This window comes from Nocardia rhamnosiphila NBRC 108938, assembly GCF_000720425.1.
In the GTDB taxonomy this organism is placed as follows: domain Bacteria; phylum Actinomycetota; class Actinomycetes; order Mycobacteriales; family Mycobacteriaceae; genus Nocardia; species Nocardia rhamnosiphila.
Map to the genome: position 1 here is coordinate 401416 of NZ_JOAJ01000003.1, position 114608 is coordinate 516023.

Sequence of the window (114608 nt, forward strand, 5' to 3'; positions counted from 1 at the left end):
GCTGGCACTGTCACAGGGAGCGGAGGAGGTCTCCCCCGAGTTCGCGGATGCCGCCCTCGGAGTGGTCACCGGTTTGGTGAGGCACGGGTTGATCCACCCGGTACCGCACTAGGGGTACGCCCCCACCGCGTGTTCCGCCACCTGCCGAGGGGCTCTCGTTCTCAGGAACTTCTCAGAACGTCACAGTGAAAACCGCAGTTCAGAGCGGTTTATCCGTGCCCGGCGAGGGAACTTTCCCTATGTCGGGTCCGTTGTTCGGAGTGAGACACCACCGACAGGAGGCAAGTCATGACAAGCCCCGCCACCACTCGTGTGCGCCCCAGTGATACGGACCTCGACGCTTCGAGCCCCGCCGCCGACCTGGTACGCGTGTACCTGAACGGAATCGGCCGGACCGCCCTGCTCACAGCTGCCGACGAGGTCGAACTGGCCAAGCGCATCGAGGCGGGTCTCTACGCCCAGCACCTACTGGAGACCGGCAAGCGGTTGTCGGCGACCCGCAAGCGTGATCTGGCCATTGTCGTCCGGGAGGGCCAGGCCGCGCGTTCGCACCTGCTGGAAGCCAACCTGCGCCTGGTCGTCTCGCTCGCCAAGCGGTACACGGGCCGCGGGATGCCGCTGCTGGACCTCATCCAGGAGGGCAACCTGGGCCTGATCCGCGCGATGGAAAAGTTCGACTACGCGAAGGGCTTCAAATTCTCGACCTACGCCACCTGGTGGATCCGGCAGGCGATCACCAGAGGTATGGCCGATCAGAGTCGTACCATCCGGCTCCCGGTCCATCTGGTCGAACAGGTCAACAAGCTCGCCCGGATCAAGCGTGAACTACATCAGCAGCTCGGCCGGGAGGCCACCGACGAGGAACTCGCGTCCGAGTCGGGAATCGCGGTGGAGAAGATCGCCGATCTGCTCGACCACAGCCGCGATCCGGTGAGCCTGGACATGCCGGTGGGTAACGACGAGGAAGCCCCGCTGGGCGATTTCATCGAGGACTCCGAAGCCACCTCGGCCGAGAGCGCCGTGATCGCCGGCCTGTTACACCACGACGTGCGCAGCGTCCTCAACACGCTCGACGAACGTGAACAGCAGGTGATCCGTCTCCGGTTCGGTCTGGACGACGGCCAGCCGCGCACTCTGGATCAGATCGGCAAGCTGTTCGGCCTGTCCCGGGAGCGTGTCCGGCAGATCGAGCGCGAGGTCATGTCCAAACTGCGTAAGGGCGAGCGGGCGGACCGGTTGCGCGCCTACGCGAGCTGATAGCAACACCTCCCCATAAAACGGTGACCGGCCGGTTTCGGCCGGTCACGCTGTATCGATTTCCAGGCCCGCACCGCCCCTTTTCCGGCCGGATGACGCTTCGCCGGGCCCCGGCGCCTACGCCCGCCGACCGATTCGTCGCTCTCGGCGGCCGTCACGGCCGCCGGGCCCGCGGGGAGATGGCCCCGGATGATCCGGCGAATCGTGGCCCGATTCCTATCCCAATCGCCGTGGTCCGGTGTCGAAGCGGCTCGGCTGCGGGCCGATCCGGGCGCGGGCATAGAGGATCGCCGCCGATTCCGGGGCGGCCAGCACCGGCTCGAAGGACAGTTCCCGCATCTCGGGGAGATCGTCGAACATCGCCGAGATACGCCGGGTGAGTGCGATGAGAGCCGCTTTGTCCACGCGGGGACTGGCCGGGGTTCCGTTCAGCAGCGGGGCAGCGCGCGGCGCGTCGATCAGCGCGGCGGCCTCCTGCGCCGACAGGGGCAGCGCTCGATAGGCCCGATCACCGAGAAGTTCGATTATCGGCCCGGACAGCCCGAATTCGATGACCGAACCGAACGCCGGGTCGTCCTGCACCTTCAGGACACAGCCGACTCCCTTGGGCGCCATGCGCTGAATGTGCAGGAGCGGATCCCCGCACAGCTCGACCAGATCGCGATAGGCCTGGCGGACCGCGTCCGGGCGCCACAGGTCCAGCCGCACCCAGCTCATATCGGGGCGGCGGCGCCAACTCTCGTTGGTGGCCTTCGCCGCCACCGGATAGCCCAGTTCCTCGGCTGCCGCCACGGCTGCCTCGGCGTCGCGGACCGCACGGAACTCCACCACGGAGATGCCGTAGCAGTCGAGCAGGAGAACGGTCTCGTCGTCGGTGAGCCACCGCCCGGCCGGATCGGTCGTCCACTGCTCCATCAGCCGCACGGCCCGCTCGCTGTCGATACCGGCCGGTCGTCCGTTCTCGTCGCCGGTGTGGACGGTATCGGAGGCCGGGGAGGCGGGCAGATCGCGCCAGCGCGCGTAGCGATGCACTCTGGCCAGTGCGCGGACCGCGCGCGCCGGATCGGGGAAGGACGGAATGGATCCGCGGATCGCGGCCGCGCCGGGACCACGGACGGCCAGCAGATTCGGGATACCGTCTCCGCTGGCAAAGGTGGTGAGCACCGGTTTGGTCGCGGGCACCGAGGCCACCGCCGCCCGGATCGCCTCGGCATATCCGGTCTGCGGCAGCGGAATCGGCGGCGCGAAGATCACGATCACCGCATCGGTGTTCTCGGCTTCGAGTGCCGCGGCGACAGCGATCCGGAAGTCCTCGGGTGTGGCCTGCGGACCGAGGTCCACCGGTTCGACCACGGTGAGCCCCTCACTGCGCGCCGCGTCGGAGGTCAGCCAGTTGAGTGCGGTGCTGTTGCCCACAACGGCCGGCCGCGGCCCACGGGGCAACGGCTGATAGCCCAGCAGGGCTGCGCAGTCGAACATCTCGGAGATCGAATCCGCCTGCACTACACCGGATTGCGCGAAGAGATCGCGCACGATGGACCGGTCCAGTCCGCCGTCCGACATCCCGCGCGCGGCCAGTCGGCTGGGACTGACCGCGACGATCGGCTTGTTGCGGGCCACCCGGCGCGCGATGCGGGAGAATTTGCGCGGATTACCGAAACTCTCCAGGTACAGCAGGATCACATCCGTGTCGGCATCGGTATCCCAGTACTGCAGCAGATCGTTACCGGAGACATCGGCACGGTTACCGGCGGAGACAAAGGTGGACAACCCCAGATTGCGGGTGGCGGCCTCGGCGAGGATGGCCACCCCGAGCGGCCCCGACTGACAGAAGAATCCGATCCGCCCGCGGCCCGGCAACAGGGTGGCGAGTGTGGCGTTGAGACCGACCGCCGGGTCGGTGTTCGCGATGCCCAGCGCGCTCGGCCCCACGACACGCATGCCGTGGCCTCGGGCGGCCGCGACCAGTTCGGCCTCCGCGCTGCGACCCTGCTCCCCCGTCTCGCCGAACCCCGCCGACAGCACCAGTAGGCCCTTGACCCCCTTGACCATACAGTCGTCGAGCACCGACCCGATGGCGGCCGCGGGGACCGCGACGACGGCCAGATCCACCTCGTCCGGGATATCGCGCACCGTCGGATACGCGTGGACACCGCGGACCGAACGCCGCTCCGGGTTCACCGGGTACACCGCCCCCTGGAACGTTCCGTCCAGCAGATTGGCCAGCACCACACCACCGACGCGGGCGGTGCTCGGGGTCGCGCCGATCACCGCCACCGACCGCGGAGCCAGCAGATTGCCCACACTGCGTGCCTCCGAGGCCCGTTCCCGCGCGTCGCGCACCGAGCGCAACGCCTCGGTGGGGTCGATGGCGAATTCCAGATGCAGCACCGAGCCGTCACGACTGCGCTCCACCTGGTAGCCCGCCTCACGGAACACGGTGACCATCACCGTGTTCTCGGCCAGCACCTCGGCGACGAAGGTGTCGATCCGATTCTCCGCGGCCGCGCCGGCCAGATGTTCGAGCAGGATCGATCCGAGCCCGCGTCCCTGGTGCTCGTCGGCCACCACGAAGGCGACCTCCGCCGCGCGCGAGCCGGTCCGGTCCAGAATCTCGTAGCGCCCGACGGCGATGATCGCGTCCCCCAGGACGACGACGAGTCCGACCCGGTCCCGGTAGTCGAGGTGGGTGGTGCGGTGCAGATCCTTCGGCGATATCCGCGGATAGGGCCCGAAATAACGCAGGTAGCGGCTGCGCTCGGACAGCGCGGTGTGGAATCGCTGCAGTTCGTCGGCGTCGCCCGGAGTGATCGGGCGCACCCGCACCACACCGCCGTCGGAGGCCAGGACATCGGCCTGCCAGTGCAGCGGCGCCGGCGGCGGATCGTCGGGAACACGGTCGGTGGGGTCAGTCACGCGGATCCTCCGGGTCGAGGCCGAGCGGGCCGAAGCACGCTCGGCGGGTGGCGAGAACGGCCGTATCGACGGCGCGCTGGGCGCGGTCGAACCGGGCGTCCCCGGTGTCGGCGGTCCCCCCGGGGCCGTCCCAGCGCCGGAACGCGATATCCACACCGTCGCCCATGGTGCGGGGCGGTGATACCCGCGGCCTGTCGGTGTGCACGAGATCGATCCAATCCTGCGGTATCGCGGTCGCCGGGTCCACCGGGCGATCGAGCGCGATACCCAGGAGATGGGTCCAGGCCCGGGGCACCACCCGCACCAGGCCGTACCCACCGCCACCGACCGCCAACCACCGCCCCTCGGCATATCGGTCGGCCAGCTCCCGCATCGCCAGGAAGGCCGCCCGCTGCCCCTCGATACCCAACTCCAGCTCCGCGAGCGGATCCTCGCGGTGGGTGTCCACCCCGCACTGGCTGACCACCAGCTGGGGCCGGAAGGCCGCCACCGCGCCGGGTACCACCGCGTGGAAGGCGCGCAACCATTGCGGATCGCGGGTACCCGGCAGCAGCGGGAGATTGATCACGGTGCCGTCTCCGGGGCCGCTACCGGTCTCGTCCGGCCAGCCGGTGTTCGGCCACAGGGTGGCGGGATGCTGGTGGATCGACACGGTGAGCACCCGCGGGTCCCGATAGAACGCCTGCTGCACCCCGTCGCCGTGATGGACATCCACATCGAGGTAGGCGATCCGGTCGAAACCGTGGTCGAGCAGCCAGGAGATGGCCACCGCCGCGTCGTTGTACACACAGAAACCGGCGGCCCGCCCGGGCATGGCGTGGTGCATACCGCCGCCGATACTCACCGCCCGCCGGGTGGCACCCGTGGCGATGGCACGCGCCGCGGCCAGAGTGCCACCGACGATCACCGACGCGGCCTCGTGCATCCGGGGGAACACCGGATTATCGCTGGACCCGAGCCCGTACGGCGGATCGACCGGAAGGTCGCCCACCGTCTCACGCGGTACCGCCGAGCGCACTGCCTCGATGTAGTCGCCGGTGTGTATCCGGAGCAACTCCTCGCGACCGGCCGCGCCGGGCTCCAGGAGTTCGATCCCGTCGAGTATTCCGAGCGAGCGCGCCAGCGCCATCGTGTACTGCAGACGGACCGGTTTCATCGGATGCTCGGGGGTCCACGAGTAGTCCAGGAAACGGTCGGTCCACACAACGGTCCCCGGTTCCCCGGAGCCGGGGTTCACGTCCGGCGGTGCAGTGGCCATGATCGCAACCGTATCGGGAAGGGTGAAACCCCATCGCACGTTGTCATGCAGTAGAAATACATGTATGCGCGACTGCGGCGTCGGGCCGCGCGCCGAATGTATTCCCATCGCGTCAGGCGACCCGTTCGTTTCGACCGGGGTCGCTGGTGCGCAGGTAGAATTCGTGCCGACGAAGGGGCAACAGTGAAGGATCTGGTCGACACCACGGAGATGTATCTCCGTACCATCTACGACCTCGAGGAGGAGGGCGTAGTACCCCTGCGCGCCCGGATCGCCGAGCGCCTCGAGCAGAGCGGCCCCACGGTCAGCCAGACCGTGGCCCGGATGGAACGCGACGGACTGCTGCTCGTCGCGGGTGACCGGCATCTCGAACTGACCGAGAAGGGCCGCAGTATGGCGGTCGCGGTCATGCGCAAACATCGGCTGGCCGAGCGGTTGCTGGTGGACATCATCGGGCTGGACTGGCAGAACGTGCATGCCGAAGCCTGTCGCTGGGAACATGTGATGAGCGAGGATGTCGAGCGGCGCCTGGTCGAGGTGCTCAACCACCCCACGACCTCTCCCTACGGCAACCCCATCCCCGGCCTGGACGAACTCGGTATCTCCGCGGCCCAGTTGCTGGAGGAACCGTTGAAGCGGTTGTCCGAACTGCCGCAGGGCCGTACGCACGCGGTGGTGGTGCGCCGGCTGGCCGAACACATCCAGACCGATCCCGAGGTGATCGGCCGGCTGCGGGAGGCGGGCGTGGTGCCCGACGCCCGGGTCACCGTCGAGAGCAAACCGGGCGCCGTCGTCATCACGGTGCCGGGCCACTCGGGGTACGAACTGCCCGACGAAATGGCCCACGCCGTTCAGGTGAAGCTGGTCTGATCGATGAAACTTCTGGTGACCGGCGGAGCCGGATATGTGGGTGGCGTCTGCGCGCTCGTGCTGCGGGAGCAGGGACACGAGGTGGTGGTCGTCGACGATCTGTCGACGGGTAATGCCGACGGGGTGCCCGAGGGCGTCGAATTCGTCGAAGGTGATATCGCCGAGGCCGCGCCGGATCTGCTGCGCACCCGGCAATTCGACGGAGTTCTGCATTTCGCGGCACAATCGCTGGTCGGTGAATCGGTACAGCGACCCGAAAAGTACTGGCACGGCAATGTGGTGAAAACACTCGCCCTGCTCGAAGCGATGCGCGAAACCGATACCCGGCGATTGGTGTTCTCCTCGACGGCGGCGGTGTACGGCGAGCCGGAACAGGTTCCGATCACCGAGGACGCGCCGGCTCGCCCCACCAACCCCTACGGCGCCTCGAAGCTGGCGATCGATCACGCCATCACCTCGTATTCCGTCGCGCACGGTCTGGCCGCCACCAGCCTGCGTTATTTCAATGTGGCCGGGGCCTACGGCGGTCTCGGCGAGAACCGGGTGGTGGAGACGCATCTGATCCCGCTGGTGCTGCAGGTGGCTGCGGGGCATCGGGATTCGATTTCGGTGTTCGGCACCGATTGGCCGACCCACGATGGCACCGCGGTCCGCGACTACATCCATATCCTGGACCTGGCGCAGGCGCATCTGCTGGCCCTGGAGACCGCCGCGGCGAGCACCCACCGGGTGTTCAATCTCGGTAGCGGTACGGGATTCTCCGTACGCGAGGTGATCTCGGCGTGCGAACGGGTCACCGGTGGACCCATCGCCGCGGTCGACGCCCCGCGCCGCGCCGGTGACCCGGCCGTGCTGATCGCCTCCAGCCGGCGCGCGATCGACGAACTCGGCTGGAAGCCGGAGCACAACGACCTCGACGAGATCGTCTCCGCCGCCTGGAGCTATTTGCGGGGCCTCGGCTCGCGCGCGCACAGCGCGCGCTGATCCGGCCGCGGCCGATCTCACCACACCGCGGCCGGGTCGACGCCCAGAGCGGTGGCGGCGTCCCGGCCGCACTGCGTCAGATCGCGGAGGCGTTCGGGTCGCATACCGGCCTCCAGGGCGGTATGCAGCAGTGCGGCCATGGAGTGATGCGGCTCGGCATCCAGCGCCGCGTCCAAGGCGATCCCGGCGAACGGGCCGTCGCCCCGCACGTAGGCGAAGTAGCCCAGCAGGGTCGCCGCTTCCGCGCGGTCGGCGCCGTGCAGCGCGCGGGTCAGCAGAGCCAGCAGGCTCTCGGCCGCTTCGGCATGCGCGGTATCGGCCACGGCGAAGACGGAATCGCGGACCTCCCGGTCACGCAGGGCCACCGCGATCTGGGCAAGCTCCCGGGCATCGAGTCCGGGGCCGGATTCGGCGTTCGCGATGAGCCAGAGCACGGTCATCAGTTCGCCGCGCAGATAACCGGCCGGATCGCCACGCTGCGCGGCGGCCACGTATCTGTCCTTGGCGCGGCCCCTGGCCTCCGCCAGTTCACTCGACACTCGCGCGCGCAGGACATCGTCCGGGGCGACCAACGCGGTCAGTTCGTCCCGGCTGCGGCGGATCGGCCGGCCGTCCAGAACCCGGCCGAGGGTGACCTCCGAGGCCACCGGATCGGCGATCCGCCCGCCGCGTGGTGGACCCGTCACGCTCCACCACGGCTGTCCGGCCGCGATCGACCGAGCGGCCCAGGCGCCGCGCACCGGCACGGCGCGGGACGACAGTTGCCGTTCCAGTTCTCCGAATACCGGGATTCGGTGCGGTCCAGCGGGTTCACCATTCGTGAGCGCGTCGTCCACCAGGACCACGAGCACTCCGACCACTCCCGGGCGGGCACAGACCCGCGCGGCGGCGGCGGCCACCGTCTCGGTATCGGAGGGGGCACCGGTACCGGGATGCCGGAGGTCGAACCGCACCACGAGATCGATGACCGCGCTCTCCGCCGTGGGGGCCGCGCACAGGACGGCCAGTACCAGCGAACGCTCCGGCCGGAAGCCGAGCATGGCGGGAAGCGCGGCCAGCAGATCTCCCGGGTCGTCGAGCCGGGCGGGGCCGGTACGGAGCGGGTGGTCGTACTCGTCACCGGCCCGGTCGGCGCAGCGTGCCCGGGACGCCGCGGCGTACTCGTAGGTACCCCGCCCGGGAAAGCGCGGGCGGGAAGCACACACACCGGGCGCGGCGGGCGCCGGAACCGGGCGGGGCACGCCGCGCGCGGCCAGCGCCCGCGCGGTGGGGCACCGTCCCGCGGCCCGGCCGGCACGAGGTGGGGCGGGGGCCGGGCGGCCGGCACGGGGTGGGACCGACCGGGCGTCGGCGGGGGTGGGACGGGAGAACGGCGCAGCGGAGGTCATGGCCCGAGCATGCGGTATCGGATCTCGCGCAGTACGGGCGTGAACTGGGAAAACACCGGTTCTCACGAAGTCTGTGGACAACTCGGGGTTGGGGACAACTGCGGTCGGCGGCCCGCCCCCGCGCCGAGACCGGGTTGCCGACTCGGAAATGGGGTACATCCAGGAGCGGAGTGTGCCAGACTCCCCGGTGCGTTCACCGGCCACAAGACCACACCGACCTCCCCGCCCCGCCGCCACCGGGACCGGGGAATTCACCGGCGGCGACCGCTGTTGTCAGCACAGAGAGCCGATGTACGGCCGCGTGTGGCCCTACATCTGCATGGGGGACAATGGAGGGCGATTCGCGGCTCGCGGCACGGCAGCGGATACCAGCAGTGTTGCCCGACCCGCCCGCCACGGATCGCGCAGGAAGGAGTACGCGATGGACTACGAGTCGCGAATGTACGAACTGGAGTTCCCCGCTCCGCAGCTGTCGTCCGACGACGGCTCGGGGCCGGTCCTGGTGCACGGCTTGGAGGGGTACTCCGACGCGGGTCATGCGGTCCGCCTGGCCACGACCCACCTGCGGGAGAGCCTGGAGAGCGAACTCGTCGCCTCGTTCGATGTGGACGAGCTGCTGGACTATCGCTCGCGGCGCCCCCTGATGACCTTCAAAACCGATCATTTCTCCGAGTACGCCGAGCCCGAGCTGAACCTGTGGGCGCTGCGCGATACCGGGGGTACCCCGTTCCTGCTGCTCGCGGGCATGGAGCCGGATCTGCGCTGGGAGAAGTTCACCACCGCGGTGCGATTGCTGGCCGAGCAGCTGGGTGTGCGCCGCAGTATCGGTCTCAGCGCCATCCCGATGGCGGTTCCGCACACCCGGCCGCTGGGGCTCACCGCGCATTCGTCCAACCGCGATCTCATCCCGGACAACCAGCGTTGGCCGGGCGAACTGCAGGTACCGGCGAGTGCGGCCACGCTGCTGGAGTACCGCATGGCCCAGCACGGGCACGAATCGCTGGGTTTCTCGGTACACGTCCCGCACTACCTGGCGCAGACCTCCTACCCGGAAGCCGCGCAGACCCTGCTCGAACATGTCGGTGAGAACGCGGGTCTCGAGTTCCCGCTCGCCGCGCTGGGTGAGGCAGCGGCGCGGGTGCGTGAGCAGGTCAACGAGCACATCGCCGGGAACGCGGAAGTGGAGACGGTGGTGCACGCGCTGGAGCGCCAGTACGACACCTTCGTCAGCGCCCAGGAACGGCAGTCCAGCCTGCTGGTCGGTGAGGGTGAGCTGCCCAGCGGCGACGAACTGGGCGCCGAATTCGAGCGATTCCTCGCCGAGCAGGGCGGTTACTCCGGCGACGACGACGAACGCGGCTGACCCGCCGCGGCCGGTGAGACCCGGCACACGCCCACCGTGCCGGTGATCGGGGCGCGGCAGCCCGTAGGGTGTCCGGGGTGGATCTGACCGAACTGCTCGAGATACCGGGGACCGACGCCGACGCACTGTACGAGTCGTTCGCGATATGGGCCGCCGAGCAGGGTACCGCGCTCTATCCGGCTCAGGACGAGGCGTTGCTGGAACTGGCGGCCGGATCCCATGTCATTCTCGCCACTCCCACCGGTTCCGGGAAATCGCTGGTCGCCGTGGGTGCTCATCTCTTCGCGCTGACCCAGGGGCTGCGCAGCTACTACACCGCGCCGATCAAGGCGCTGGTGAGCGAGAAATTCTTCGCGCTGTGCGAGGTTTTCGGCGCCGAACGGGTGGGCATGGTGACCGGGGACGCCGCGGTGAATCCGACCGCCCCCATCATCTGCGCCACCGCCGAGATCCTCGCCAATCTGGCATTGCGGGAGGGTCCCGACGCCGATATCGGGCAGGTGGTGATGGACGAATTCCATTTCTACGCCGATCCCGACCGCGGCTGGGCGTGGCAGGTGCCGCTGCTCGAGCTACCCCGCGCGCAATTCCTGCTGATGTCGGCCACACTCGGCGAGGTCGATTTCTTCGCTGCCGACCTCGAGCGGCGCACCGGCCGCGCCGCCGCAGTGGTCGCGGGTACGGAACGCCCGGTGCCGCTGCACTTCTCCTACGCGCGCACGCCGATCACCGAAACGCTGACCGAACTGGTCACCACTCATCAGGCCCCGGTGTATGTCGTGCATTTCACCCAGGCCGCGGCTCTGGAACGGGCGCAGGCGCTGACCAGCGCGAACTTCGCCAGCCGGGCCGAGAAGGACGCCATCGCGGAAGCTCTCGGCGAGTTCCGCTTCTCGTCCGGTTTCGGAAAAACTCTCTCCCGCCTCATCCGGCACGGTATCGGCGTCCATCACGCCGGAATGCTGCCCAAATATCGCCGGCTGGTGGAGCGCCTCGCCCAGGACGGGTTGCTGAAGGTCGTCTGCGGTACCGACACCTTGGGCGTCGGGATCAATGTCCCGATCCGCACCGTGTTGTTGACCGGTCTCACCAAATTCGACGGGGTGCGCACCCGGCGGCTCAAGGCCCGGGAATTCCACCAGATCGCGGGGCGGGCCGGACGCGCCGGTTTCGACACCATGGGCACGGTGGTGGTACAGGCACCCGAACACGAAGTCGAGAACACCCGGTTGCTGGCCAAAGCCGGTGACGACCCGAAAAAGATGCGCAAGGTCCAGCGCCGCAAACCACCCGAGGGATTCGTCTCGTGGAGCGAGGAGACCTTCGACCGGCTGGTCGCCGCCGCGCCCGAACCCATGGTGTCGCGTTTCGCGGTGACCAACGCGATGCTGCTGAATGTGATCGCCCGGCCGGGTAATTGTTTCCGGGCCATGCGGCATCTGCTGGAGGACAATCACGAACCCCGACCGGCACAGCGGCGCCATATCCTGCGCGCCGTCCGGCTGTACCGCGCGCTGCGGGATGCCGGCGTGGTACAGCAGCTCCCCGAACCCGACGAGCACGGCCGCTACGCGCGGCTCACCGTGGACCTGCAGCGGGATTTCGCGTTGGACCAACCGCTGTCGCCGTTCGCTCTCGCCGCGTTCGAACTGCTCGACAGCGCGTCGCCGAGCTACGCGCTCGATATGGTGTCGCTGGTCGAGGCCACCCTCGAGGATCCCCGCCAGCTGCTGATGGCGCAGCAGCACAAGGCGCGCGGGGAGGCCGTGGCCGAGATGAAGGCCGAGGGTATCGATTACGACGAGCGGATGGAACTGCTCGAGGACATCACCTGGCCGAAGCCGCTCGCGGAGCTGATCGAAGGCGCCTACGAGACCTACCGGGCCGGGCACCCGTGGTTGTCGGAGTTCGCGCCGTCACCGAAATCGGTGGTGCGCGACATGGTCGAGCGGGCCATGACTTTCACCGAGCTGATCTCCTACTACGAACTCGCCCGCTCCGAAGGGGTGGTGCTGCGCTACCTCGCCGATGCCTACCGCGCCCTGCGCCGGACCGTGCCGGAGTCGGCGCGCAGTGAAGAACTCGACGATCTCACCGAATGGCTGGGCGAGCTGGTACGGCAGGTGGATTCCAGTCTGCTCGATGAGTGGGAGCAGCTGACCGGGGCGGGCGCGGAAACCGACGCCGAGCAGATCGCGTTCGGCGGGGAGAGCGTGCGCCCGGTCACGGCCAACGAGCGCGCGTTCCGGGTGATGGTGCGTAACGCCGTGTTCCGCCGGGTCGAATTGGCCGCCCGGCAGCGTTGGGACGAACTGGCGGAACTGTCCCCCGGCCCGGACTGGGCGGCCGATCTCGGCCCCTATTTCGACGAATACGACACCATCGGTACCGGACCCGACGCGCGCGGCCCGCAACTGTTCCGGGTCGAGACGCGGCCCGGTTTCTGGCAGGTGCGCCAGACCCTCGACGATCCGGCGGGCGATCACGGCTGGGCCCTGGTCGCCACCGTCGACCTGGCCGAATCCAATGCGGCCGGTGATGTGGTCTTCGACGAGGTCACGGTGGTGTCGGGGTGATCCCGGGGATCGCCGCGAGCGAATGAGGCCGAAGGTGACGCCGGAATTCAGCGGTCGGCACGTGCTGGCCGAGTTCGGTGGGGTGGACCGGGCGCTGTGCGACGATCTCGAGCGGCTCGAGGCCGTGCTGCGGCACGCGCTGTCCGCCGCGGGGGTGACCGTCTGCGAGGTCGTCGGTAAACAATTCGACCCGCACGGGGTGACCGTGCTGGCCCTGCTGGCCGAATCGCATGCCTCACTGCACACCTACCCGGAGACCGGGGATATCTTCGTCGATGTGTTCACCTGCGGTGCCGCCGCGGACAGTGCCGGTGCGGTGGCCGAGCTGCTGCGCGCGGCGCTCGCTCCCGAACACGTCCGGATCTCGACAGTGCTGCGCGGCCGGGCCGCCGGCGGTCAGGCCAGCAGCATATAGGCCATACCGAGATCCATGATCAGGTGCGGGAGCACGGCGACGGGCAGTCCGCGGCCCGCGGCCGGTGCGACCGGATGCGCGGCCCACCAGCGTGCCCGCCCGCTGCGCACCGAGACCAGCACCACGACGGCGTCCACCAGGAACAGGGCGGCGAAGACAGCGGCAGGCCCGGGATCCGCGCTGTGCCCGCCACCACTGTGTCCCGCCATCGTGAACAGCATCACCACGGCCGCGACCAGGTGGTACCCGATGGCCGCCGCACGCCGCCCCGCCCGGGGATACGTATCGCGGTACCAGCGCACGAGCCGGTCGCCCAGCAGCAGGGTGAACACCAGCGTCATCGCGAGCAGCACACCGTGCAGGGCATGGCTGTGCACCCGGGTGGGGAACAGCACCATCACCAGCATGACCGCGCACATCAGCAGATGCGCGGCGTCGGATTCCTGATCACCGCCGTGCGCCGCGTCACCGCAGCCCACGGCACCACCCGCGGACTCACCCGTCGCGAGCACCGGCGCGGCGAACATCACCCGGGCCAGCACCACCAGCGCCGCCACGGCGAACGCCAGTGCCACCAGGGCCCGCACCCCGGCCTGGTCGAGTACGAATCCGGCCATGCCGCACCGCCTTTCGCAAAAGCGCACCGCGTCCATATTCGCACGACCGATCGGCCGCAGGGCGGTCTTCGGGCCGCCGGACACCGCTCGCGTCACCGCCGGCCGCCGGGACCGGACCGGGCCGCGACCCGGCCGGAAGCCGGTTTCGATAGGCTGGTCGATGCAATGACCAGGACCGCAGTCACGCCCCGGGAGCTTCGTACCCGGTTGGCTTCTCTCACCCTCCGCGACGAACACCGGCTGCACCGGCAACTGGATCGAGTGCGCGGTGGCGACCTGTCCCGGATCGAGTCCGAGATCACGGCGGCCGAGGAACGTATCGCGGCCCGGCGGGCGGCGGTGCCGGCGATCACGTATCCCGAGCAGCTGCCGGTCACCGGGCGACGCGACGATATCGCCGCCGCCATCGCCGCCCACCAGGTCGTGGTGGTGGCGGGGGAGACCGGCTCCGGTAAGACCACCCAGATCCCGAAGATCTGCCTGGAGCTGGGCCGGGGTATCCGCGGGGCGATCGGGCACACCCAGCCCCGTCGGCTGGCGGCGCGCACGGTCGCCGAACGGATCGCCACGGAACTGGGGACCGAGCTGGGCGACGCGGTCGGCTATACGGTCCGGTTCACCGATCATGCCGCCGAGCACACGCTGGTCAAGTTGATGACCGACGGTATCCTGCTCGCCGAGATCCAGCGGGACCGGCTGCTGCGCGCCTACGACACGATCATCATCGACGAGGCCCACGAACGCAGTCTCAATATCGATTTCCTGCTCGGCTACCTGAAGCAGCTGCTCCCCCGGCGGCCGGATCTGAAGATCGTCATCACCTCGGCCACCATCGACCCGGAACTGTTCGCCCGGCATTTCGCCGACGCCGCGGGCAACCCGGCGCCGATCGTGGAGGTCTCCGGCCGGTCGTACCCGGTGGAGATCCGGTACCGGCCGCTGGCCCTGCCGGCGCCGGAGGAGGACGACGAAGAAGAAGATCACCGGCCGGTCGACCGTGACCCGGTCGATGCGATCTGCGCGGCGGTCACCGAACTCTTCGCCGAAGGTGACGGCGATGTGCTGGTATTCCTGTCCGGTGAACGGGAGATCCGTGATACCGCGGACGCGCTCGCGGAGCTGAAACTCTCCCGGACCGAGATCCTGCCGCTGTACGCCCGCCTGTCCGCGGCCGAACAGCACCGGGTGTTCGCCCCGCACACCGGCCGGCGGGTGGTACTGGCCACCAATGTCGCCGAGACCTCGCTCACCGTGCCGGGTATCCGCTACGTGGTCGATCCCGGGACCGCCCGGATCTCCCGTTATTCCATGCGGACGAAGGTGCAGCGGCTGCCGATCGAATCGATCTCGCAGGCCTCGGCACGGCAGCGGTCCGGGCGCTGCGGCCGCGTCGCCGACGGTATCTGCATCCGCCTGTACTCCGAGGACGATTTCGAATCCCGTCCGGCGTTCACCGACCCGGAGATCCTGCGTACCAACCTCGCCGCGGTCATCCTGCAGATGACCGCGCTCGGGCTGGGCGAGATGGAACGCTTCCCGTTCGTGGAGGCGCCCGACCAGCGCGCGGTCCGCGACGGTGTCGCCCTGCTGGAAGAGCTGGGCGCCCTCGCCCGCGGCACGCCGGACCAGCGCCCGTCGGCGGCGGCCCCGGAAGCCGGTGTCCGGGAAGCGGATCCGGCGGACCACGACGAGGCAGGACCGGGCCGGAAGCGCCGCCGGGCCGAATCGGGCCCCACCCTCACGCCGACGGGCCGGGAGATGGCGCGGCTGCCGGTGGACCCGCGAATGGGCCGGATGCTCGTCGAGGCCCACCGCAACGGCTGTCTGGCCGAAATGCTGGTGATCGTGGCCGCCCTGTCGATCCAGGACGTCCGCGAACGGCCGGTCGATCAGCAGCAGGCCGCCGACGCGAAACACGCCCGGTTCACCGTGCCGAATTCGGATTTCCTGGCGTACCTGCGGCTGTGGGAGTACCTCACGGGGCAGCGGCGGGCACTGTCCGCGAACCGTTTCCGGCGGATGTGCCGCGAGGAGTTCCTGCACTACCTGCGGATCCGCGAATGGCAGGACCTGTACGGCCAGCTGCGCACCATCACCAAGGGGATGGGCTGGTCACTGCACGAACCGGCCGCCGAGCCCGAGGCGAAGGATTCCCGCCCCGCACGCTCTGAGAACGGTCCGCGCCGCGGACGCGGACGCAACGGTGCGAAGCCGGAACGGGACGCCGCCGAGCCCGTACGGACCGCCACCGCGGCCCCCCGGCCCGTCGAGGAGATGACCCCGGACACCGATCCGTGGGACGCGACCGCCGTCCATCAGGCACTGCTGTCGGGCATGCTGTCGCATATCGGGGTCCGGGAAGCCGAGTCCCGGGAGTTCCTCGGCGCCCGTAACGCCAAGTTCATGATCTTCCCGGGTTCCTCGCTGGCCAAGAAACCGCCGCGCTGGGTGATGGCCGCGGAACTGGTGGAGACCTCACGCCTGTGGGGCCGGATCACCGCCCGTGTCGAACCCGAATGGGCCGAACGGCTCGCCGGAGATCTGGTCAAACGTATCTATTCCGAACCGCATTGGTCGTCCAAGCGCGGCGCCGCCCGGGCCTACGAACGCGTCACCCTCTACGGTGTCCCGCTGGTGACCGGCCGGCCGGTCGACTACGGACGGATCGACCCCGAGGTCTCGCGGGAACTGTTCCTGCGGCACGCCCTGGTACAGGGCGAATGGCAGACCCGGCACGAGTTCTTCCACCGCAACCGGGCACTGCTCGACGATATCGCCGATCTCGAGCACCGCGCCCGCCGCCGGGACATCCTCGTCGACGACGAGGTGCTCTTCGAGTTCTACGACCGCCGGATCCCCGCCGATATCGTCTCGGTCCGGCATTTCGACACCTGGTGGAAGACGGCCCGCCGGCAGGATCCCCACCAGCTCGATTTCACGACCGAGACAGTGGTGAACGAGAACGCCAACCGGCTGGATCCCACGGATTTCCCGGACGCCTGGCGCCAGGGCGAGCTGTCCTTCCCGCTCACCTACCAATTCGAGCCGGGCCACGCCGACGACGGTGTGACCGTGCGCATTCCGGTGGCGCAGCTGGCCCATGTCCGGGCGGTCGGATTCGACTGGCTGGTGCCGGGCATGCGCGCGGAACTGGCCGCGGCGCTGATCAAGACTCTGCCGAAACAGTTGCGGCGCACGGTGGTCCCCGCGCCGGATTTCGCGGCCGCCGCCCTGCGCGTCCTCACCCCGCGGGCAGAACCGCTGCGGACCGGGCTGGCCCGGGAGCTGACCCGCCTGGCGGCCACGCCGATCGCGCCCGGCGATATGGACCCGGCCGCGCTGCCCGAGCATCTCCGGATGACCTTCGCCGCCACCGATACCGACGGCCGCGTGCTGACCACCAGCAAGAGTCTGGCGCAGCTGCGGACCCGCCTGGCCGATCAGGTCTCCGCCTCGGTGGCCGCGGCCACGGCCAATGCCGAACGCGCCCCCGCCACCGTGTGGACCTCGGAATCCCTGGGCACCCTGGACGCCACGGTGCGCCGGGAAGTGGGCGGCCAGACCATCACCGGTTATCCCGCGCTGGTCCCGGAGGCCGGCGGAGTGGCGGTCCGCGTGCTCACCTCGCCCGCCGAACAGGCCCGGGCCATGCGGGCCGGAACCCGGGCGCTGGTGCTCAACGCGATCCCCACCTCGGTGCGCGGCGTCACCGCGGGCCTGTCCCCGGCGGATCGGCTGGTACTCAGCCAGAACCCGTACGGGTCGGTCGACGCGCTGGTCGAGGACTGCCGCGCCGCGGCCGCCGACCAGCTCATCGCCGCCGCGGGCGGACCCGTCCGCGACCCCGCGCAGTTCGAGCGTCTGGTGGCGGCGCTGCGGCCGAAGCTGAACGAGGTGGTCACCCGCATCATCCGGCTGGTCGTGCCGGTTCTGGTCGCGGCGCACGAGGTGTCGACCGCGTTGAACGGTATCCGAGAAGCCGATATCGCCGAGGATGTCCGGGATCAGCTGGCGGAGTTGCTGTTCGACGGGTTCGTCTCCGAATGGGGCCCGGCCCGGCTGCGGGAACTGCCCCGGTATCTCCGCGCGGCGCAGGCCCGGCTCACGGCCCTGCCCGGATCCGCGGTCCGCGACCGCCGGGCGATGACGGACGTGGACGCCGCACTGGCCGCCTACGACCAGCTGCTGACCCGGTTACCGGAGGCGCGGCGGAACGCTTCCGACGTCACCGATATCTGGTGGATGATCCAGGAACTGCGGGTAAGCCTGTTCGCCCAGAAGGTGGGCACGCCGTATCCGGTCTCCACCCAGCGGGTCCAGAAGGCGGTCGCGGCCGTGCGCCGCTGAGTCCGCCCGCTCAGTCCCCGAGGCCGACCGCTGCCCGGGCCTGCCGCATATCCCGGATCTCGCGTTCGAAATCCGCGGCGGAGGTGAAAGATCGATAGACCGAGGCGAAACGCAGATACGCCACCTCGTCCAGTTCGCGTAGCGGCCCGAGAATCGCCAGGCCGACCTCATGACTCGGCACTTCCGGTGATCCCTTGGCCCGGACCGCATCCTCCACCTGCTGAGCCAGCAGATTCAGCGCGTCGTCGTCGACCTCGCGGCCCTGGCAGGCGCGCCGGACCCCGCGGATCACCTTCTCCCGGCTGAACGGCTCGGTGACGCCGCTGCGTTTGACCACCGACAGGATCGCGGTCTCCACCGTGGTGAAACGCCGGCCGCATTCCGGGCAGGAGCGTCTGCGGCGAATGGCGGCGCCCTCGTCGGCCAGTCGCGAGTCGACGACCCGGGAGTCGGGGTGTCGGCAGTACGGGCAGTGCATCCGGGGTCCTTCGTCGCTGCGAACGCTCGCGGCCGAACCGGCGCCGGTCGCGGGTCCGGCGAGCGCGGGTACCGGGCCGGTGCCCGGGTACGGGTGGGCCGGTCACACGCACCGGCTCGAGTGCATAACACATCGAGGATACCGGTACGGGGTGTGCCGTGCGCGCACTCACCCCTGGTCCGGACACACGCGCCGCCGGCACGCTACCTGGACCCGGGCGCGTCGGCGGCCGGACCGGGCACCGGCGCGGCCGGAATTCCGGGCAGTGCCGGTCCGGGCGCCGGATCCGGGGCCCGCAGATGTGCCAGCGCGAGGAAGGCGACCACCACCGTCGCGGTGATCACGGCGGTCAGCGCCGTCGCCGCATAACCGGCCCGGGCCCGCTCCACCAGATCGCCGGGTTCGGGTGGCCGGGGCCGTGGCGCCACCGCCGGCCCGCGGCGCACCACCGGCGCCGCCGGCCGAACGACTGCGCGGTACCGATTCGCCCCGCCCCGGTGCGACGTCGTCGTCGCGGCGCAGGGGCGGGGCGGACCGGGCCGCCGCGTGTCCGGACCCGGCAACCCGCCCTCGTCCGGGCGGGTCGTTCCGGTCTCCCCCGCCGGGACCGGACCGGGCCGCACCCGGGCGGTGACGTCTTCCCGCGTGCCGGTACCGGTCACGCTGATGGCGGTGTTCATCGGATAGACCTCCGTGCTGGTTGCCCGCGGAACCAATGGCGGTATTCGATCAAATGTTCGACGAACTGATGTTCGATTTCTACCACGCCGGAGGGATAATGTCAGTAGCAACGCCGGACATACCTCGAACAGATGTTTGATAGATCGGAGAGCGCCGACTAGATTCACTGCACGACATCAAACCTCGGGCACAGCCGGTCCGGGCCGTCTGCCGGGACGGCGGTCACCGGGCCGGAGACCGACGAGAAAGGGCGGTTGTGGTGAGCCAATCAGACGACACGGGTGACGGGGCCGGCCCCGGCACCGAACCGGGGGCGACCGGTACGGATCTCACCGTGCGTCAGCGCAAGGTCCTCGAGGTCATCCGTTCCTCGGTGAGTCTGCGCGGCTATCCGCCCAGCATCCGCGAGATCGGTGACGCGGTCGGCCTGAACTCCACCTCATCGGTGGCGCACCAGCTGCGCACCCTGGAGCGCAAGGGGTATCTACGTCGCGACCCGAATCGTCCCCGCGCCGTGGATGTCCGCGGTATGGACGAGGCGGTCCGCTCGGTGACCACCCTGCCCCCCGCCGATACCGCGGCCGCCTCCGACGCGGCGGGCGATACCGATCAGCCGATCCCGACCTATGTACCGGTGCTCGGACGAATCGCCGCCGGTGGGCCGATCCTGGCGGAACAGGCGGTGGAAGACGTGTTCCCACTCCCCCGCGAACTGGTCGGCGACGGTTCGCTGTTCCTGCTGAAGGTGGTCGGCGAATCCATGGTCGACGCCGCCATCTGCGACGGCGACTGGGTGGTGGTCCGGCAGCAGAACGTGGCCGACAACGGCGATATCGTCGCGGCGATGCTGGACGGCGAAGCGACCGTGAAGACATTCAAACGCAGCGGCAAGGACGTCTGGCTGATGCCGCACAATCCGCATTTCGAGCCGATCCCGGGTAACGACGCGCGCATTCTCGGCAAAGTCGTCACCGTGATCCGCAAGATCTGAGACCGTCCACCGGCACCGGCGCGCCGGTGCCGGGCCTTCTCCCGGTGGCGGTGAGGAGCCCATGGCAACACATGAGGTCGCGATCGCCCGGCCGCGTTCGGCACTCGGTTCCGGGCCGGTCCCGGATCGAGTCTGGTATGCCGCCTACGGGTCGAATACCGACCCGGAACGTCTGCGCTGCTACCTCACCGGCACCCGCCCCGCCGGCGCGGTGCACCGTCCACCCGGGACCGGGCGGGGTGCGGGCGCACCGGCGGGTTGCCGCGACCGCACGCCGCCGGCCCGCTCGATCGCACTGGTGCTGCCCGGGCTGCTCTACTTCGCCACCGAATCGGTGGTCTGGACCGGCGGCCGCGCCTTCTACGACCCCGCCACCTCCGCCGAACTCCCGGTGCGCGCCTACCTGCTGACCCGGTCGCAGTTCAGCGATATCGCCGCCCAGGAGATGTACCGTCCTGCCGGAACCGACCTCGACCTGAGCGAGGCGGTGCGCACGGGTCGGTCCCACCTCGGCCCCGGTCGCTACGAAACCCTGGTCTGCCCGGGTGTATTCGACGGTCTTCCCATCCTGACCTGGACCGCCCCGTGGCGTTGGCGCGAGATCGGTGGAAACCCTCCGGCCGCCGCGTACCTCGGCCGGATCGGTACAGGTCTGCGTGCGGCGCACCGATGGTCGGTCAGCGAGACAGCGGGTTATCTGGCCAGTCGCCCGGGCGCTGCCGGTCACTGGACTTCCGCCGCTGTGGCCGACCTGCTAAGGAGCGAATACAACTCTTGGGGCCGGCGATCCGGCGTCGATCGGTGCACCTGCTGAAAGTGTGGCGGGCCGATGACCATCGTGCCGGATTCACCGCTCGGTGGCGACTCTCATCCGTCCGCGGTCCGCACTGCCACCGAGATCGACCGCGCTCCCGCACGCACGATGTCGATATACCGGGCCCGATCCGCCGGACCGGCCTCCGCCCGCAACGGGCCGAGCTGGACCTCGTAGGGCGCTGCGTCGCCGTGGAACACCGGCGCGGACACATAGCTGAGCGGCAGCGGGTGCCGGGTGCGGATATCGGCCTCGGTGTAGGCGCGCGAGGTCAACCGGCCCAGCTGGCGCAGCGCCTCGACCCGCAATTTGGGCTGCAGGAGCTCGGCGCCGAGCGCGCCGAGGAGTTCGGTCAGCAGATCAACCAGCCCGGCGTCGTCGGTTTCGGGCCGGAACATGGCGAATCCGTGCGCGGTGACGAACTCGAGTAGTTCCGCCGCCCCGGGCCGCCCGTGCGTCGTCGCCAGCCAGCGCCGCCGTTCGGCAGGGGTCCGCCACGGCATCACCGCGGCCCCCGCGGGGTAGACGACCGGAACCGACTGCCCGACGGACAGGCCCGGCACGATCCGCGCACCCGCGTACTGTTTGGCGACGATGGTGAGCCGATCGTCGGAGATGCGGCTCAGGGTTGCTCCGCAACCGGCGGCCTCGGCCAGTGCCGCGAGCTCGGCGCCCACCGCGACGGCCGCGCCCACGGGTTCGGCGGGTGACAGGCGGGACAGCGCGGGTCCGCGCCGGTAGGCCAGGCTCGCGTCCCGGACCACCCAATGCGCCTCACACAACTCGGTGAGCACTGCGGTGACCGTCGCCCGGGCCAGTTCCAGACGTTCGGCGATCTCCGAAACGGTGAGTGCCCGCTCCGATTCCGCGAGCAGTTCGACCACCGCCACGACCCGGCGTGTCGGCGGGGACCCGGCCGTCGCCATATCCGATGCTCCCTTGTCGCCCGGTACCCCGGGATCTACACTGCATCGACTATTCGATAACTCGACGTCGAATAGTCGACATCAGCATACTTCAGGAGGCGCCATGATTCTGGACCGGTTCCGGCTCGACGACCGGGTCGCCATCGTGACCGGCGCCGGGCGCGGACTCGGCGCGGCCATCGCCCTCGGCTTCGCCGAGGCGGGCGCCGACGTCGTGATCGCCGCCCGCACCGAATCCGACCTGACCGCGGTGGCCGAGCAGATTCGCCGGGCGGGGCGGCGGGCCCATATCGTGGTCGCCGACCTCGCCGATCCCGCGGCCTGCGCCGCTCTCGCCGAAACCGCGTCGGCGGAGTTCGGGCGGCTCGACATCGTCGTGAACAATGTCGGCGGCGCCATGCCCACCCCACTGCTGGATACCACGCCCGACGCCCTGACCCGGGCCTTCGACTTCAATGTCGCCAATGCCCACGCCCTGGTCCGGGCTGCCGTGCCGATCATGCTGGACACCGCCGACGGTGGATCGATCATCAACATCACCTCGACGATGGGCCGGCTTCCCGGTCGTGCGTTCGCCGCCTACGGGACCGCCAAAGCCGCACTCGCCCACTACACCCGGCTGGCCGCCATGGATCTGTGCCCGCGCATCCGGGTCAATGCCATCGCGCCCGGCTCCATCGCGACCTCCGCGCTCGAGGTCGTCGCCGCCGACGACACCCTGCGTGGCGCCCTGGAGAAGGCCACCCCGCTGCGCCGGATCGGCGATCCCGCCGATATCGCGGCCACCGCGCTGTTCCTGGCGTCCCCGGCGGGCGGATACCTGACCGGGAAAGTGATCGAGACCGACGGCGGCCTGATCGCCCCGAATCTCGATATCCCCATTCCGGATCTGTGAGGAGACACCTGTGACGTACCGCGTAGTGCACTGGGGCACCGGAAATGTCGGCCGCCACGCCCTGGCCGGGATCATCGACGATCCCCGGCTCGAACTGGTCGGCGTCAAGGTGTCCGGCAGCGCCAAGGAAGGCCGCGACGCCGGGGAACTCGCCGGGTCGGCGACCCGCACCGGGATCCTGGCCACCACCGACGCCGCCGCGCTCTTGGCCGCGAAACCGGATTGCGTGGTCTACACGGCGATGACCGACAATCGGCTCGTCGAGGCGCTCGCGGATCTGCGCACGATTCTGACCGCCGGCGTGAATATCGTCGCGAGTGCCCCGGTCTTCCTGCAATACCCGTGGCAGGTGCTGCCGCCGGATATGCTCGCCCCGATCGAGGATGCCGCCGCCGCGGGCGGTGCGTCGCTGTTCGTCAACGGAATCGACCCCGGCTTCGCCAACGATCTGCTGCCGCTGGCGCTGGCCGGTACCTGCCGGCGAGTGGATCGGATCCGCTGTATGGAGATCCTCGACTACGCGACCTACGACAATTCCGCGGTGATGTTCGACATCATGGGGTTCGGCAAACCCTTGGACGAGACCCCCATGCTCCTGCAACCCGGGGTGCTCTCGCTGGCCTGGGGCAGCGTGGTGCGCCAGCTGGCGGCCGGGCTGGGCGTGGAACTCGACGCCGTCACCGAAACCCATGAACGGATTCCCGCACCCGAGGACATCGAGATCGCGGCGGGCACGGTCGCGGCCGGTACCACCGCGGCCATGCGCTTCGAGGTCCGTGGGATGGTCGGCGACCGGGTCGTCACGGTGCTGGAACACATCACCCGGACGCGCGCGGATCTGGCGCCCGACTGGCCCCGGCCGGCCCAGGAGGGCGGCTCGTACCGCGTCGAGATCACCGGCGAGCCCAATTACGCCATGGATCTCTGCCTGTCCAGCGACAACGGCGACCACAACCACGCCGGACTGGTGGCCACGGCCATGCGGGTGGTCAACGCGGTCCCCGCGGTGGTGGCCGCCGCACCGGGCATCCGCACGACCCTGGACCTCCCGCTGATCACCGGGCCGGGGCGGGCAGACTGAAATACCTGTACCCCGACGGGATACAGGTATTTCGATTTCCGGCCGGCGCCCCGTAGCAGGACGCAGACGGGACAAGGGCCCTGTACCGGGCCCTGAAACCTCAGACGCTCAAGACAGTTTCAGCGACCGCCCGATGATCTCCTTCATGATCTCGGTGGTGCCGCCGTAGATGGTCTGCACGCGCGCGTCGAGGTAGGCCTGGGCGATCGGGTATTCGCGCATATAGCCGTAGCCGCCGTGCAACTGCAGGCAGCGGTCGATGAGATCGACCTGCTCCTCGGTGCTCCACCATTTGGCCATGGCGGCATCCTCCGCCGAGAGGGTGCCCGCGTTGAGCTCGGTGATGCACCGGTCGACCAGCACCCGTACGGCCGTGGCCTTGGTGGCCAGTTCGGCGAGCACGAACCGGGTGTTCTGCAGGGCGCCGATCGGCTTACCGAACGCCTTGCGGTCACGGACGTACTGACAGGTGTAGTCCAGGCAGGTTTCCATCGCCGCGGCCGCCATCACCGCGATCGACAGCCGCTCCTGCGGGAGGTTCTGCATCAGGTGGATGAAGCCCTTGCCCTCTTCACCGAGCAGGTTGGCGGCGGGAATCCGGACATCGCTGAAGCTGAGTTCGGCGGTGTCCTGCGCCTTCAGGCCCAGCTTGTCCAGGTTGCGGCCCCGTTCGAAGCCCGGCATCCCACGTTCCACCACCAGCAGGCTGAAGCCCAGGGCACCGGCCGAGGGGTCGGTCTGAGCGACCACGATGACGATATCGGAGTTGATGCCGTTGGTGATGAAGGTCTTGGCACCGTTGAGAACCCAGTCGTCACCGTCGCGAACCGCGCGAGTCTTGATGCCCTGCAGGTCCGAACCGGTGCCGGGCTCGGTCATGGCGATCGCGGTGATGAGCTCACCGGAACAGAACTTCGGCAGCCAGCGCTGTTTCTGCTCGTCGTTGGCCAACTCCAGCAGATACGGTGCGATGACATCGTTGTGCAGGCCGAACCCGAGACCGGAGTACTGCCCGCGCACCGATTCCTCGGTGATGATGGCGTTGTAGCGGAAATCCTTCACTCCGCCGCCGCCGTACTCCTCCGGCATCGCCATACCCAGGAAGCCCTGCTTACCGGCCTCGAGCCAGACCGCACGATCCACGACGCCCTGTTCCGCCCACTGGTCGTGGAACGGCGCCACATGCGTCTCCAGAAACTTGCGGTACGACTCCCGGAACAGCTCGTGCTCGGGCTCGAACAGTGTGCGCTCCACACCAACCTCCTAGTGAACACTCCGGACGGGACCGCGCCGGCCCGTCACTGCGACCTACCGTACCCGGAGTGTGAATCGGTGTTCACTTCACTGTCCAAATTACCTGGTGCTCCCCTCCTGCGCCCAGCAGTCGCACCGCCTTGCCATTCACCCGGCGGAGCCGCTCCCCTCAGACGGGCAGCAGTTCGCGCAATCGCCCACCGAGCGTGCGGCCGCGGTCGACGGTCTGATGCCCGAGCAGGAACAGCAGTTCCTCCCGTACCGCCTTCTGCACCACTCGGGAGAGCTGCTCGGCGGCCTCGTCGATATCGCCGGTATCGCGCCACGGCCCGGTATCGATGGGCGTCCCGGCGGTGAAATAGAACCGTTCGGGACGCGGGATCGGCGTGAGACCGATACCACGCACCAGCGGCGGGGTGAGTTCGGAATGGATACCGAGCGCTTCGACCAGCAGCCGCACCGGCCGCAGCAGCCGGTCGTCCTTGTCGGCGACGATGTCGTAGGCATCGTCGATCCCGATCATCGCCACCGGCACGATCGGCGCACCGCATTCGATCGCCATCCGCGCGAAGCCGGTGCGGCCCTCCCACCGCAACGCGTACTTCTCCCCCTTGCGGCGGATCGCCTCCCGACCTCCACCGGGAAAGACGAGAACCACCTCACCCCGATCGAGCAGCGTCCGGCAATTGTCGCGGGTCCCGCGCACCGATCCGTAGTAGTGCAGCAGATGCCGCACACCCGGTACAGAGATGAGCAGATTCTCGGCGAGACCGCGGATCAACCGGCCGCGCGTACGGAACACTTCCGGTAGCAGTAACGGCGCGTCGATCAAGCCGAGCAGGTTGTGATTGGCGACCAGTAGCACCGGCCCCTCGGCGGGGATGTTGTCCAAGCCGAAGAAACGGGGACTGCTCCAGGCCCGGAGCGGCGCCAGGGCCGCCTCCAAGAGCCGGAGGTCGATCGCACTCGGATCGACCGATACCGGCGCGCCGTCACTGAGCCCGGTTCGGTCCATCAGCGCCTTGCGCTGTCGGTCGTCGCCGCCGAGAGCGGTGCGGCCGTTCTGTGACATAAAACCCTCCTGATGTCGACTCATACCGATTGTGAATCGCCAGGAGTCGATATCCCACAGGGTTATGCAATGTCCCACATTTTCGCGACCTAGATCAGCACGGGCGGCATGCGCCCGAACCCGTCACGCCGGCGGGTTGCCCGCGTTGGCGTAGCCGGAAAGGGCCGCTGCCAGCGCACTCGGTACGCGCGCTTGGACACGGGTGCCGTTTTCGGTGTGCTCGGAACGCGAAATCCTGCCGTCGGCATGGATTCTGGCGAGCAGATCGCCGCGAGTATACGGAAGAAGTACGCTCACTTCCACATCCAGCCCGCCGAGCACCTCGTCAAGCCTGGTACGCAACCGGTCGATACCGAGGTCCTTGTGCACCGAGACGAATTCGGCGCCGGGCAGCAGACCGCGCAGCCGGGTCAGCTCCACCGGATCGACCTCGTCGATCTTGTTGACCACCAGCAGTTCGGGCGGCGCGGGCTGTCCCGATTCCCGGATCACCTCGGTGACGACCTCCCGGACCGCCTTGATCTGCTCGGCGGGCAACGCGTCGGAGCCGTCCACCACATGGAGCAGCAGATCGGCGCCGGTGACCTCTTCCAGAGTGGAACGGAACGCCTCGACGAGCTGGGTCGGCAGGTGACGGACGAAGCCGACGGTATCGGTGAACACCACCTCGCGGCCGTCCTCCAGTTCGGCGCGGCGGGTGGTCGGGTCCAGGGTGGCGAACAGCGCGTCCTGCACGAGCACACCCGAGCCGGTGAGCGCGTTCATCAGGCTCGATTTTCCGGCATTGGTGTAGCCCACAATGGCCACCGACGGCACCCCGCTGGAGGTGCGGCGCGCGCGCTTGGTGTCACGAGCGGTCTTCATCTCCCGGATCTCGCGGCGCAGTTTGGCCATCCGCTCCCGGATCCGCCGCCGATCGGTTTCGATCTTGGTCTCACCGGGGCCGCGCAGGCCCACGCCACCGTTGCTGCCGGCCCGGCCGCCCGCCTGCCGCGACATGGATTCACCCCAGCCGCGCAGCCGGGGCAGCATGTACTCCATCTGGGCCAGCGCGACCTGCGCCTTACCTTCGCGGGAGGTGGCGTGCTGGGCGAAGATATCCAAGATCAACGCGGTCCGATCGACCACCTTGACCTTGACGACCTTCTCCAGCGCGGTCAGCTGCGCCGGGGTGAGCTCACCGTCGCAGATCACGGTGTCCGCGCCGGTGGACAGCACCACCGCCCGCAGTTCCTCGGCCTTGCCCGATCCGATATAGGTCGCGGGATCGGGCCGGTCGCGCCGCTGGATCAGGGCTTCGAGCACTTCGGATCCGGCGGTCTCGGCGAGCCGGGCCAGTTCGGCCATACTCGCCTCGGCCCGCGCCACACTGCCCTCGGTCCACACCCCGACCAGCACGACACGCTCCAGTCGCAGCTGCCGGTACTCGACCTCGGTGATATCGGTGAGCTCGGTGGACAGACCCGCGATACGGCGGAGCGCGCTCCGCTCGTCCAGCTGCAGTTCGCCGGTGGTCGGATCGCTGGACCAGCCGGCGCGCCGCGTACTCGGCGTGGCTCCGTTCGCCTCGGAGGTACCCGAGTCGATATCGTCGACGGTGACGCCCGGATCCGTCTCCGGCGAGTGCGCGTCGAACGATTCAGGGGACCCGTTCATGGTCCCGGAAATGTCAGAATTTCTCATACACCATCCATGCTGCCACTGATGCGCTGGTCGGCGCATATGATTTTCCGCCCGGACGCGGCTACAGCGCGTCCCACCACTGCGCGGCGAGCCGGCCGGTGGCGAGAAGTTCGGAGGGGCCGCGCAGCCACGCCGCGCCCGCGTCCACCCCGACGCGCACTTCCCCGCCCGGAATCCGTACGCCGACCTCGCCGGTCCCGTCCGCGAGATCGAATCCGTCGGCCGCCAGAGCCGCGGCGGCCGCGGCGACGGTTCCGGTGCCGCAGGAGCGGGTCTCGCCGACGCCGCGCTCGTAGACCCGCATATCGACCGTGCCGTCGGCATCGAGCCCGGTCAGGATCTCGACGTTCACGCCGCGCGGGAACATATCGGGGTCGTATCCGGGAGGCGCCGTGAGATCCAGTTCGGCCAGCGCACCGGCCGACAGATCCGCGACGCACGCCAGATGCGGGTTGCCCACATCGATACCGAGTCCGGGGTATCCACACCCGGCCACGGTGGCGGTCGAGGCGCCGAGCACCCGCACCGGACCCATATCGACGGTCACCTCTCCCGCGACCGCACCTGCCGAATGCACGACGACCGGGCGTGCCCCGGCCCGGCTGCCGACCACGAACTCCGCGCCGTCGACCAGACCGCGGGCCACGAGATAGTGCGCGAAGACACGCACCCCGTTCCCGCACATCTCCGCGATCGAACCGTCGGCATTGCGGTAGTCCATGAACCAATCGCCCGGGCCCACGCCCTCGGGGTATTCGCCGAGTACTCCCGCGGCGAGCAACTCGCCCGCCCGGGCGACACGCAGTACACCGTCGGCGCCGAGCCCACGGCGCCGGTCGCACAACGCCGCCACCCGGGACACGGTCAGGTCGAGCCGCACCTCCGGATCGGGCAGCACCACGAAATCGTTCTGGGTGCCGTGGCCCTTGGTGAACTCCACTTCCTTGTCGTTCCAACTCTGGAGCACGTCAGGCCTCTCCTGCACGTCGGGGCTGTTCTGCACGTCGGTTCGGGTCTCCTCGTCCGCTGTTCTCACCGGGCAAACGTCCGGCGCTGCCGGGAAATTTCGTACAGCGCCACGGCCGCGGCCGACGGCGCCCCCAGCGAACTGGCACTGCCGCCCATCGGAATGGTGACCGTCCGATCGCAGGCCGCCAGCCAGGCGGCGCTCATACCGCTCGTCTCGTTACCGACGACCAGAATCGTGGCGTCGAACAGATCCTCGTCGAAGATCGCGCGCTCGCCGTTCTCGTCGGTCCCCACGATCCGGGTGGGCACACCGCGCGCCGTCTGCCGGTCCCGGAACTCCAGTACCTCGGCCGGTCCCGGCACCCGGAAGACCGGGACCGAGAACAGCGATCCGGTCGAGGCCCGGACGCAGCGCGGATCGTACTGGTCGGCGCCGTGCCCGGCGACCACCACCGCCGACGCACCGAACGCGTCGGCGGACCTGATCACGGTGCCCAGGTTCCCGGGCGAATTCGGCCGGTCGAAGACGACGATCACGGGCGCCTCCCCCGGCTCGCCGATTTCGCAGCCCGTCAGGTCCCCACCGGCGTACTCCGCCACCGCCACCAGTTCGGGCGGCCCACCGGTCTTCTCACCCAGGTCGGCCATCAGGTCGGGCGCCAATCCGACAGTGGGCACGGCACTCGTCTCCAGGATCTCGCGCGCCCACGCGGACAATCCGGGATCACCCAGGCGGTACAGCAGGGTCTCCAGTGGCCAGTCGTGTGCGAGCGCCTCCGTGATCGGCCGGACCCCGTGCACCAGGAAGCGGCTGTCCCGGTGCCGTTTGGCGCGATTGTCCAGATAGGCCGTCCACACCTGGACAGCGGCGTTGCGGCGGTGGATCTGCCGGGTCACGAGCGAGTCCGCTCCTCGGGTAGGCGATCGGATGCCCGCGGAGCGGGCGCCGGTGGATGGGATACCGCAGAGTCTGCCAGCAGGGCGAGAGCGGTCGCGGTCGAGTCCGGAGCGGCGCCGTCCACCCAGCACACCCGGCGATCACGCCGGAACCAGGACCGCTGCCGCCGGACGTAGCGGCGGGTCCCGATGAAGGTGCGCTCGCGCGCCTGCGCCTCGTCGTACTCGCCGTCGAAACAGGCCAGTACCTGGGCGTAGCCGATGGCCCGCCGCGCGGTCTGCCCCTCACGCAGCCCGAGATCGACCAGCCCGCGCACCTCTTCCATCAGGCCCTGCTCGAACATCGCCGCGGTGCGCCGGGCGATCCGCTCGTCCAGTTCGGCCGTCTCGCGATCCACCCCGAGGATGCGGGTATTCCAGCGCGGCGCACCGATCACCGGCGCGGACGCCGCGAACGGCCGTCCGGTGAGTTCGACGACCTCCAGCGCGCGCACCATCCGGCGGCCGTCGGTGGGCAGGATGGTGGCGGCGGCGGCCGGGTCGGCCCGGCGCAGCGCTTCATGCACGGCGGCCACCCCCTGCCCGGCCAGCACCGCTTCCCACCTCGCCCGGACCGCGGGATCGGTGGCCGGGAACTCCCACTGGTCGAGCAGCGCCTGGATGTACATCATCGAACCGCCGACCACCACGGGTACCCGGCCGCGGGCCATGATCGCCTCGATATCGGCGGATGCGGCGGCCTGGTACGCCGCGACGGTCGCCGTCTCGGTGATATCGAGGACGTCGAGCTGATGGTGCGGGATTCCGCGCCGCTGGTCCGGCGGCAGTTTCGCGGTACCGATGTCCATACCTCGGTACAGCTGCATCGCATCGATATTGACGATCTCACCGCCGAGCTGTTCGGCCAGGTCGAGAGCGAGGTCCGATTTACCGGTCGCGGTCGGTCCGACCACCGCCACCGGGCGCGGGCCCCCGCTCACCGCGCCACGGCGGCCGGCCGCCACAGGCCGGCGAACCAGCCGACGCCGAAGGGCGCGCCCCGATACCGCTCGGTCGCCAGCGGCGGCGCGGTGTCGACCGCGAAGAGCCCGGCGAGTGCTTGGTAGGCGGCGCGGCCGGACATCATCACCTCGGCACACAGGGCGGGATCCAAGGCGAGCAGGGCCTCCGCATCACCTGCCCCGGCCGCCACGTCGACCGCGGTCTGCAGCGGCGCCGACCGCGGATCGAAATACCCGGGGGCGGCGGTGGACAGGGTCGCGGCCCCATCGGCGACCACCAGCACCCCCTGCGGCTCGTCCTCGGCGTCGAGTTCGGCCCGCAACTTCGCACCGAACTCCGCACACTTGCGCACCGGCGTATCGGCGGCGAGCACCCGCGCCCGCGCCGGCACGTGCGGGGCCACCGCCGCGCGTAACCAGCCGGCGACGAGGACCGCCAGCGGCAGGTCCGGGTCCGGCCCCCCGGTCGTCTCCGCACCCGGTCCACCCAGGCTCACCCGCACATCCACACCGAAGCCGCGGAAGGTACCCGTCGTATCGGCGTCGTAGGTCTGCTCGGTGGACCCGACCCCGAGCACGGTCCAGTGCGGTGTCGCCTCCGCCAGGGCCGCCCCCACGGCGAGCACGGCCGCGCGGAGTTCGTTCACCGCGGCCTCCGGGGGCTGCGCCCCGCCCTGCGCACCGGCCGGTTCGGGAGCGGAACCCGCGCCGGCCACCGGCGCGCCGCCACACAACTCGGGGACGAGGACGGGCGGCGAGGGGATCAGAGCCGCTAGACAGAACACGCCGTCAACCGTAGCCCGTACCCGCCGACCAGGGACGCGGCCGGTTCTCCGGCAGCGCCGCGCCCCGCCCGCGGTACGAGTGTCTCTCCCGGAAACCGGGCGGCAATTGCTAGGGTGCGAAGTATCCGGACCAGGTCCGACAGGTCCGGATCCGCAGGTCCGGCTGGTCGCCGCCGCTGTCGGCGGTGTGGTTACCGGAAGTGCGGCCGGGTTGAATGGTGGAACGTGCGGCCGCACGGGCAACGCACGCACGCACGACACGTCGACCCCAGCACGGCCGAGACGGGCAGACGTAGCCAGAATCAGCGGGCGTAGCCAGAATGAGCAGAGCATAGCCAGAATGCGCAGCGCGTAAACCAGGCAGCCGTGACGCGCGGCAGGGACGAGGAGCAATGACCCACAGCAACGGAACCGCCAAACCCGGCCCGGGCAAGCCCGGTCGCCCGTCCAGCGCTCCCAAGCCCGGTAACCGTCCCAAACCCGGCGAGGCGCACCCCACCCCGGCCGCGATGAAAACGTCCGGGCCCGCCACCGAACACCCGCATCCGGTGGTCGTACCCAGTGCCACCGATCCCAGCGTCTGGGGCCGGGTCGACGAGGACGGCACCGCCTGGGTCAAGACCGCCGACGGCGAGCGGATCATCGGTTCCTGGCAGGCCGGGGACGCCGCCGAGGGGCTGGCGCATTTCGGCCGCCGTTTCGACGACCTGGCCACCGAGGTCGCCCTGCTGGAGGCGCGGCTGGCCGCCGGCACCGATGCCCGCAAGACCAAGGCCGCTGCCCTCGCCCTCGCCGAAACGCTGCCGACGGCCGCGGTGATCGGCGATATCGAGGGCCTGGCCGCCCGGCTCCGGGCGATCGCCGAACACTCCGACGAGGCGGCCGCCCACGCCAAGGAGGAGAAGGAGCGCACCCGGCACGAGCACACCGAGCGCAAGGAGGCGCTGGCGGCCGAAGCCGAACAGATCGCCGCCGAATCCACCCAGTGGAAGGCCGCCGGCGACCGGCTGCGCGAAATCCTCGACGAGTGGAAGACGATCCGCGGGGTGGACCGCAAGGTCGACGACGCCCTCTGGCGCCGGTATTCCAAGGCCCGCGAGGCCTTCAACCGTCGCCGCGGCGCTCATTTCGCCGAACTGGATCGGGAACGGGCCGCCGCCAAGACCCGCAAAGAAGAACTCTGTGTCCAGGCAGAGGAACTGTCCGAGTCCACCGATTGGCCCGGCACCGCGGCGGTGTTCCGGGAACTGCTGGTGGAATGGAAGAACGCGGGCCGGGCGCCCCGGGAAGCCGACGAGGCACTGTGGCGCCGGTTCAAGAGCGCCCAGGACGTTTTCTTCGCCGCGCGCAACGCGGCGGCCTCCGAACGTGACGCCGAGTTCGCCGATAACGCGGTCGCCAAGGAAGAACTGCTGAGCAGCTACGAACCGGCCATCGATCCCGATACCGATCTGGAAGGCGCCCGGGCCGCACTGCGTGATCTGCAGGAACGCTGGGACGCCATCGGCAAGGTTCCCCGGGAGCGGATGCACGATCTCGAAGGCCGCTTGCGTGCCATCGAGAAGCGTGTCCGGCAGGCCGCCGACGCCCAGTGGCGCCGCACCGACCCGGAGGCGCTGGCCCGGGCCGCGCAGTTCCGGGAGCGGGTCGCCCAGTTCGAGGAGCAGGCGGCCAAGGCCACCGCCGCCGGTAAAACCCGCGATGCGGAGAAGGCTCTCGCGCAGGCACAGCAGTGGCGGGAATGGGCCGACGCGGCCGAGGGCGCGGTCAGCAACCTCTGATCGGTCCCGCGCTCGGCGATCCGTCCGCCGTGACCATCGGTCGCGGCGGACGGTCCGCGTCTGCGGAAGTCAGTCCTTGCCGAACCGATCGCGCCGCTGCCGCTCCTCCTCGCGGGCCGCGGCCAGCCGCCGCTGTTCCTCGGCGGCCAGCTGCAGCGCGGTCCGGCTCCAGACGACCTTCACCCAGTGGAAGGTCAGCACCATGATCGCCAGGGTGCCCAGCACCAGGCCGATACCGGGCCCGGAGCCCACATAGTTGTTCAGGCCCGGGGTCTGCCGGTGCCAGATCGAGAACACCCCGAACGCGCTGGCGATCGCCGATCCGGCCACCGCGATCCACGCGAGCACCCAGCGCCGGGTCATCAGGGCCAGCAGCGAGAAACCGATTCCGAAGATCAGCACGAACCAGACGAAGATCCGCGACGGCAACCCGACGTGTTCGGCCGCCGCCGCCTGGGAACCGAGCAGCACATCGAAACCGCGCGCGCCGCCGGTATGCGGCAACACCAGCGACAGCAGCAGCAGGAACACCGCACCGGCCACCACCATGGCGCGCACACCCGGGTCGATCTCACCCGCGATCCGGCGCTCCACCGCGTCGAGGTCTTCGCGGAATTCTTCGAACTGCTCGGTCTCGGCCGGATTCACGTGGTCCTCGTTTCCCTCGCCTGATCGGTCTCCCGGGGCCGGCGCGTCGTGTGCCGGCGGGGTCGCGTCCCGCGCATCCTCCGCCGCGCGATCCTCGTCGCGCCGGTCGTCGTCGCCGGTCCCGCTCATGTCCCGCATCCGGTGGCACAGCCCGCCGCGACCGGTTCCGGTGCGGGCGCCCCGATCCGTGGCAGGCCGAGTCCGACACCGATCGGCGCGGTCTTCGGCGTGGTACCGGCCTCGTGCGCGTCACCGGCCCGAGTCCGGCGATGTGCCCGGATCCCGGAGTCCGCGACCAGGTGATGCGGTGCCGCGCCGGTCACCTCGACGGTGACCAGGTCGCCCGGACGGATCGGCGCGCCGGCCCCGTCGGGCCGGAAGTGCACCAGTTTCCCGTCCCGGGCCCGCCCGCTCATCCGGGCGGTCGCGGCGTTCTTCTTGCCCGCGCCGTCGGCGACCAGGAGTTCCACCTCGGTGCCGATCAGGGCGTGGTTGGCCTCCACACAGATCTGCTCCTGCAGCGCGATCAGCCGGTCGTAGCGCTCCTGGACCACCTTCTTGGGGACCTGATCGGCCATCTCCGCGGCCGGAGTGCCCGGTCGCGGGGAGTACTGGAAGGTGAAAGCGCTGGTGAACCGGGCCTGCCGCACCACGTCGAGGGTCTGCTGGAAGTCTTCCTCGGTCTCCCCCGGGAAACCGACGATGATATCGGTGGTGATCGCCGCATGCGGCATCGCCGCCCGCACCTTCTCGATGATCCCCAGATAGCGGGCCTGCCGGTAGGACCGGCGCATGGCCTTCAGCACGCGGTCCGAACCCGACTGCAGCGGCATGTGCAGCTGCGGGCAGACGTTCGGGGTCTCGGCCATCGCCTCGATCACATCGTCGGTGAACTCCGCCGGGTGCGGTGAGGTGAAGCGCACTCGTTCCAGGCCGTCGATCCCGCCGCAGGCCCGCAGCAGTTTGGCGAACGCGCCGCGATCGCGCGGCTGCCCGGGGTCGGCGAAGGAGGCACCGTAGGCGTTGACGTTCTGCCCGAGCAGCGTCACCTCCAGCACACCCTGGTCCACCAGCGCCTGCACCTCGGCCAGCACATCACCGGGGCGCCGGTCCACTTCCTTGCCGCGCAGGGCGGGCACGATGCAGAAGGTGCAGGTGTTGTTGCAGCCGACCGAGATCGACACCCACCCGGCGTACGCCGATTCCCGGCGCGCGGGCAGGGTCGAGGGGAACGCCTCGAGCGATTCCAGGATCTCGACCTGGGCTTCGTCGTTGTGCCGGGCGCGTTCCAGCAGCACCGGCAGCGAACCGATGTTGTGGGTACCGAACACCACATCCACCCAGGGCGCCCGGCTCAGGACCGAATCGCGGTCCTTCTGGGCCAGGCAACCGCCGACCGCGATCTGCATACCGGGCCGGGACGCCTTGATCGGCGCGAGATGGCCGAGGGTTCCGTACAGCTTGTTGTCCGCGTTCTCCCGCACCGCGCAGGTGTTGAAGACCACCAGATCGGCCGTCGCGCCGGGCGCGGCCTTCCGATAGCCCGCATCCTCGAGCAGCCCGGACAAGCGTTCGGAATCGTGCACGTTCATCTGGCAACCGAAGGTGCGGACCTCGTAACTGCGCGCGCCGATCGACTCGAGCCGGGTGGGGAGCGCTACCTGTCCGATCGAATCCACGCGTCCAGGGTACGGGCCGCCGTCCGGGCGTTTTCCGGCAGATCCGCACCTCCCGTCACAACGGCCCGGCCCGGCCCGTCCACGACCGCGCGCAGGTGGCGCGCCCGCCGTGGCCCTTCCCACATATGGGGAATCGGCCGATCGGTCCGCCGGTATCGCCCCGTCGGCCCCGCGGCGGGCAAATCCCGGCCGAGCGAACGGATTACAGCGGATGACCACCGGGTTAAACCCGAATTTCGGCTCGGTGTGGCGCCGGGGAGTGTCGCCGAAAGGCTCGCAAAACCGAAATTTCGGCTTAAGGTCAGTTCCATGACCGACACCGACGCCGACACGCCAGAGGCGGCCGGCGACATTACTGCTGTGCCCATGATCACCCTACGCGCCGTCGACAAGCACTTCGGTGCCCTGCACGTGCTGCGCGATATCAACCTCGAGGTGCCCCGTGGGCAGGTCGTGATCGTGCTCGGACCGTCGGGCTCCGGGAAATCCACGCTCTGCCGCACCATCAACCGGCTGGAGCCGATCGATTCGGGAGAGATCAGCGTCGACGGAGTGCCGCTGCCGGCCGAGGGTCGCGCCCTCGCCGCCCTGCGCGCCGATGTCGGCATGGTCTTCCAGTCGTTCAACCTCTTCGCGCACAAGACGATCGTGGACAACGTGATGCTCGCGCCGTTGAAGGTGCGCGGAGCCAAGAAGGACGAGGCCCGCCGGCACGCCATGGAACTGCTGGAGCGGGTCGGTATCGCCAATCAGGCCGACAAGTACCCCGCCCAGCTCTCCGGCGGTCAGCAGCAGCGCGTCGCCATTGCCCGGGCCCTGGCCATGAACCCCAAGGTCATGCTGTTCGACGAGCCGACCTCGGCTCTCGACCCGGAGATGGTCAACGAAGTCCTCGATGTAATGGTTTCGCTGGCCAAAGAGGGCATGACCATGCTGGTGGTAACCCATGAGATGGGCTTCGCCCGCCGTGCCGGCGATCGGGTGTTGTTCATGGCCGACGGCCAGGTGGTCGAGGACACCGACCCGGAAACATTCTTCAGCGCACCGAAGTCCGATCGTGCCAAGGACTTCCTGGGCAAGATTCTCAGTCACTGAATCTGCCCGGCGGATAGATAGGCACAAACTCGACGGCATCGCGCCGTCGAGGAGATGAGGGAAGGAAACCGATGAGGATCAACCGAGCACTCCGCATCGCGGTCGGCGCGGTCGCGGTGGCCGTCACCGCCGCCACCACCGCGGCCTGTGGCGGCGGCAGCGACAAGACCGCGCTGGAGAACGCCCAGGAGGGCGAGCTCACCATCGGCATCAAATACGATCAGCCCGGTCTGGGCCTGCGTAACACCGACGGGACCTACAGCGGCTTCGATGTCGAGGTGGCCAAGTACGTGGCCTCGAAACTCGGCGTCCAGCCGGACGGCATCACCTTCAAGGAAGCCCCCTCCGCGCAGCGCGAAACCCTGATCGAGAACGGGCAGGTCGATTTCGTGGTCGCCACCTATTCGATCACCGACGCGCGCAAGGAGAAGGTCGATTTCGCCGGCCCCTACTACGTCGCGGGGCAGAGCCTGCTGGTGCGGGCCGACAACAACGATGTCACCGGCCCGGAGAGCCTCAAAGGCAAGACGGTGTGCTCGGTGACCGGTTCCACGCCCGCGCAGAACATCCAGAAGAAGTACCCCGACACCCAGCTGCAGACCTACGACACCTACTCGCTGTGCCTCGAGGGTCTGAACAGTGGTGCCGTCGCGGCGGTGACCACCGATGACATCATCCTGGCCGGTTACGCGTCGCAGTCGCCCGGCAAGTACAAGGTCGTCGGCGAGAAGTTCACCACCGAGAACTACGGGATCGGCCTGAAGAAGGGCGATCAGGACACTCGCAACAAGATCAACGACGCGATCGAGGAAATGATCAGCTCGGGCGCCTGGGACACCGCGTTCCAGGAGACGGTCGGTAAGGCCGCGAGCTACGAGACCCCGCAGGCCCCGCAGGTGGACCGGTACTGACCACCGCATCGGAGGGCCGGGCCGCGATCGCGGCCCGGCCCTCCGGTCCGGGCCCATCCTGCCGATCGGAGGCACGCAACCACCGTGTTCGATTTGATCTCTGAATACGACACCCAGTTGCTCGAAGCATTCTGGATGACCATAAAACTGACCGTGTTCTCGGCGGTGGGTTCCCTGGTGCTGGGTACCGTTGTCGCCGGAATGCGGGTATCGCCGGTCCCGGTGGCCCGCTGGGTCGGCACGGCCTATGTGACCGTGTTCCGCAACACCCCGCTCACCCTCATCCTGGTGTTCTGCTCCCTGGGCCTGTACTCCACCCTCGGAATGAACCTGGCCTCCGAGGGCCCCACCTCGCTGGCCGACAACAACTTCCGCTGGGCCGTGATCGGCCTGAGCGTATACACGGCGGCATTCGTCTGCGAATCACTGCGGGCCGGTATCAACACCGTGCCGATGGGCCAGTCGGAGGCCGGCCGCTCGCTGGGGCTCGGCTTCCTGCAGAATCTGCGGATCATCGTGCTGCCCCAGGCGTTCCGCTCGGTAATCGCCCCACTGGGCAGTGTGTTCATCGCGCTGACCAAGAATACGACCGTGGCCTCCGCGATCAGCGTCGCCGAGGCGTCGTTCCTGATGAAGAACATGATCGAAACCGAAGCGGCGCTGCTGGCCATCGGCCTGATCTTCACGCTCGGTTTCGTGATCCTGACGCTGCCCGCCGGCCTGCTGTTCGGACATCTGGCCAAACGATTCGAGGTGGCCCGATGATGCGAAACCTCCGCCCTTGCGGCCTCCGCGGACCGCATGAAACCGCTCTGTGGGAGGCTTTCTGATGCGCCAGGCTTCTGTTCTGTACGACGCACCGGGTCCCGCCGCCCGCATTCGCAATATCGTCTACTCGATCATGGTCTTCGTGGTGGTCGTGGCCGCGGGGTGGTTCGTCTACCGCGGCTTCGCCGACAAAGGCCAGTTCACGGCCGAGAAATGGGAGCCGTTCCTGGACGGGGCGGTCTGGAGCACCTACATCCTGCCCGGCCTGCGCGGCACGGTGGTCGCCGCGCTGCTGTCCATTGTGTTCGCTCTGGTGATCGGGATGATCTTCGGTATCGCCCGGCTGTCGGATCACCGCTGGGTGCGCTGGACGGCGGGCACGATCGTCGAGATCGCCCGCGCCGTCCCGGTGCTGATCCTGATGATCTTCCTGTTCGCTCTGTACTCCGAATACGACCTCTTCGAATCCGAGTACCTGGCGTTGGGCGCCGTGGTGACGGCACTGACCATCTACAACGGGTCGGTGATCGCCGAGATCGTGCGCGCCGGCATCCTGTCGCTGCCCAAGGGGCAGACCGAGGCCGGGGTGGCGCTGGGTCTGCGCAAGGGCCAGCTGATGCGGCTCATCCTGCTCCCGCAGGCGATCACGGCGATGTTGCCGGCCCTGATCTCCCAGATGGTGGTCGCGCTGAAGGATTCGGCACTGGGCTATGTGATCACCTACGAGGAGGTCGTTCGCAGCGCCCAGCAGCTCGGCGCGGCGGAATCCAATACGATTCCCGCGCTCATCGTGGTCGCGATCATCATGATCGTGCTCAACGTGCTGCTCTCGACGATCGCCACCGGACTGGAGAAACGCCTACGGTCGGGCCGCCGCAAACGTGGCGGCGCGGTCGTGGCGGCCGATTCGGTCATCGCCGACGCTGTTCCCGGAGTGGACATCACCAAGTAGTCCGCCGCTGTGCCGGCCTCGCGGGGTCCGGCACAGCGGATCGTCGGCAAGAAACCACCACGCGAAGGGGAGCCGGGCCGGCCGAGATCCTCATAGGGCCTGCCCGCACCGCGTCGGGTACCCCGACCCCGGCGCTCGACTTCGTGCCGGCTCGACCAGGAGACCGGGCGATTTCCGGATGTCGATCGCGTTCGACCGGCGGCCGAACTCGAGCAGCACCTCGGCCGCCCGGGCGGCGGACGTGGCACCGCGACCGGAGAGGGCGATGGACGGCACTCCGCCGACCACAATCCTGCGTTCTGGGTCCAACTCCGCTTCGGAGGCCGGCCCCGGTCTTCACGAGACCGGGGACGCCGCGGTTGATCGGCGCGAGGCACCGCTCAATCCGGCGGCGCGTCCTCGTCGCCGAACCCGGCGGCCTCGTATTCGGACTTGACCACCGCGAAGGCCACCGAATGCCCGTAACCGCGCCGGGCGAGCATTCCGACCAGCCGCCGGATGGACTTCTCCCGGTCCAGCCCCGCCGGCAGGCTCCGCAGTTTGCGGCGCACCAGTTCGGTGGCGCGCTCGTATTCGTCGTCGGCCGTGACGGTGTCCAGCGCGGCCGCGGAGTCCTCCTGCGAAACTCCCTTACGCCGCAGCTCCTGCTCCAGCGCACGCCGCCCCTTCCCGGAGAAACCGTGCCGCTGCCGTACCCACTGCCGCGCGAAATCGGCGTCGTCGATCAGCCCGACCTCGGCCAGCCGGCCGAGGGCCTGCTGGGTCACCTCGAACGAGTACCCCTTGGCGGACAACCGCTGCGCGAGCTCGGCTCGGCTACGGGCGCGAACGGCCAGTAACCGCAGGGCGGCCTCTTTCGCCTGTTCCAGGCCGCCCTGCGCGTCGTCGCCGGGGCGTCCGTCGGTCGGCGCGTCGACCGGTGAACGGGGGTCGGCCGGCCGAGCCCGCTGCGGATCGGGCTCGGCCGGCCGTGGACTCCGGGCGGGATCGGTGGCCACGCCCCCGGCCGCCAGGAGTTCGTCGAGTCGGCGCCGCATCTGCGCCACCGGATCGGTGGCCTCGGTGCGCGCCCCGGACCGTTCGTCCATCGGGTCAGAAATCGGCCGGGGTCTCTTCCGTCGCGGTCACATCGGCACCGATCCCCAGCTTTTCCTTGATCTTCTTCTCGACCTCGTCCCGGATATCGGTGTTCTCCAGGAGGAATTTACGGGCATTCTCCTTACCCTGGCCGAGCTGATCGCCCTCGTAGGTGTACCAGGAGCCGGATTTGCGGATGAACCCGTGCTCCACCCCCATATCGATCAGCGAGCCCTCCTTCGAAATTCCGTGTCCGTACAGAATGTCGAATTCGGCCTGTTTGAACGGCGGGGAGACCTTGTTCTTCACGACCTTGACCCGGGTCCGGTTACCGACCGCGTCACTCCCGTCCTTCAGGGTTTCGATACGGCGCACATCCAGCCGCACGGACGCGTAGAACTTCAGCGCCTTACCACCCGTGGTGGTTTCGGGGGACCCGAACATGACGCCGATCTTCTCGCGCAGCTGGTTGATGAAGATGGCGGTGGTGCCGGAATTGTTCAGGGCACTGGTCATCTTGCGCAGCGCCTGGCTCATCAGGCGGGCCTGGAGGCCGACGTGGCTGTCACCCATTTCGCCCTCGATTTCGGCACGGGGCACCAGGGCGGCCACCGAGTCGATGACGATGATGTCGATGGCTCCGGAGCGGACCAGCATATCGGCGATTTCCAGGGCCTGTTCACCGGTATCGGGCTGGGACACCAGCAGCGCGTCGGTATCGACACCGAGTTTGGCGGCGTAATCGGGGTCGAGTGCATGCTCGGCGTCGATGAAGGCCGCGACTCCTCCGGCGGCCTGCGCATTGGCGACCGCGTGCAGCGCGACCGTGGTCTTACCGGAGGATTCCGGGCCGTAGATCTCCACGACGCGGCCGCGGGGCAGACCGCCGATACCCAGTGCGACGTCGAGCGCGATGGAACCGGTCGGGATCACCGAGACCGGCTGACGGGCTTCTTCACCGAGGCGCATCACCGCCCCCTTGCCGAAACTCTTCTCGACCTGCGCGAGCGCGAGTTCGAGCGCTTTGTCGCGGTCATAGGGCTGTGGCGCCATCGTGACTCCCCTTTTCACCGGGTGGTAGGTAGGTGGTGTGGTTGGCGCCCACAGTAGAGGGCGGCACCGACAAGTTCCGGCCTCAGCCTAGACGAACAGGTGTTCGAGTCAAGCGACGTGGCCGCGCGCCACGGCCCCCCGGCACACCGGTTCACCACTGCGGGAGCTCGGTCGTATCTCCCTCCGGCCGGGGTCCGTGGATGCGCCGCTGCGCCGGGGTTATGGGCACATCGTCGATACTCGCCTCCCGCCGCGCCATCAGCCCGTCCGGCGCGAACTCCCACTGCTCGTTGCCGTAGCTGCGCCACCACTGCCCGGCCTCGTCGTGCCATTCGTACTGGAAGCGCACCGCGATACGGTTTCCAGACCAGGCCCACAGCTCCTTGCGCAGGGCATAACCGTTCTCCTTCGCCCATTTCCGCGTCAGGAAATCGACAACGGCCGGACGCCCGGTGAAGTACTCGTCGCGGTTACGCCACACCGTGTCGACGGTGTAGGCGGCGGCGACCGTCTCGGGATCACGGGTGTTCCACGCGTTCTCGGCCGCACGCACCTTGGCGGCGGCGGTCACGGCATCGAACGGGGGCAGCGGTGGTCGCATCCGGCGACTCCTTTCACGGGTTGACAGGGGAGAGTTCGGGCGGACTCCAGCGCAGTGGCCCCGCGAGCCGCTCGGCCACCGCGTGCACGGTGAATTCGACACCGGCGGGGCCGCCCGGGCCGGTCGCCCAGGACAGTTCGGCCGTACCGGTGAGGTGGAGCAGGCCGCCGGTGTCCCAGTCCGGGATCAGCACACCACAGCGCGGCTCCACCATGAGGTTGCCGAGCGTCATGAACATCGAGTTGCCGCGATATTCCGGCCAGTACAGCCGGTTCGGCGCGCGCACCTCCACGAAGCCGGGGTCTCCCCCACGATGTGAGGCGTCGGCGCGGCCCGCCGTGTCCGTACTGCCCACGAAGAAGGCATCGGCCGCCGCGATCGCGGCGCGCTGCCGGGCATCCAGTTCGATACCGTGGCGTACGTCCGTCGGCGGCTGCTCCGCGACGGCCACGATATGCCGCCGCGAGATGTACTTCGGGCAGTTCGAATAGACCTGATCCACCGTCATGCGCAGCCGATCGCCGACCCGGCGTACCGTCCCGTTGGCCCGCATCCGCCGGCGGCGATCCGGTTCGACGGCGAGGAGGCCGACCCGCCACGGACGGTCGGGCGGCGTCAGCGGGTCGCCGCGCCGTGGTACCGCCGCGATCTCGAGGGTGTATTCGTCGAGGGCGCGGAGGAAGCCCGGCGCGCCGGCCAGCTGGGTCACCCACGGGCGGCCCTCGTCATCCATCGCGGCGAGTACGACCATCGGCTGTTCGGCCAGGAAGCGGGCGGCGGCCTCGGGTATCGCGGTACGGACCGTCCGCCCCACCTTCTCGGCGATATCGGCCTGTCCCGCCCGGCGCTGCACCGCCAGTTCGCCCGGATGGAAAACGTTCATCTCGGGTGCCGCTCAGAAGAATCCGCAGGTCGGCGCCGCACCGCTGGGGGCGGGCGCGGATTCGGCGCCGACCGGCGTATAGACCTCGAGCCGGATACCGTCCGGATCGGCGAAGAAGATGCCGCCGGACGCCGCACCCTCGCCGTGCGCGACCACACCGTCGTGGAAGAAGGTGACCGCGTGCTCGGCAAGCGCGGCTTCCACCTGCCGCACCTGTTCGAGGGACGGAACCTGGAAGGACAGGTGGTGCAGCCCAGGACGATCCACCGGGAACTCCCCCGCGCTCTGCTGCCACAGCGTGAGCGCGAGTTCGCCCTTCGAGCCCAGAAAGGCCCATCGCCGTCCGGCATCGGCTCCGGTGGCGAGCTCTTCGAAGCCGAGAACATCCCGGTAGAAGCGCAGCGAGCGATCCAGCTGGGACACGTTCAGCCCGATATGCCCGGTGGCGAGTCGCGGGGTGACGGCTGTCGTCATGATCGATCCTCCTGGTTTAACTGTTCAAATTGTTTGAACGGTTAGAACTTAGCGCGTGCGATCACCCGGCGTCAACCGCTCAAATATCAATAGGTGGTTACACTGGGTTCGGATACTCCGACACGGACAAGGAGACCGTTACCCTCAGGCATGCTCGATCCACGCCCCCACCTCGGTGAACCGCCGGCCCTCGATCTGCTGAACACGCGGTGGATGGAGCACGGCCCGCGCGACCTGCTCACCGACGTGACGGGCCTGCGGATCTGGCTGGAGTCGGCGGGCCTGGCCGGAACGGCTCCCGTGGACGAACGGACCCTGGAAGCCGTGCTCACCGCCCGCTCCGCCGTGTACGACGCGGTCGTGCACGGCGCCCGCGACGCTCTCAACGAGGTACTCGACCGGGGACGTATCCGGCGTCACCTCGACGAGACCGGACCGATGGGCACCCCCGAGGTCGCCGACCCCGCCTGGCTACCCGGCTGGCTGGCGGCGGACAACCTGCTGCAACTGCTGGCCGAGGCGCCCGCCCGCATCCGCCGCTGCGCCCATCCCGACTGCGTGCTGTTCTTCTACGACACGTCCAAGAACGGAACCCGACGCTGGCATTCGATGGCGACCTGCGGCAACCGCGCGAAAGCGGCGCGCCATCATGCGCGCCGGAGCTGACCGCTGGTCACCAGCGAGCGCGCGGCACATCGAATTCGGCGCACAGCGCACGCCAGACATCACGCGGATCGACACCGGATTCGATGGCGTCGGCGCCGGTCCGGCCGCCGAGCGCGGGGATGACGTGATCGTTGAGCAGGGTGTCGCCCCGGGCCTCGCCGAATTCGGTGTGCATGAGTTCCTGGAATTCCGTCAACCGCACCGTGCACAAGATACCCGCACCGGCGCCGACGGGCTCGGAGCGGTCAGTGCGTACGCACCGAGTCCAGGACCCGGTGGCAGATCTGTACCGGATCGGCCGCCTCGGCGACTCCCGCGGCTGCCGACCGCGCCGCCGCGGTGAAACCCGGCTCGGCCAGCAGCCGCAGCACCGCGGCGCGCACCGCCTCCGGGGTGAGCGGGCGGACCAGCAGCGACGAACCCTGGCGTTGCGCGCGATTGGCGAGCTCCCACTGGTCGCCGCCACCCGGGACGGTCACCACGGGTACCCCGGCGGTCAATGATTTCGCCAGGAGCCCGTGGCCACCGCCTCCGACCACCACGGCGGCGTGGGTGAGGAGTTCGTCCTGCCGGCCGAGCCCGGCGGTCGCCCATTCCGGCAGCGATTCCGGTGGCTCGTCGAGCATCGAGATAGCCACCCGGACCCCCGCTCCCGCCAGGGCCTCCAGCACCGTCTCCGCCATCCCGGCCACCCCGGTGTGCGCGGTGGACGGCGCCACCATCACCAAGGGGTCGTCCCCCGGCGGTAACTCCAGGCGGCGGTCGGTGGGCTCCCACAACAGCGGGCCGACCAGTTCGGCCTCCTCCGGCCAGTCCGGCCGCGGTACCTCCAGCGCGGGCAGGGTGGCGACGAGCCGCGCCGCCGGACCCGGGTCGGTGGGCGGCAGACCCACCCCGGCCCGGGCGGCCTCCCGCTGCCGCTGCCCGGTCCGCACCGCGCGCGCGGTGAACATCCGCAGCACCGAATCCCGGGCACGACCGCGCACACCGGCGCCCGGCGCGAGCCCACTGCCGATCGGCGGCAGCCCTTTCGACGGAAGGTAGAGCGGATGCGGTGACAGTTCGACCCACGGCACCCGCAACCGCTCGGCGGCCATACCGCCCCCCGCGGTGAGCACATCGGAGACAACCAGTTCCGGCAGCATCGCGCCGAGTTCGGGCAGGATCTCGGTCGAGATATAGGCCGCCCGTTGATGAATGCGCGCCCCGGCGTCGCCGTCGTCGTCGGTCGGCCTGGGCGCCAGCCCCTTCAGCCGCCGTACCCCGATACCGGCCGCTCGCGCGGCCTCGAACCAGCGGGGGCCGGTGAAGAGGACGGGATCATCACCCGCGTCCCGGAAACGCAGGCAGAGCGCGATAGCGGGAAACGCATGACCCGGATCGGGACCGGCGACGACAGCCACTCGCATCCGGCCATGCTATCGGCGCGCCCGCAGGCGCCGAGTCCGGGCCGTGCCCGGGCGGCCGCGCCGGCCCATTTCGAGGCGTGTTCCGCCACCGCGGTACCGCGCCGGCAGCTCAGCCGGCGAAGGTGTACAGCTCGAACCCGACGGCGCGGTCGCCGGCGAAACCGTCCACCGGACCCGTGGTCATCGTGACCACCGCGCGCACCTGATCGGCCACCGGTTCCGGGCTCAATGCCTCCAGGTAGCGCCGGTGTTCGGCCAGTGACGCCTCGGCGGCGCCGACAGTGGCGGTGACGTCCACCGCGTGGGTGGCACCGGCCGGGACGGCCACGGCCGCCCAGCGCGCGGTCCACGGTGGTGGCTCGGTGATCTCGGGGAAGATCCACTCGTTGCCGGCATCGGATACCGCGTCGAGCGCCGCGCGGCCGACGGCCCGGTGGTCGGCACTGTTGACGATGCCAGGGGCCCAGGTCGGCCCGAAATGTCCCAGCACCACCAGTTCCGGACGGTGCCGGCGGATCGCCGCGGCCAGATCGCGGCGCAGAGCCGGGTTCGCTTCGATCCGGCCGTCCGGATGGCCGAGGAACTGCACCTCGCTCACCCCGACGACCGCGGCCGCGGCACGCTCTTCGGCTTCGCGCAACGGACCCGCCTCGGCAGGCGGCATACCGGCGATCCCCGCCTCCCCGGAGGTCACCAGCAGATAGCGCACCTCTTTGCCCTGGCCGGTCCAGCGGGCCACCGCGGCGGCGACTCCGTACTCGATATCGTCGGGGTGAGCGACGATCACCAGGGCCCGCTGCCAATCTTCCGGAAGGTGTTGCATGGCGCCATTCGAACACAGGCGCCCGCCCGATGACACGGAAAAGCCGGATGACCCTCCGGGCGGAGAGGCATCCGGCCGCATCGTCGCGTGGGCGGATCAGACCTTGGTGACCGAGTTGTCGTCCGAGCCGGAGATCGCCTTGTAGAGCAGGTACAGCCCGAACACCACCGCACTGATCACCAGAATCGGGAACAGCCCTTTGATCAGTGCGCCGATCACCGCCAGCGCTATCCAGACGACGGCGACCACGCCGATGATCTTCCACAGCATTTTGTGCCTCCCAGCGGTTGTCTCCTGCTTCGAGCATGACACCGCGGAGACGGGAAATCACCAGGTGAAGAGCAATATCCGGGGAAGATCAGGGTTGACCCTGAGACCGTTACGGGCGCCCGTGACCGCGGGGCACCTCGGCCACGGGCGAATGCCATGAGGGGTGGCCCGCGGCGGGCGGCAGCGGACCGGGAGCCCGGTCGGCGAGTTCGGTGAGTGCCTGCGCCCAGCCGTCCATCCGATCGGCCGCGTGCCGTAGATCGGCGACGATACCGTCGAACTCGTAGCGCAGCGCCCCTGTTTCGTCGACGGCGAGGACCCGGGTCGCCGCGGCGACCACCTGCTCGTACTCGGCGACGCCGCTGTCGAGCCGGGCCACGATCGACTGCAATGTCTCCCCGAGCCGATGCACGTCGGCCGCGTCGGCGATCTCGGCCGCGCCCCCGCCGAGGGTCCGGACCGCGCCTTCCATCGTGGCGATATCGGCGGCCAGCGCGGTGAGCGCGGCGGCACCGGAGCCGGCGGTGGCGATCAGATCCTCGAGTTCCTCGGCGGGCAGCCGGCGGGACCGGGCGATCTGCCCTGCCACCTCGTGCAACGCGCGTTCGGCACGGGTCAATCGAGTCATGGCGGGCCGGGCGGCGGATCGGCCGGCGGGAAGTTTGCGCGGGAGATAACCGGCCAGCGGCAGGGGCGACCGCCGCAACCGCAGGTAACGGCGGGTACTCAGGGCGGCGCCGGTGACCAGGACGACCGCCCCGCCGCCGAGCACCACGACCGCCCAGGCGGGGGCGGACAGGATCACCAGCCCGACCGCCCCGGCGGTGGTGAGGCCGGAGACCGTGCCGAGACCGATACTGCGCCGCCGGGCCCGGCGCCGCCGGCGGAGCTCGCGTTCCCGCGGATCGGCCCAGCGGCGGACCGCGACGAGCGCGTTCTCGCCGGCTTCCCGCAGACTGTCGGCGACGTAGGCCGCCTGCGGCTGTAGTTCGGGCCAGGCACGGGCGAACTCCCGGGACCCGGTGCGGAATCGGGACCTGTCAGACTTCATCGCTGTCCTCGCCGAACTCGGTGGAGCCGCTACTGCTGTGCGGTCCGGCCCTTGTCCATCTGTGGTTGTGGTTGTGCGGGTTCGGCCGCCGATTTCCCGGCGTCGAGCGCTGAGCCGGTGTTCCCGGCGGGCAGGGAATCGCCGCGCATGGACGCGCGGATCTGCTCGAGCCGGCTGTGGCCGGCCATCTGGACGCTGGCCTGCTGGACCTCGAGCATGCGCCCCTGGACGGTGTTCTGGGCGAGTTCGGCGGACCCCAGCGCGGTGGCGTAGCGGCGTTCGATCTTTTCCCGCACCGCGTCCAGGCTGGGGACGCTGCCGGGGGCGGACAGGGTGCTGTCCATCTGCTGCAGGGAGGCGCTGACCTGCTCCTGCATCTTGGCCTGTTCGAGCTGGCTGAGCAGCTTGGTACGCTCGGCGACCTTCTGCTGCAGCAGCATCGCGTTCTGCTCCACCGCCTTCTTGGCCTGCGCGGCGGCCTGCAGCGACTGATCGTGCAGCACCTTCAGATCCTCGACCGACTGTTCGGCGGTGACCAATTGCGCGGCGAACGCCTCGGCGGCGTTGGTGTACTGGATGGCCTTCTCGGCATCACCCGCGGCATTGGCCTGGTCGGCGAGGACGACGGCCTGACGGGCATTGGCGTTGAGCTTCTCGACCTCGTCGAGCTGCCGGTTCAGCTTCATCTCCAGCTGCCGCTGGTTCCCGATCACCGAGGCGGCCTGCTGGGACAGGGCCTGGTGCTGACGCTGAGCCTCTTCGATAGCCTGCTGAATCTGGACCTTCGGATCCGCGTGCTCCTCGATCTTGGAATCGAAGAGGGCCATCAGGTATTTCCAGGCCTTCGTGAACGGATTAGCCATCGGTTGATCCCGCCTCCATCTACTGTGCCGCCTGGGCGACTCGGAGTGCGCGACCGTCACGCACTCGGTATCTGCCTATCCTCCACCATGCGGCGCCGGGTCCCGGCCACCGAACGACGCCGCGTCTCGCCGAGAACGGCCGCGCCGACGCATACTACGAATCTATCCGGTCCCCGGCGCCACGCGCATTGTCACGATCGGGTATACGACGGCTATAACCGATCAGGCCGCTTCGACCAGCACGAGCGGACCGTTGGTGGGCGCCGGGATGACGATCCGGGTCTCGCCGTCGACCTGGGTCCGGGTGCCGTTCGCGGCCGCGACGGCGGCGGGTTCGGCGGTTGCGGGCTCGGCGGCCGGCTCCGCCGGTGCCGGGGTGGCCGCTTCGGCGGGTTCGCGGGCCGGGGCGGCGCCCGCCGGCAGATCCTCGCCGGCGATCGCGGTGCTCACGTCCCACAGCACCCGTGACAGCGGTACGTCGAGCGCCTCGCAGATCGCGGCCAGTAGTTCGCTGGACGCTTCCTTACGGCCCCGCTCGACTTCGGAGAGGTAGCCCAGGCTCACCCGCGCCGAGGTGGATACTTCACGCAGGGTCCGGCTCTGGGCGAGGCGCGCACGCCGCAGACTGTCCCCGATCGCTTCTCGCAGCAGCGTCATCGAGTTCTCCTTCTCCCGGTAGGCGTCGCCCACGGCACGCACGCGGTTCTCTCTTCGCACAACGTCGGAACCGGCCCCGAGGGTTCCCGGGCCGGTCGCGGAACTGCTCACCGGGTGGGTGATTCGCCCCGCACGCACCGCAGCAGTTCCCGAACCGCGGCCTGTGTCGCTGTGAACCTGATATTCCACCGGTCGCCGGTGAGTTTCAACCGCATCACCTCGGTATGCCCGGGCCCGGCGAGTCCGAGGAAGACGGTGCCGACCTCGATCCCGTCCTGCGGGTCGGGCCCGGCGACCCCGGTGAGCGCGATTCCCCAGTCGGCGACGCAGCGGGTCCGGGCGCCGACCGCGAGCTGTTGTGCGGTACTCGCGGCCACCGGCCCCTCCGCGGCCAGGACCTGTTCGTCGACCCCGGCCAGGCTGTGTTTGAGGTCTGTCGCGTACACCACCAGCCCGCCGCGCAGTACCGCGCTGGCACCGGGCACACTGGCGATCGTGGCGGAGACCAGGCCCGCGGTCAGTGATTCGGCGGTGGCGACGGTCTGTCCGCTGCCCTTCAGGACGGCGACGAGATCGGCGGCCACGCTGTCGGCGGTGAGCGGGCCGGTATGTCCGGCCGTCATCCGCGAGTCCGGTGCGGTCCGGCGAGCCACAACCTGGCCGCCTGGCCGACGTAGTCCAGGCCCGTGACCACAGTGAGAACCAACGCGATCCACATCAGCGTCATTCCCGCGGTGGCGAAACCACCCGAGAGCGGTAGCAGCAGCACTCCGATGGCCACCGATTGGACGAGGGTTTTGAGTTTCCCGCCACGACCGGCCGGGATGACGCCGCGGCGCACCACCGCCAGCCGCAGCAGGGTGATGCCGATCTCGCGCGCGCAGATGACGACGGTCATCCACCACGGCAGATCGCCCAGCATCGAGAGCCCGATAAGGGCCGCACCGATGAGCGCCTTGTCCGCAATGGGGTCGGCGAGTTTGCCGAAATCGGTGACCAGGCCGTATTTGCGGGCGAGCTGACCGTCGAACCGGTCGGTGATCGCGGCGAGGGCGAAAAGCAGAGTGGCGGTGATCCGCCAGCCGGTCTGATGCCCGCCACCGGCGAACAGCGCCAGGACGAACAGCGGTACCAGCGCGATCCGGATCATGGTGAGGATGTTCGCGATGTTCAGCAGCGGAACCGCGGACTCGGCGGGTGCGGGCACCAGACCACCGCGCGGTGGTCCGGGCACGGTCAGCCGCCGGTCCATCTCCTCGGGGTGCACGCTCATGGCCGCCTCTGCGCCGCGGCGCCGGGACAGGCGCGCGAGGTCGAGCGGGAGGGCGGAGTCTGCGGCACACACTCAGACTATCGGTAGCCCGGCCGACTACTGTGCACCCCATGACCTCACGGGGACCACTGAGTGGTTCGACCAGCGACGCACCCGGTACGCAGACCGCCACCGTGCGGGTGCGTCGCGCCCGCACCTCCGATGTCCCGGCGATCAAATCGCTCGTTGATGTATACGCGGGCCGCATCCTGCTGGAGAAGAACCTCGTCAATCTGTACGAGTCGGTACAGGAGTTCTGGGTGGCCGAGCTCGGCGACCGCGTGGTGGGCTGTGGTGCGCTGCACGTGCTGTGGGCCGACCTCGGTGAGGTGCGCACGGTGGCGGTTCTTCCTGAGGTGAAGGGCCACGGTGTGGGCAAAGTCATCGTGGAGCAACTGGTCGAGGTGGCGCGCGAGCTCGAGCTGCGGCGCTTGTTCGTGCTCACCTTCGAGGTCGAGTTCTTCGCCCGGCACGGTTTCGCGGAAATCGAGGGCACCCCGGTGACCGCCGAGGTGTACGCGGAGATGTGCCGGTCCTACGACACCGGTGTGGCGGAGTTCCTGGACCTCAGCTTTGTGAAACCGAACACTCTCGGCAACACCCGAATGCTGCTCACGCTCTGAGATTCACCGACTGCGGCGGTACCCACCGCTCCCGGTGGACGGCCGGCACCGCGGCGCCACCCCGCGCACTAGAGTCGACCGGTGCCTCTTTTCGCTGTTCACTACACCTATTCCGAAGTCACCGTCCCGGCTCGGGACACCCATCGTCCGCGTCACCGGGCGTGGCTGGCCGACCGGCTTTCGGAGGGCGCGCTGCTGAGCAGCGGGCCGTACCCGGACGGTTCCGGCGCCCTGCTGCTGTTCCGCGCGGCCGATGCCGCGGCACTGGACGAACTGCTGGCTCAGGACCCGTTCGCTCAGGAGAAGCTGGTCGATGACGTGCGGGCCGTCGAATGGCAGCCCGTACTCGGCACGTTCGCCGACTGAGCGGTACCGCGTCCCGGCCGGGTCGGCGCCCGGCCGGGACGCACCGGCTACTCGCCCGGGCCGGCGGCCGACTTCGACCGGGCCTGCCCACGGGTGCGTAGCAGGCTGGCGACGGTCGCGACGACCAGGATGCCGAGGATCACCGACAACGACAGCGCGGTGGAGATCTCCGGGACACTCACGTGCTCGCCGCCGTTGATGAACGGCAGGGTGTTCTCGTGCAGTGCGTGCAGCACCAGTTTGATCCCGATGAAGGCCAGGATGGCCGCGAGACCGTAGGACAGGTAGACCAACCGGTCCAACAGGCCGCCGATCAGGAAGAAGAGCTGGCGCAGCCCCATCAACGCGAACGCGTTCGCGGTGAACACGATGTAGGGCTCCTCGGTGAGGCCGTAGATGGCCGGAATCGAGTCGAGCGCGAACAGCAGATCGGCGAATCCGATGGCCACCAGTGCCAGCAGCATCGGCGTGAGCACGCGCCGGCCGTCGATCCGGGTGACCAGCTTGTCGCCGTCATAGGTCTCGGTGGTCGGTACGAAGCGCTTGATGAGCGCGACGATCCGGCTGTCGCGTTTCTGTTCCTCTTCGACCTCGTGGCCGCTCTCCTTCACGAGCTTGACCGCGGTGTAGACCAGGAACAATCCGAACAGGTAGAAGACCCAGCTGAAGGCGCTGATGGCGGCGGCGCCCACCGCGATGAAGATACCGCGCATGACCAGGGCCACCACGATGCCGATGAGCAGCACCTTCTGCTGGTAGATGCGGGGCACCGCGAAGGTGGACATGATGATCAGGAAGATGAACAGGTTGTCCACCGAGAGCGCTTTCTCGGTGACGAAACCGGCGTAGTACTCACCGGCGAAGGTCCCGCCCCATTTCCAGGCGATCACCCCGCCGAAGGCCAGCGCCAGGCCGATGTAGACCGCGGACCAGAAGCCGGACTCACGGAAGGTCGGTTCGTGCGGGGTCCGCACATGGGCGAAGAAATCGAAGACGAACAACCCGAGGATCACCACGATGGTGATTCCCCAGACGAGAGCGGTTACCTGCATACGGCGATCCGTTCAGCGGTGCGAGTCATATACCAATCATGCCCGATATGCCCGTTTCAGCCGACTTGCGGGGTGGTTGCCCGCTATCGTCGCATATGAGCGCGCCCGGTCACCGACGGCACGCCTGTCATCCGGCGTCCGGCGCCGGCGCTTCCTCGTCGCCGCCGCCCCGGATCGACCACAGCAGGCCGTCGAGTTCGTCCGGTTTGATCAGCACATCGCGCGCCTTGGAACCTTCGCTCGGCCCCACCACGCCCCGGGTCTCCATCAGGTCCATCAAACGGCCCGCCTTCGCGAACCCCACCCGCAACTTGCGCTGCAGCATGGACGTGGACCCGAATTGCGAGGTGACCACCAGTTCCACCGCCTGCAGGAACACGTCGAGATCGTCGCCGATATCGGGGTCGACGTCCTTCTTCTCCCCGGCCTTGGCCGCGGTGACGCCCTCGGTGTACTCCGGTTCGGCCTGGTTCTTGGTGAACTCGACGACCCCGTGGATCTCCTCGTCGCTGATGAAGGCGCCCTGCAACCGGGTCGGTTTACCGGCGCCCATCGGCAGGAACAGGCCGTCTCCCATACCGATGAGTTTCTCGGCGCCGGGCTGATCGAGGATTACGCGCGAATCGGTGAGCGAGGAGGTCGCGAACGCCAGCCGGGACGGCACATTGGTCTTGATCAGGCCGGTCACCACATCCACCGACGGCCGCTGGGTGGCCAGCACCAGATGGATACCGGCGGCCCGCGCCTTCTGGGTGATCCGGACGATGGCGTCCTCGACGTCGCGGGGCGCGGTCATCATCAGATCGGCGAGTTCGTCGACGATGGCCAGAATGTAGGGGTAGGGCCGGTACACCCGTTCGCTGCCCAGCGGCGTGGTGATGGCGCCGGATTTCACCTTGCGGTTGAAGTCGTCGATATGGCGGACCTTGCTGGCCTGCATGTCCTGATACCGCTGTTCCATCTCCTCCACCAGCCAGGCCAGCGCCGCGGCGGCCTTCTTCGGCTGGGTGATGATGGGCGTGATCAGATGCGGGATCCCCTCGTAGGGGGTCAGTTCCACCATCTTCGGGTCGATCAGGATCATCCGGACCTCGTCCGGGGTGGCCCGCTGCAACAGCGACACCAGCATCGAGTTCACGAAACTCGACTTACCGGAACCGGTGGAACCCGCGACCAGCAGATGCGGCATCTTGGCCAGATTGGCCGAGACGAACTCGCCCTCGATGTTCTTGCCGAGTCCGATGACCAGCGGATGATGATCGTTGCGGGTGGACGGCGCGGTGAGCACATCGGCGAGGCGGACCAGTTCCCGGTCGGCATTGGGTACCTCGATACCCACGGCGGACTTCCCCGGGATCGGCGCGAGCAGGCGCACGTTCTCGGTCGCCACGGCATAGGCGATATTGCGGGTCAGCGCGGTGATCTTCTCGACTTTCACGCCGGGCCCGAGTTCCACCTCGTACCGGGTGACGGTCGGCCCCCGGACGAACCCGGTGACCGCGGCATCGATCTTGAACTGCACCAGTACCTCGGTGATCGCCTCGATCATCGATTCGTTGGCGGCGCTGCGTTTCCGGGGCGGGTCGCCTTCGACCAGCAAATCGATCGGCGGCAGCGTGTAATCGCCCTCGGTGACCCGGTCGGTGACGAACTCCGGATCCGGAAGCGGCGGCGGAGTCTGATCGACCACCGCGGGCGCGGCGGGTTTGCGCTTCTTACGCCGTGCGGGTTGTTCGCCCTCCGGGGCGGCGGGGATCGATTTGGCGTCGCGCAGGGGCGGCTCGGCCGCGGATCCCGCCGATTCGTCGGCCGGGTAGTTCTCGGCGGGAGTACGAGTGCGACGGCGAGATCTGGTGGGAGCCTCCCCCACGCCGGTCTCGTACTCGTCGACCGGATCGTAGCCGTCCCGATAGTCCGCCTCACCCTCGTAACCGGGAGCGCCGAAGAATTCGCGCAGTCGCTGCGGCGCCTCGCGCACCGTTGTGCCGGTCACCAGCAGCACACCGAACACCATCGCCAGCAGCAGTATCGGCACCGACAGCCAGGCGGTGAGGCCATCGGTCACCGGACCACCGATCACGAATCCCACGAACCCGGCTCCCTCGGCACGCCCGGCGGCGTCGGTGGGGGCACCGTCGGCGATATGCCACAGTCCGAGCAACGGCAACCCGATCAGCAGACCACCCAGCACCAGCCGGGGCCGGATCTCCGGGCGGGGTTCGGTACGCATGAGCACCACCGCGACAGCGGAGGCGACGAACGGCAGCAGCGCCGAGGCCGAACCGGTGACCGCACGGATGACCGCGTCCACCGCGCGCCCGATCGGCCCGCCGGCGGACAGCCAGACAGCGGCCGCGATCACCGCGCTGAGCGCGATCAAACCGAGAGCGGCCCCGTCGCGCCGATGACCGTGTTCGATCTCCCCGGCTCTGCTGAGGGCCCGCGTGGTGGCGCCCAGTCCACGGGCGGCCATGGTCCAGCCGCCGCCCACCATGCGGCCGAACACCGCCAGCGGCGCCGTATCGGAACGACGTGCGGCGGTGGGCCGGCGCGCCGCGGTGCGGCGGGGACGGGCGCTGTTGGCCGGGCGCGCGGCCGCCTTACGGGTGGTTCTACGAGCCGGACCCTGGGCCGCGGCCGCGCCGGCCGCGCCGCGTGTACTACCCGAACGAGAACGCGCCGCGGTGGTCCGCCCCCGAGCCGATCCCGCCCGCGCACCAGGTGTGGTCGTGCCGCGGGACTTACCTGCCATGGCCTCAGGCTAGCCGCAACAACCCCACGGGGACCATCCGCAACACTGGTTACCGCCGCCCGACGACGCGCGATACCGGCTCGCGGGGATGGGCGGGCTACTCCGCAGCGCAGTCGTCACGCGGTAGGCAGCGGGGTCGTCACGCGGCACGCAGCGACGGCGATACCTGCGACGACGGTCGTCGAAATGCGGCGCGGACACGGTGAGGGGGCTGGTCCGCTGCCTCGCCCACGACCCGCGCCGCCGGTGGCGTTCAGATGGAGCGGTCGAGTTCGAGCACCTGCCGGACGGCGTCGGGTTCGCCGGCCGATTCGATCCGGACCTGATCGCGACCGAAGGCGTGCAACAACAATTCCGACGGCGCGCCGGTCAGGGTCACCACCGGACCGGTACCGTCCACGATCCGGACCCGCTCCCCGCCGGGCGTGGCGAGTTCCACCGGTACCGGCGATTTCCGGTACGCCATCTTCCCCATCTTGCGTACCGTCGCCCACAGCCGCTGCTGATCCTCCGCCGACAACTCCCGCGGTTCCCAGCCCGGGCTCGCCCGGCGGACATCCTCGTGATGGACGAACATCTCGCCGAGATTGGCGATCGCGTCCACCGGGCGCAGCGGTGACCACCAGGGCGGCCCGGTACGAATCTTGTCCAGCAGCTCGTCGAACTCCCGGCCGGCCGCTTTGTCCTGCACCTTCTGCAGATAACCGGCGAAGGGCGCCAACATGATTCCCGGCGCGGCATCGGGCCGTCGCTCCCGGACCACCAGGTGTGCCGCGAGGTCGCGTACCGTCCACGCACCACATAGGGTGGGCGCGTCCGGGCCGGTGCCCTTCATCGTTTCGACCAATGCACGGCGTTCACGCTGAGCCATGTTCACACGATGAATCTAGCCGAGACCCAGCCATCGGGGAGGGAACGTGTTGCCGATCCGGTTGCTCACCGGCAGAGATGCTCTGTACTTTGTCATTCGGTCCATAGGGTCGTGGACCGAAATACACAGATGGGAACACCTTTGAAGAAGATTCTCACCGTTGCCGCCGTTCTGGTGGCGACCATCGGCTCGATGTTCGTCGCTTCGGTGACGCCGGCGCACGCCCAGTACAGCAGTTACTACGGCGCCATCGCGGTGTCCCTGTCCACCGGCAACTACGGCTGGTCCTACGACTACGACAGCTACTCCGAGGCCGAGTCGGCCGCGGAGAGCAGCTGCGGTGCCGCCGACTGCGTCGCCAAGATCTCCTGGCGCAACGGATGTGGCGCGCTGGCGGTTTCGGACAACTGGCTGAGCTACGGCTCCGGCGCCACCAAGGCCGCCGCCCGGTCCGAGGCGCTGGCCAACAACCCGGGCAATGCCTACATCGAGCACTGGAACTGCACTTCCGGCTACGACCTGTGAGTTCGTACCGACCACATTTTCCGGCCGGCGCCGAACTCGCCGACTACACCGTAGGGGAATCAGAACTGTGAAAATTCGACCGATCCGGGTCGTGGCCGCCGCGACGATGGCCGCCGCCGCCCTGACCTTCACCGCATGCTCGTCCACCGAGGACTCCTCGACCGAGGCCGCCGCGACCAGCACCGAGGCCGCCGCCGAGTTCGAATCGGGTAAGACCCAGGACGGCCGGGAGGAGGGCAAGGCGCCGACCACCACACCCGCGCCGAATCTGCCCAAGCCGACGGCCGAGGAACTCAACGACAAGATCAACCGGGCGCTCGACGGCTCGGTCGGCGAAGACGAGAAGCTGGCCTGGATCGAGGACGCCGAACAGGATCCGCAGCTGGTCGACAAGCTGGTCGAGGCGGCCAAGAAGAACGAGGTCACCGTCAAGATCACCAATGTCGGCGAACCGGTCGGCGGCAAGGTGACCGCCGATGCCGATGTGACCATCGGCGGCAGCCCGGTGGAGAACGCGACCGTCGATTTCGTGGCCGAAGGCGATCAGTGGAAGATCGCGCACGGCTTCGCGTGCAATATCGTCAAATCCGCGCAGCTGGATTCGGCGGCCTGCCAGCCCGACGCCTGAGCCACGCGGAGCTCCGCAGAGACGAGAAACCGCCGGAGGGCTCGGCCCTCCGGCGGTTTCCGTTCGTTCAGACGCCGATCACGGTCGGCACGATCATCGGACGCCGCCGGTAGGTATCGGCGACCCAGCGGCCCACGATCCGCCGCACGGCCTGGGCGATGCGATGCGTATCGGTGACGCCTTCACCGGCCAGTCGCAGCAGTTCGGCTTCCACCAGCTCCGCCGCCTCCGCCAGCGCGGTCGGATCATCGGAGAACCCGCGCCCGCTGACCTCCGGCGGACTCACCGCCTTACCGGTGGTCTCGTCGACGGCCACCGTGATGGCGATGAAACCGCCCTCGCCCAGCACGAGCCGGTCCGACAGCGTGGATTCACCGACATCGCCGACCGACAAGCCGTCCACGTAGACATGCCCGACCGGGACACGGCCGACGATGGAGGCGATTCCGTCGACCAGATCGACCACCACACCGTCCTCGGCCAGCACTACCCGTTCCTCGGGGACCCCGGTGGCGACGGCGAGCGCGGCATTGGCGCGCAGATGCCGCCATTCACCGTGCACCGGCATGGCGTTGGTCGGCCGGACCGCATTGTACAGGTACAGCAGTTCCCCGGCCGACGCGTGCCCGGACACGTGCACCTTCGCGTTCTGCTGGGTGATCACGGTGGCGCCGAGGCGGGCCAGCCCGTTGACGACCGTGAACACCGAGTTCTCGTTGCCCGGGATCAGCGAGGAGGCCAGCACGACCAGATCGTCGGCCCGGATATGGATCTGCCGGTGCTCACCCCGGGCCATCCGGGACAGCGCCGACAGCGGCTCGCCCTGCGAACCGGTGGAGATGAGCACCAGTTTGTCGCCCGGCAGGGTGGCCGCCTGATCGAGATCGACGACGATCCCGTCGGGCACCGACAGATAGCCCAGATCCTGCGCGATCTGCATATTGCGGACCATGGACCGGCCGACGAAGCACACCCGGCGCCCGTACTTCTGCGCCACGTCCACCACCTGCTGGATCCGGTGCACATGGCTGGCGAAGGACGCCACGATCACCCGGTTGCGCGCCTTACCGATCACGGTATCCAGGACACCGCCGATCTCGCGTTCCGGGGTGACGAAACCCGGTACCTCGGCGTTGGTGGAATCGACCAGGAACAGGTCCACGCCCTCGTCGCCGAGTCGGGAGAAACCGGCGAGGTCGGTGAGCCGGCCGTCGAGCGGCAGCTGATCGAGCTTGATGTCCCCGGTGTGCAGCACCGTCCCCGCGGGGGTGCGGATGGCCACCGCGAGGGCGTCCGGGATGGAGTGATTGACCGCGAAGTATTCGCATTCGAACGGCCCGTGCTCGGTGCGCTCCCCCTCGGTGACCTCGAGCAGCCGCGGATGCAACCGGTGCTCCCGGCATTTCGCGGCGACCAATGCGAGGGTGAACTTGGAGCCGACCACCGGGATGTCCGGGCGCAACCGCAGCAGGAACGGTACGGCGCCGATATGGTCCTCGTGCCCGTGGGTCAGGACCACAGCCGCCACATCGTCGATGCGGTCCTCGATCGGCCGGAAATCGGGCAGGATCAGGTCCACACCGGGCTGCTGGTCCTCGGGGAAGAGCACTCCGCAGTCGACGATCAGCAGTTTGCCGCCGTACTCGAAAACGGTCATATTGCGCCCGATCTCGCCGATACCGCCGAGCGCGAAGACCCGCAGGCCCTGCTTCGGAAGCTTCGGTGGCAGCGAGAGCCGGTCCTGGGCGGCGGCCTCCGGGGTGACCGCGGGCGCGGAACGGGCCTGCTCGCCACGGCCGCGGCCGGACTGCCGGCCCCTCCCGCCGCGACGCGACCGCTGGCCCCGGGCTTCCGGGGCGGCGGTTTCGGTCACGGGCGCGGATTCGGTTGCCACCGTCTCGGTTTCCCTTTCGACAGTGGGTTCGGCGGGCTCGGCCGCCACGGGCGTGGGCACGGGTTCCTGCTGCGGTTCGGGCGCGGGTGCGGCCGGACCGGCTTCACGCCGGGCGGTGCGGCGGGGGCGGCGGGCGGCGGGTTCACTCATTCGAGCACCCCGGCGGCCCGCAGGTCCGCGGCCAGATCCTCGAGCTGCTCCGGACTGGGCATGATCTGCGGCAGTCGCGGTTCACCGGCGTCGATACCGAGCAGGCGGAGCCCGCCCTTGGTCATCGCGACCCCGCCGAGGCGGGCCATTGCGGCATTGAGCCACAACAGACTGGTGTTGACATCGCGCGCCCGCACCACATCTCCGGCGGTGAACGCGTCCACCATCTCGCGCAGTCGCTCCGGGACCAGATGCCCGATCACACTGATGAAACCGACCGCGCCCATCGCCAGCCACGGCAGGTTCAACATATCGTCGCCGGAGTAGAAGGCCAGATCGGTTTCGGCGATGAGCGCCGCCCCCGCGTTCAGATCACCCTTGGCGTCCTTGACCGCGACGATCCGCGGGTGTTCGGCGAGCCGGCGAATGGTGTCGGAGGCGATCGGAACGACCGATCGCGGCGGAATGTCGTAGAGGGTGACCGGTAGGTCGGTGGCGTCGGCGACCGCGGTGAAATGCGCGTACAGGCCTTCCTGGGTCGGTCGCGAATAGTAGGGAGTCACCACCAGCAGGCCGTGCGCGCCCGCGCGCTGGGCGTTACGCGCCAGCTCGATCGAATGTGCCGTGTCGTACGTGCCGGCGCCGGCGATCACGGTGGCCCGGTTGCCGACCGCGTCGACGACCGCCCGCAGCAGATCCGCCTTCTCCGATTCGGTGGTGGTGGGCGATTCGCCGGTGGTTCCGGAGATCGCGAGCAGGTCGACGCCCCGATCGACCAGACGATGTGCCAGGGAGACGCCGGTGTCTATGTCGAGCTTGCCCTCGGCACTGAAGGGGGTCACCATCGCGACACCTACTGTGCCGGACGCGCTCAACACCGGGGGCGTCGATTCACCGTTCGTCATGGTCAGAAAGGCTACCCGGTCATCTGGTACGGCTCGACACCCTCGTCTGTGTTCTCGGCCGCCGAACCGACCGCCGACGGCATGATACCGCCATCTCGCCGTCATTTCCGTCCTTGAACGACATCAGAAATGGCGTCACACTGGTGTCATGGATTTGACCAGATACACCGCCCGCATCCGGGACGACCTGGTGGCCGCCGCCGCCCTGGGTGACGAGAAGACCCAGGCCACGGCCGCCGCGCTCGCCGGCGCGGTGGAGAACTCGGCCCGGTTGGCCCTGCTCTCGGCCCTCACCGAACTCGCCGATACCGTCAGCGCCGAACTGGGCGACCGCACCGTGCGTGTCTCCCTGCACGGCACCGAAGCCGATATCGAGGTGCGTCGCGCTCCGGCCGGCGACAACCCGAGCTTCGAGGAGATGACCGGCGATATCAGCCGGGTCACCCTGCGTCTGGTCGAACAGGTGAAGGCGCGCGCCGAAGAAGCCGCCGCGCAGAGCGGACAGTCGTTGAACTCCTGGATGTCCGGAGTGGTGTCCGGCGCGCTGCGCGACCAGATGCGGGGCGGCTATGGCCCCAAACGCGACGAGCAGTCGTAGTCCCCGGCCCGGCTCGTCCCGCGACCAGGGTCTGCCCCCGACGCCGCGATATCGCTACGCCGGTCGTCTCCCCCGGCGCTGACCAGCACGGTCGCGAGGAGGCGCCGGCCCGCGGGAAGTACCCGGACCGTCACCGCGCCCGCGGTGGCGGCCGCCAGTGCCTCGATCGCGATCCGCACGACCTTCTCCCGGTCCGCGGCCGATGCCTGCGCGAAACCACCGTCGTCGAGCAACAGCACCTCGACCCCGCGGGACCGGGCCCCGCGGGCCGCGCCGATGAGCTGGTCGGTCACCAGTTGCGGCGCGCGCAGGCTGTCCCGTAATTCGGCCTCGAGCAGCCGGCACTGCTCCCGTTCTGCCGCCGACAATTCGGCACCGCGGGCGATCCGTTCGAGAAGCGGGCGGGCGACCCGATCCAGCCGGGCGAGCTGGCGGACCCGCTCGGCATGCTCCGCCGCCATGGTCGCCTCCGCGGCCGCGCGCATCGCCGCGTCTTCGTGCAGCACTCGCAGCGACCGCTGCGTCGGGCGCAGGATCAGCGCGCACACCGAGGTGCCGGCCACGGCGCACAGCGCGAGGATCGGCATGACCAGTGAACCGATCCCGACATCCAGTGCGATCTCGAGGACTGCCAGGGTCGCGGCCACCGCGGCCGCGCCGGCCCAGGCCGCACCGATCCGGCCGCGCAGCGCGAGCACGGCCAGTACGTAGGAGAAGGCGAAGGCGGCCCATTGACCCCGGACCGCGCCGTCGTGGAAATTCAGATTGGTCGACACCACCGCCGCGAGGCCGATCAGCAGCACGGTGCCGGTGGCCGGCCACGGGAGCGGCTCGCCGGGCACGAGAGCCACGATCACCGCACCGGCCAGCATCGCGGCCGACGCGGGTACGGCCTGCGCGAGCGGGACGGCCCGGAAGGTCGGCAGCATATGCAGCGCGATCGTGGTGGCCAGCCCGGCCAGGAAGAACCAGCCGGCCCGGCCGCGCATACCGAGCAGTGCGCGCAGTTCGGTATCACCGTCCCGCTCGGGCATCGCCGTCCTCTCCGTGGCCGGCCCACATCAGCGTGACCGTGGTGCCCGCTCCCGGCGCCGAGTCCACGGACCCGGCGCCGCCGGGCAGCTGCCGCATCCGGCCCAGGATGCTGACCGAGACACCGAGCCGGTCGGACGGCACGGCGTGCAGGTCGAAACCCGCCCCGTCGTCGCGCACAACGACCCGCAGTCCGTCCGCATCGACCGTGACCGTCACCGTGTGCCGGACAGTGCGCCCGGGCACGCCCGCATGACGCAGACTGTTGCGGGTGGCCTCGGTGAGCGCCGCGGCCACCGTGCCCGCCGCATGCCAGGGCATCCGCAACGTGGCGCCGCTCTCGCGCTGCCGCACCGTGAATTCGACGCTCCGGCTCACCTCCCGCACTGCCGAGCGCAGGAATCCGGCCACCGAATCGGCATCCAGAATCGCCGGCTGGGACTCGACGATCCGGGTCTCGTCGAGTTGGTCGAGGGCGCGCTGGGCCTGATCCCGCAGGACCGGTGCCTGGCCCGCGGTACGAGACGCGTCCAGCAGCGTGGACAGCACCGCGTCGTGGATGAGGGCGGCGAACCGGGCGCGCTCCCGTTCCCGGGCGGCGGCGCCCGCGACCGCCGCCGCCAGCTCGCTCGACCGCATGGTTTCCCGGTCCACCCGGGCGCCCGCCCGACGGGCGTACACCACGCACCACAGCACCAGCAGGCACAGTGTCGCGTCGCGCGCGAAGGCGTCGAGAGCCTGCGCCGGCGAGGTGTCGCCGAGCAGGAAGTACAGAGACGCGCCCGGCAATGCCACCGCGAGCACGAGATATCCGCCCGCGAGCAGCGGATGCCACGCGAGCGCGGCCGCCAGGACACCGATCGCCATCAGGCGGTAGGCCCACACCGGTCCCGGGGCCGCCGCGATCGGCGGAAGGTAGGGCAGCAGCAGGACCATGGCGGCCAGATAACCGAGCGCGGCGGCTCCGGCCGCCGGCCGGATCGACCGCGGCCCGGCGAGCAGCGAAACACCCGCGAGCACCGGCAACATCCCGAACGCGACCGATACGGTCAGCACGGACCACAGCAGCGGAATCCCGCGATGCTGCAGGACGATTTCGGGCAGTTCCAGCAGCGCGGCGATCGTACCGGCCAGGCCGATCACCAGGCCGAACGCGCGTAGCACCCGATCGGCGGCCGGTTCCCGTCCCGCGCCGCGACCGGGCGCGAGCACCGCGCGCACCCGGCCTGCGACGCCCGGCCCGCCCCACGCCGCGACCGGGCCGCCCGCCGCGGCGGTGCCGAACCCGGGTCTCACCGGCGGCGTGCGGGGACCGGCAACCAGCCGTCCTCCACCGCCCGCTTGTACAGGTCGGTCTTGGTGGGTGCGGGACGTCCCGCGTCGGCGTACTTCTGCCGGATCCGGCCCAGATAGTCGTTGACGGTCTGTTCCGACAGGCCGGTCAGCCGGGCCACCCGGGAGGCCTTCTCCCCGGAGGCGTACAGAGTGAGCACCTCTTCCTGCCGGGGGCTCAGACCCACCCCGGACAGGTGCGGGTCACCGTCGATGGCCGCGGCCCAGTCGGTGGTCACCACCTGTTCACCGGAGGCCGCGCGGCGGACCGCCGCGACCACCGCGGCCACATCCTCCGACTTGCGCAACACACCCAGTACCCCCGCCCGCGCGGCCGAACGCACCAGATACGGATTCTCCGCGCCGGTGTACACCAATACCTCGACGCCGCGGGCACGCAAAGCTCGCACATTGTCCTCGGGCACGGAATCGTCGCCGAGCCGCAGATCCAGCACGACCAGGTCCAGCACCCAGGCGCCGCCGAGTAGGCAGGCCGGATGCTCCAGCAGTCCGGCGACCGTGGTGGCGGTCGCGACCAGCCTCAGATCCGGATGCGGCCCGAGCATCGCGCCCAATCCGATCGCCACCGATTCGTGGTCCTCCACCAACCCGATCCGGTGTGGCACATCTGTTTTCGCGACAGCGTCGCTCACCTCTGAACTCCCGTCACCCCGACCCGGTCTTCTGTCCAGAAGTATGGCGGTCCGGGCGTGGCCGGTCATCCCTATTCCCGGGGAGGGTGAGCCATGAGGTCAGCCCATCAGCCGGGCGGCCACCGTGGCGCCCAGCTCCCAGCAGCGCTCGAGATCGTCCTTCGCCGGCTTGCCCATCACCACCACCGGATTCGCCGCCTTGACCCAGCCGAGTCCGGTGGTTATCGATTCCACACCCCGCTCGGCACCTTCGGCGCCCTCGTTCCCGTGGATGTACAGCCCGTACGGCCGGCCACGGGTGCTGTCCAGGCACGGGTAGTAGCAGGTGTCGAACGCGTGCTTCAACGCACCGGACATGTAGCCCAGGTTGGCCGGGGTGCCCAGCAGATAGCCGTCGGCGGCCAGCATTTCGTCGGGAGTGAGCGCCAATGCCGCACGGCGGACCACATCCACCCCTTCGATCTCCGGGTCGGTCGCCCCCGCCAGGACCGCTTCGAACATCGCCTGCATATGCGGGGACGGCGTGTGGTGGACGATCAGCAACCTCGGCACCTCGCCGAGCCTAACGGCTCCCGGCGGCGGTTCAGGCTCCGGTGCGGCGCTCGTGTTTCTCCAGTTCCACCGCGCGGCGCATGGTGTCGCGGGCCCGGGACCGATCGCCGGCGCAGTCGTAGGCACGCGCCAGCCGGTAGGACACCCGCCAGTTGTCGGGGTCGGCCTCCCACTCCTTCTTCACCGACAGGAACAGTTCGTCGGCGGCCGCGCGTTCGATCCGGCCGGACGGGCGACGCGGCAGCTCCGCGGTATCCAATTCCAGGCCCTCATCGTGGATCCGGCGGGCCAGCCGCTGATGATCCAGCGCCGACCGCAGCGTGGACACGACCATCCACACCCCCAGCAGCGGCAGGATCAGCACCCCGACACCCAGCGCGACTGCCGCGACCTCACCCGAGGTCAGCAGCGCCACCGCGATCCGGCCCAGCCACAGGAAGTAGAAGACCAGCGCCAGCACCAGCGCCGCCACCATCGCGACGATCTTCCAGGACTCCCGGTCGCGGCCGGACGCACCGGCGGAATCGCTCACAGGTCGAGGAACGGATCGAGGCCGACGGTGAGCCCCGGCCGCAGCCCGATCTGACGCACCCCGAGCAGTACACCGGGCGCGAACGACGAGCGGTCGATCGAATCGTGGCGGATGGTGAGCGTCTCACCCTGGGTCCCGAACAGCACCTCCTGATGCGCCACCAGACCCGCCAGCCGCACCGAATGCACCCGTACCCCGCCGACCTCCGCCCCGCGCGCACCCTCGAGTTCGGTGGTGGTGGCATCCGGGATCGGCCCGGCGCCGGCCTTCTCCCGGGCCGCGGCGATGAGGCCGGCGGTGCGGTAGGCGGTACCCGACGGCGCGTCGGCCTTGTTCGGATGATGCAGCTCGATCACCTCGACCGATTCGAAGAACCGGGCGGCCTGTTCGGCGAAACGCATGGACAGCACCGCCCCGATCGCGAAATTCGGGGCGATCAGCACCCCGACCTCCGGCCGGCCGGCCAACCAGCCCCGCACCTGATCGAGCCGCGCCTCGTCGAACCCGGTCGTCCCGACGACCGCGTGGATTCCGTTCTCCACGAGGAAATGCAGGTTGCCCATCACCACATCGGGGTGGGTGAAGTCGACGACGACCTGGGTGCCGGATTCGACGAACCGGCTCAGCGGATCGTTCTTGTCGACCGCGGCGACGAGCTGGAGATCGGCGGCCGCCTCGACGGCGGCACAGATGGCCTGCCCGACCTTGCCCTGCGCTCCCAGAACACCAACCCGAATCGGTTCCGTCACCTCGCCACTCCCTGTTCGTCGTCGACCTGCGATCCGAGCCTACTGTGTTTATTTGCGCGCCTCCGGCGCGCGGGGTCGAGGCCCCCGAAGGTCCCGCCGTTCAGGCCTCGAGACTCGCGCTTCGCGCATGCACTTCGAGGCCTGAACGGCGGGACGGGCCTCGACCCGGAACACAGATCAGAACATGATCACCTGGCGGAGGGCATGGCCGGCAGCGAGTTCGTCCATGGCACCGTTGATATCCGCCAGCCCGATCCGGGCGGAGATGAGTTTTTCCACCGGGAGGCGGCCCTCGCGCCACATCCGGACATACTCGGGAATATCACGCGAGGGGACCGCCGAGCCGAGGTAGCTGCCGACGATCGAGCGACCCTGGGCCACCAGACCCAGGGGTGAGATGGTCGCGCGGGCGTCGGGGGCGGGCAGGCCCACCGTCACGGTGACACCGCCGGGCGCGGTGGCCGCGACCGCGCTCTCGAAGGCCCGGGCGGAGCCGACCGCTTCGACCACGACTTCCGCCTGGACACCCCGGTCGGCGACTTCGGCGGGCGTGTGCGCGCTCCCGGCCCCGAGTTCGCGGGCCAGCGCCAGTTTGTCCGGGACCGTGTCGACGGCGATCACCTCCCGGACCCCCAGGGAGACCGCCACCAGGACGGCCGCCATACCCACACCGCCGAGGCCCACCACCATGACCCGGTCGGTCGCGGCCGGTTTCGCCGAGTTCAGCAGGGCACCGCCGCCTGTCAGGACCGCGCATCCGAGCACGGCGGCGACTTCCGGCGGCACGTCGTCGTCCACCGGCACCACGGAACGCCGGTCCACCACCGCGTGGGTCGCGAACCCGGAGACTCCGAGATGGTGCTGGACTTCGGCGCCGTCGCGGTGCAGTCGGCGGCCGCCACCGAGCAGTTCGCCCGCGTTGTTGGCCGCGCTACCGGGAATACACGGGGTCCGGCCACCGGAAGCGCAACCGGCGCATTCGCCGCAGCGCGGCAGGAAGGTCATCGCGACCCGCCGCCCGACGGGCAGGTCTACGCCGGGACCCGCTTGGACGACCTTGCCCGATGCTTCGTGTCCGAGCAGCATCGGTACCGGTCGCACCCGGTTGCCGTCGACCACCGAGAGGTCGGAGTGGCAGAGGCCGGCGGCTTCGATACGCACCAGGATCTCGCCGGGCCCGGGGTCGGCGAGCTCGAGCTCGCTGATGGTGATCGGCGCCGACTCGGCGTACGGCACCGGTGCGCCGATCCGTTCCAGGACTGCCCCACGAATTCTCATGGTCACCACGGTAGGCCGCGCCGGGGTTTCGATCATGATCCGGTTCGGACTATTCTCCTGTGGCGTGATGGTGCTCCCGTTGGCCGCCTTGTACCGAGCCCGGGGTCGGGACCATCACGACTCGAGGAGATATTCCTTTGTCCGTTCAGTTCAACCACACCATTGTCGGATGCCGTGACAACCGCGAATCGGCCGAATTCTGGGGCGATATCCTGGGCGTGGAACCGGGCGCCCCATGGGGCCACTTCATTCCACTCGTCACCGGCAACGGGGTCACGTTCGATTTCGCGAACGTTCCTCCGCATATCACCGAGATCCAGGGCCAGCACTACGCGTTCCTGGTCTCGGAGCAGGAGTTCGACGCCGCCTACGCCAAGATCCAGCGGTACGGTCTCGAACACTGGGCCGACCCGCAGCAGAAAGCCGCGGGCGAGATCAACCACAACGACGGCGGGCGCGGCGTCTACTTCTTGGACCCCAGCGGTCACTATATGGAGTTGATCACCGTGCCCTACGGGGGATGGCCGGCGTAGCCCTACCGGGTGCCGCGGCGCAATCCCAGCGTCGCGGCACCCAGGCAGGCCACCGCGACGACGCCCACGAACCAGGGGAACACCGTATGCAGGCCCCAGGTCGTGGCGGCCCAGCCCGCGAGGACGGTCGGCAGCGCCATGGAGGTGTAGGCGAGCAGGTAGTAGGCCGACATGGTCTCGCCCCGCCGGTGTTCGGGCACCACATGGGAGAGGTGGCGCAGCGACCCACCGAAGCCGAGGCCGAAGGTGGCACCGAGCAGGACACCGGCCGCCAGTACCGCGACCCAGTTGTGCGTACCCAGCGCGGGCACGGTCAGGACCAGGGCGACGGCCATTCCGATATCGCCGCCGACGGCCGCGCGCCGGGCCGGGATGGCGGTGGCGAACAATTGGACGAGCGCGGCCGCCGTCGCGGTCGCCGCCACCACGACCCCGCCGAAGACGAGATTGTGGATACCGGTCTGCTGCGCGGCCAGCGACGGATACAGCGACAGCAGTACGCCGAGCACCGACCACGCGGCCATGACCCCCATCGCGGCGAACCAGAAGTCTGCGCGGATCTCGCGGGGTACGGCGGGACGGGCGATGCGGATCCGGCCGGCGGCCCGCGCCGCGTGCGGTTCGCGTAATGCCAGTACGCCGGCGGTGACGAGCAGGCAGACAATGCTGATCACCACATACGGTGTGCGCAGCGGATGGGGTGCGTACTGGGCCAGCAGCGCCGAGCCCATGATGGCCACCGCCATACCCACATTGAACGCGACGCCGGTGAGCTGACCCGAGCGCGCGCCGCGATGCGGTCGTAGGTCGAGCAGCGCCGCCGCCCCGGCGACCACGGTGGCGCCGACGGCCATTCCGTGCAGGGCGCGGGCGAGTAGCAGCATGGGCACGGTATCGGCGAGTACGAACACCACCAGGCCGGCGATCATCACCGCGAACGCCCCGAGCAGGACGGGTTTGCGCCCGACCACATCGGAGATCCGGCCCGACACGAGGACTGCGCCGAGGGCCGCGATCGCGTAGACCGCGAAGACGACGGTGGTGGTCAGCGGGGAGAGATGCCACTGCTGTTCGTAGAGACCGTAGAGCGGGGCCGGTACACCGGAGACCCCGAGAGCGACGCCCGTCGCACCGAGGACGAGACCGTAGGCCCAGGGTTGGATCGTTCTTTCGTCGGTGAGTACCGCCGCTGTCGCTGCCATGAGAACCCCGAAACAGGTAAGTTTGACGTTGATCGAACTGCATCGAGCCTAAACCTAGGTTCGATGATCATCAAACCCGAGCGAGTAGATCATGACGCAGACCACACCGACCACGGATACCCCGACCCCGGTGGCCCCGCTCCCCGTGGTCCTGGCCGCACTCCAGGACCCGGTGCGCCTGGAAATGGTCCGCCGCCTGCACAACGCGGACGACGCCGTACGCTGCGCCGCACTCTACGAAGTGATCAACAAATCGACCGCCACCCACCACTTCAAGGTGCTGCGCGAAGCCGGTGTCATCGAACGCCTGATGATCGACGGCCAGACCCATCAGCGACTGCGCACCGGCGATCTCGACCGGGCCCTGCCCGGCCTGCTGGACTCCGTCGTCGGCGCCGCCAATCGCGCGGCCCCCCGCCGAGACGACTGACCGCCGAGCGGGCGAGGCGGCCGGCTCGGCGACACAGCGATACCTGCCGCCTGCAGCACCGAACCGGGCGAGACCCGGTATTCGAGCCGAGTCGTTCAGCTCGCGGCGAGTCGGCGCACCGGCGCCGGGAGATCGCGGACCCGCTGATACGGCCCCGCCACCGACGCGGCGAACGGCCGGGACAGCAACGCCGCCGCGACCTCGCCGACCTCCTCGGTGGTCACCGCGTCGATCCGGGCCAGCGTCTCGGACACACTGCGATGGTTGCCGTAGCTGAGCTCACTGCGGCCGATCCGGTTCATCCGGGACGCCGAATCCTCCAGACCCAGCACCAGCCCGCCGCGCAGCGAACCCTTGGCCCGGGCGCATTCGGCATCGGTGATCCCGTCCGCCGCGATCTCCTCGAGTACCCCGCGGGCCAGCGTCGCCACCTCACCGAGATTCTCCGGCTGGCAGCCCAGGTACACCGAGAACGCGCCGGTATCGGCGAAGGTATCCACACTGGAGTACACCGAGTAGGCGAGCCCTCGTTCCTCCCGGATCCGCTGGAACAGCCGGGAACTCAGGCCGCCGCCGACCACTGTGTTGAGCACCGACAGCGGCCACCGCAGCTGTCCTTCGTGGCGGCCGTAGGCCCGCACCCCGAACACCAGATGCGCCTGTTCGCTGTCCCGGTTGGACCAGGTCAGCCTCGGCTCGTCCCGGGTACGGAACCGGCCCTCGCGCCGCGGCGCGGGCAGCGCGCCGGGGTCGAGCCGGCCGGCGACCGCGCGATGTACCAGTTCCACGGTGTGCTCGTGCTCGATATTGCCCGCGACCGCGACGACCATCCGGTCGGGGGTGTAGCGGCGCTGATGAAAGGAACGCAGCTGGCTCGCGCGCATCCCCTCGATGGATTCCACCGAACCGATGATCGGGCGGCCGATCGGGTGATCACCGAACAGCGCGGTGAGGAAGGCGTCACCGACGAGATCCTCCGGATCGTCGTCGCGCATCGCGATCTCCTCCAGCACGACCTGCCGTTCCACATCGACATCGGCCGCCCGGCACAGTCCGTTGAGCACCACATCGGTGACCAGATCCACCGCCAGCGGCAGATCCTCGTCCACCACGTGGGCGTAGTAGCAGGTCTGCTCCTTGGCGGTGAACGCGTTGAGTTCGCCACCGACGGCATCCATGGCCTCGGCGATATCCAGCGCCGAACGGCTCGGCGTGGCCTTGAACAGCAGGTGTTCCAGGAAATGCGCGGCACCGGCGACGGTCGGGCCCTCGTCGCGCGAGCCGACCCCCACCCATACGCCGACAGACGCCGAACGCACGCCGGGTACGTGCTCGGTCACCACGCGCAGACCACCCGGCAGGACGGTACGCCGTACTCCGTAGTCGATATCGACCGTTTCGCCGATCCGCCACGCCGATGACGAACCCCCCTGCCCACTCGGGCGCAGGGGGGCCGTCGTTTTCTGCTCCGTCACACGACCAGTACTACTCGGTCGCCGCCGCGTCCGCATCGGCGGGCGCTTCGTCGGCGGTCTCGTCGACGGGGATCAGCGAGATCTTGCCGCGGTTGTCGATATCGGCGATCTCCACGCGCAGTTTGTCGCCGACGTTCACCACGTCCTCGACCTTGGCCACGCGCTTGCCGTTGCCCAGCTTGGAGATGTGCACCAGGCCGTCCCGACCCGGCAGCAGCGAGACGAACGCACCGAAGGCGGTGGTCTTGACCACGGTGCCGAGGAACCGCTCACCGACCTTCGGCAGCTGCGGGTTGGCGATCGCGTTGATCGCGTCGATCGCCGCCTGCGCCGACGGGCCGTCGGTGGCGCCGACGAACACGGTGCCGTCGTCCTCGATGGAGATATTGGCGCCGGTGTCCTCGGTGATCTGGTTGATCATCTTGCCCTTGGGCCCGATCACCTCGCCGATCTTGTCGACCGGGATCTTGATGGCGGTGACCCGCGGGGCGTAGGGGCTCATCTCGTCCGGGGTGGCGATGGCCTCGGCCATCACGTCCAGGATGGTGGTGCGGGCGTCGTGCGCCTGGCTCAACGCACCGGCCAGCACCTGGGAGGGGATACCGTCCAGCTTGGTGTCGAGCTGCAGGGCGGTGACGAAGCCCCGGGTACCGGCGACCTTGAAGTCCATATCGCCGAAGGCGTCCTCGGCGCCGAGGATATCGGTCAGCGCCACATAGCGGACCTCCTGCGCGCCGGCCTCGTTGGTGACGGTGTCCGACACCAGGCCCATGGCGATACCCGCGACCGGCGCCTTCAGCGGCACACCGGCGTTGAGCAGCGACAGGGTCGAGGCGCAGACCGAACCCATCGAGGTCGAACCGTTGGAGCCCAGCGCCTCCGACACCTGCCGGATCGCGTACGGGAACTCCTCCTGGCTCGGCAGCACCGGGATCAGCGCCCGCTCGGCCAGTGCGCCGTGGCCGATCTCGCGGCGCTTGGGCGAACCGACCCGACCGGTTTCACCGGTCGAGTACGGCGGGAAGTTGTAGTGGTGCATGTAGCGCTTGGAGGTTTCCGGGCCGAGCGAATCGACCTGCTGCGCCATCTTGACCATATCGAGGGTGGTCACACCCATGATCTGGGTTTCGCCGCGCTCGAACAGCGCCGAACCGTGGGCCCGCGGCACCACGGCGACCTCGGCCGACAGCGCCCGGATATCGGCCAGACCGCGGCCGTCGATCCGGAAACCGTCGGTGAGGATGCGCTGACGGACCAGCTTCTTGGTGACCGAGCGGAACGCGGCCCCCAGCTCCTTCTCCCGGCCCTCGAACGATTCGCCGAGGCGGGACAGCACCTCGAGTTTGATCTCGTCGATCTTCTCGTCGCGCTCCTGCTTACCGGCAATGCTCAGCGCCTCCGACAGCGGCGCCTTCGCGGCGTCCTCGACGGCGGCGTACGCGTCGTCGGCATACGGCGGGAACAGCGGGAATTCCTCGGTGGGCTTGGCCGCGAGCTCGGCCAGGTCCTGCTGCGCCCGGCACAACCGCGCGATGAACGGCTTGGCGGCCTCGAGCCCCTCGGCGACCACGGCCTCGGTCGGCGCCTGCGCGCCGCCGTCGATCAGCGCGATCACATTGTCGGTGGCTTCGGCCTCGACCATCATGATCGCCACATCACCGGTGTCGGTGACCCGGCCGGCCACGACCATATCGAAAACAGCCTTCTCCAGCTGCTCGACGGTCGGGAAGGCGACCCACTGGCCACCCGCGGCGGTACCCACCGCCGGATCGTTGATCAGGGCGACCCGAACGCCGCCGACCGGGCCCGAGAACGGCAGGCCCGAGATCTGGGTGGACGCCGACGCCGCGTTGATGGCGACCACGTCGTAGAGATCCTTGGGATCGAGGCTCAGTACGGTCACCACGACCTGGATCTCGTTGCGCAGGCCGTCGACGAACGACGGGCGCAACGGCCGGTCGATCAGCCGGCAGGTGAGGATCGCGTCGGTGGAGGGACGGCCCTCGCGGCGGAAGAACGAACCGGGGATCCGGCCCGCCGCGTACATCCGCTCCTCGACATCGACGGTCAGCGGGAAGAAGTCGAACTGGTCCTTGGGGTGCTTACCGGCGGTGGTCGCCGACAGCAGCATGGTCTCGTCGTCCAGGTAGGCGACGACCGATCCGGCGGCTTGTTTCGCGAGCCGGCCCGTCTCGAAACGAACCGTGCGGGTGCCGAAACCGCCGTTGTCGATCAGCGCGACGGATTCGAAAACACCCGGTTCGACCTCGATGGCCGAGCTCTTCGAGCGTTCAATCGTTTCTGGCATTTCTCTGTTCTCAACCTCTCGTCTCGCCGGATACAGCGCCCGGTGGCGCGATCCGGCTGTGTCAGCCGTACCAGGTTCGAACGCGGCGCGTCGGCGGAACCGCGGTGACCGTCGGGGTCAGCGGTGGCCGTATTCGTGCTGCGGCGCGTACACCCGGCCGGGCTCCCCTTGGAGCCGGCGACGCGGAGGCGGTCATCGATCGAAGCTCTCCGGCGTATCACATCCGGGCCGAAAAGCCACTACCGAAGACCGACGCCACGAGCGCGGGTGTGCACGGCTGGTTCTGTCGTTCCGTGCCCGGGAGACCCCCGGTACACGAAAATGCCGACGAGGCGATTGTATGCGCCCCGTCGGCATACGTACCGCCCGGCTCATCGAACCGGGCGTGTTCAAGATCGATCAGCGCCGCAGACCGAGGCGTTCGATCAGGCTGCGGTAGCGGTTGATGTCGTTGTTCTGCAGGTACTTCGACAGCCGCTTGCGGCGACCGATCAGCGCCATCAGCCCGTGGCGGGTGTGGTGATCGTGCTTGTGCACCTTCAGGTGCTCGGTGATATCGGAGATACGCTTGGTCAGCAGCGCGATCTGGGCCTCCGGCGAACCGGTGTCCGTCTCGTGCAGACCGTACTCCGCGAGAATGGTCTTCTTCTGCTCGGTGGTCAGCGCCATGGGGCATCCACTCCTGTTTCTCAGTTCCGCGCACAAGGACCCGGTGACCGCAGCACCCGATATTCGCCGACAGCGCATATCGTGATGATCCGGCCGGATATCCGGGGTGGGCGCCGCCGCGGACCGCAGCAGACCCGACGGGCGACTCTACCCGAGCGGTCACCGCCCGCCCGCGCCGGGCCGGGTTCAGCTCTCGGAACCGAGGATCTTGCGGGTCGCGTCCACATCCCGGCCCATGACCGCGACCAGTTCGTCGACCGAATCGAATTTCCGCATCCCGCGCAGATGGTCCACGAAATCCACGGCCACATGCTGCCCGTAGAGATCGGCCTCGCGGTCCAGGACATAGGCCTCGACCGTCCGGGCCCGGCCGGAGAAGGTGGGGTTGGTACCGACCGAGATCGCGGCCATCACGGGCTCGCCGGGAGTCACGGTGCCGATGGTCGGCCCGGGGCCCAGCACGGTGAACCATCCCGCGTAGACCCCGTCGGCCGGAATGGCGGCATGCATGGGAGGCGCGACATTGGCCGTGGGAAAGCCCAGTGTGCGGCCTCGGCCGTCGCCGCGCACCACCACACCCTCGACCCGGTGCGGGCGGCCCAGCGCCTCGGCGGCGGCGGCCATATCGCCGGCGTCGACACAGGCGCGGATGTAGGTGGACGAGAAGGTGACGGCATGCTCGCCCAGCAAGGTCACGCCGTCGACCTCGAACCCGAACCGGCCGCCGAGTTCGCGCATGGTGTCCACGGTGCCCGCGGCCTTCTTGCCGAAGGTGAAATTGTCGCCGACCACCACTTCGCTGACGTGCAACCGCTCCACGAGCAGGTCGTGCACGTACTCGCCCGGGGTGAGCTTCATGAAGTCGTGGGTGAAGGGCATAACACAGAAGACGTCGACGCCCAGTTCCTCGGCGAGTTCGGCGCGCCGGGTGAGCGTGGTGAGCTGCGCCGGATGGGAACCGGGCCGGATCACCTCCATGGGGTGTGGATCGAAAGTCATCAGCACCGCCGGGACATCACGGGCGGCAGCGGACTTCACCGCCCGGCTGATCAACTGCGCGTGTCCGCGATGAACACCGTCGAACACGCCGATCGTGAGAACGCACCGCCCCCAGTCCGCGGGTACGTCGTCGAGACTTCGCCACCTCTGCACAGACGCCAAGCCTACGCAAACATGCGGCCGTACCGTATTCGGGTGCGACCGGTGTTCGACTGCGCAACGCCCGGGCGAACACCGGGTTTCCCGGAGACGGCGCAATATGCGTACCTCCGCATCCGCTCCGGCCGTGCGCGTCCGCATGCCGGCAACCGCACCCAACCACCCCCCGGACCAGAACCTCGGCCTACCTCCGCATCCGCTCCGGCCGTGCGCGGACTGCGGATGGGCTACGCCCACCAGCGCCATCTAGGTGTATCGCCCCGGAAATGCTTAAGCTCGTGATTGTGCCCGGAAAACGAGATATCGCCACCCGACGGGACCTCGCCGACGCCGGGGAATCGGTCGCTCCGGGACTGTCGTCGGTGGCCCAGGACTATCTGAAAGTCATCTGGACCGCCCAGGAGTGGTCGCAGGAGCGGGTGAGTACCAAACTGCTCGCCGAGCGGATCGGCGTCTCCGCCTCCACGGTCTCGGAGGCCGTGCGCAAATTATCGGACCAGGGCCTGGTCGAGCACGCCCGGTACGGCTCCATCACCCTGACCGAGGACGGCCGCCGCGCCGCCATCGATATGGTGCGCCGGCACCGCTTGATCGAAACCTTCCTGGTGAGCGAGCTGGGTTACGGCTGGGACGAGGTACATGACGAGGCGGAGATCCTCGAACACGCGGTCTCGGATCTGCTGATGGCCCGGATCGACGCGAAACTCGGGTTCCCCGACCGGGATCCACACGGTGACCCGATCCCGTCGGTGGACGGGGCGGTGCCCACGCCGCCCGCGCGCCGGTTGAGCGATTTCGAGGCCGGCGAGTCGGGCCGGGTGGCCCGTATCTCCGATTCCGATCCGGAGATGCTGCGGTATTTCGATTCGGTGGGTATCGCCCTGGACACCGTGATCGTCGTGGTGGAGCGGCGAGATTTCGCGGGCACCATCGCGGTGCGGATCGGGCGCGAGGAGTCCCTGACCGATCTGGGCAGTATCGCCGCCGAGGCCATCTGGCTGCGGGAATGATCCCGGGCCCGCGACCGGAGCGGACGGCCGGGGTGCGCACCTAACGCACCGCCGCGCGACACGCGGGCGACGAGAGGCCGGCCGAACGTATACACCGACGACCCGCACGGCGTGAACCATTGCCGCGGGCGGTGCCGCCGTGCTATTCATATTGTCAACAATCCGACAATTTCCGAGTGGCCTTCCACTCGGCTTCGCACACCCGTCGGTCCGGCGCGCCGCACCGACTGTCCCGGGAGGCGGAACACCATGGCCGAACTTTCCCCGATCCTGAAGCAGGCCACACCGGTCACCGTCGATCACGGCGCCGGCTGCTACCTCTACGATGTCGACGGCCGCCGGTTTCTCGACTTCACCGCCGGTATCGGCGTCACCAGCACCGGCCACTGCCATCCCCGGGTCGTCGCGGCGGCGCAGGAGCAGGTCGGCAAACTGATCCACGGGCAGTACACCACCGTGATGCACCGGCCGATGCTGGAACTGACCGAACGCCTGGGCATCGTGCTGCCCGCGGGCCTCGACTCGGTGTTCTACGCCAACTCCGGCAGCGAAGCCGTCGAAGCGGCGCTGCGGCTGGCCCGCCAGGCCACCGGCCGGCCCAATGTGATCGTCTTCCACGGTGGTTTCCACGGCCGCACCGTCGCCGCCGCCACCATGACCACCTCCGGCACCCGCTTCTCCGCCGGTTTCGGCCCGCTGATGTCGGGCGTACACGTGGCGCCCTTCCCCACCGCCTTCCGGTACGGCTGGACCGAGGCCGAGGCCACCGCCTTCGCGCTGCGCGAACTCGACTACATCTTCGCCACCCTCACCTCCCCCGCGGAGACAGCCGCGTTCATCGTGGAGCCCGTACTCGGCGAGGGCGGCTACATCCCCGGCAACCGCGAGTTCTTCCAGGGCCTGCGCGAACGCGCCGACCGCTACGGCATCCTGTTGATCTTCGACGAGATCCAGACCGGCTTCGGCCGCACCGGAAAGTTCTTCGGCCACCAGCATTTCGACGTCCGCCCCGATGTGATCACCATGGCGAAGGGGCTGGCCAGCGGCTTCCCCATCTCCGGGATCGCCGCTTCGGCAGAACTCATGGGCAAGGCCTGGCCCGGATCGCAGGGCGGCACCTACGGCGGTAACGCCGTGGCCTGTGCGGCCGCCCTGGCCACCCTGGACGTGATCGAATCGGAGGGGTTGGTCGAGAACGCGGCGGTCCGCGGCGACCAGCTGCTGGCCGGTGTGCGCGCGGCCGAAACGAAAGCCGTCGGCGACGTCCGGGGTCTCGGCCTGCTGGTGGGCTCGGAGTTCATCACCCCCGACGGCACCCCGGACCGGGAAACCGCCACCGCCGCACAGCAACTGGCCGCCACCAAGGGCCTGTTGCTACTGACCTGCGGCGCCCATATGAACGTGGTGCGGATGATCCCGCCGCTCATCGTTTCCGAGGCCCAGATCGCCGACGCCCTGACCATCTGGTCCGAGGTCCTCGCCGAACTGGGCAGCTGACCCACCTCGCGAAACCCCCGGCAACGTCGCCGACCCCACCCGTACGACGCCCAGGACGGATCGATGGCCCGCTACCTCACGATCACCCTCACCAAGACCGGACTCACCTGCCGCGCCCGCCTGCTCGACGACGAAGCGCCGCGCACCTGCGCCGCGGTATGGGAGGCCCTCCCCCAGGAAGGGAATGCCTTCCACGCCAAATACGCTCGCAACGAGCTGTACACGCTGGTGCCCCGGATCCCCGGCGCCCCGCACCGGGAGAACCCCACGGTCACCCCGATCCCGGGTGACGTCTGCCTGTTCGACTTCGAACCCTGGGAGATCGGCAATCCCGCCTACGGGTACGAACCGGGGTCGACCGCCCATCACGAACAGGGCGCCACCGATCTCGCCCTGTTCTACGGCCGCAACAACCTGCTCATCAACGGCGATCTGGGCTGGGTGCCCGGCAATGTCTTCGCCACCATCGAGGAGGGACTGCCGGAACTGGCCGCCACCTGCAACACGCTGTGGCTGCACGGCGTCGCCGGGGAAACGCTCGCCTTCGCCCGGGGCTGAAACCCTGCGGGCCCGGTGTCCAGAGCCGCGGGCCGGTCACGGTCGGCGGTCGGGGGAAAGGGTGTCGCCGTACAGTCGGGCGACTCGAAGCCTGATGACCAGCCGATCGTCCTCGACCATGTTCGCGAAGAAGGTGGGCGCATCGTCGGGATTATCGAATTCAGGGAACATGGTGAGCATTTCGCGGCCGGTGGCGTCTCCCGGGATCGTGCTCACCGGCGAGACCTCCGCGGTGCCCTCGGCCACCGCGAAGGTGAGATGGTCCGGGCTGCTCACATAGAGCGCGGCGTACGGGTCCCGGATGAGTTGGCGTACTTTCGCGCGGCCGGCCGTCGAGCCGATCGAAATCGTGCGCGGTGCGGGGTCCCATCGGTAGGCCACGGTCGAGAGGTGCGGATGCCGGTCGCGTTTGTTGGTGGCCAGCGCTCCCATGCGATGGGTGGCGAGAAAACTGTCCAGCCGGTCGGCCGACAGTCGGGTCGGTGACGCGCCTCGACCCGGTTCGTACCGCGCTTGCTCGATATCGGTCATGGTGACCCCTTCGCTGGCGCCCGGATTGTTACTGAAAACATGATCTGTCACCGTCGTTCCGGGTGGAAGAAGGCACATTCGTGTTCCAGAGGCACAGCGATGTTCCAGTGCAGGCCACGGCCGTCGGCGCCGGCGACTCCCGGGACCCGTCCCTGGATCGGGCATGTTCGGTGCTGGAAGTCCTGAACCGGGTCAGCGGCAAATGGGCGATCGGCATCCTGCTCCTGACCACCCGGCGACCAATGCGTTTCACCGAGCTGGAACGCGAGATCGACGGCGTCAGCAGGCGAATGCTCACGCTGACCCTGCGCGCTCTCGAACGTGACGGCCTGCTGACCCGCACGGTCTACCCCACGATCCCACCCAGGACCGAGTACGAGGCGACAGCGATGGCGCGCGAGCTCTATCAGGCCCTGCTGACCCTGACGGACTGGGCCGACCGCTACCACCACACCATCGCCGCGGCACGCCGAACCTACGACGAGCGGACCACGCCCGGGAGCACGTCGACCGGAATACCCTGACCGGCACGCATATCCGTCCTCGGGCGCGATACGAACCGACGCCTCCGACGAGCGCGCCGCACCGTCCGGCAGGCGAGGCGCCCGCCGCACCGGCATCGCGCCGGCGGGGCGACCCCGTCCGCTCAGAGCCCGGCCAGTACCGCCTCCGCGTACCGCCCGATCGCCAGCACCAGGTCGTCGGAGTGCCGGGGTCCTACGATCTGTAGCCCGACCGGCATGCCGTCGCTCGTCCGCCCGGCCGGAATGCTGAGCGCGGGTTGCTGGGTGAGATTGAACGGATATGTGTAGGGCGTCCAATCCGGCCAGTCCGACATATCGCTGCCGGGCGGCACGTCGTGGCCGGCTTCGAACGCCGTGATCGGGACCGTGGGGGTGAGGAGGATGTCGTAGGCGGTGTGGAACGTCCCCATGGTGATCGCCACCTGGGCGGCGACCGCGCGCGCGTCGAGATAGTCGGTCGCGGTGAGGGTTTCACCGTGTTCCCAGACCCGCCGCAGGCCGGGGTCGGCATTCTCGCGCGCACCCGCCGGGAAGTTCGCCAGCATCGCCGCGGCGCCCGCCGCCCACATCACATCGAAGGCGTCGCGCGGATCGGGGAAGCCGGGATCGGCGGCCGAGACGCGCAACCCGGCGGTCTCGAGCGCGTGCACGGCCGCGGACACGATCGCCTCGACCTCCGGATCGGGCCGGATATAGCCCAGCGTCGGCGAATAGGCGGCGGTGACGCCGCGGACATCGCGCTGGATCTGGCCGCGGAACGTGGTCAGCGTGGGCGCGAGCGCGGTGGGATCGCGCGGATCCGGGAGCGCGAGGATATCGAGCAGCAGTGCCGCGTCCTCGACCGTGCGGGTCAGCGGCCCGCCGTGGGCCAGCGGGCCGAACGGGCTGGCCGGGTACAGCGGTATGCGGCCGTGGGTGGGTTTGAATCCGACGATGCCGCAGAACGCGGCCGGGATCCGCACGCTGCCGCCGCCGTCGGTGCCGACCGAGACCGGACCCATTCCGGCGGCGACCGCCGCGGCGCTGCCGCCGGAGGATCCCCCCGCGGTGCGGGTGGGGTCGACGGGGTTGCGGGTGATTCCGGTGAGCGGGCTGTCCGTCACGCCCTTCCAGGCGATCTCCGGTGTGGTCGTCTTACCGACGATCACCATGCCGTCCTCCCGTACCCGGGCGGCGACGGGACTGTCCACCGGCCACGGGCCTTCCGGGCCGATACTCAGGGAGCCGCGCCGGGTGGGCCAGCCCTCGGTGAGGAAGATGTCCTTGATCGAGATGGGTACCCCGTCGAGCAGGCCGCGGACGTGCCCGGACTGCCAGCGGGCCTCGGAATCCTTGGCCTGCACCAGCGCCCGGTCGGGGTCGACGAGGCAGTAGGCGTTGATACCGGGATCGCGGGCGGTGATGGCGGCGAGCACGGCCTCGGTCGCTTCGACCGGGGACAGGATCCCGGCGGCATAGGCCGAGACCAGTTCCACCGCGGTCATCTCGACGGGGTCGGTTGGTCGCGGGGTCTCGGGTCGGCTCATCTGAGGCCCTCCTTCAGCCGGGCACGTACCCGAGCGTTTTGTCGACGACATTGTCCAGCGGACGGCCGGCCGACCAGCGGTCGAAGTTGGCGGCGAACGCGGAGACCATCTCGGCACGCCAGCCGATGAAATCCCCGGAGTTGTGCGGCGTGATCCGCGCGGTGGGCAGGGTCCACAGTGGATGGCCGGACGGTAGCGGTTCCGGGTCCACCACGTCCAGCGCGGCGCCGGCGATTCCGTCCGAACGCAGGGCGGCGACGAGGTCGTCGGTCACCACGAGTTCGCCGCGGCCCACATTGATGAACCGGGCGTGGGGTTTCATGGCGCCGAACGCGCGGGCGTCGAACATATGCCGGGTGCGGTCGGTGAGCGGGGCGATGGCGATCACGTAGTCGGCGCAGGGTAGTTCGGCGTACAGGTCGGTGCTCACGACACCGAAATCCGGATCGTCGTGGCGGGCCCGGCGGCCCACCGCCCGTACCCGCATCCCCGCGGCACGCAGCAGTCCGGCGATGGCCCGGCCGATCGCCCCGGTGCCGACGACGAGCGCGGTGGCGCCCGAGATACGCTCGGATTCACGGTGCCGCCAGACCTGCCGTTGCTGGAGCCGGTGGGAGCCGGTGAGATCCTTGGCGAAATCCAGGATCTGCCCGAGAACGTATTCGGCGATCGCGGTGTCGAAGACGCCCCGGGTATTGGTGACGACCACGTCACTGTCGCGCAGTTCGGGGAACAGCACGGTATCGACACCGGTCGCGGCGACGTGCACCCACCGCAGCCGGTCGGCCGCGGGCCAGGCGTCGGGCAGCGCGTGCGTCTGGAAGTCGTAGACGAAGAGCACCTGCGCGCCGGGCAGCGCGTCCGCCAATCCGGCGGAGTCGGTGTACCGCACCGTGGCCCGCGCACTCACCGGCGCCATGAGGGCCGGATCGGGCGGACGGCCACTGTGCACAACGGTGACAATCGGTCCCGATTCCATATTGACACGATATGGTCACATCGTATGATTGTCAACAATCCGATCGTTCTCGGAGGTCTTCCCGGCTGAGTGCGAGAGGGGCCGCAGTGGAGTTCGATTTTCCTGATATGGAGGGCCCGGTCGCGCAGCGGGGCATCGGTGTCATCGCACCGTTCGACCTGGCGCTCGAGCGCGAACTCTGGCGCTGGGCACCGCTGGAGGTGAGCCTGCACCTGGCGCGGACACCGTACGAACCGGTACCTGTCTCGCTGGCCATGGCCGAACTGGTTTCCGACGCGGTGCATCTGACGGCCGCGACGCGCAATGTGCTGCACGTCGAACCCGAGGTCGTCGCCTACCTGTGCACCTCGGGCAGTTTCATCAAGGGCATCGAGTACGAACGCTCGCTGCGCGACACCATCTGCCGCGCCGGCGCCGCGAACGCCGTCACCACCTCCGGCGCGCTGCTCGAGGCCGTCCGGCATCTCGATATCGGCCGGATCTCGATCATGACCCCCTACGACGAAGTGCTCACCGGAAAACTACGCGATTTCCTCGACGAGGCCGGCTGCACGGTGGTCCGCTCCGAACACCTGGGCCTGGGCGGCGGTATCTGGAAAGTCAACTACCGCACCATCGCCGAACGGATCATCGGCGCCGACGACCCGCAGGCCGAGGCCATTTTCGTCAGCTGCACCAATCTGCCCACCTACGACATCATCGAACCGCTGGAAAAGGCACTGGGTAAGCCGATCCTCACCGCCAACCAGCTCACCATGTGGGCCTGTCTCGGCCGGATGAAACTGCCCATGATGGGCCCCGGCCGATGGCTGCTGGAAGTGTTCTGAGATATGCCGTCCCCCGATAGAGCCCGATTCGAGAACGGAGACCCCATGACGGCACCCACGATCGGTTTCATCTACCCCGACCACGCCGCCGAGGACGACTACCCACGCGCGGAATCGCTGCTCGGCGTCCGCCTGCCGGTGGCCCATATCTACGGCACCGATCTGCACGCGATCCCGGAACTCCTGGATCTGGGCAGCCCGGACAAACTGCGGCACGGGGCAGAGCAGCTCGCCGCACAGCAACCCGGCGCGGTCGTCTGGGCCTGCACCTCCGGCAGTTTCGTCTTCGGCCCGGACGGCGCCCGCGAGCAGGTGCGCGGCCTGGCGGAAGCCGCGGGCGTACCCGCCTCCAGCACCAGCTTCGCGTTCGTCTCGGCGGCCCGAGCGCTCGGCGTGGACCGGGTGGCGGTAGCGGCGAGCTACCCCGACGAGGTCGCCCGGCTGTTCGCCGATTTCCTGGCCGACGCCGGGATCACGGTGGTCGCGTTCCGGAGCGCGGGTATCGAAACCGCGGCGGAGGTCGGCACGCTCACCACCGAACAGGTACTCGAACTCGCCGTCGCCAACGACCACCCCGACGCGCAGGCGCTACTGATCCCCGATACCGCCATGCACACACTCGAGGTACTGCCGAGGCTGGAAGAAGCGCTGGGCAAACCGGTGCTCACCGCGAACCAGGTCACCATCTGGGAAGGATTGCGGCTCATCGGCGCAACCCCGATATCGTCGTCGCTGGGCGCATTGTTCGCGGAAGGATCTGCACATGTCGGTGGTTGATTTCGAACCGGTCGATCAGCGGTCCACCGCCGAAGTGATCGCGGACAAACTGCGCGAGGCGATCGTGCGCGGCGGTCTGGAACCGGGCGCCCAGCTGGGCGAAGCCGATCTGGCCGCGCAGTTCGGGGTCTCCCGGGGGCCGGTCCGGGAAGCCATGCAGCGCCTGGTGTCGGAGGGATTACTGCGCAGTATCCGCAATCGCGGCATCTTCGTCATCGAGCTGACCCTCGCCGATGTCGTCGATATCTACCGTGCCCGCACCGCCATCGAGGGCGGAGCGCTCACCCTCATCCTCGACGGCCGCCGGGAGATCGCCTACGCGGCACTGGCTCCGAGCGTGCAGGTCATGGTCGACCGGGCCGAGGCCGGGGACGCCGCGGGCGTCTCCGACGCCGACCGGCAGTTCCACGAGGCGCTCGTGGCGGCCGCCGGCAGCCCGCGGCTGGTCCGGGCGGCGCGCACGCTGCTGATCGAGACCCGGATGTGCCTGGGCGCCCTGCAGACCACTTACCCGGACCTGGGAGTCCAGGCCCAGGAGCATGTGGCGTTGCGCGAGGCGATCGGGGCGGCCACAGCGCCCCGGATACACCGGCTGCTGCGTGAACATATGGACGACGCGGTCCAGCGGCTACGCGGCCGGTACACCGCCGAACCGATCCCCGGCTGACTCCGGGCGATCAGTCGATCAGCCCCCGCGGGCGCACCACCAGCACCGGCGAGGCACGATTGCCCTTCTCCTGGAGCAGCGCGATCACCTTCTCGTCCGCGGTGCGGGCGGCATATACGCCCGCTGTCCCCACAGGATCCAGCCAGCGCCCGTCCCGCAGTTTCTCCGCCTCGGCGGCGTCGATCGTGCGCTGCGGGAAACACAGGGCCACCGCCGCATCGATATCCAAACCGGGCGGTGGATCCTCGGCCAGTTCCTCCAGCGTGCGCGCGTGCTCCAGCGTGAACGGCCCGACCCGGGTCCGCCGCAATGCGGTCAGATGGCCGCCCACTCCGAGCGCCGCACCCAGATCGCGGGCCAGCGCGCGCACATAGGTGCCCGACGAACAATCGACCACCACATCCAGATCGACCAGGCCCTCGTCCGGAAGGTCGCGACGCGCCAGCACCTCGAACCGGGAGACGGTGACCGGACGCGCCGCGAGTTTCACCTCTTCACCGGCCCGATGCCGGGCGTAGGCACGCTCCCCACCGACCTTGATCGCGCTCACGGTGGCCGGCACCTGCTGGATCTCACCGGTGAGTGTGGCGACCACCCGCGCGATCCCGGCGTCGTCGATGCCGTCGGCCGCCGTGGTGGTGAGCACCTCACCCTCCGCGTCGTCGGTGGTGGTGGACCGGCCCAGGCGGATGGTCGCGGTATAGCTCTTCGTGGTGAGGGTGAGCAGTCCCAGCAGTTTGGTGGCACGTTCCACCCCGAGCACCAGCACCCCGGTCGCCATGGGATCGAGCGTGCCCGCATGCCCGACCTTCTTGGTGCGCAGCAGTTTTCGCGATTTCGCCACGATATCGTGGCTGGTCGGGCCCTCCGGCTTGTCGACGATCAGCAGACCGCCCAGCAGATCCGCCATCAGCTGTACGCGATCGCGGTGACGATGAAACCGCCGGTGATCCGCCAGCGTCCGTCGAAGGAGGTCAGCGGCAGTCCGCCGTCACCGGTCTGCCCGGGTACCAGCAGCTGCGACCGGAAGGCCCCCGAGCCGGTACTGTCGGTGGCCTCGTCCACGGTGAAAGTGATGTGCGCGTCCTCGAAACCGAGCCAGCGGGTGGTGAGCGGGAACCACGCCTTGTAGGTGGCCTCTTTGGCACAGAACAGCAGGCGATCGAGGTGTAACGCGGAATCGCTGGTGCGCAACCATTCCCGTTCGGCGGGCAGGCTCACCGAATCGAGAACTCCTTCGGGCAGGGTGTCATGTGGTTCGGCGTCGATCCCGATCGACCGGTAGCGCATCTTGTGTGCCAGTGCCGCCCCGCGGAAGCCGTCGCAATGGGTGAGGCTGCCCACGATCCCACGCGGCCACACCGGCGCGCCGCGCTCCCCCTTGCCGATCGCCACCGCCGGTTCGCCGAGCTGCGCCAGGGCCTGACGGGCGCAGTGCCGCGCGCCGATGAAGTCACGTCGCCGCTTGTCCACCGATTTCGCGATGAGGTGCTCCTCGGCGGGATGCGGTTTCAGATCCTCCGGATAGTCGAACAACTCGGCGGAGGCGACATCGGCGGGCAGGATTGTCTCGATCATCGTCGCCGAGCCTACTGGGTGCGCACCCGGCGACGCCGGGCACACCGCCTACTGCCCGCGCGCGGCGCTGCCGGGAACCCGGGGGTACGGCCGGGCACCTCAGTCGAGCCCCCGCCGGCGCTGTGCCTTGGCCCGCATCTCCGCCGCGGCGGCCGCCATCTCGGGCGTCACCCGGAAATGGCCGCCCCATTCGTTCAGATCGCCCGGGGCGTACTTCGGGTCGGGCAGGATCTGGCGCAGCAGGTTGTCGGGCTTACCGCGCTTCTGCCATTCCCGCGGATAGCCGAGCGAGACCTCCTCGAACCGGACCCCGTCGTGGAAGGTGGTCCGCGGGATGTGCAGATGCCCGTACACGGCGCAGAGCACGTTGTAGCGGGTGTGCCAGTCGGCGGTCTGCTCGGTCCCGCACCACAGCGCGAACTCCGGGTACCAGAGCATATCCGTGGGCTCGCGCAGCAGCGGGAAATGGTTGATCAGGACCAGCGGGGTGCCCTCGGGCAGATTGTCGAGCCGGCGCCGGGTCGCCCGCAGCCGGGCCTCGCACCAGGCGTCGCGGGTGAGGTAAGGGTCCGGCGACAGCAGGAATTCGTCGGTGGCCACGACATTGCGCTCCCGCGCGATCGCCAATCCCTCGGCCTTGGTGCGGGCGCCCTCGGGCCGGAACGAGTAGTCGTAGAGCAGGAACAGCGGAGCGATGGTCACCGCGCCGCCGTGGGCCTCGGCGCCCGCGCCGGTCCACACCGGGAACGGGTCCTCCGGGGTGAGCACGTCCAGATCCCGGCACATCGAGACCAGGTAGTCGTAGCGCGCCACCCCGTGCATCTGCACCGGGTCCTTGGCGGTGGTCCACAGTTCGTGGTTGCCGGGCACCCAGATCACGGTGGCGAACCGCTCCCGCAGCAGTTTCAACGCCCAGCGGATATCGTCGCTGCGTTCGGCGACATCGCCGGCGACGATCAGCCAGTCCTCCGGGGAATCCGGACGGATGTCCTCGACCACCGGCTTGTTGCCCTGGTGACCGACATGGATATCGCTCACCGCCATCAACTTGGGTATCACCACACCCACCTTCGCATATCGCCTGCGTCGCCCGGCACCTCTGTACCCGGCCACCCGTTCACGACGGGATTTCGGCACCGACACGGATCCAGCGCCCCGAGAGCGCCCGCGCACTCACCGCCGCCAGCCGCAACAGCATGAACGCGATCAGGCCGCACCAGATTCCGCCGATCCCCCAATCGAGGGCCAGCGACAGCCAGATCGCCGGCAGGAAACCGACCAGGGCGGCCCCCAGGGTGGTGGTGCGCAGATAGGCGGCGTCCCCCGCGCCCAGCAGCACCCCGTCCAGCGCGAAGACCACACCGGCCACCGGGATCATGGCCACGAAGTACCACCACACGACGCCGGTCCGGTCCAGAACCGCGGCATCGGTGGTGAACAGCGGCGGAATCAGCACCGCGCCCGCCGCGAAGGCCGCGGCCAGGCCCAGCGCGAACACCTCCGACCAGCCGGTGACCCGGCGGGCCACCGCCCGCGCGCCCGCCGCGTTCCGGGCGCCCAGCGCCGATCCCACCAGCGTCTGCGCCGCGATGGCCAGCGAATCCAGGGTGAGGGCGAGAAAATTCCACAGTTGCAGGACCAGCTGATGTGCCGCCACCGACGCCGCCCCGAACCGGGACGCGACGGCGGCGGCCGAGACGAAACACATCTGGAAGGCGAGACTGCGCACGATCAGATCACGGCCGAGGAGCAGCTGGGCCCGCATCACCGGCAGCCGCGGGGCGAGCGGCACCCGGGCCCGGGCGAGCGCACCCAGGAACAACCCGGCCGTCACCGCCTGACCCACCACGTTGGCCACCGCAGACCCGGGCAGTCCCAGCCGCGGCAGCCCGGCGAGTCCGTGCACCAGCAGCGGACACAGCACCGCCGACAGGCCCAGTCCGAGCACCACATAGGTGAGCGGGCGCCGCGTCTGCTGCACCCCCCGCATCCACCCGTTCCCGGCCATGGACAGCAGGATCAGCGGCACTCCGAACAGGGCGATCCGCAACCAGGCCAGTGCCTCGGCCGCGATCTCCGCGTCCCCCGCGACGGCTCCGGCGATCGGTACCCCGCCCACCTGAACCGCCAGGACGATCACCAGTCCGATACCGCCGGCCAGCCAGCTCGCCTGGACGCCCTCCTCGACCGCTCCCGGCTCGTCCCCCGCCCCGTGCCGCCGCGCCGAGCGAGCGGTCGTCCCGTAGGCGAGGAAGGTCAGCTGCGAACTGACCTGGGCGAGGATAAGGCCACCGACGGCCAATCCGGCGAGCGCCAGCGCCCCCAGCCTGCCCACCACGGCGAGATCGAACAACAGGTAGATCGGCTCGGCCACCAGCACGCCCAGGGTCGGCAGCGCCAGACCCAGGATCCGCCGGGGCCCGGCCTCCACCGCCGGGGCCGGTGGCCCGGTCAACTCCGTGTGCATCGTCGGCTTCCCGTCCGTACTCGCCCCGTGCGAGCGCGCCCGGCGGCCCCGGGTCGCGCCGCGGGGCGCCTTCTCAACTGTCGCGAGCGGCGCGCACCCTGATGGCGCCGCTGGGCGAAGCCCATCCGCAAAACGCGCACGGCCGTAGCGAACGCGGAGGTACGCCTAGCCCAGCGCGGTGCGCAACTGCGCCAGGATGTCCGCCGGCTCACCGTAGGTCGTATATCCGGCCGCGTAGCGATGACCGCCGCCGCCGAGACCCGCGGCCACAGCCGCGACATCGGCGCCGTCACCGGTTCCGGGACCGCTGTCCTTGGACCGCAGCGATACCGTCCAGCGGCGTCGCTCATCGGTCGGCCGGGCCTCTTTGAATACCGCCGCGATCCCGGCCTCCGCGGTCGCGCGCACGATATCGACCACACTTTCGGCCTCTTCCTGCCGCACCTCCGCGAGATCGGTGGCCAGCACGAACGCCGCGACCAGCCCGGTTCCGCCGTGCGCCGCGCGATCGAGCCGGGCCGAGGCGAGCACCGTCGACAACATCTGCAACCACGCGAAGGGATGGGTGTCCATCAGGGTGCGGGTGATGGCGGCGCCGTCGATACCGGTGGCCAGCAACCGTTCGGCCAGCGCGTGGGTCCCGGGGGTCACCCAGCGGAACGACCCGCTGTCGGTGGCCAGCCCGGCGAACAGGCAGTGGGCGATCCCGGCGTCGATCGGCTCGCCCCAGGCGTCCAGTAGGGCCGTGATGACACTGGCGGTGGATACGGCGTCGGGATCGATCAGGTTGATCTCCCCGAACCGGGTGTTGGACCGATGATGGTCGATCACCAGCGTGCGTGACGCCCCGGACAGCCGGTCGGCGAGTGCGCCGAGCCGGCCCGCACTGCCGCAGTCCACCGTGACCAGCAGATCCACCTCGGCCGGCACCTCGCCGGGCGGCACCAGGAAGCGCATCCCCGGCAGGGTACGCAGTCCGGCCGCCGGTTCGGCCGGTTCGGCGAACGACACCCGTACCGGCACGCCGCGGCGATCCAGTACCGCGGCCAGCGCCAAACCACTGCCGAGGGTGTCGGCATCGGGCTGGATATGGCACAGGACGGTTACCGAGCGCGCGCTGTTCAGCGCCCCGACGGCCGCGGTGAAGTCGACCGCGGCACCGGTTGTGGTCATATCGGCCGCGACTCAGTCGTCGTCGCGGGGTGTTTTGTACGGGTCCGCGTCGCCCGCCGGGGTGGCCTCGGCGGCCACCCGGGCGACTTCGTCGTCGGCGGCCCGCGCCCGCGCCAGCAGATTCTCCATCTGCCGCGCCGCGTCCGGCACGGTATCGAGCACGAAGCTGAGCGTGGGAGTGAACTTCACCCCGGTACCCGCACCCACCTTCGACCGCAGCACCCCCTTGGCCTTCTCCAGGCCGGCGGACGCGGCGTCGTAGTCGGGTTCGGCGTCGACGGTTTCACCCATCACCGTGTAGAAGATCGTCGCGTCGTGCAGATCGCCGGTCACCCGCGCATCGGTGACGGTAACGAAACGCAGCCGCGGATCCTTGATTTCGTATTCGATTGCCGTGGCCACGATCGCGGAGATCCGCTTGGCGAGCCGGCGTGCCCTGGCTTGATCCACCATGGCCGCTCCTTTCCCTGTTCAGCGACGGTGGGACGGTCCGCGCGATACTTGCCGCACGGACCGCGGCCACCGCTGATATCACTCGCGGCCGGTCAGTCCTCGGGTCCGAAGACGCGCCGGCGTACTGCCAGCAACTGTAACTCCGGACGTGCCGCGACATGCCGTTCGCATCGATCCAGCACGGCCGTCAGATGGTCCATTCCGGCCGACACCATCGCCACCCCGAGCAGGGTGCGGCGGTATCGGTCGTGTTCCCCCGCCTCGGCAGTGCTCACCCCGAAGCGCTGGAGTTCGGCCAGTATCGGCCGGATCACCGAACGCTTCTCCTTCAACGAGTGCACATCACCCAGCAGGATGTCGAATTCGAGTGCACCCAGGTACACGCAACCTCCCGGTTATCGCGACATTCCGGCCGGCGGGACCGGCCACCGGGCCGGTGCACCGCTGTGCCGATATCGATGGCCGGACCCGGGCGGTGGAAGTCCGCCCGGTCCGTATCAGCTCAGTCGCGCGGCTTCTCGCGCAACTCGTAGGCCTCGATGATGTCGCCTTCCTTGATATCGGAGTAGGTCAGCGTCATACCGCATTCGAAGCCCTCGCGAACCTCGGTGGCATCATCCTTCTCCCGGCGCAGCGAGCTGATCGTCGTGGATTCGGCGATCACCACGTTGTCGCGCAGCAGACGAGCTTTGGCATTGCGTTTGACGCTGCCCGAGGTGACCATGCAGCCGGCGATGAGACCGATCTTCGAGGAGCGGAAGATGGCGCGGATCTCGGCCCGGCCCAGCTCCACCTCTTCGTAGATGGGCTTGAGCATGCCCTTGAGCGCGCTCTCGATCTCGTCGATGGCCTGGTAGATCACCGAGTAGTACCGGATATCCACGCCTTCGCGGTTGGCGAGTTCGGTCGCCTTGCCCTCGGCCCGGACATTGAACCCGATGATGATCGCGTTCGACGCCGACGCCAGGTTCACGTTGGTCTCGGTGACACCACCGACACCGCGGTCGATGACCCGCAGCCGGACCTCGTCGTCGATCTGAATCCCGAGCAGGGCCTCTTCGAGCGCCTCGACGGTACCGGAGTTGTCACCCTTGAGGATGAGGTTCAACTCGCTGGTTTCCTTCAGCGCGGCATCCAGATCTTCCAGGCTGATGCGCTTGCGGCTACGCGCGGCCAGCGCGTTGCGCTTACGCGCATTGCGCCGGTCGGCGATCTGGCGGGCGATACGGTCCTCGTCCACCACCAGCAGGTTGTCACCGGCGCCGGGCACCGAGGTGAAACCGACCACCTGCACCGGCCGCGACGGCAGGGCCGCCTCGACATCAACGCCGTGCTCATCGACCATCCGGCGGACGCGGCCGTAGGCGTCGCCGGCGACGATGGAATCGCCGACCCGCAGCGTGCCGCGCTGGATGAGCACCGTGGCGACCGGGCCGCGACCGCGGTCCAGATGCGCCTCGATGGCCACACCCTGGGCGTCCTGTTCCGGGTTCGCCCGCAGGTCGAGCGCGGCGTCCGCGGTGAGCAGCACGGCCTCCAGCAGGGCGTCGATATTGGTGCCCTGTTTGGCGGAGATGTCGACGAACATGGTGTCGCCGCCGTACTCCTCGGCCACCAGGTTGTATTCGGTCAGCTGCTGCCGGATCTTCTCCGGGTTCGCGCCTTCCTTGTCGATCTTGTTGACCGCCACCACGATCGGCACGTCGGCCGCCTGCGCGTGGTTGATCGCCTCCACCGTCTGCGGCATGACGCCGTCATCGGCGGCGACCACCAGGATCGCGATATCGGTGGCCTTCGCACCGCGGGCACGCATGGCGGTGAACGCCTCGTGACCCGGGGTGTCGATGAAGGTGATGAGCCGGTCGTCGTCGCCCAGATGGGTGAGCACCTGGTAGGCGCCGATGTGCTGGGTGATACCGCCGGCCTCGCCCTCGCGGACATTCGCCTTACGGATGGTGTCCAGCAGTCGGGTCTTACCGTGATCGACGTGGCCCATGACGGTGACCACGGGCGGACGCTGCTCGAGGTCTTCCTCGCCGCCCTCGTCCTCACCGTAGGTCAGGTCGAACGATTCCAGCAGCTCGCGGTCCTCGTCCTCGGGGCTGACCACGTGCACGACGTAGTTCATCTCGCCGCCGAGCAGCTCGAGGGTCTCGTCGTTGACCGACTGGGTCGCGGTGACCATCTCACCCAGGTTGAACAGGGCCTGGACCAAGGCGGCCGGGTTCGCGTCGATCTTCTCCGCGAAATCGGACAGCGACGCGCCGCGAGCGAGGCGGATCACCTCACCGTTGCCACGGGGCAACCGCACGCCGCCGACCGACGGGGCCTGCATCGAATCGTATTCCTGGCGCTTCTGCCGCTTCGACTTGCGACCGCGCCGGGGCGCGCCACCGGGACGGCCGAACGCACCGGCCGCACCGCCACGGCCACCGGGACCGCCCGGCCGGCCACCGCCGCCACCGGGACGACCACGGAAACCGCCACCACCGGCGGGAGCACCGGTACCGGCGGGGGCGCCACCGCCACCACCGCGGTAACCACCGCCGCCGCCGCCACCGGGACGACCACCGCCGCCACCGGGGCCGCCACCGGGACGACCGGGACGACCACCGGCGGCCGGGCCCGGGCGGGCCGAACGCTGCGGCATCGCGCCGGGGGTCGGACGCGGGGGCATGGAGTTGGGGCTCGGACGCGGACCACCGGGGCGGGGACCGCCCTGAGCGGCCGCCGGACGGGCACCGCCGGGGCCGGGACGCGGGGCGTTCTGGCCGGGACGGGGACCGCCCTGCGGGCGCGGACCGCCCTGCGCCGGACCGGGACGCGGGCCGCCCTGGCCCGGGGTCGGGCGGGGGCCCGGCTGCGGACGCGGGGACGGACGCTCACGCTCGGGCGCCGACGAGAACGGGTTGTTGCCGACGCGCGGGGTCTTGGGGCCGGGCTTCGGGCCCGGCCGGGCCGGGCTCTGGCCGGTAGCGGCCGGACGCGGCTGACCGGGACGCGGGGCATTGCCCGCCGGACGCGCGCCGGGGGTGGCCGGTTTGGCCGCGGGGGCCTGGGCCTGGGGACGCTCGGGCTCCCGGGCGGGCGCCGGACCCGGTTTCACCGCGGGGCCGGGACGCGGACCCGCGGGTTTCGGGGCGTTACCGGCGGCCGGAGCCACGGTGGACTCGGCGGTCGGCGCGCTATCGGCCGGACTCGGGGCCGCGGGGATCCGCGGTCCGGGACGCGGGCCGGGCGCCGCGGGTTTAGCCGCACCCGAGGGACCGGGGCGCGCGGTGGTCTTGGATCCGTTGGATCCGGATTTCGCCGGGGCGGATTTCGCCGCGAACGATTCGCGCAGCCGGCGCGCGACGGGTGCCTCCACCGTCGACGACGCAGACTTCACGAACTCGCCCTGCTCCTTGAGCTTCGCGAGTAGTTCTTTACTCGTGACACCGAGTTCTTTTGCCAACTCGTGCACGCGGGCCTTGCCTGCCACTGCTCTCCTCACTGAGAGGTCGAGCAGTGCCGCCCGCCTGCTGGCGGGGACCCGCACGACCTCGGGTTAACTCCGATGGACGTTCATCGTTGGTACTTCACGGTGTGCTCATGAGTGCTCGTGCCTGTTCTCGAGGTGTTGCTCCACGGCTGAGATATCCAGATGTCCGGACACTCGTAGTGCTCTGCCGATCGCTCGGCGCCGGACCGCTGTGCTCAGACAAGCCGAAAAGGGGTGCAGCCACGCACCCCGCCCGGAAAGTCTGCGCTGTGGATCGGGAACGATCGTGACAGTGTCCGTACCGTCGCCGGTCGAACATCCGCACACCACGATCCTCAGCAGTTCGGGGGCCGGTTCGCGTTTCCGGCAACCGACACACGTTCGCACCGGAGCCACCGGGCGCCGGAGCGCCGCCGACTCATCGCCGCGTTCGCGGTCGGTAACCGAAGACTCGGACCGAACCTCGTACCACTCTACCGCTGACCGCTGCGTGCCCTCCAACCCCGCCCCCGATGACGTCGCGCGGACCGAGTCCACGCGGCGTGTTCGCTGGTCGCGGGTCGCCGGCCGGGCGGACGCCGATTCGGGGTCGGGTGTCACCGGCGATGCGCCTCCGTTCGCACCGCGCCCCCGGCGTCCGGGGCCGCGTCGCTGCGGATATCGATCCGCCAGCCGGTGAGCCGGGCCGCGAGGCGGGCGTTCTGCCCCTCCTTGCCGATGGCCAGCGAGAGCTGGAAATCCGGGACGATCACCCGGGCAGCCCGGGCGTCCGGGTCCACAACTGTGACGGAAACCACTTTCGACGGCGAGAGCGCATTGCCGACGAAGGTCGCCGGATCGTCGGCGTAGTCGATGATGTCGATCTTCTCGCCGGCCAGTTCGCTCATCACATTGCGCACCCGCTGCCCCATCGGACCGATACAGGCGCCCTTGGCGTTCACCCCGGAGACCGTGGAGCGCACCGCGATCTTGGACCGGTGCCCCGCCTCCCGGGCCACCGCCACGATCTCCACCGACCCGTCCGCGATCTCGGGCACCTCCAGCGCGAACAGGCGCCGGACCAGATTGGGATGGGTCCGCGACAGCGTGATCTGCGGGCCACGCGGGCCGCGCGACACCCCCACCACGTAGCACTTGATCCGGTCGCCGTGCTCGTAGCTCTCGCCGGGCACCTGCTCGGCGGACGGGATCAGACCCTCGGTCCCGTGCAACTCGCTACCGATCCGCACCACCACCGTGCCGCGGGCATTGGCGCGCGCGTCACGCTGCACCACGCCGCCGACGATATCGCCCTCATGGGTCGAGAACTCGCCGAAGGATTTCTCGTTCTCCGCGTCCCGCAACCGCTGCAGGACGACCTGACGCGCCGTGGTGGCGGCGATCCGGCCGAAACCCTCGGGGGTGTCGTCCCATTCGGAGATCACATTGCCGTCGGCGTCGAGTTCGGTGGCCAGCACCCGCACGACTCCGGTGCGCTGATTGATCTCGACCCGGGCGTTGGGTTGGTGGCCCTCGGTGTGCTTGTAGGCGGTGAGCAGCGCGGATTCGATCGCGGAGATCACGGTTTCGATCGATATCCCCTTATCCGCCACGATGGCGCGCAGGGCTTCGATTTCGATGTTCATTCCATGGTCCCTTCGGTCGAATCGGACGCGGCGACAGCAGTTCCGGTGGGCTCCGCGGCGTCCACTCCCGCGGGTGGGCGGCCGGCGGCGACGCCCCCGGCGAGTTCGAGTTCGCGCGCATTCGGCGGGGAGAACTCCACCTCCACCACGGCGCGCGCGATATCCACCAGACCGACGCTCGCCAGGCGCGGTCCGGGCTTACCACTCAGTACCAGCGCGATCCGGTCGTCGTCGAGGTCACCGATCCGGGCGGTGAAGCGCGTCGGCAGACCGGGCTCCGGCGGTGCGACGCCCGGTTTCAAGGTGATCTCGGCCTTCCGACCGCGAGCCCGGCGCCAGTGCCGGGGGGCGGTGAGCGGGCGGTCGATTCCGGGAGTGGTCACCTCGAGCAGGTACCGGGCGGCCTCGAATTCGTCGTCCGCGTCGTCCAGGCAAGCCGACACCTGCGCGCTGAGTTCGGCGATGGTGTCCAGATCGGCGCTGCGGTCACTGTCCACGATAACCCGTACCCGGGTCTGTCCCGCCGCGGTCGAAACCTCGACACCCTCGAGATCGAATCCTCGACCGGCGACGAGTCCGGCGACGAGCCGGCTCACCCTCTCCTCGGTCGGCATGGGCATATGGGCAGCTCCTGGTTCAGTTGTCACGCGGACGGAAATGTTCTGTGCCGGTGACCTAGCGTAACGCGCCCGGAGAAGGTAAAGGACCAGCGGTCGGCGGTAAGTCCGCGCGGTGGTGCCCGCAGCCGGAGGGCGCCTCCGGTCTGGCACGATGGTCCGGTGACCGAGCGCGTTACCGACCGGCCCGCGGCCGGGTGTCCCCGCGGCCCCTCCCCCGACCGGGCGGGCAGCGCCCGCCGGATGAATCGCCGTACCGCGCTACGGGTCGCGGGCGGCGGCACGGTCGGATTGTTCGCCGTCGGCGCCCTGGTCGCCTGCGCGGAAGATCCGATCACCGAGCCGGATGTGCTGGTCGCCCAAGAATTCTCGGCACGCAGCGATGCCGCGGCGGCCACCGCCGCCATCGCGATCGAACCGCAGCGCACGGACGCGCTCACCGTCATCGCCGCGGAACGCACCGCGCACGCGGCGGCGCTGCGCACCGAGATCGATCGGGCGATCGGCGTCTACGGCGACGGGACGACCCCCGCCGTACGCACCCCGGCGCCCACCACGACGGCGGCCCCGGACGCGCCGCCGAGTATCGCCGCGCTGCGCGATCAGCTGACGTCCTCGCAGCGGGCCGCGTCCGATCTCGCCGTCACCCAGTCCGGCTACCGGGCGGGGCTGCTCGCCTCGATCAGCGCCGCCTGCGCGGTCCAGGTGGGGGTGCTGCTGGTATGAGCGGAAAGGAACAGCAGGCGCTGCGCGACGCCCTCGAGGCCGAATACGCGGCGGTCTACGCCTACGGCCTGATCGCCGCCCATTCGAGCCCGGAGCTGCGGCGCACGGTCAACGAGCACACCGCCGCGCACCGCGCCCGCCGGGACGGCACCGTCGATCTCCTCACCGGCGACGGGGCCGCCGCGCCACCTCCCGAGCCCGCCTACACGGTGCCCGTCGAGGTCACCGACCCGGCGTCGGCCGCGCGGCTGGCCGTGGTGGTGGAAACCGATACGGCCGTGGCCTGGCGCGCGGTGATCGAACACGCCGGTACCGAGCTCATCCGGCGCACCGGCCTGGAAGCGCTCACCGAATCGGCCGGGCGGCGAGCCGTCTGGCAGGCGGCGGCCGGTATCACCCCGGCGACCACCGCGTTCCCCGGACAGCCCTGATCCGGCTCCGGATCAGGGCGGTGCCCATTCCGTGCGGTTGGTCGAGTTCGACCGATCGGACCGGGGCCGGGGGAAGACCGTCTCCTCCTTGCTGCCGCGGCCACGCGACCAGGGCGCGCTGCCTCGCGGTGGGCGTTCCTGCGGGGTGAGGGATCCCAGCCCGCCCGGCATGCCGGGAGCGTAGGGCATCGACGAGCCCGTCCCCGAGTTCCACGGCGTGGACCCGGGCGTATGACCGGATGCCTGCTCCGTTCCCGCGGGAGTCCACGGGGTGTGCCCGGCCGCCGCGGTGATCGGGTCGCCCGGCGGCACCGCGGCGTCGGTCCGGGGCGGGTCGTCCGCGGCAGGGACCGGCGTCGCCGACGGCTGCCCCGCGGCCGGTGGGCCGGGGGCGGTCTCGGGTGATTCCGGGGTGGTGCCCGGGAGCGGGTGCGCCCGGGCCGCCGCGTGCGGTGTCGGCTCCGGGTCCGGGTCCGGCCGGTCGCCTACCGCGCCACCAGTGGTCGTGGGTGCCGTGGATTCCGGGGAAGCGTCGGCCGTCGGCCGGTCGGCGGAACCCGGGTCGTGATCGGCCGCACCGGTCACGGTGGACTTCTCCCCCGGGACGGGACGGTCCGCGGGTGGCGGGAGTTCCCCGGGGGGCGGAGATTCCGCGGGCGGCGGGAGTGTTGCGGGCGGCGGGAGTTCCGCGTCGCCGGGCGCGGTGGAGGCGGCGATATCGGCCGGCCCGAGATGCTGCGCGGCCGCCGTATCCGCCTGCACCAGTAAGGCGATCGTCTGCGCACCTCCGGCCGCGTCCCGCACGCCGCGTCGCATCGCCTCGCCGGCGTGCCCCCCGACCGCCCCGAGCCTGGTGGCCAGCTCTCCGGTGACGGAGTCCACGGACGCACCGTCCTCGGTCATCGCCACCGCCTCGTCTCACCCTGGGGCCGGCCGTCGCGACAGGGGCCGCTGTACCGTGCACGAAACCTCACGCCGCCGAGGCCGGATCGACTCGTCCCCCCGACTGTGGGCCCGGACACCCCGCGACATCTGACACGTAACCACCGCCACTCCCGGCTGCTACCACCGGGAGTGGGAAGGCATGCTCGGGAGCGTGATTCGGCTGCCGGAAGCACCCGGGCCGCCGGCGCGGCGGCACCTCGCTACGAGTACGACGCGACTCCGACCGGACCGGTACCCAGGCACACCGTCGATCCGGGGGTCCCGTTCCGGATGATCAGTGCCGAGCCGCTGCCGACGATCCGCACGTACACGGTGTTCAGGCCGGCCCGGACCGGCGCCTCGACCCGGTCACCGCGTTCCAGACCCACGGTGAGAGTCGCGTCGCGATCGGCGAAATAGTTGAGCTGGGCGGTCCACTCGTGTGCGATCATGGGGCCGTCGAGGGGGACCCGGACCGGGAGATCCCCACCGATCCGGTAACCGCAGCCCGGTTCCGGACCGGGCGGAATTCCGCGGTTCCACCAGACCCGGGCGTCGGCGAATTCGCCGGAGTCGGTGATCATGCGCAGGCGGCCCGTGGCGACGGCGAAGGCGCCGGGCGGAGCGATCGACGAGAGCACCCGGCTCGCCTCGTTCTCGGGATAGGCCGTCGGATTCAGCACGGTCCACGGCACCTCCTGGGCGAGCAGCGGCGCCCCGTCCCACTGCGCGAACTCCGATTTCAGCGTGGTCACATACGCTTTCGTCGGACCCTCGGACCAGCTGCGGGTGAATGTGTAGGTCGACCAGAGGCTGCTCAACGCGAATACCGCCACCACGACGACCGCGGGAAGGGGCCCGCGCCACCGGCTGTCTCCCGTCGCGTGTCCACGCGGGGCGCCACCCGTCGCGCGACCACGGACGAAGGCCCGCAAGATCAGGGCGCCCGCGGCGGTGAGTACCACCGCGGCATCGGCCAGATAGCGCAGCGACATCATGAGTTCGTCGACGGTATTGGGCCCCGCCCGCATCAGGACCACCGGAATCTGCACCGCGGGTACATAGGCCACCGCTGCCACCCACACCGGCCAGACCACGCGCCGGGCGCGTACGGTCAGCAGTATTCCGGCGGCCAGCAGCGCCCACGCCGCCCAGACCGCCCAGCCGGGGGCGACCGCCCACGGCGCCGACGGCACCCACCGCTCCCAGCCCCACGGCCCGCCCAGCAGCGCGGTCACCACTCCGGCCCAGGCCGCCCGGGGCAGCATATGGGCCAGGTCGGCGGAGCCGCCCTCGCCGCGGGAAAGCCCGACTGCCGCCAGATAGAACACCGCCCACAGCGCGAGGACCACCGCGGCCCCGGCCCACAGCCCCGCGCCGCGTCGCAGTACCTCCGGCACGGCCGGACGGCGCCCGTCGACGTAGCGCCGCAGCAGGACCACGGCGAAGGCCACGAACGGCACCACGACCGCCTTTTCGAAGAACAGCAGCCCCACCGTCGTGACCAGTACTCCGGAGATCGCGTACCGGCGCCGGCCGGTACGGTCCAGCAGCACCGCGTCGCCCACCACCCAGGCAAGCGCGAACTGCAGGGGGAGAGCGTTCAGCGCCGCCGACCACCAGGCGAAGGCCGGCAGGGTCAGGGGGGAGAACAGATAGAACGCCAGGGGGATCAGCAGCGCCCGGCGCCGCCCGAGTAGCACCAGCAGCATGCGCAGCACCGCCAGCGAGGCCGCCAGCTGGCCGGCCAGCAGCACTGCCGCCGTCACCCCCCAGTTCAGCGGCGCGAGGGTGGTGACCAGCCAGGACACCGCGAAGGCCAGCGGCATGAAATGGCCGTCGTGATCGTGCAGCAGCAGATCACCGGACAGCAGCGGCAGGGTCCCGGCCCGGCCGGCCAGAATCAGATCGTCCCAGTAGAAGTATCCGTGCGCGGTCACCCCCGCACGAACCGCGAGTTGTGCCGCGATGAGCCCGGCCGCCACCCACAGCACGGTGACGCCGGGGGCCCGCAGTCGGTTCGCCAGCACGGCCCGCGCATGCGCCGGGAACGCCGCCGGGCTCCGGATAGACGTTCGCTCCGGTGTGAGTGCCGGAGCGGTTCCCATGTCGACCCACCCTACAAGCGACCCGGCCGGAGCACCGTGGCATCGGTGCTCCGGCCGGGTCGGCGACGGTTTTCCACGGCGGGTCCTACTTGTCGGCCTCGGCGTTCGGCTCGGCGTCCACGCCGAGGTCGTACTCGCTCAGATCCACGGCATCGGTGCGTTCGTCTCCGATATCCAGCAGTTGCGCGACGGCGTCGGAATCACCGTGCGCGGCCCGTTCGCGCAATTCGGTCAGGTTCGGCTCGCGATGGCCGGACCGTTCGGGCTCATACATACAGCGCACCTTCCCTGGAGGTTCGGCGCCGAGCCAGCGGCTCGTACGCTCCGGCATCCGAGCTTAGGTGCGTTGCCGGATCGCCGCCGAATCCGCAGGAAGATCCCCCCGGGTCAGCCGAGAGCCCTGAGCCCCGGGCCGGTGTACAACGGCAGGTCACCGGTGGTTCGGATACCCGGTTCGGCGGCCACGACCGCGGGTATGGCATTGACCACCCGGCCCACACCGGCCAGGATCGCCGCGTAGTTGTGGTCGCCGTGCCGGCTGGACGGGCAGATGTCCACCGCGTAGGAGGGCTCGCCGGTGATCTCCACCCGGTAGGAGCCGCCGGGCTGCGCCGGCCGCGCCCAATCCGGTCGCAGATCATCGCGCAGACGGGTGATGTGCTCGACCACGATGGCGGGGCGACCGGCCACATGGCCGGTGATCTCGAACCGCAGCGCGGCCTGCGTGCCCGCGGGCACCTCACCCACCGCGACCCGGAAGCTCTCCGGGGCGGGTTCCCGTTCGTAGGTTTCGGTGATCTCGTCGATCTGCACGCCGAGCCCGGCCGCGAGCGCCCGCATCCCCGCGCCCCACGCGATACCCAGCACACCCGGTTGCAACAGCATCGGGGTCGTGTCGAGCGGCGTGCCGAACCCCATGACGTCGAACATGACCGTGGAGCCGTCGTAGGTGGCGTAGTCCGCCAGTTCCAGGCAGCGCACCTGCTCGACCTGCCGGCAGGTGGAGGCGAGTGCGAACGGGATCAGGTCGTTGACGAATCCCGGGTCGACCCCGTTGACGAAAAGACTCGTGCCACCGGCGGTGGCGGCCGCCTCCACCTCGGCGAAGAATTTCGCCGGCAGCGTCCCCCACGGATACATCAGCAGCCCGGGCGCGGTGCCCACGACGTTCACCCCGGCGGCGAGGATGCGGCGGATATCGGCCATCGCCTCGACCAGCCGGGTATCGCCCATGGCGCAGTACACCGCGCAGTCCGGGCGGGTGGTTAGCAGCTCGTCGAGGTCGCCGACCGCCGTGATCCCGGTACCGGCGCCCAGCCCCGCCAGTTCCCCCGCGTCGATACCGATCTTGGCCGGGTCGGACACCCATACCCCGACGAGTTCGAAGCGTTCGTCGGTGATGAGCTGGGTGAGGGCGATCCGCCCGGCGTTACCGGTGCCGATGAGGACGACGCGTTGGGCCATTGATTCTCCTAGATCCGGGGATCGCGGCGGCGAAACCACTGTTCAGCCGCCGCCTGCCAACCGAGCACGGCTCTGGACCAGTGTCTAGAACGTGTTCCAGTTTCATGGTAGCGTCACCGCCATGGGACGTGTAGACGGCAAAGTTGCCCTGATCAGTGGCGGCGCCCGGGGCATGGGCGCCGCCCACGCGAAACTGCTCGCGGCCGAGGGCGCGCAGGTTGTCATCGGCGATGTTCTCCACGACGAGGGCAAAGCGCTGGCCGACGAGATCGGCGCCGTCGCGCGTTATGTCCCGCTGGACGTCACCGAGCCCGAGCAGTGGGATACGGCCGTCGCGACGGCCGTCACCGAATTCGGCAAACTCGACGTACTGGTGAACAATGCCGGGATCGTCAACGGCGCCCCGCTGCAGAAGCTGTCTCTGGAGAAGTTCCGCGCGGTCCTCGACGTCAACCTGGTCGGCACCTTCCTGGGTATGCGCGCCGCCGTCGAACCCATGATCGCCGCCGGGGGCGGGTCGATCATCAATGTCTCCTCTGTCGAAGGTCTACGCGGCGCGCCCTTCGCGCACGGCTACGTGGCGTCGAAGTGGGGCGTGCGCGGGCTGGCGAAATCCGCCGCGCTGGAATTGGCCCCGCACAAGATCCGTGTCAATTCGGTCCACCCCGGCCTCATCCGCACGCCGATGACCGAGAACATCCCCGACGATCTGGTGACCATCCCGCTGGGCCGTCCCGCCGAATCCGATGAGGTCGCGACCTTCATCCTCTTCCTGGCCAGCGACGAATCCTCCTACGCGACGGGCAGCGAGTTCGTGGTGGACGGCGGATTGGTCACCGGAGTCCCGCACAAGTAACGCCGAACGGGCGACACCCACCCGGCCGGTGCTGTTCGCGGGCATCGAAAAATGTCACGGCCCGGGATGCTTCGAGCATCCCGGGCCGCATCGATTCCCGAGCAGGTGCCTGCCGGGCAGGCTGCGCGGGACCGCCCAGCGCGGGAGGGTTCCGATGGCCGGGCGCCGTAACCGGATTCAGTTCCCGGAAACCCCTCGCCGCGTACAACGACCGAGCGGCCCCGGCGGATGGACCCGGCCGCCTCGGCCTGCCGCACCGCGCCCGGTCGCGACTCCGCCCCGGCCGAACCCGGCGCCACACCCGCCTCGGACGCTCAGCTCCCGGACGGCGCGGGATGCGGCCATCCGGGCGTACGGCGGGTGACCAGCGACCCGCCTCGTATCACCCGGACCCGGCCTTCTTCCGCCGTCTCCGCGGCCGGCTCCCGCGCGCCCTCCGGACACACCACGCCGTGCCGTATCCCGTGGGCCGTATGTACTCCCAGCGCGAAATCGCGAGCGAATCGCACCAGACCACGCATCATCCGCCGCATACCGACCTCCACTACACAGATCTGTAAAGTCCGTCGTCCTATACGATAGGTACACAGACCTGTGAAGGCAAGGGAGGTGCGCATGACCGGCACGACGGACAGGGCGGAACCGACGCTCACTCCGGCCGCCCGGCGCATCCTGGACACCGCCGCCGAGCTGTTCTACTCGCGCGGCATCCATGCCGTCGGCGTCGATACGATCGCCGCCGAATCCGGCGTCACCAAACGCACCCTGTACGACCGCTTCGGTTCCAAGGACGGCCTGCTGGTCACCTATCTCGAAGATCGCGATCGGCGCTGGCGCGCCCGGATCGACGACCACCTGGCCGGGCACACCGATCCGATCCGGCGGCTCCTGGTGCCCTTCGACGTCCTGCCCGAATGGCTGCCCGGCAACAGCCGTGGATGCGGCTTCATCAACGCCTTCGCCGAACTGCCCGAACCCGACCACCCGGGCCGGCGGGTGATCGTCGACGAGAAGACGTGGTTACGCGACCTGTTCCGGGAGTTGGCCGCGGCGGCGGGGGCCGCGGACCCGGACCGGCTCGCGGTGCAGCTGCTGAGCCTGCACGAGGGCGCGATCATCAGCTTTTCCATCACCGGCGAGCAGACCGCCGCGGCCGCTACGCGGGCGGCCGCACTCCAGCTCGCCGAGCAGGCCACGCAACGCCGACCCGCTCGGCGAGGAAGCGACGGCTCAGCCGCGGACCCGGGCGAGCACCGCCTCGACCGCTGATTCGGCGGGAACGTCCTGGGTCTCCCCGGTGAACCGGTCGCGCAGCTCCACCCTGCCCTCGGCCCAGCCCCGGCCGATCACCAGTACGTAGGGCATACCGAGCAGTTCGGCATCCTTGAACTTCACTCCGGGCGAGGCGGTGCGATCGTCGAAGAGGATGTCCAGGCCCTGCGCGTTCAGTGCGGACACCACCTCTTCGGCCCCGGCCCGGGCCGCCTCGTCCTTGTTGGCGATCACCACGTGCACGTCGTACGGCGCGACCTCGGACGGCCAGCGCAGACCCTTGTCGTCGTGCTGCTGTTCGGCGATGACCGCCACCATGCGCGAGACTCCGATCCCGTAGGACCCCATCACGAGCCGCACCGGTTTACCGTTCTCCCCCAGCACATCGACCTCGAAAGCGTCGGTGTACTTGTCACCGAGCTGGAAGATGTGGCCGATCTCGATACCGCGCGCCGAGACCAGCGGGCCACGGCCGTCGGGCGACATATCCCCGTCACGCACCTGCGCGGCCTCGATGGTGCCGTCCGGGGTGAAATCACGGCCGGACACCAGGCCGACGACATGTTTGCCGGGCGCGTCGGCGCCGGTGATCCAGGAGGTCCCGGTGACCACCCGGGGGTCGACCAGGTAGCGGATACCGTTGGCCTGCAGTCCCTTCGGGCCGATATAGCCCTTCACCAGGAAGGGGTTGGCGGCGAAATCGGCGTCGGTGAGCAGTTCCACCTCGGCCGGTTCGACCGACGCGCCGAGACGCTTGTCGTCGACCTCGCGATCGCCGGGCACGCCGATACCGACGATTTCGGTCTTCCCATCGGGATGCCGCAGTTTCACCATGACGTTCTTCAGGGTGTCCGCGGCGGTGACCGGGCGACCGTAGCGCTCGGCAATTCCCGCACCGTTCGCCCAGTCCACCAGCGTCGCGATGGTCGGGGTATCGGGGGTGTCGTGGACCTGCGCCGCGGGCTGCCCCTCGAGGGGCAGCGGCTCGGGCGCGGGAGTGACCACGGCCTCCACATTCGCGGCGTACCCGGATTCCCGGCACACCACATAGGTGTCCTCGCCGACCGGGCTGTCGGCCAGGAACTCCTCGGAGGCACTGCCGCCCATGGCGCCGGAGGTCGCGGCGACGATCACATACTTCACGCCGAGCCGATCGAAGATGCGCTGGTAGGCCTCGCGGTGCGCGGTGTAGCTGGCCTTCAGCCCGTCCTCGTCCAGGTCGAAGGAATAGGAGTCCTTCATGATGAATTCGCGGCCGCGCAGGATGCCGGCCCGGGGCCGTTCCTCGTCGCGGTACTTGGCCTGGATCTGGTACAGGGTGACCGGCAGATCCTTATAGGAGTTGTATTCACCCTTCACGGTGAGGGTGAACAGTTCCTCATGGGTGGGGCCGAGCAGATAGTCGGCGCCCTTGCGGTCCTGGAGCCGGAACAGGGCGTCACCGTATTCGGTCCAGCGGTTCGTGGCCTCGTAGGGGTCACGCGGCAGCAGCGCCGGTAGCGAGATCTCCTGCGCGCCGATGGCGTTCATCTCCTCGCGCACCACCTCCTCCACCTTGTGCAGCACCCGCAGGCCCAGCGGCAGCCACGAGTACACACCCGGCGCGATCCGGCGCACATAGCCGGCGCGCACCAGCAGCTTGTGGCTGGGCACCTCGGCGTCGGCGGGATCGTCGCGCAACGTACGGAGGAACAGTCGGGAGAGGCGGGTGATCACGGTTGCCCAGCGTAGCCCCTGTGCGCCCGCCGGCCACATTCGATTACCGGTGGTGGGCGCCGTGCGCTCGGCGCGGGCGCCGCGCCCCGGATCCGTCCAGCCGGGGCCGGCGGGCGCGCGGGGCGGCGGCCGGTACCGTTACCGGTCGTGCTGGTGCTGCTCCCCCCTTCCGAAACCAAATCCGACGGCGGTTCCGGCGGCCCGCTGGATCTGTCGGCGCTGGCCTTCGACTCGCTCACCGAAGTCCGTGCGCAGCTGGTCGGCGACCTGGTCGCACTGGCCGGTGACCCGGACGCCGCCCGGGCCGCCCTCGGGCTCGGTAAGAACTCCGAGGCCGAGCTGGCCCGCAATGCCGCGGTGCGCACCTCCCCCACCCGGCCGGCGCTGGAACGCTATACCGGCGTCCTGTACGACGCGCTGGCGGCGAGTTCCTTCACCCGGACCCAACGCGCGAAAGCGCTCGCCCGGATCGCGGTCGGCTCGGCGCTTTTCGGCGCGGTGCGGGCCGGCGATCCCATCCCCGCGTACCGGCTGTCGGGCGGCTCGAAACTGCCGGGCCGACCGACCCTGTCCACGGTCTGGCGTGACCACCTGGGCCCGGCCCTGCGCGACGCGGCCGGCGACGAACTCGTGGTGGACCTGCGTTCGGGTACCTACCAGCAGCTCGGCCGGGTACCGGGCGCGGTCACCGCGACGGTGCTCACCGAGCACGCGGACGGATCACGCACGGTGGTCAGCCACTTCAACAAGCACCACAAGGGTCTGCTGGCCCGGGCCCTGGTGCTCACCCGCGCCGAACCCGGGGATATCCGTGCGGTCGCCCGGGTCGCGGACAAAGCCGGACTGCGCACCGAGATCGCCTCCGATACCGAGCTGGTCGTCCTCACCTGATCCGGGGCCCGGAACCTCCGGCGGGCGGCTGCGGACCGCACCGCACCGGGCCGTAGGCTCGAGCCTTGTGCCGAACACGTCAGCCGATACCGACAACCTGTCCGCCGGGGACTCGAACTACCTGGTGGGACTCGATCTGAACGGACGCCGGGTCGTCGTCGTGGGCGGGGGCAGCGTGGCACAGCGCCGGTTGGGCCTGCTCATCGCCGCCGGCGCCGTCGTCGAGGTGATCACCCGGGAGGCCACCCCCGCGGTCGAGGCGATGGCCACCGCGGGCCAGATCACGCTCACCCTGCGCGATTACGCCGACGGTGACCTCGACGGCGCCTGGTACGCCATCGCCTGCACCGACGGGCCCGAGACCAACGCCGCCGTCGTCACCGAAGCCACCCGGCGCCGGATCTTCTGCGTCCGCGCCGATCACGCGCAGTCCGGGACGGCGGTCACCCCGGCGACCGCCCGCTACGACGGGATGACGCTGGGTGTGCTGGCCGGCGGCAGGCATCGGCGCTCGGCCGCGGTCCGGACGGCGCTGCTGGAAGCGCTGCAATCGGGTGTGGTCACCGACGACGCGACCCCCATGGCCCCCGGAGTCGCCCTGGTCGGTGGCGGGCCCGGCGACCCCGATCTGATCACCGTGCGCGGCCGCCGGCTCCTGGCCCGGGCCGATCTGGTGGTGGCCGACCGCCTGGCCCCGCCGGAGTTGCTGGCCGAGCTGGGCCCGGATGTCGAAGTGGTGGACGCCGCCAAGATCCCGTACGGGCGCTCGATGGCGCAGGACGCGATCAACCGGGCCCTGGTGGACGGCGCCCGGGCGGGCAAATTCGTGGTCCGGCTCAAGGGCGGTGATCCGTATGTGTTCGGGCGCGGTTACGAGGAGCTCGAGGCCTGTGTCGACGCCGGAGTGCCGGTGACGGTGGTGCCGGGAGTCACCAGCCCGATCTCGGTGCCGGCAGCCGCGGGCATCCCGGTCACCCATCGCGGTGTCACCCATGAATTCGTAGTGGTCAGTGGCCATATTCCACCGGACCACCCGGATTCGCTGGTCGACTGGCCGGCACTGGCCCGGCTGCGCGGCACCCTCGTCCTGATGATGGCGGTGGAGCGGATCGAACAGTTCGCGGCGGCCCTGCGCGCGGGTGGCCGCCCCGCCGAGACCCCGGCGACGGTGATCCAGGAAGGCACCCTGCGTGGCCAGCGGGTACTGCGGGCCACCCTCGCCGATGTGGCCGAACGCGTCCGCGCCGAAGGTATCCGGCCGCCCGCGATCATTGTGATCGGGCCCACGGCCGGGTTCAGCGCCGCGCCGGTAGCGGCCGGCGACGGTCGGTTACAGTGACCCACTGTGCTCGATAACCCCCCAGCTATCAAATATCCGGTGACGAAACGAGCCTTCGGCCTCGCCATTCTCGTACTCAGCGGGTTACAGCTGATGGTGGTGCTGGACGGCACTGTGGTGATCCTGGCGCTGCCGCGGCTGCAGGAGGAAATGGGCCTGTCCAGTTCGGGCAGCGCGTGGACCATCACCGCCTACGGGCTGCCGTTCGCCGGCCTGATGCTGCTCGGCGGCCGGATCGGCGATTCGTTCGGACGCCGGCGCATGTTCGTCCTCGGTGTGGGCCTGTTCACGCTGGCCTCCATGCTGTGCGGGCTGGCGCAGGGCGAGCAGATGCTCATCGCCGCGCGCGCCTTCCAGGGCACCGGCGCCGCACTCGCCGCGCCCACCGCCTTCGCGCTGGTCGCCAGCACCTTCGCCCCGGGCAGGGTGCGCAACCAGGCCTTCGCCATCTTCGGCTCGATGGTCGCGCTGGGCTCGGTCGGCGGACTGGTGATCGGCGGGGCGCTCACCGAGGCCAGCTGGCGGTGGATCTTCCTGATCAATGTGCCGATCGGCGTGCTCATCGTGATCGGCGCGCTGGTCGCGCTCCGCGATACCCACCATCAGCGGCTGACTCTGGACGTGCGCGGCGCGTTCCTCGGCACCCTGGCGTGCGCTCTGATCGTCTGGGGCGCCACCGAGGGACCGGAACTCGGCTGGGGTGACCCGCTGGTCTACGGCACCCTGATCGCGGGCGCGGTGCTGCTACCGGTTTTCGTCTTCGCGGAACGGCACGTGGACAACCCCCTGCTGCCGTGGACGCTGTTCGACAGCCGCGACCGCGTCGCCACCTTCGTGGTGATCCTGCTCGCCAGCGGCGTACTGGGCGCCACCACGTATTTCGCCGGATTGTTCGTACAGAACGTCGTCGGTTACAGCCCGCTGGTCGCCGGGATCTCGTTCATCCCGTTCACCGTCGGCGTCGGCCTCGGCAGCGCGGTGGCCACCCGGCTGGCCCTGCACATCGCGCCCCGGTGGCTGCTGGTCGGCGCGGCGGTGGTGCTGATGGCCGGTCTCGGCTACGGCTCGACGCTGGACGCGGACGTCGGCTACTGGTCCACCCTGCTGCCGCTGTTCTCGGTGATCGGTTTCGGGATCGGTATCGCCATGGTGCTCATCCCGCTGTGTGTGCTGGTCGGGGTGCCGCCGGACGAGATCGGCCCACTGTCGGCGATCGGCCAGATGTTCCTGAATCTGGGCACCCCCATCGCCATCGGCGTGCTCACCCCGCTGGCCGCCTCCCGGACCCTGTCCGAGGGCGGGACCATCAAGAAACCGGCCGAGATGACAGCGGCGGAGATCACCGCGCTCGGTGACGGCTACACCCTGGCCCTGCTGGTGGCCGCGATCGGCGGGCTGCTGGTGGGCCTGATCGCGCTGACCCTGCGTTACACCGCGGAAGAGGTGGCCCGGGCCCAGCACGCCCAGGACGAAGCCCAGGCGGCCTGACCCCGGCAACGACGCGTCACAGCCGCCCGGTGATCTTGGTCGGGGTGATCCGCACCGCCACCCGGGGGCCGTCGTCCACCGAGGCCGGATTGAACTCGGCGTACGGCTTGCCGGTGTACTTGATCGACATCCGGTCGCCGACCAGCATGTCGGGGTCCGGGGTGAGGGTGGCGGTACCGCGGATCTCGGCGTAGACGTACGGGTTGTCCGGCGGCGCGATCAGAACCGAGATGCGCGGATCACGGGCCAGATTCCTGCCCTGGACGCGGTCGGTCGTCGTGGAGTAGAGCAACTCGTCGCCGTCCCGGTCGATCCAGGTGACGGTCAGATGCGGGTGGCCGTCGCGGCCGATGGTGGCCACGGTCACAAACAGTTTGGCATCGTCGATGTACTTCTTGACGGTGTCGGGCAACGAGATAGCGCTCATGATCACCAGCAACCCGAGTCCGCGCGGGTTCATTCCGGCTCAGCCCGGTGGGTCCGCCGTCAGTTCGGCCAGCAGCAGCGCCATCAGCCCCGACTCCTGGGTCTGCGCGGTGATCATCTCCCGGGCCACCTGTTTCACCACCCCCTCGGTGAGCAGCGCGTCGGCCACCCGGGCCATGGCGATACCGCCCTCGTGATGGCGCTGCATCAATTGCAGGAACAGGATCGCGGCAGTACGGCCCCGCGCGGCCGACAGGCTGTCGAGTTCGGCCTGCGTGGCCATCCCCGGCATCGCGGCCGCCGCCGGGTCGTGGGCGGCGTGCTGATCGTGGGTCCGCGCGGGCATCCAGCCCATCGGCTCCGCGCCCGCGGCCGGCGCTCCGGCCAGCCGCAACCAGCCCAGCAGGGTGCCGATCTCGGAGAGCTGGGTGTCCTCGATCTGCCGGGCCAGACCGTGCACCGCGGGGGCGACGCCGGGATCGAGTCGCTGCACCATCACCAGTGCCTGATGGTGATGGGCGGCCATATCCTGGACGAATCCGATCTCCGTGGCGGACAGCACCTCCGGTGCCGCCGGGTCGTCGATGAACAGCGGGCGCAGCGCCGCCCCCAGCACCAGGAGCAGTCCCGCCGCCACCAGCACGGCGATCGCGTCGCGTAAACGCCTCACGCGGGCCTCCCGGTCCGCCGGGCCGGGGATGATTCCGCCGCCGCGCCCCACCGCCCGCGGTCGCGCCGGCACAGCGTCACGCTCATCGTCGTCCTCCCACCCGGCCGAGCGGCTCGCCCCGGCCATCGAAGGAATTATGGTCGGCCGGCCGCACCCGGGGAGCGATTCGCGATGTTCCGGCGGACCGATGATCCGCCGAATCGGCACCGCCCGAGACTGAAACACGTTACAGTCTCCCGCACGCGGGCGGCCCGGTGGTGTGTCAGCCGAGACCGGGCGGTCTCCGCGCCGAGGCCGGATGGCGTCAGGAGGACGACGATGCCCGACGATGTGAACCCCACCGAACATATGCGGCTCACCACCAGCGAACGCGATCTGGACGCGCTGGCGGGCCAACTCTCCGAGTGGTTACGGGACCGGGTCGGAGCCGACGGACCGCCGGTCATCAGTGATCTGCAGCGGCCGCTGTCCGGCGGCCTGTCCAGCGCCTCGGTGCTCTTCGACGCGCACTGGAAATCCGGCGACCGTACCGAAGGGGGCGCCTTCGTCGCGCGGATGATCCCGGAGGAGGGCGCGTTCCCGGTCTTCGAGAAATACGATCTGGAACTGCAGTACCGGGTCATCACCGAAATCGCCGCCGCCACCGATGTCCCGGTACCACGGTTGCGCTGGCTGGAAACCGGGAGCGCGGCCTGCGGTGCGCCGTTCTTCGTGATGGACCGGGTACCCGGCCGCATCCCGGGCGACAATCCGCCCTACGTATTCGCGGGCTGGCTCTACGACGCGACCATCACCGAGCGGGCCGAACTCACCCGCAACACCCTCGACGTCCTGGCCCGGATCCACGCGCTGCCCGAACCGGCGCGACGGTTCCCCGAACTCGACGGGCCGGGCCCGGCGCTGCGCCGCCATATCGAAGCGGACCGGGCCTGGTACCACTGGGCGCTGGCCGGCGACGGCTACGAGATCCCGCTCATCGAGCGCGCTTTCGACTGGCTGGACCAGAACTTCCCGGACGATCCCGGACCCGATGTGCTCAGCTGGGGTGATGCCCGGCCCGGCAATATCATCTACGAAGGGTTCTCACCGGTCGCCGTATTGGACTGGGAGATGGCCGCACTGGGCCCGCGCGAACTCGATCTGGCCTGGATGATCTTCCTGCACCGCTTCTTCCAGGACATCGCCACCGGATTCGGCTTCCCCGGCCTCCCCGATTTCCTGCGCCGCGACGAGGTCGTCGAACACTACGAGAAGGTCAGCGGCCACACCGTCACGAATCTGGACTTCTACCTCACCTATGCCGCGCTGCGGCACGCGATCGTCATGGCCCGGATCAAACGCCGGATGATCCATATGGGCGAGGACACCGTCCCGGCGGAGCGTGACGACTACATCATGCACCGCGCCACCCTGGAAGCCCTGCTCGACGGCACCTACGGATGGGACTGACATGAGCGAAACCACCGCCCACACCCCGGCCACCGCACCGGGGCCCCTGGACGAGTACCCGATCCACCAGGCACCGCTGCCCATCGCCCGGGCCGCGACCAGCGACCGGAACTTCTACGACCGCAGCTATTTCAACGCGCACAACCGCGACGGCGCGATCATGCTGGTGACCGGATTCGGGGTCTACCCGAATCTCGGTGTCACCGACGCCTACGCCGCGGTACGCCGCGGCGACGAGATCACCTCCGTGCGGTTCTCCGACGCCCGCAGCGACCGGGACCTGGATATGGCGGTCGGCGGTTACCGGATCGAAGTGGTCGAACCGCTGCGCCGCATCCGGGTGGTCTGCGAACACGAGGACCTGGGTCTCGACCTCACCTGGACCGGCGCCTTCCCCGCCGTGCAGGAGCAGCCGCACGTCATGCTGGCCGGTAACCGTCCGACCCTCGACGCCTCCCGCTTCGCCCAGGTCGGTTCGTGGGCGGGCACGCTCGCGATCGGCGGCGAGGACATCACCGTGGACCCGGCGATCTGGACCGGCACCCGGGACCGCTCCTGGGGTATCCGGCCCGTCGGCGAGGCCGAACCGCCGGGCCGGGCAGCCGCCGAAGGTGCCGGTGGGTTCTGGTGGCTGTACGTGCCGCTGCGATTCGACGATTTCGCGGTGGTGGTGATCATCCAGGAGAACCCCGACGGCTACCGCACCCTCAACGACGCGGTCCGGGTGTTCCCGGACGGATCGGTGGAACAGCTGGGCTGGCCGCGGATCACCATCGACTACCGGTCGGGAACCCGCCATCCCGAGAGCGCGAGCCTGGAACTGCGGACCCCCGACGGGAAACCGCTGACCATCGATATCCGCACCGTCACCGGGATACCGCTGCACATCGGCTGCGGTTACGGCGGCGACCCGGACTGGCAGCACGGGCAGTGGAAGGGCCGCGACTGGTCGTGGGCCAACAGCTACGACCTCACCGATCCGGCGATCGCCGGGCGGATACCGTGGGGTGTCACCGACCACATCGCGCACGCCCGCTGCGGGGACGCCGAGGGTTGGGGACTGTTCGAACACGCGAGCGTCGGCCGGCACGACCCCACCGGTTTCGCGGATCTGCTGTCGGTGGCGCCTTAGCAAGTGCTACAGCCCGGCCCGGGGGTGCGGGTCACCTCGAGGTCCTGAACCCCGGGCGTGGTCAGCCGCGCGCGGCGGTCGCGGCGACCACCACGCCCCCGACCACCTGTCGCGGCACGAGCAAGGGCCCGGTACCGGCCAGCAGCGCCGCGGCCTCGGCCACACCGGGAATTCCCAACGCGGCGGCCACCCGCTCCGACGGGTTCGGCACCGGCACCCGCGCCAACCGCTCGACGGAATAGCCGTACAGCGGCACGCCCAGTACAGCGGCGGCCTCGCGGAGGCCCGGCTCGCCGGCCCGGCTATCCAGGGCCGCCAGGCAGGCTATCGGCTGCCCGGGAAACACTTCCGCCAGCACCGCGAGAATTCGCTCGGCCGACGGATCCGGGCGCAGGCCGAGACCGACCGCGAGTTCTCCCGGGTACGGCGCGGCCCGCGGTGCGGGGCCGGCTTCCAACCGCCGGTCTCCGCCGGTCACCACCGTGCCGGCACGGCGGGGCGGGTGCGCTGATGGGCGCGTGCGGCGGCGACGAACCGGCGCACCGCGCCCGGGTTTCCGGCCGGGTGGGTGTGCAGGTAGGACGCGTGCACCCGGTGCACGAGCGCACCCTCACGCACCTGTTCCCCGGTGGTACGCCATCCCCAGGCGGGCGGGGCACCGCCGGGTTCCACCAGCCGGGTCCGATGGAATTCGTGCCCGCGTACCCGCTCACCGGTCCGCCAGAGCACGGAATCGGCCAGCGCCACCGCCTCTCGGTAGCCCAGGGTCAGGCGGGGCCCGAACTCGGCGACCGCGTCGATCAGGCCCGCCATCGGATGACCGTCCAGGGATCGGGTGAGGTACAGCAGCCCGGCGCATTCGGCGTGGATCGGCAGCCCCGCCCGGGCCCGCTCCGCCACCGCGGCGCGCAGTCCGGTATTGGCCGCCAACGCCCCCGCGTGCTCCTCCGGGAATCCGCCCGGCAACACCAGCCCCGCGGCCTCGGCCGGCAGGGTGTCGTGCAGCGGGTCGATCACGGCGACCCGGGCGCCCGCGGCGGTGAGCAGTTCCCGGTGTTCGGCATAGCCGAAGGTGAAGGCGGGGCCACCGGCTACCGCGATCACCGGATCCGGTCCCTCCGGCGGCGCCACATCGTCCGCGAGTTCCCGGACCGCATCCCAACTCGGCCCGGGCTCCGGCGCGGCGGCCAACGCCGCGACCGCGGCGAGATCGATATGGCGCGCGGCCAGATCGGTCATCGCGTCCACCGCGCGCCTCGCCGCGAGGCCGTGTTCCACCGCCGGGATGAGGCCCAGATGCCGGGACGGGACCTCGAGTTCGGCCAGCCGGGGCAGCGCGCCGAGCACCGGCAGGCCCACCCGGTCGCAGGCGGCGCGCAGCACCTGCTCGTGCCGGGCACTGCCGACCCGGTTGAGCACCACCCCGCCCAGCCGCACCCCGGAGTCGAAGGTGGCGAACCCGTGCAGTAGCGCTGCCAGGCTCTGGCTGTGCCCACGCGCGTCCACGACCAGGATCACCGGCAGGCCCAGCAGGCTCGCCACCTGGGCGGTGGAGCCTTCCGCGACGGGATCGGCGGCCTGTTCGTCGATCCGTCCGTCGAACAGGCCCATCACCCCTTCCACCACCGCGATATCGCAGTCGCGGGCACCGTGGCGGTAGAGCGGGGCGATCCGGTCGTGCCCGACCAGCACCGGATCCAGGTTACGACCGGGGCGTTCGGCGGCGAGGCCGTGATAGCCGGGATCGATGTAGTCGGGCCCCACCTTGAAGGGGGCCACCCGGCGGCCCGCACGGCGCAGCGCACCGATGAGACCGGTGGCGACAGTGGTCTTCCCGCTGCCGGAGGCCGGCGCGGCGAGCACTATCCCCGGGGCGGCGCTCATCGCACGGCATTCCCGGCCGAGCGGTACCGGCGGCCTGCGCACCGGATCCCGGCACCCCGGGACCCGCTCACCATTCGATACCCCGTTGCCCCTTGCGACCCGCGTCCATGGGGTGGCGCACCTTGGTCATCTCGGTCACCAGATCCGCCGCCTCCACCAGTTCCGGCGGCGCGTCCCGGCCGGTGATGACGACGTGCTGGTGGCCCGGACGCGCGCGCAGGGTGTCGACGACCTCGGCCACATCCACCCACCCCCATTTCAGCGGGTAGGTGAATTCGTCGAGCACATAGAACCGGTGCTCCTCGGCACGCAGCCGCCGCGCGATCTCCTGCCAGCCGCCCAGCGCCGCGGCCGCGTGATCGGTTTCGCTGCCCTGCTTACGAGTCCACGACCAGCCCTCGCCCATCTTGTGCCACTGCACCGGCGCGCCCACCCCGGTCTCGCCGTGCAGCCGGCCGAGTTCGCGGAAAGCCGCTTCCTCCCCGACCTTCCACTTGGCGCTCTTGACGAACTGGAACACCGCCACATCGAAACCCTGGTTCCAGGCCCGCAACGCCATCCCGAAGGCGGCGGTGGACTTACCTTTGCCCGGACCGGTGTGCACGGCGAGCACCGGCTGATTACGGCGCTGCCGGGTGGTCAGTCCGTCGTCGGGTACTTGCTCGGGCACCCCTTTGGGCATGGGTTCTCCTGATCTGGTTCGGGTTTCGTGCTTGTCCGGTGCGGGCCGGGTCCGGGCTCACGCGGCGCGTGCGCCGCCGGAGGCGCCCGCGCGGACCACCTC

General features: G+C 69.6%; 114 protein-coding genes (2 of these 114 only partly in view). 41 read left to right on the forward strand and 73 right to left on the reverse strand.

The features are described 5' to 3' along the window. Together IG75_RS0113675 and IG75_RS0113680 are read left to right on the forward strand one after the other, a co-directional pair. On the forward strand, positions 1–112 hold the end of the coding sequence (locus IG75_RS0113675) for a DUF7782 domain-containing protein (protein WP_030521629.1). The gene continues 1412 nt to the left of window position 1, outside the view; only the last 112 of its 1524 coding nucleotides appear in the window; its start codon lies beyond the left edge, outside the window; the stop codon is at positions 110–112. Positions 113–288: 176 nt separating this feature from the next. Continuing rightward, the gene (locus tag IG75_RS0113680; protein WP_030521630.1) at positions 289–1257 is read left to right on the forward strand and encodes a sigma-70 family RNA polymerase sigma factor; all 969 of its coding nucleotides are present in this window, start codon (positions 289–291) and stop codon (positions 1255–1257) included. 216 nt (positions 1258–1473) lie between these two features. Here IG75_RS0113680 and IG75_RS0113685 read toward each other — a convergent pair whose 3' ends face one another. Together IG75_RS0113685 and IG75_RS39840 are read right to left on the reverse strand one after the other, a co-directional pair. Further along, positions 1474–4173 carry a bifunctional acetate--CoA ligase family protein/GNAT family N-acetyltransferase gene (locus tag IG75_RS0113685; protein ID WP_030521631.1) on the reverse strand — a complete coding sequence of 900 codons (2700 nt, stop codon included), beginning with the start codon at positions 4171–4173 and terminating at the stop codon, positions 1474–1476. Then, entirely contained in the window at positions 4166–5431 is a 1266-nt protein-coding gene (locus IG75_RS39840) for an acetoin utilization protein AcuC (protein WP_030521632.1), read from the reverse strand. The genes IG75_RS0113685 and IG75_RS39840 overlap by 8 nt, the downstream gene beginning before the upstream one ends. Before the next feature lie 183 nt (positions 5432–5614). Between IG75_RS39840 and IG75_RS0113695 the strand changes: the two genes are divergently transcribed. Together IG75_RS0113695 and galE are read left to right on the forward strand one after the other, a co-directional pair. Continuing rightward, on the forward strand, positions 5615–6301 hold the full coding sequence (locus IG75_RS0113695) for an iron-dependent transcriptional repressor DtxR (protein ID WP_030521633.1): 687 nt from the start codon (positions 5615–5617) through the stop codon (positions 6299–6301). A 3-nt stretch (positions 6302–6304) separates the two neighbouring features. Then, positions 6305–7285: a UDP-glucose 4-epimerase GalE gene (galE, locus tag IG75_RS0113700; protein ID WP_030521634.1), complete on the forward strand. Its 981-nt coding sequence runs from the start codon at positions 6305–6307 to the stop codon at positions 7283–7285. 17 nt (positions 7286–7302) lie between these two features. On the opposite strand, the gene IG75_RS0113705 is transcribed toward galE, so the two are convergent. Continuing rightward, positions 7303–8673: a DUF4192 domain-containing protein gene (locus tag IG75_RS0113705; RefSeq protein WP_051714559.1), complete on the reverse strand. Its 1371-nt coding sequence runs from the start codon at positions 8671–8673 to the stop codon at positions 7303–7305. A 421-nt stretch (positions 8674–9094) separates the two neighbouring features. Here IG75_RS0113705 and IG75_RS0113710 point away from each other — a divergent pair, with 421 nt between their 5' ends. The 3 genes from IG75_RS0113710 (at position 9095) to speD (ending at position 13027) form a co-directional block, all read left to right on the forward strand. After that, on the forward strand, positions 9095–10036 hold the full coding sequence (locus tag IG75_RS0113710) for a PAC2 family protein (protein WP_030521636.1): 942 nt from the start codon (positions 9095–9097) through the stop codon (positions 10034–10036). A gap of 77 nt (positions 10037–10113) precedes the next feature. After that, the gene (locus IG75_RS0113715; RefSeq protein ID WP_030521637.1) at positions 10114–12612 is read left to right on the forward strand and encodes a DEAD/DEAH box helicase; all 2499 of its coding nucleotides are present in this window, start codon (positions 10114–10116) and stop codon (positions 12610–12612) included. A gap of 34 nt (positions 12613–12646) precedes the next feature. Further along, positions 12647–13027, forward strand: coding sequence for an adenosylmethionine decarboxylase (gene speD / locus IG75_RS0113720; RefSeq protein ID WP_245713171.1), 381 nt, complete (start codon positions 12647–12649; stop codon positions 13025–13027). Here the strand turns inward: speD and IG75_RS0113725 are convergent. Continuing rightward, positions 13009–13644, reverse strand: coding sequence for a DUF5134 domain-containing protein (locus IG75_RS0113725; protein ID WP_162183792.1), 636 nt, complete (start codon positions 13642–13644; stop codon positions 13009–13011). The genes speD and IG75_RS0113725 overlap by 19 nt on opposite strands. Positions 13645–13809: 165 nt before the next feature. Between IG75_RS0113725 and hrpA the strand changes: the two genes are divergently transcribed. After that, the gene (gene hrpA, locus IG75_RS0113730; protein WP_030521640.1) at positions 13810–17991 is read left to right on the forward strand and encodes an ATP-dependent RNA helicase HrpA; all 4182 of its coding nucleotides are present in this window, start codon (positions 13810–13812) and stop codon (positions 17989–17991) included. A 10-nt stretch (positions 17992–18001) separates the two neighbouring features. Here hrpA and nrdR read toward each other — a convergent pair whose 3' ends face one another. Together nrdR and IG75_RS0113740 are read right to left on the reverse strand one after the other, a co-directional pair. Beyond that, a complete protein-coding gene (gene nrdR / locus IG75_RS0113735) occupies positions 18002–18469 on the reverse strand; it encodes a transcriptional regulator NrdR (RefSeq protein ID WP_030521641.1) in 468 nt (155 codons plus the stop codon). 203 nt (positions 18470–18672) lie between these two features. Next, positions 18673–19149 carry a hypothetical protein gene (locus IG75_RS0113740; RefSeq protein WP_156058886.1) on the reverse strand — a complete coding sequence of 159 codons (477 nt, stop codon included), beginning with the start codon at positions 19147–19149 and terminating at the stop codon, positions 18673–18675. Between the two features lie 257 nt (positions 19150–19406). On the opposite strand from IG75_RS0113740, the gene lexA reads away from it, so the two are divergent. Further along, the gene (gene lexA, locus IG75_RS0113745; protein WP_156058888.1) at positions 19407–20141 is read left to right on the forward strand and encodes a transcriptional repressor LexA; all 735 of its coding nucleotides are present in this window, start codon (positions 19407–19409) and stop codon (positions 20139–20141) included. A gap of 61 nt (positions 20142–20202) precedes the next feature. Next, positions 20203–20955 carry a hypothetical protein gene (locus IG75_RS0113750; protein WP_051714560.1) on the forward strand — a complete coding sequence of 251 codons (753 nt, stop codon included), beginning with the start codon at positions 20203–20205 and terminating at the stop codon, positions 20953–20955. Between the two features lie 53 nt (positions 20956–21008). Here IG75_RS0113750 and IG75_RS0113755 read toward each other — a convergent pair whose 3' ends face one another. Then, positions 21009–21881 carry a helix-turn-helix domain-containing protein gene (locus IG75_RS0113755; RefSeq protein ID WP_030521645.1) on the reverse strand — a complete coding sequence of 291 codons (873 nt, stop codon included), beginning with the start codon at positions 21879–21881 and terminating at the stop codon, positions 21009–21011. A 103-nt stretch (positions 21882–21984) separates the two neighbouring features. Here IG75_RS0113755 and IG75_RS0113760 point away from each other — a divergent pair, with 103 nt between their 5' ends. Together IG75_RS0113760 and IG75_RS0113765 are read left to right on the forward strand one after the other, a co-directional pair. Continuing rightward, positions 21985–22776: an SDR family oxidoreductase gene (locus IG75_RS0113760; protein WP_030521646.1), complete on the forward strand. Its 792-nt coding sequence runs from the start codon at positions 21985–21987 to the stop codon at positions 22774–22776. A 10-nt stretch (positions 22777–22786) separates the two neighbouring features. Further along, entirely contained in the window at positions 22787–23857 is a 1071-nt protein-coding gene (locus IG75_RS0113765; protein ID WP_030521647.1) for an NAD(P)H-dependent amine dehydrogenase family protein, read from the forward strand. Between the two features lie 108 nt (positions 23858–23965). On the opposite strand, the gene IG75_RS0113770 is transcribed toward IG75_RS0113765, so the two are convergent. From IG75_RS0113770 to IG75_RS0113800, 7 genes are all read right to left on the reverse strand, one after another. Continuing rightward, complete coding sequence (locus tag IG75_RS0113770; protein ID WP_030521648.1) at positions 23966–25111, reverse strand: acyl-CoA dehydrogenase family protein; 1146 nt, start codon at positions 25109–25111, stop codon at positions 23966–23968. A 169-nt stretch (positions 25112–25280) separates the two neighbouring features. Then, complete coding sequence (locus IG75_RS0113775; protein ID WP_081876854.1) at positions 25281–26183, reverse strand: lysophospholipid acyltransferase family protein; 903 nt, start codon at positions 26181–26183, stop codon at positions 25281–25283. A gap of 123 nt (positions 26184–26306) precedes the next feature. Then, a complete protein-coding gene (hflX, locus tag IG75_RS0113780; protein ID WP_168165618.1) occupies positions 26307–27866 on the reverse strand; it encodes a GTPase HflX in 1560 nt (519 codons plus the stop codon). A gap of 61 nt (positions 27867–27927) precedes the next feature. Continuing rightward, positions 27928–28806: a diaminopimelate epimerase gene (gene dapF / locus IG75_RS0113785; protein WP_030521651.1), complete on the reverse strand. Its 879-nt coding sequence runs from the start codon at positions 28804–28806 to the stop codon at positions 27928–27930. Between the two features lie 92 nt (positions 28807–28898). After that, a complete protein-coding gene (locus IG75_RS0113790) occupies positions 28899–29732 on the reverse strand; it encodes a TrmH family RNA methyltransferase (RefSeq protein WP_081876855.1) in 834 nt (277 codons plus the stop codon). Further along, positions 29729–30712, reverse strand: coding sequence for a tRNA (adenosine(37)-N6)-dimethylallyltransferase MiaA (gene miaA / locus IG75_RS0113795; protein WP_051714619.1), 984 nt, complete (start codon positions 30710–30712; stop codon positions 29729–29731). The genes IG75_RS0113790 and miaA overlap by 4 nt, the downstream gene beginning before the upstream one ends. Continuing rightward, on the reverse strand, positions 30709–31518 hold the full coding sequence (locus IG75_RS0113800) for a class III extradiol ring-cleavage dioxygenase family protein (RefSeq protein WP_030521654.1): 810 nt from the start codon (positions 31516–31518) through the stop codon (positions 30709–30711). Before IG75_RS0113800 ends, miaA begins: the two co-directional genes overlap by 4 nt. Before the next feature lie 392 nt (positions 31519–31910). On the opposite strand from IG75_RS0113800, the gene IG75_RS0113805 reads away from it, so the two are divergent. Then, positions 31911–33299 carry a DUF349 domain-containing protein gene (locus tag IG75_RS0113805; protein WP_030521655.1) on the forward strand — a complete coding sequence of 463 codons (1389 nt, stop codon included), beginning with the start codon at positions 31911–31913 and terminating at the stop codon, positions 33297–33299. 69 nt (positions 33300–33368) lie between these two features. Here the strand turns inward: IG75_RS0113805 and IG75_RS0113810 are convergent, their stop codons facing one another. Beyond that, entirely contained in the window at positions 33369–34076 is a 708-nt protein-coding gene (locus tag IG75_RS0113810) for an Rv2732c family membrane protein (protein ID WP_373863739.1), read from the reverse strand. Then, the gene (gene miaB, locus IG75_RS0113815; RefSeq protein WP_081876856.1) at positions 34073–35626 is read right to left on the reverse strand and encodes a tRNA (N6-isopentenyl adenosine(37)-C2)-methylthiotransferase MiaB; all 1554 of its coding nucleotides are present in this window, start codon (positions 35624–35626) and stop codon (positions 34073–34075) included. Before miaB ends, IG75_RS0113810 begins: the two co-directional genes overlap by 4 nt. A gap of 366 nt (positions 35627–35992) precedes the next feature. Here miaB and IG75_RS0113820 point away from each other — a divergent pair, with 366 nt between their 5' ends. The 4 genes from IG75_RS0113820 (at position 35993) to IG75_RS0113835 (ending at position 39352) form a co-directional block, all read left to right on the forward strand. Then, positions 35993–36721 (forward strand): amino acid ABC transporter ATP-binding protein, encoded by a 729-nt coding sequence (locus IG75_RS0113820; protein WP_156058930.1) that lies wholly within the window; start codon positions 35993–35995, stop codon positions 36719–36721. Between the two features lie 71 nt (positions 36722–36792). Beyond that, a complete protein-coding gene (locus IG75_RS0113825) occupies positions 36793–37632 on the forward strand; it encodes a glutamate ABC transporter substrate-binding protein (protein ID WP_030521659.1) in 840 nt (279 codons plus the stop codon). A gap of 84 nt (positions 37633–37716) precedes the next feature. After that, positions 37717–38397, forward strand: a complete 681-nt coding sequence (locus IG75_RS0113830; RefSeq protein WP_030521660.1) for an amino acid ABC transporter permease — start codon at positions 37717–37719, stop codon at positions 38395–38397. A gap of 61 nt (positions 38398–38458) precedes the next feature. After that, positions 38459–39352, forward strand: coding sequence for an amino acid ABC transporter permease (locus tag IG75_RS0113835; protein WP_174561174.1), 894 nt, complete (start codon positions 38459–38461; stop codon positions 39350–39352). Between the two features lie 380 nt (positions 39353–39732). On the opposite strand, the gene IG75_RS0113845 is transcribed toward IG75_RS0113835, so the two are convergent. From IG75_RS0113845 to IG75_RS0113865, 5 genes are all read right to left on the reverse strand, one after another. Further along, positions 39733–40389, reverse strand: coding sequence for a regulatory protein RecX (locus IG75_RS0113845; protein WP_081876915.1), 657 nt, complete (start codon positions 40387–40389; stop codon positions 39733–39735). A gap of 55 nt (positions 40390–40444) precedes the next feature. After that, positions 40445–41482: a recombinase RecA gene (gene recA, locus IG75_RS0113850; protein ID WP_030521664.1), complete on the reverse strand. Its 1038-nt coding sequence runs from the start codon at positions 41480–41482 to the stop codon at positions 40445–40447. Between the two features lie 151 nt (positions 41483–41633). Beyond that, positions 41634–42083, reverse strand: coding sequence for a nuclear transport factor 2 family protein (locus IG75_RS0113855; protein ID WP_030521665.1), 450 nt, complete (start codon positions 42081–42083; stop codon positions 41634–41636). Between the two features lie 13 nt (positions 42084–42096). Next, positions 42097–42966 (reverse strand): pyridoxamine 5'-phosphate oxidase family protein, encoded by an 870-nt coding sequence (locus tag IG75_RS0113860; protein WP_030521666.1) that lies wholly within the window; start codon positions 42964–42966, stop codon positions 42097–42099. A gap of 12 nt (positions 42967–42978) precedes the next feature. Beyond that, positions 42979–43440: a VOC family protein gene (locus IG75_RS0113865; protein WP_030521667.1), complete on the reverse strand. Its 462-nt coding sequence runs from the start codon at positions 43438–43440 to the stop codon at positions 42979–42981. Between the two features lie 150 nt (positions 43441–43590). Between IG75_RS0113865 and IG75_RS0113870 the strand changes: the two genes are divergently transcribed. Then, complete coding sequence (locus tag IG75_RS0113870; protein WP_030521668.1) at positions 43591–44106, forward strand: CGNR zinc finger domain-containing protein; 516 nt, start codon at positions 43591–43593, stop codon at positions 44104–44106. 7 nt (positions 44107–44113) lie between these two features. Here the strand turns inward: IG75_RS0113870 and IG75_RS0113875 are convergent, their stop codons facing one another. The 9 genes from IG75_RS0113875 to pgsA form a co-directional block, all read right to left on the reverse strand. Continuing rightward, positions 44114–44308, reverse strand: coding sequence for a DUF3046 domain-containing protein (locus IG75_RS0113875; protein ID WP_030521669.1), 195 nt, complete (start codon positions 44306–44308; stop codon positions 44114–44116). A gap of 43 nt (positions 44309–44351) precedes the next feature. Further along, positions 44352–45515, reverse strand: a complete 1164-nt coding sequence (locus tag IG75_RS0113880; RefSeq protein WP_030521670.1) for a glycosyltransferase — start codon at positions 45513–45515, stop codon at positions 44352–44354. A gap of 109 nt (positions 45516–45624) precedes the next feature. Further along, on the reverse strand, positions 45625–46338 hold the full coding sequence (locus IG75_RS0113885) for a PIG-L deacetylase family protein (RefSeq protein WP_030521671.1): 714 nt from the start codon (positions 46336–46338) through the stop codon (positions 45625–45627). A gap of 96 nt (positions 46339–46434) precedes the next feature. Continuing rightward, positions 46435–46608, reverse strand: coding sequence for a hypothetical protein (locus tag IG75_RS39710; RefSeq protein WP_030521672.1), 174 nt, complete (start codon positions 46606–46608; stop codon positions 46435–46437). Positions 46609–46717: 109 nt separating this feature from the next. Beyond that, on the reverse strand, positions 46718–47659 hold the full coding sequence (gene pspM / locus IG75_RS0113895; protein WP_063834138.1) for a phage shock envelope stress response protein PspM: 942 nt from the start codon (positions 47657–47659) through the stop codon (positions 46718–46720). A gap of 29 nt (positions 47660–47688) precedes the next feature. Then, a complete protein-coding gene (pspA, locus tag IG75_RS0113900; protein ID WP_030521674.1) occupies positions 47689–48522 on the reverse strand; it encodes a phage shock protein PspA in 834 nt (277 codons plus the stop codon). 222 nt (positions 48523–48744) lie between these two features. Then, positions 48745–49179 carry a helix-turn-helix domain-containing protein gene (locus tag IG75_RS0113905; protein ID WP_030521675.1) on the reverse strand — a complete coding sequence of 145 codons (435 nt, stop codon included), beginning with the start codon at positions 49177–49179 and terminating at the stop codon, positions 48745–48747. 107 nt (positions 49180–49286) lie between these two features. Further along, positions 49287–49802: a CinA family protein gene (locus IG75_RS0113910; protein ID WP_030521676.1), complete on the reverse strand. Its 516-nt coding sequence runs from the start codon at positions 49800–49802 to the stop codon at positions 49287–49289. Further along, positions 49799–50431, reverse strand: coding sequence for a CDP-diacylglycerol--glycerol-3-phosphate 3-phosphatidyltransferase (gene pgsA, locus IG75_RS0113915; RefSeq protein ID WP_245713173.1), 633 nt, complete (start codon positions 50429–50431; stop codon positions 49799–49801). Before pgsA ends, IG75_RS0113910 begins: the two co-directional genes overlap by 4 nt. 131 nt (positions 50432–50562) lie before the next feature. On the opposite strand from pgsA, the gene IG75_RS0113920 reads away from it, so the two are divergent. Both IG75_RS0113920 and IG75_RS0113925 read left to right on the forward strand, forming a co-directional pair. Beyond that, positions 50563–51114, forward strand: coding sequence for an amino-acid N-acetyltransferase (locus IG75_RS0113920; RefSeq protein WP_030521678.1), 552 nt, complete (start codon positions 50563–50565; stop codon positions 51112–51114). Between the two features lie 81 nt (positions 51115–51195). Then, positions 51196–51480 carry a YciI family protein gene (locus tag IG75_RS0113925; protein ID WP_030521679.1) on the forward strand — a complete coding sequence of 95 codons (285 nt, stop codon included), beginning with the start codon at positions 51196–51198 and terminating at the stop codon, positions 51478–51480. 47 nt (positions 51481–51527) lie between these two features. On the opposite strand, the gene IG75_RS0113930 is transcribed toward IG75_RS0113925, so the two are convergent. From IG75_RS0113930 to IG75_RS0113940, 3 genes are all read right to left on the reverse strand, one after another. After that, positions 51528–52532, reverse strand: coding sequence for a TerC family protein (locus tag IG75_RS0113930; protein WP_030521680.1), 1005 nt, complete (start codon positions 52530–52532; stop codon positions 51528–51530). 127 nt (positions 52533–52659) lie between these two features. Continuing rightward, entirely contained in the window at positions 52660–55284 is a 2625-nt protein-coding gene (locus IG75_RS0113935) for a DNA translocase FtsK (RefSeq protein WP_051714561.1), read from the reverse strand. Between the two features lie 253 nt (positions 55285–55537). Further along, positions 55538–56161: a TIGR03085 family metal-binding protein gene (locus IG75_RS0113940; RefSeq protein ID WP_156058890.1), complete on the reverse strand. Its 624-nt coding sequence runs from the start codon at positions 56159–56161 to the stop codon at positions 55538–55540. Positions 56162–56284: 123 nt separating this feature from the next. Here IG75_RS0113940 and IG75_RS0113945 point away from each other — a divergent pair, with 123 nt between their 5' ends. Both IG75_RS0113945 and IG75_RS0113950 read left to right on the forward strand, forming a co-directional pair. Beyond that, positions 56285–56680 carry a DUF4189 domain-containing protein gene (locus IG75_RS0113945; RefSeq protein ID WP_030521683.1) on the forward strand — a complete coding sequence of 132 codons (396 nt, stop codon included), beginning with the start codon at positions 56285–56287 and terminating at the stop codon, positions 56678–56680. Between the two features lie 67 nt (positions 56681–56747). Beyond that, the gene (locus IG75_RS0113950) at positions 56748–57308 is read left to right on the forward strand and encodes a WKL family lipoprotein (RefSeq protein WP_082853951.1); all 561 of its coding nucleotides are present in this window, start codon (positions 56748–56750) and stop codon (positions 57306–57308) included. 67 nt (positions 57309–57375) lie between these two features. Here the strand turns inward: IG75_RS0113950 and IG75_RS0113955 are convergent, their stop codons facing one another. Together IG75_RS0113955 and dapA are read right to left on the reverse strand one after the other, a co-directional pair. Then, positions 57376–59352 (reverse strand): ribonuclease J, encoded by a 1977-nt coding sequence (locus tag IG75_RS0113955; RefSeq protein ID WP_030521685.1) that lies wholly within the window; start codon positions 59350–59352, stop codon positions 57376–57378. Further along, positions 59349–60257: a 4-hydroxy-tetrahydrodipicolinate synthase gene (gene dapA / locus IG75_RS0113960; protein WP_030521686.1), complete on the reverse strand. Its 909-nt coding sequence runs from the start codon at positions 60255–60257 to the stop codon at positions 59349–59351. The genes IG75_RS0113955 and dapA overlap by 4 nt, the downstream gene beginning before the upstream one ends. 148 nt (positions 60258–60405) lie before the next feature. On the opposite strand from dapA, the gene IG75_RS0113965 reads away from it, so the two are divergent. Then, positions 60406–60855: a hypothetical protein gene (locus IG75_RS0113965; RefSeq protein ID WP_030521687.1), complete on the forward strand. Its 450-nt coding sequence runs from the start codon at positions 60406–60408 to the stop codon at positions 60853–60855. Here IG75_RS0113965 and IG75_RS0113970 read toward each other — a convergent pair. The 7 genes from IG75_RS0113970 to IG75_RS0114000 form a co-directional block, all read right to left on the reverse strand. Beyond that, the gene (locus tag IG75_RS0113970) at positions 60825–61889 is read right to left on the reverse strand and encodes a hypothetical protein (protein WP_051714563.1); all 1065 of its coding nucleotides are present in this window, start codon (positions 61887–61889) and stop codon (positions 60825–60827) included. The genes IG75_RS0113965 and IG75_RS0113970 overlap by 31 nt on opposite strands. Next, a complete protein-coding gene (locus IG75_RS0113975) occupies positions 61870–63183 on the reverse strand; it encodes a sensor histidine kinase (protein WP_245713169.1) in 1314 nt (437 codons plus the stop codon). The genes IG75_RS0113970 and IG75_RS0113975 overlap by 20 nt, the downstream gene beginning before the upstream one ends. After that, a complete protein-coding gene (locus IG75_RS0113980; RefSeq protein WP_051714564.1) occupies positions 63180–63872 on the reverse strand; it encodes a helix-turn-helix transcriptional regulator in 693 nt (230 codons plus the stop codon). The genes IG75_RS0113975 and IG75_RS0113980 overlap by 4 nt, the downstream gene beginning before the upstream one ends. Positions 63873–63971: 99 nt before the next feature. After that, complete coding sequence (locus IG75_RS0113985) at positions 63972–64424, reverse strand: flavodoxin family protein (protein ID WP_030521691.1); 453 nt, start codon at positions 64422–64424, stop codon at positions 63972–63974. 31 nt (positions 64425–64455) lie between these two features. Next, on the reverse strand, positions 64456–64899 hold the full coding sequence (locus IG75_RS0113990) for a hypothetical protein (RefSeq protein WP_030521692.1): 444 nt from the start codon (positions 64897–64899) through the stop codon (positions 64456–64458). Positions 64900–64952: 53 nt separating this feature from the next. After that, a complete protein-coding gene (gene dapB, locus IG75_RS0113995; RefSeq protein ID WP_030521693.1) occupies positions 64953–65705 on the reverse strand; it encodes a 4-hydroxy-tetrahydrodipicolinate reductase in 753 nt (250 codons plus the stop codon). Positions 65706–65882: 177 nt separating this feature from the next. Beyond that, the gene (locus tag IG75_RS0114000; protein WP_030525792.1) at positions 65883–66983 is read right to left on the reverse strand and encodes an alcohol dehydrogenase catalytic domain-containing protein; all 1101 of its coding nucleotides are present in this window, start codon (positions 66981–66983) and stop codon (positions 65883–65885) included. 137 nt (positions 66984–67120) lie between these two features. On the opposite strand from IG75_RS0114000, the gene IG75_RS0114005 reads away from it, so the two are divergent. After that, positions 67121–67516, forward strand: coding sequence for a VOC family protein (locus IG75_RS0114005; protein WP_030521695.1), 396 nt, complete (start codon positions 67121–67123; stop codon positions 67514–67516). A gap of 2 nt (positions 67517–67518) precedes the next feature. On the opposite strand, the gene IG75_RS0114010 is transcribed toward IG75_RS0114005, so the two are convergent. Beyond that, complete coding sequence (locus tag IG75_RS0114010; RefSeq protein WP_030521696.1) at positions 67519–68718, reverse strand: MFS transporter; 1200 nt, start codon at positions 68716–68718, stop codon at positions 67519–67521. A 91-nt stretch (positions 68719–68809) separates the two neighbouring features. On the opposite strand from IG75_RS0114010, the gene IG75_RS0114015 reads away from it, so the two are divergent. Further along, positions 68810–69148, forward strand: a complete 339-nt coding sequence (locus tag IG75_RS0114015) for an ArsR/SmtB family transcription factor (protein WP_051714565.1) — start codon at positions 68810–68812, stop codon at positions 69146–69148. A 95-nt stretch (positions 69149–69243) separates the two neighbouring features. On the opposite strand, the gene IG75_RS0114020 is transcribed toward IG75_RS0114015, so the two are convergent. The 4 genes from IG75_RS0114020 to IG75_RS0114035 form a co-directional block, all read right to left on the reverse strand. After that, the gene (locus IG75_RS0114020; protein WP_081876860.1) at positions 69244–70659 is read right to left on the reverse strand and encodes a M16 family metallopeptidase; all 1416 of its coding nucleotides are present in this window, start codon (positions 70657–70659) and stop codon (positions 69244–69246) included. Beyond that, positions 70634–72931 (reverse strand): polyribonucleotide nucleotidyltransferase, encoded by a 2298-nt coding sequence (locus tag IG75_RS0114025; RefSeq protein ID WP_030521699.1) that lies wholly within the window; start codon positions 72929–72931, stop codon positions 70634–70636. The genes IG75_RS0114020 and IG75_RS0114025 overlap by 26 nt, the downstream gene beginning before the upstream one ends. Positions 72932–73330: 399 nt before the next feature. After that, the gene (rpsO, locus tag IG75_RS0114030) at positions 73331–73600 is read right to left on the reverse strand and encodes a 30S ribosomal protein S15 (protein ID WP_030521700.1); all 270 of its coding nucleotides are present in this window, start codon (positions 73598–73600) and stop codon (positions 73331–73333) included. Positions 73601–73786: 186 nt separating this feature from the next. Further along, entirely contained in the window at positions 73787–74752 is a 966-nt protein-coding gene (locus tag IG75_RS0114035; protein ID WP_030521701.1) for a bifunctional riboflavin kinase/FAD synthetase, read from the reverse strand. Between the two features lie 272 nt (positions 74753–75024). Between IG75_RS0114035 and IG75_RS0114040 the strand changes: the two genes are divergently transcribed. The 3 genes from IG75_RS0114040 to IG75_RS0114050 all read left to right on the forward strand — a co-directional run bounded on the left by IG75_RS0114040 (position 75025) and on the right by IG75_RS0114050 (position 77823). Beyond that, positions 75025–75768 carry a metal-dependent transcriptional regulator gene (locus tag IG75_RS0114040; RefSeq protein ID WP_030521702.1) on the forward strand — a complete coding sequence of 248 codons (744 nt, stop codon included), beginning with the start codon at positions 75025–75027 and terminating at the stop codon, positions 75766–75768. A 249-nt stretch (positions 75769–76017) separates the two neighbouring features. Further along, on the forward strand, positions 76018–77265 hold the full coding sequence (locus IG75_RS0114045; RefSeq protein WP_030521703.1) for an aspartate aminotransferase family protein: 1248 nt from the start codon (positions 76018–76020) through the stop codon (positions 77263–77265). Between the two features lie 63 nt (positions 77266–77328). After that, complete coding sequence (locus IG75_RS0114050; RefSeq protein WP_030521704.1) at positions 77329–77823, forward strand: DUF3830 family protein; 495 nt, start codon at positions 77329–77331, stop codon at positions 77821–77823. Positions 77824–77859: 36 nt separating this feature from the next. Here the strand turns inward: IG75_RS0114050 and IG75_RS0114055 are convergent, their stop codons facing one another. Continuing rightward, a complete protein-coding gene (locus IG75_RS0114055; protein ID WP_210436806.1) occupies positions 77860–78405 on the reverse strand; it encodes a pyridoxamine 5'-phosphate oxidase family protein in 546 nt (181 codons plus the stop codon). Between the two features lie 29 nt (positions 78406–78434). On the opposite strand from IG75_RS0114055, the gene IG75_RS0114060 reads away from it, so the two are divergent. Beyond that, positions 78435–78878, forward strand: a complete 444-nt coding sequence (locus IG75_RS0114060) for a winged helix-turn-helix transcriptional regulator (RefSeq protein ID WP_081876916.1) — start codon at positions 78435–78437, stop codon at positions 78876–78878. A 122-nt stretch (positions 78879–79000) separates the two neighbouring features. Here the strand turns inward: IG75_RS0114060 and IG75_RS0114065 are convergent, their stop codons facing one another. Both IG75_RS0114065 and IG75_RS0114070 read right to left on the reverse strand, forming a co-directional pair. Continuing rightward, complete coding sequence (locus tag IG75_RS0114065; protein ID WP_081876861.1) at positions 79001–80404, reverse strand: amidase; 1404 nt, start codon at positions 80402–80404, stop codon at positions 79001–79003. Between the two features lie 13 nt (positions 80405–80417). Continuing rightward, entirely contained in the window at positions 80418–81383 is a 966-nt protein-coding gene (locus IG75_RS0114070) for a D-2-hydroxyacid dehydrogenase (protein ID WP_030521708.1), read from the reverse strand. Between the two features lie 107 nt (positions 81384–81490). Between IG75_RS0114070 and IG75_RS0114075 the strand changes: the two genes are divergently transcribed. The 3 genes from IG75_RS0114075 to IG75_RS0114085 are packed head-to-tail and all read left to right on the forward strand — an operon-like array spanning position 81491 to position 83654. Further along, the gene (locus IG75_RS0114075) at positions 81491–82210 is read left to right on the forward strand and encodes a maleate cis-trans isomerase family protein (protein WP_210436807.1); all 720 of its coding nucleotides are present in this window, start codon (positions 81491–81493) and stop codon (positions 82208–82210) included. A gap of 45 nt (positions 82211–82255) precedes the next feature. Further along, a complete protein-coding gene (locus tag IG75_RS0114080; protein WP_030521710.1) occupies positions 82256–82987 on the forward strand; it encodes a maleate cis-trans isomerase family protein in 732 nt (243 codons plus the stop codon). Further along, the gene (locus IG75_RS0114085; RefSeq protein WP_030521711.1) at positions 82974–83654 is read left to right on the forward strand and encodes a GntR family transcriptional regulator; all 681 of its coding nucleotides are present in this window, start codon (positions 82974–82976) and stop codon (positions 83652–83654) included. Before IG75_RS0114080 ends, IG75_RS0114085 begins: the two co-directional genes overlap by 14 nt. 10 nt (positions 83655–83664) lie before the next feature. Here IG75_RS0114085 and truB read toward each other — a convergent pair whose 3' ends face one another. The 11 genes from truB to rimP all read right to left on the reverse strand — a co-directional run bounded on the left by truB (position 83665) and on the right by rimP (position 95051). After that, entirely contained in the window at positions 83665–84564 is a 900-nt protein-coding gene (gene truB, locus IG75_RS0114090; RefSeq protein WP_030521712.1) for a tRNA pseudouridine(55) synthase TruB, read from the reverse strand. After that, the gene (gene npt / locus IG75_RS0114095; RefSeq protein ID WP_030521713.1) at positions 84564–85232 is read right to left on the reverse strand and encodes a 4'-phosphopantetheinyl transferase Npt; all 669 of its coding nucleotides are present in this window, start codon (positions 85230–85232) and stop codon (positions 84564–84566) included. The genes truB and npt overlap by 1 nt, the downstream gene beginning before the upstream one ends. Positions 85233–85331: 99 nt before the next feature. Continuing rightward, positions 85332–86291 (reverse strand): metallophosphoesterase family protein, encoded by a 960-nt coding sequence (locus IG75_RS0114100; RefSeq protein WP_156058934.1) that lies wholly within the window; start codon positions 86289–86291, stop codon positions 85332–85334. Positions 86292–86349: 58 nt separating this feature from the next. Beyond that, positions 86350–87699 carry an MATE family efflux transporter gene (locus tag IG75_RS0114105; protein WP_030521715.1) on the reverse strand — a complete coding sequence of 450 codons (1350 nt, stop codon included), beginning with the start codon at positions 87697–87699 and terminating at the stop codon, positions 86350–86352. Between the two features lie 165 nt (positions 87700–87864). Then, the gene (locus IG75_RS0114110) at positions 87865–88872 is read right to left on the reverse strand and encodes a DHH family phosphoesterase (RefSeq protein WP_030521716.1); all 1008 of its coding nucleotides are present in this window, start codon (positions 88870–88872) and stop codon (positions 87865–87867) included. A gap of 12 nt (positions 88873–88884) precedes the next feature. Continuing rightward, complete coding sequence (rbfA, locus tag IG75_RS0114115) at positions 88885–89325, reverse strand: 30S ribosome-binding factor RbfA (protein WP_030521717.1); 441 nt, start codon at positions 89323–89325, stop codon at positions 88885–88887. Between the two features lie 92 nt (positions 89326–89417). Then, positions 89418–89708, reverse strand: coding sequence for a DUF503 domain-containing protein (locus IG75_RS0114120; RefSeq protein WP_030521718.1), 291 nt, complete (start codon positions 89706–89708; stop codon positions 89418–89420). Positions 89709–89827: 119 nt separating this feature from the next. Continuing rightward, positions 89828–92806: a translation initiation factor IF-2 gene (gene infB, locus IG75_RS0114125; RefSeq protein WP_030521719.1), complete on the reverse strand. Its 2979-nt coding sequence runs from the start codon at positions 92804–92806 to the stop codon at positions 89828–89830. A 108-nt stretch (positions 92807–92914) separates the two neighbouring features. Further along, entirely contained in the window at positions 92915–93406 is a 492-nt protein-coding gene (locus IG75_RS40755; protein ID WP_345703659.1) for a YlxR family protein, read from the reverse strand. After that, positions 93403–94431 (reverse strand): transcription termination factor NusA, encoded by a 1029-nt coding sequence (gene nusA, locus IG75_RS0114130; RefSeq protein WP_030521720.1) that lies wholly within the window; start codon positions 94429–94431, stop codon positions 93403–93405. The genes IG75_RS40755 and nusA overlap by 4 nt, the downstream gene beginning before the upstream one ends. Beyond that, complete coding sequence (gene rimP / locus IG75_RS0114135) at positions 94428–95051, reverse strand: ribosome maturation factor RimP (RefSeq protein ID WP_030521721.1); 624 nt, start codon at positions 95049–95051, stop codon at positions 94428–94430. Before rimP ends, nusA begins: the two co-directional genes overlap by 4 nt. Positions 95052–95210: 159 nt before the next feature. Here rimP and IG75_RS0114140 point away from each other — a divergent pair, with 159 nt between their 5' ends. Beyond that, entirely contained in the window at positions 95211–95774 is a 564-nt protein-coding gene (locus IG75_RS0114140; protein WP_307687565.1) for a hypothetical protein, read from the forward strand. Continuing rightward, positions 95771–96205: a ferritin-like domain-containing protein gene (locus tag IG75_RS0114145; RefSeq protein WP_030521723.1), complete on the forward strand. Its 435-nt coding sequence runs from the start codon at positions 95771–95773 to the stop codon at positions 96203–96205. The genes IG75_RS0114140 and IG75_RS0114145 overlap by 4 nt, the downstream gene beginning before the upstream one ends. 12 nt (positions 96206–96217) lie before the next feature. Here the strand turns inward: IG75_RS0114145 and IG75_RS0114150 are convergent, their stop codons facing one another. The 4 genes from IG75_RS0114150 to IG75_RS0114165 form a co-directional block, all read right to left on the reverse strand. Next, entirely contained in the window at positions 96218–97108 is an 891-nt protein-coding gene (locus IG75_RS0114150) for a hypothetical protein (protein WP_030521724.1), read from the reverse strand. Positions 97109–97350: 242 nt separating this feature from the next. Continuing rightward, positions 97351–99159, reverse strand: coding sequence for a hypothetical protein (locus IG75_RS0114155; protein ID WP_063834139.1), 1809 nt, complete (start codon positions 99157–99159; stop codon positions 97351–97353). A 163-nt stretch (positions 99160–99322) separates the two neighbouring features. Next, positions 99323–99511 (reverse strand): hypothetical protein, encoded by a 189-nt coding sequence (locus tag IG75_RS0114160; RefSeq protein ID WP_030521726.1) that lies wholly within the window; start codon positions 99509–99511, stop codon positions 99323–99325. Between the two features lie 113 nt (positions 99512–99624). Next, positions 99625–100701: an NAD(P)H-dependent amine dehydrogenase family protein gene (locus IG75_RS0114165; protein WP_030521727.1), complete on the reverse strand. Its 1077-nt coding sequence runs from the start codon at positions 100699–100701 to the stop codon at positions 99625–99627. 121 nt (positions 100702–100822) lie between these two features. On the opposite strand from IG75_RS0114165, the gene IG75_RS0114170 reads away from it, so the two are divergent. Further along, a complete protein-coding gene (locus IG75_RS0114170) occupies positions 100823–101557 on the forward strand; it encodes a glucose 1-dehydrogenase (RefSeq protein ID WP_030521728.1) in 735 nt (244 codons plus the stop codon). Between the two features lie 314 nt (positions 101558–101871). On the opposite strand, the gene IG75_RS0114175 is transcribed toward IG75_RS0114170, so the two are convergent. Continuing rightward, positions 101872–102090 (reverse strand): hypothetical protein, encoded by a 219-nt coding sequence (locus IG75_RS0114175; protein ID WP_156058892.1) that lies wholly within the window; start codon positions 102088–102090, stop codon positions 101872–101874. A gap of 82 nt (positions 102091–102172) precedes the next feature. Here IG75_RS0114175 and IG75_RS0114180 point away from each other — a divergent pair, with 82 nt between their 5' ends. Continuing rightward, positions 102173–102826, forward strand: a complete 654-nt coding sequence (locus tag IG75_RS0114180) for a TetR/AcrR family transcriptional regulator (RefSeq protein ID WP_081876918.1) — start codon at positions 102173–102175, stop codon at positions 102824–102826. Here IG75_RS0114180 and IG75_RS0114185 read toward each other — a convergent pair. Beyond that, positions 102788–104545 carry a proline--tRNA ligase gene (locus IG75_RS0114185; RefSeq protein WP_030521731.1) on the reverse strand — a complete coding sequence of 586 codons (1758 nt, stop codon included), beginning with the start codon at positions 104543–104545 and terminating at the stop codon, positions 102788–102790. The genes IG75_RS0114180 and IG75_RS0114185 overlap by 39 nt on opposite strands. A gap of 147 nt (positions 104546–104692) precedes the next feature. Between IG75_RS0114185 and yaaA the strand changes: the two genes are divergently transcribed. From yaaA to IG75_RS0114200, 3 genes are all read left to right on the forward strand, one after another. Beyond that, complete coding sequence (yaaA, locus tag IG75_RS0114190; protein ID WP_030521732.1) at positions 104693–105436, forward strand: peroxide stress protein YaaA; 744 nt, start codon at positions 104693–104695, stop codon at positions 105434–105436. A gap of 67 nt (positions 105437–105503) precedes the next feature. After that, positions 105504–106775 (forward strand): uroporphyrinogen-III C-methyltransferase, encoded by a 1272-nt coding sequence (gene cobA / locus IG75_RS0114195; protein ID WP_030521733.1) that lies wholly within the window; start codon positions 105504–105506, stop codon positions 106773–106775. Positions 106776–106781: 6 nt separating this feature from the next. Beyond that, positions 106782–108263, forward strand: coding sequence for an MFS transporter (locus IG75_RS0114200; RefSeq protein ID WP_030521734.1), 1482 nt, complete (start codon positions 106782–106784; stop codon positions 108261–108263). A gap of 16 nt (positions 108264–108279) precedes the next feature. Here the strand turns inward: IG75_RS0114200 and IG75_RS0114205 are convergent, their stop codons facing one another. Continuing rightward, positions 108280–108723 (reverse strand): PPOX class F420-dependent oxidoreductase, encoded by a 444-nt coding sequence (locus IG75_RS0114205; RefSeq protein WP_245713168.1) that lies wholly within the window; start codon positions 108721–108723, stop codon positions 108280–108282. A 6-nt stretch (positions 108724–108729) separates the two neighbouring features. Beyond that, positions 108730–109485 carry a DUF305 domain-containing protein gene (locus tag IG75_RS0114210; RefSeq protein ID WP_081876863.1) on the reverse strand — a complete coding sequence of 252 codons (756 nt, stop codon included), beginning with the start codon at positions 109483–109485 and terminating at the stop codon, positions 108730–108732. A gap of 192 nt (positions 109486–109677) precedes the next feature. Here IG75_RS0114210 and IG75_RS0114215 point away from each other — a divergent pair, with 192 nt between their 5' ends. Further along, positions 109678–110808 carry a phosphotransferase family protein gene (locus IG75_RS0114215; protein ID WP_030521737.1) on the forward strand — a complete coding sequence of 377 codons (1131 nt, stop codon included), beginning with the start codon at positions 109678–109680 and terminating at the stop codon, positions 110806–110808. Between the two features lies 1 nt (position 110809). Next, positions 110810–111940, forward strand: coding sequence for an Rv3169 family protein (locus tag IG75_RS0114220; protein ID WP_051714567.1), 1131 nt, complete (start codon positions 110810–110812; stop codon positions 111938–111940). A 61-nt stretch (positions 111941–112001) separates the two neighbouring features. Here the strand turns inward: IG75_RS0114220 and IG75_RS0114225 are convergent, their stop codons facing one another. From IG75_RS0114225 to IG75_RS0114240, 4 genes are all read right to left on the reverse strand, one after another. After that, the gene (locus IG75_RS0114225) at positions 112002–112418 is read right to left on the reverse strand and encodes a cobalamin biosynthesis protein (protein ID WP_245713167.1); all 417 of its coding nucleotides are present in this window, start codon (positions 112416–112418) and stop codon (positions 112002–112004) included. Further along, on the reverse strand, positions 112415–113824 hold the full coding sequence (locus IG75_RS0114230; RefSeq protein WP_030521740.1) for a cobyrinic acid a,c-diamide synthase CobB: 1410 nt from the start codon (positions 113822–113824) through the stop codon (positions 112415–112417). The genes IG75_RS0114225 and IG75_RS0114230 overlap by 4 nt, the downstream gene beginning before the upstream one ends. Before the next feature lie 67 nt (positions 113825–113891). After that, on the reverse strand, positions 113892–114506 hold the full coding sequence (gene cobO, locus IG75_RS0114235; protein ID WP_030521741.1) for a cob(I)yrinic acid a,c-diamide adenosyltransferase: 615 nt from the start codon (positions 114504–114506) through the stop codon (positions 113892–113894). A gap of 57 nt (positions 114507–114563) precedes the next feature. Next, on the reverse strand, positions 114564–114608 hold the 3' portion of the coding sequence (locus IG75_RS0114240; RefSeq protein ID WP_245713172.1) for a VWA domain-containing protein. The gene runs 1902 nt beyond the window's last position; only the last 45 of its 1947 coding nucleotides appear in the window; its start codon lies off the right edge, out of view — the gene reads right to left on this strand; it ends in the stop codon at positions 114564–114566.

Bases quoted from the DNA above. Each gene is read 5' to 3' on its own strand.
- IG75_RS0114230 (WP_030521740.1), bottom strand. From the start codon at position 113,824: ATGAGCGCCGCCCCGGGGATAGTGCTCGCCGCGCCGGCCTCCGGCAGC.
- rbfA (WP_030521717.1), bottom strand. From the start codon at position 89,325: ATGGTGGATCAAGCCAGGGCACGCCGGCTCGCCAAGCGGATCTCCGCG.
- IG75_RS0114180 (WP_081876918.1), top strand. From the start codon at position 102,173: ATGACCGGCACGACGGACAGGGCGGAACCGACGCTCACTCCGGCCGCC.
- IG75_RS0113750 (WP_051714560.1), top strand. From the start codon at position 20,203: ATGGCAACACATGAGGTCGCGATCGCCCGGCCGCGTTCGGCACTCGGT.
- recA (WP_030521664.1), bottom strand. From the start codon at position 41,482: ATGGCGCCACAGCCCTATGACCGCGACAAAGCGCTCGAACTCGCGCTC.
- IG75_RS0114150 (WP_030521724.1), bottom strand. From the start codon at position 97,108: ATGACCGAGGACGGTGCGTCCGTGGACTCCGTCACCGGAGAGCTGGCC.
- IG75_RS0113810 (WP_373863739.1), bottom strand. From the start codon at position 34,076: ATGAGCGGGACCGGCGACGACGACCGGCGCGACGAGGATCGCGCGGCG.
- cobO (WP_030521741.1), bottom strand. From the start codon at position 114,506: ATGCCCAAAGGGGTGCCCGAGCAAGTACCCGACGACGGACTGACCACC.
- IG75_RS0113965 (WP_030521687.1), top strand. From the start codon at position 60,406: ATGGATTTGACCAGATACACCGCCCGCATCCGGGACGACCTGGTGGCC.
- IG75_RS0114175 (WP_156058892.1), bottom strand. From the start codon at position 102,090: ATGCGGCGGATGATGCGTGGTCTGGTGCGATTCGCTCGCGATTTCGCG.
- IG75_RS0114025 (WP_030521699.1), bottom strand. From the start codon at position 72,931: ATGCCAGAAACGATTGAACGCTCGAAGAGCTCGGCCATCGAGGTCGAA.
- IG75_RS0114065 (WP_081876861.1), bottom strand. From the start codon at position 80,404: ATGAGCCGACCCGAGACCCCGCGACCAACCGACCCCGTCGAGATGACC.
- IG75_RS0113705 (WP_051714559.1), bottom strand. From the start codon at position 8,673: ATGACCTCCGCTGCGCCGTTCTCCCGTCCCACCCCCGCCGACGCCCGG.
- rpsO (WP_030521700.1), bottom strand. From the start codon at position 73,600: ATGGCGCTGACCACCGAGCAGAAGAAGACCATTCTCGCGGAGTACGGT.
- IG75_RS0113725 (WP_162183792.1), bottom strand. From the start codon at position 13,644: ATGGCCGGATTCGTACTCGACCAGGCCGGGGTGCGGGCCCTGGTGGCA.
- IG75_RS0114050 (WP_030521704.1), top strand. From the start codon at position 77,329: ATGGCCCGCTACCTCACGATCACCCTCACCAAGACCGGACTCACCTGC.
- IG75_RS0113870 (WP_030521668.1), top strand. From the start codon at position 43,591: ATGCTCGATCCACGCCCCCACCTCGGTGAACCGCCGGCCCTCGATCTG.
- IG75_RS0114105 (WP_030521715.1), bottom strand. From the start codon at position 87,699: ATGCACACGGAGTTGACCGGGCCACCGGCCCCGGCGGTGGAGGCCGGG.
- IG75_RS0113710 (WP_030521636.1), top strand. From the start codon at position 9,095: ATGGACTACGAGTCGCGAATGTACGAACTGGAGTTCCCCGCTCCGCAG.
- IG75_RS0113820 (WP_156058930.1), top strand. From the start codon at position 35,993: ATGATCACCCTACGCGCCGTCGACAAGCACTTCGGTGCCCTGCACGTG.
- IG75_RS0113945 (WP_030521683.1), top strand. From the start codon at position 56,285: ATGGGAACACCTTTGAAGAAGATTCTCACCGTTGCCGCCGTTCTGGTG.
- IG75_RS0113920 (WP_030521678.1), top strand. From the start codon at position 50,563: ATGACCTCACGGGGACCACTGAGTGGTTCGACCAGCGACGCACCCGGT.
- IG75_RS0113990 (WP_030521692.1), bottom strand. From the start codon at position 64,899: ATGGTGGCGGCGCTGGTGCTGGCGCTGGTCTTCTACTTCCTGTGGCTG.
- IG75_RS0114045 (WP_030521703.1), top strand. From the start codon at position 76,018: ATGGCCGAACTTTCCCCGATCCTGAAGCAGGCCACACCGGTCACCGTC.
- pspM (WP_063834138.1), bottom strand. From the start codon at position 47,659: ATGAAGTCTGACAGGTCCCGATTCCGCACCGGGTCCCGGGAGTTCGCC.
- IG75_RS0114160 (WP_030521726.1), bottom strand. From the start codon at position 99,511: ATGTATGAGCCCGAACGGTCCGGCCATCGCGAGCCGAACCTGACCGAA.
- IG75_RS0114210 (WP_081876863.1), bottom strand. From the start codon at position 109,485: ATGGCCGGGGCGAGCCGCTCGGCCGGGTGGGAGGACGACGATGAGCGT.
- IG75_RS0114145 (WP_030521723.1), top strand. From the start codon at position 95,771: ATGAGCGGAAAGGAACAGCAGGCGCTGCGCGACGCCCTCGAGGCCGAA.
- IG75_RS0114220 (WP_051714567.1), top strand. From the start codon at position 110,810: ATGAGCGAAACCACCGCCCACACCCCGGCCACCGCACCGGGGCCCCTG.
- nrdR (WP_030521641.1), bottom strand. From the start codon at position 18,469: ATGCACTGCCCGTACTGCCGACACCCCGACTCCCGGGTCGTCGACTCG.
- IG75_RS0113680 (WP_030521630.1), top strand. From the start codon at position 289: ATGACAAGCCCCGCCACCACTCGTGTGCGCCCCAGTGATACGGACCTC.
- IG75_RS0113855 (WP_030521665.1), bottom strand. From the start codon at position 42,083: ATGCGACCACCGCTGCCCCCGTTCGATGCCGTGACCGCCGCCGCCAAG.
- IG75_RS0114110 (WP_030521716.1), bottom strand. From the start codon at position 88,872: ATGACCACAACCGGTGCCGCGGTCGACTTCACCGCGGCCGTCGGGGCG.
- IG75_RS0113880 (WP_030521670.1), bottom strand. From the start codon at position 45,515: ATGCGAGTGGCTGTCGTCGCCGGTCCCGATCCGGGTCATGCGTTTCCC.
- nusA (WP_030521720.1), bottom strand. From the start codon at position 94,431: ATGAACATCGAAATCGAAGCCCTGCGCGCCATCGTGGCGGATAAGGGG.
- dapA (WP_030521686.1), bottom strand. From the start codon at position 60,257: ATGACGAACGGTGAATCGACGCCCCCGGTGTTGAGCGCGTCCGGCACA.
- pgsA (WP_245713173.1), bottom strand. From the start codon at position 50,431: ATGGACCGGCGGCTGACCGTGCCCGGACCACCGCGCGGTGGTCTGGTG.
- IG75_RS0114020 (WP_081876860.1), bottom strand. From the start codon at position 70,659: ATGCGGACGCGGCGGCGACCGAGTAGTACTGGTCGTGTGACGGAGCAG.
- IG75_RS0113805 (WP_030521655.1), top strand. From the start codon at position 31,911: ATGACCCACAGCAACGGAACCGCCAAACCCGGCCCGGGCAAGCCCGGT.
- IG75_RS0114010 (WP_030521696.1), bottom strand. From the start codon at position 68,718: ATGGCAGCGACAGCGGCGGTACTCACCGACGAAAGAACGATCCAACCC.
- IG75_RS0113755 (WP_030521645.1), bottom strand. From the start codon at position 21,881: ATGGCGACGGCCGGGTCCCCGCCGACACGCCGGGTCGTGGCGGTGGTC.
- truB (WP_030521712.1), bottom strand. From the start codon at position 84,564: ATGGCGGATCTGCTGGGCGGTCTGCTGATCGTCGACAAGCCGGAGGGC.
- npt (WP_030521713.1), bottom strand. From the start codon at position 85,232: ATGATCGAGACAATCCTGCCCGCCGATGTCGCCTCCGCCGAGTTGTTC.
- IG75_RS0113885 (WP_030521671.1), bottom strand. From the start codon at position 46,338: ATGCAACACCTTCCGGAAGATTGGCAGCGGGCCCTGGTGATCGTCGCT.
- IG75_RS0114215 (WP_030521737.1), top strand. From the start codon at position 109,678: ATGCCCGACGATGTGAACCCCACCGAACATATGCGGCTCACCACCAGC.
- IG75_RS39710 (WP_030521672.1), bottom strand. From the start codon at position 46,608: ATGCTGTGGAAGATCATCGGCGTGGTCGCCGTCGTCTGGATAGCGCTG.
- IG75_RS0113775 (WP_081876854.1), bottom strand. From the start codon at position 26,183: ATGTCACAGAACGGCCGCACCGCTCTCGGCGGCGACGACCGACAGCGC.
- IG75_RS0113860 (WP_030521666.1), bottom strand. From the start codon at position 42,966: ATGAACGTTTTCCATCCGGGCGAACTGGCGGTGCAGCGCCGGGCGGGA.
- hrpA (WP_030521640.1), top strand. From the start codon at position 13,810: ATGACCAGGACCGCAGTCACGCCCCGGGAGCTTCGTACCCGGTTGGCT.
- IG75_RS0113865 (WP_030521667.1), bottom strand. From the start codon at position 43,440: ATGACGACAGCCGTCACCCCGCGACTCGCCACCGGGCATATCGGGCTG.
- IG75_RS0114085 (WP_030521711.1), top strand. From the start codon at position 82,974: ATGTCGGTGGTTGATTTCGAACCGGTCGATCAGCGGTCCACCGCCGAA.
- IG75_RS0113910 (WP_030521676.1), bottom strand. From the start codon at position 49,802: ATGACGGCCGGACATACCGGCCCGCTCACCGCCGACAGCGTGGCCGCC.
- IG75_RS0114070 (WP_030521708.1), bottom strand. From the start codon at position 81,383: ATGGAATCGGGACCGATTGTCACCGTTGTGCACAGTGGCCGTCCGCCC.
- hflX (WP_168165618.1), bottom strand. From the start codon at position 27,866: ATGAGAAATTCTGACATTTCCGGGACCATGAACGGGTCCCCTGAATCG.
- IG75_RS0114000 (WP_030525792.1), bottom strand. From the start codon at position 66,983: ATGAGAATTCGTGGGGCAGTCCTGGAACGGATCGGCGCACCGGTGCCG.
- IG75_RS0114165 (WP_030521727.1), bottom strand. From the start codon at position 100,701: ATGGCCCAACGCGTCGTCCTCATCGGCACCGGTAACGCCGGGCGGATC.
- IG75_RS0114075 (WP_210436807.1), top strand. From the start codon at position 81,491: ATGGAGGGCCCGGTCGCGCAGCGGGGCATCGGTGTCATCGCACCGTTC.
- IG75_RS0113740 (WP_156058886.1), bottom strand. From the start codon at position 19,149: ATGAACACCGCCATCAGCGTGACCGGTACCGGCACGCGGGAAGACGTC.
- IG75_RS0113825 (WP_030521659.1), top strand. From the start codon at position 36,793: ATGAGGATCAACCGAGCACTCCGCATCGCGGTCGGCGCGGTCGCGGTG.
- galE (WP_030521634.1), top strand. From the start codon at position 6,305: ATGAAACTTCTGGTGACCGGCGGAGCCGGATATGTGGGTGGCGTCTGC.
- IG75_RS0113970 (WP_051714563.1), bottom strand. From the start codon at position 61,889: ATGCCCGAGCGGGACGGTGATACCGAACTGCGCGCACTGCTCGGTATG.
- IG75_RS0113955 (WP_030521685.1), bottom strand. From the start codon at position 59,352: ATGAGTGAACCCGCCGCCCGCCGCCCCCGCCGCACCGCCCGGCGTGAA.
- pspA (WP_030521674.1), bottom strand. From the start codon at position 48,522: ATGGCTAATCCGTTCACGAAGGCCTGGAAATACCTGATGGCCCTCTTC.
- IG75_RS0113930 (WP_030521680.1), bottom strand. From the start codon at position 52,532: ATGCAGGTAACCGCTCTCGTCTGGGGAATCACCATCGTGGTGATCCTC.
- IG75_RS0114205 (WP_245713168.1), bottom strand. From the start codon at position 108,723: ATGAACCCGCGCGGACTCGGGTTGCTGGTGATCATGAGCGCTATCTCG.
- IG75_RS0113760 (WP_030521646.1), top strand. From the start codon at position 21,985: ATGATTCTGGACCGGTTCCGGCTCGACGACCGGGTCGCCATCGTGACC.
- IG75_RS0113905 (WP_030521675.1), bottom strand. From the start codon at position 49,179: ATGACGCTGCTGCGAGAAGCGATCGGGGACAGTCTGCGGCGTGCGCGC.
- IG75_RS0114015 (WP_051714565.1), top strand. From the start codon at position 68,810: ATGACGCAGACCACACCGACCACGGATACCCCGACCCCGGTGGCCCCG.
- IG75_RS39840 (WP_030521632.1), bottom strand. From the start codon at position 5,431: ATGGCCACTGCACCGCCGGACGTGAACCCCGGCTCCGGGGAACCGGGG.
- rimP (WP_030521721.1), bottom strand. From the start codon at position 95,051: ATGCCCATGCCGACCGAGGAGAGGGTGAGCCGGCTCGTCGCCGGACTC.
- IG75_RS0114080 (WP_030521710.1), top strand. From the start codon at position 82,256: ATGACGGCACCCACGATCGGTTTCATCTACCCCGACCACGCCGCCGAG.
- IG75_RS0113935 (WP_051714561.1), bottom strand. From the start codon at position 55,284: ATGGCAGGTAAGTCCCGCGGCACGACCACACCTGGTGCGCGGGCGGGA.
- IG75_RS0114170 (WP_030521728.1), top strand. From the start codon at position 100,823: ATGGGACGTGTAGACGGCAAAGTTGCCCTGATCAGTGGCGGCGCCCGG.
- IG75_RS0114040 (WP_030521702.1), top strand. From the start codon at position 75,025: ATGCTTAAGCTCGTGATTGTGCCCGGAAAACGAGATATCGCCACCCGA.
- IG75_RS0113845 (WP_081876915.1), bottom strand. From the start codon at position 40,389: ATGCGGCGCCGACTCGACGAACTCCTGGCGGCCGGGGGCGTGGCCACC.